The organism is Chryseobacterium soli (assembly GCF_000737705.1).
In the GTDB taxonomy this organism is placed as follows: domain Bacteria; phylum Bacteroidota; class Bacteroidia; order Flavobacteriales; family Weeksellaceae; genus Chryseobacterium; species Chryseobacterium soli.
Genome location: NZ_JPRH01000002.1, coordinates 230,686 through 346,028, shown reverse-complemented (window position 1 = coordinate 346,028; position 115,343 = coordinate 230,686). Strand labels below are relative to the sequence as shown.

Annotated in this window: 111 protein-coding genes, 1 pseudogene and 1 riboswitch (2 of these 113 only partly in view); of the genes and pseudogenes, 45 read left to right on the top strand and 67 right to left on the bottom strand. The window is 37.0% G+C overall.

Going from position 1 to position 115,343, the window contains the following annotated elements:
* Positions 1-489 carry the start of an exo-beta-N-acetylmuramidase NamZ family protein gene (locus tag IW15_RS06865; RefSeq protein WP_034710321.1) on the bottom strand. It extends 708 nt beyond the left edge of the window, so only the first 489 of its 1,197 coding nucleotides appear in the window; its start codon is at positions 487-489; the stop codon falls past the left edge of the window.
* A gap of 4 nt (positions 490-493) precedes the next feature.
* On the opposite strand from IW15_RS06865, the gene IW15_RS06860 reads away from it, so the two are divergent.
* Positions 494-1,723, top strand: coding sequence for an ABC transporter permease (locus IW15_RS06860; protein WP_034710177.1), 1,230 nt, complete (start codon positions 494-496; stop codon positions 1,721-1,723).
* Positions 1,724-1,856: 133 nt separating this feature from the next.
* On the top strand, positions 1,857-2,840 hold the full coding sequence (locus IW15_RS06855) for a PLP-dependent cysteine synthase family protein (protein WP_034710176.1): 984 nt from the start codon (positions 1,857-1,859) through the stop codon (positions 2,838-2,840).
* 71 nt (positions 2,841-2,911) lie between these two features.
* Here IW15_RS06855 and IW15_RS06850 read toward each other — a convergent pair whose 3' ends face one another.
* Genes IW15_RS06850 through IW15_RS06840 form a run of 3 tightly spaced genes read right to left on the bottom strand, consistent with a single transcriptional unit; the run spans position 2,912 to position 4,707 of the window.
* A complete protein-coding gene (locus IW15_RS06850) occupies positions 2,912-3,439 on the bottom strand; it encodes a hypothetical protein (protein WP_034710175.1) in 528 nt (175 codons plus the stop codon).
* Between the two features lie 47 nt (positions 3,440-3,486).
* On the bottom strand, positions 3,487-3,789 hold the full coding sequence (locus IW15_RS06845) for a chaperone modulator CbpM (RefSeq protein WP_034710174.1): 303 nt from the start codon (positions 3,787-3,789) through the stop codon (positions 3,487-3,489).
* Positions 3,790-3,792: 3 nt separating this feature from the next.
* Positions 3,793-4,707 carry a DnaJ C-terminal domain-containing protein gene (locus tag IW15_RS06840; RefSeq protein WP_034710173.1) on the bottom strand — a complete coding sequence of 305 codons (915 nt, stop codon included), beginning with the start codon at positions 4,705-4,707 and terminating at the stop codon, positions 3,793-3,795.
* Between the two features lie 93 nt (positions 4,708-4,800).
* Between IW15_RS06840 and IW15_RS06835 the strand changes: the two genes are divergently transcribed.
* Both IW15_RS06835 and IW15_RS06830 read left to right on the top strand, forming a co-directional pair.
* The gene (locus IW15_RS06835) at positions 4,801-6,000 is read left to right on the top strand and encodes a dicarboxylate/amino acid:cation symporter (protein ID WP_034710172.1); all 1,200 of its coding nucleotides are present in this window, start codon (positions 4,801-4,803) and stop codon (positions 5,998-6,000) included.
* A 22-nt stretch (positions 6,001-6,022) separates the two neighbouring features.
* Complete coding sequence (locus IW15_RS06830; protein WP_131368516.1) at positions 6,023-6,538, top strand: hypothetical protein; 516 nt, start codon at positions 6,023-6,025, stop codon at positions 6,536-6,538.
* A 16-nt stretch (positions 6,539-6,554) separates the two neighbouring features.
* Here IW15_RS06830 and IW15_RS06825 read toward each other — a convergent pair whose 3' ends face one another.
* The 3 genes from IW15_RS06825 to IW15_RS06815 form a co-directional block, all read right to left on the bottom strand.
* Entirely contained in the window at positions 6,555-6,938 is a 384-nt protein-coding gene (locus tag IW15_RS06825) for a DUF779 domain-containing protein (RefSeq protein WP_034710170.1), read from the bottom strand.
* A gap of 278 nt (positions 6,939-7,216) precedes the next feature.
* On the bottom strand, positions 7,217-8,251 hold the full coding sequence (gene adhP / locus IW15_RS06820) for an alcohol dehydrogenase AdhP (RefSeq protein ID WP_034710169.1): 1,035 nt from the start codon (positions 8,249-8,251) through the stop codon (positions 7,217-7,219).
* Positions 8,252-8,513: 262 nt separating this feature from the next.
* On the bottom strand, positions 8,514-10,043 hold the full coding sequence (locus IW15_RS06815) for an aldehyde dehydrogenase family protein (protein WP_034710319.1): 1,530 nt from the start codon (positions 10,041-10,043) through the stop codon (positions 8,514-8,516).
* 180 nt (positions 10,044-10,223) lie between these two features.
* Between IW15_RS06815 and IW15_RS06810 the strand changes: the two genes are divergently transcribed.
* On the top strand, positions 10,224-11,147 hold the full coding sequence (locus tag IW15_RS06810) for an AraC family transcriptional regulator (protein ID WP_034710168.1): 924 nt from the start codon (positions 10,224-10,226) through the stop codon (positions 11,145-11,147).
* Between the two features lie 46 nt (positions 11,148-11,193).
* Positions 11,194-12,129, top strand: coding sequence for an alpha/beta hydrolase (locus IW15_RS06805; RefSeq protein ID WP_084681377.1), 936 nt, complete (start codon positions 11,194-11,196; stop codon positions 12,127-12,129).
* Here the strand turns inward: IW15_RS06805 and IW15_RS06800 are convergent.
* The 16 genes and pseudogenes from IW15_RS06800 to IW15_RS06730 all read right to left on the bottom strand — a co-directional run bounded on the left by IW15_RS06800 (position 12,088) and on the right by IW15_RS06730 (position 31,006).
* Positions 12,088-12,372, bottom strand: coding sequence for a hypothetical protein (locus IW15_RS06800; protein ID WP_034710167.1), 285 nt, complete (start codon positions 12,370-12,372; stop codon positions 12,088-12,090). The genes IW15_RS06805 and IW15_RS06800 overlap by 42 nt on opposite strands.
* Positions 12,373-12,767: 395 nt before the next feature.
* On the bottom strand, positions 12,768-14,198 hold the full coding sequence (locus IW15_RS06795) for a RagB/SusD family nutrient uptake outer membrane protein (RefSeq protein ID WP_034710166.1): 1,431 nt from the start codon (positions 14,196-14,198) through the stop codon (positions 12,768-12,770).
* Between the two features lie 20 nt (positions 14,199-14,218).
* On the bottom strand, positions 14,219-17,095 hold the full coding sequence (locus tag IW15_RS06790) for a SusC/RagA family TonB-linked outer membrane protein (protein WP_034710165.1): 2,877 nt from the start codon (positions 17,093-17,095) through the stop codon (positions 14,219-14,221).
* A gap of 633 nt (positions 17,096-17,728) precedes the next feature.
* A complete protein-coding gene (locus IW15_RS06785; protein ID WP_034710164.1) occupies positions 17,729-20,239 on the bottom strand; it encodes a M1 family metallopeptidase in 2,511 nt (836 codons plus the stop codon).
* A 70-nt stretch (positions 20,240-20,309) separates the two neighbouring features.
* Positions 20,310-20,633, bottom strand: coding sequence for a hypothetical protein (locus IW15_RS06780; RefSeq protein WP_228384315.1), 324 nt, complete (start codon positions 20,631-20,633; stop codon positions 20,310-20,312).
* Between the two features lie 59 nt (positions 20,634-20,692).
* The gene (locus IW15_RS06775; RefSeq protein ID WP_034710163.1) at positions 20,693-22,132 is read right to left on the bottom strand and encodes a hypothetical protein; all 1,440 of its coding nucleotides are present in this window, start codon (positions 22,130-22,132) and stop codon (positions 20,693-20,695) included.
* A 101-nt stretch (positions 22,133-22,233) separates the two neighbouring features.
* Positions 22,234-22,344: pseudogene (locus tag IW15_RS22985) on the bottom strand (thymidylate synthase); the annotation flags it as partial.
* A 20-nt stretch (positions 22,345-22,364) separates the two neighbouring features.
* Positions 22,365-23,684, bottom strand: coding sequence for a serine hydrolase domain-containing protein (locus tag IW15_RS06770; protein WP_034710162.1), 1,320 nt, complete (start codon positions 23,682-23,684; stop codon positions 22,365-22,367).
* Positions 23,685-23,747: 63 nt separating this feature from the next.
* Positions 23,748-24,638, bottom strand: a complete 891-nt coding sequence (locus IW15_RS06765; RefSeq protein WP_131368515.1) for a hypothetical protein — start codon at positions 24,636-24,638, stop codon at positions 23,748-23,750.
* Positions 24,639-24,658: 20 nt separating this feature from the next.
* Complete coding sequence (locus tag IW15_RS06760; protein WP_034710160.1) at positions 24,659-25,453, bottom strand: thymidylate synthase; 795 nt, start codon at positions 25,451-25,453, stop codon at positions 24,659-24,661.
* A 109-nt stretch (positions 25,454-25,562) separates the two neighbouring features.
* Positions 25,563-26,312, bottom strand: a complete 750-nt coding sequence (locus tag IW15_RS06755; RefSeq protein WP_034710159.1) for an SDR family NAD(P)-dependent oxidoreductase — start codon at positions 26,310-26,312, stop codon at positions 25,563-25,565.
* 243 nt (positions 26,313-26,555) lie between these two features.
* Positions 26,556-26,996: a hypothetical protein gene (locus IW15_RS06750; protein WP_034710158.1), complete on the bottom strand. Its 441-nt coding sequence runs from the start codon at positions 26,994-26,996 to the stop codon at positions 26,556-26,558.
* A 92-nt stretch (positions 26,997-27,088) separates the two neighbouring features.
* Positions 27,089-28,435: an alpha-amylase family glycosyl hydrolase gene (locus IW15_RS06745; protein WP_034710157.1), complete on the bottom strand. Its 1,347-nt coding sequence runs from the start codon at positions 28,433-28,435 to the stop codon at positions 27,089-27,091.
* A gap of 90 nt (positions 28,436-28,525) precedes the next feature.
* Positions 28,526-29,113, bottom strand: a complete 588-nt coding sequence (locus tag IW15_RS06740) for an IS1096 element passenger TnpR family protein (RefSeq protein ID WP_034710156.1) — start codon at positions 29,111-29,113, stop codon at positions 28,526-28,528.
* Positions 29,114-29,246: 133 nt separating this feature from the next.
* The gene (locus tag IW15_RS06735) at positions 29,247-30,278 is read right to left on the bottom strand and encodes a sensor histidine kinase (RefSeq protein WP_034710155.1); all 1,032 of its coding nucleotides are present in this window, start codon (positions 30,276-30,278) and stop codon (positions 29,247-29,249) included.
* Between the two features lie 47 nt (positions 30,279-30,325).
* Positions 30,326-31,006, bottom strand: a complete 681-nt coding sequence (locus IW15_RS06730; protein WP_034710154.1) for a response regulator transcription factor — start codon at positions 31,004-31,006, stop codon at positions 30,326-30,328.
* 192 nt (positions 31,007-31,198) lie between these two features.
* Between IW15_RS06730 and IW15_RS06725 the strand changes: the two genes are divergently transcribed.
* Entirely contained in the window at positions 31,199-33,985 is a 2,787-nt protein-coding gene (locus IW15_RS06725; protein WP_034710153.1) for a TonB-dependent receptor, read from the top strand.
* Between the two features lie 38 nt (positions 33,986-34,023).
* Positions 34,024-35,445, top strand: coding sequence for a hypothetical protein (locus tag IW15_RS06720; RefSeq protein WP_034710152.1), 1,422 nt, complete (start codon positions 34,024-34,026; stop codon positions 35,443-35,445).
* 237 nt (positions 35,446-35,682) lie between these two features.
* On the opposite strand, the gene IW15_RS06715 is transcribed toward IW15_RS06720, so the two are convergent.
* The 7 genes from IW15_RS06715 to IW15_RS06685 all read right to left on the bottom strand — a co-directional run bounded on the left by IW15_RS06715 (position 35,683) and on the right by IW15_RS06685 (position 43,522).
* Positions 35,683-36,921 (bottom strand): amidohydrolase, encoded by a 1,239-nt coding sequence (locus IW15_RS06715; RefSeq protein ID WP_051881812.1) that lies wholly within the window; start codon positions 36,919-36,921, stop codon positions 35,683-35,685.
* A 78-nt stretch (positions 36,922-36,999) separates the two neighbouring features.
* Positions 37,000-37,845: an AraC family transcriptional regulator gene (locus tag IW15_RS06710; RefSeq protein WP_034710151.1), complete on the bottom strand. Its 846-nt coding sequence runs from the start codon at positions 37,843-37,845 to the stop codon at positions 37,000-37,002.
* Between the two features lie 46 nt (positions 37,846-37,891).
* Positions 37,892-39,223: an amidohydrolase gene (locus IW15_RS06705; protein WP_034710150.1), complete on the bottom strand. Its 1,332-nt coding sequence runs from the start codon at positions 39,221-39,223 to the stop codon at positions 37,892-37,894.
* A 319-nt stretch (positions 39,224-39,542) separates the two neighbouring features.
* Positions 39,543-40,826: a glutamate-1-semialdehyde 2,1-aminomutase gene (hemL, locus tag IW15_RS06700; RefSeq protein WP_034710149.1), complete on the bottom strand. Its 1,284-nt coding sequence runs from the start codon at positions 40,824-40,826 to the stop codon at positions 39,543-39,545.
* A gap of 71 nt (positions 40,827-40,897) precedes the next feature.
* The gene (locus IW15_RS06695) at positions 40,898-41,953 is read right to left on the bottom strand and encodes a glucosaminidase domain-containing protein (protein ID WP_034710148.1); all 1,056 of its coding nucleotides are present in this window, start codon (positions 41,951-41,953) and stop codon (positions 40,898-40,900) included.
* A gap of 15 nt (positions 41,954-41,968) precedes the next feature.
* The gene (locus tag IW15_RS06690) at positions 41,969-42,877 is read right to left on the bottom strand and encodes a 1-aminocyclopropane-1-carboxylate deaminase/D-cysteine desulfhydrase (RefSeq protein WP_034710147.1); all 909 of its coding nucleotides are present in this window, start codon (positions 42,875-42,877) and stop codon (positions 41,969-41,971) included.
* A gap of 318 nt (positions 42,878-43,195) precedes the next feature.
* Positions 43,196-43,522, bottom strand: coding sequence for a hypothetical protein (locus tag IW15_RS06685; RefSeq protein ID WP_034710314.1), 327 nt, complete (start codon positions 43,520-43,522; stop codon positions 43,196-43,198).
* Between the two features lie 39 nt (positions 43,523-43,561).
* On the opposite strand from IW15_RS06685, the gene IW15_RS22315 reads away from it, so the two are divergent.
* The 3 genes from IW15_RS22315 (at position 43,562) to IW15_RS06675 (ending at position 46,273) form a co-directional block, all read left to right on the top strand.
* The gene (locus IW15_RS22315; RefSeq protein ID WP_084681376.1) at positions 43,562-43,744 is read left to right on the top strand and encodes a DUF5522 domain-containing protein; all 183 of its coding nucleotides are present in this window, start codon (positions 43,562-43,564) and stop codon (positions 43,742-43,744) included.
* A 1-nt stretch (position 43,745) separates the two neighbouring features.
* Entirely contained in the window at positions 43,746-44,273 is a 528-nt protein-coding gene (locus IW15_RS06680) for a DUF4136 domain-containing protein (RefSeq protein ID WP_034710313.1), read from the top strand.
* 215 nt (positions 44,274-44,488) lie between these two features.
* Positions 44,489-46,273: an endonuclease gene (locus IW15_RS06675; protein ID WP_051881831.1), complete on the top strand. Its 1,785-nt coding sequence runs from the start codon at positions 44,489-44,491 to the stop codon at positions 46,271-46,273.
* Between the two features lie 100 nt (positions 46,274-46,373).
* Here IW15_RS06675 and IW15_RS06670 read toward each other — a convergent pair whose 3' ends face one another.
* The 14 genes from IW15_RS06670 to namA form a co-directional block, all read right to left on the bottom strand.
* On the bottom strand, positions 46,374-46,724 hold the full coding sequence (locus IW15_RS06670; RefSeq protein ID WP_131368514.1) for a hypothetical protein: 351 nt from the start codon (positions 46,722-46,724) through the stop codon (positions 46,374-46,376).
* Positions 46,725-46,784: 60 nt separating this feature from the next.
* Positions 46,785-47,561 (bottom strand): hypothetical protein, encoded by a 777-nt coding sequence (locus IW15_RS06665; protein ID WP_131368513.1) that lies wholly within the window; start codon positions 47,559-47,561, stop codon positions 46,785-46,787.
* Positions 47,562-47,564: 3 nt separating this feature from the next.
* On the bottom strand, positions 47,565-48,188 hold the full coding sequence (locus IW15_RS06660; protein ID WP_131368512.1) for a hypothetical protein: 624 nt from the start codon (positions 48,186-48,188) through the stop codon (positions 47,565-47,567).
* 83 nt (positions 48,189-48,271) lie between these two features.
* Positions 48,272-50,482 carry a hypothetical protein gene (locus tag IW15_RS06655; protein WP_034710143.1) on the bottom strand — a complete coding sequence of 737 codons (2,211 nt, stop codon included), beginning with the start codon at positions 50,480-50,482 and terminating at the stop codon, positions 48,272-48,274.
* Positions 50,483-50,491: 9 nt separating this feature from the next.
* The gene (locus tag IW15_RS06650) at positions 50,492-50,983 is read right to left on the bottom strand and encodes a DUF4280 domain-containing protein (RefSeq protein ID WP_034710142.1); all 492 of its coding nucleotides are present in this window, start codon (positions 50,981-50,983) and stop codon (positions 50,492-50,494) included.
* A 28-nt stretch (positions 50,984-51,011) separates the two neighbouring features.
* Positions 51,012-52,055 carry a hypothetical protein gene (locus tag IW15_RS06645; protein WP_034710141.1) on the bottom strand — a complete coding sequence of 348 codons (1,044 nt, stop codon included), beginning with the start codon at positions 52,053-52,055 and terminating at the stop codon, positions 51,012-51,014.
* Between the two features lie 43 nt (positions 52,056-52,098).
* Positions 52,099-52,401: a hypothetical protein gene (locus IW15_RS06640; protein WP_034710140.1), complete on the bottom strand. Its 303-nt coding sequence runs from the start codon at positions 52,399-52,401 to the stop codon at positions 52,099-52,101.
* A gap of 10 nt (positions 52,402-52,411) precedes the next feature.
* Positions 52,412-53,824 carry a T6SS phospholipase effector Tle1-like catalytic domain-containing protein gene (locus IW15_RS06635; RefSeq protein WP_034710139.1) on the bottom strand — a complete coding sequence of 471 codons (1,413 nt, stop codon included), beginning with the start codon at positions 53,822-53,824 and terminating at the stop codon, positions 52,412-52,414.
* Between the two features lie 34 nt (positions 53,825-53,858).
* The gene (locus tag IW15_RS06630; RefSeq protein WP_034710138.1) at positions 53,859-54,833 is read right to left on the bottom strand and encodes a DUF2931 family protein; all 975 of its coding nucleotides are present in this window, start codon (positions 54,831-54,833) and stop codon (positions 53,859-53,861) included.
* 64 nt (positions 54,834-54,897) lie between these two features.
* Complete coding sequence (locus IW15_RS22715; protein ID WP_165585163.1) at positions 54,898-55,068, bottom strand: hypothetical protein; 171 nt, start codon at positions 55,066-55,068, stop codon at positions 54,898-54,900.
* A gap of 1 nt (position 55,069) precedes the next feature.
* Complete coding sequence (locus tag IW15_RS06625; RefSeq protein ID WP_034710137.1) at positions 55,070-57,001, bottom strand: type VI secretion system Vgr family protein; 1,932 nt, start codon at positions 56,999-57,001, stop codon at positions 55,070-55,072.
* Between the two features lie 159 nt (positions 57,002-57,160).
* Positions 57,161-57,565: a type VI secretion system tube protein TssD gene (gene tssD, locus IW15_RS06620; protein ID WP_034710136.1), complete on the bottom strand. Its 405-nt coding sequence runs from the start codon at positions 57,563-57,565 to the stop codon at positions 57,161-57,163.
* Between the two features lie 340 nt (positions 57,566-57,905).
* Complete coding sequence (locus tag IW15_RS06615) at positions 57,906-58,199, bottom strand: DUF2752 domain-containing protein (RefSeq protein WP_034710135.1); 294 nt, start codon at positions 58,197-58,199, stop codon at positions 57,906-57,908.
* A 23-nt stretch (positions 58,200-58,222) separates the two neighbouring features.
* On the bottom strand, positions 58,223-59,275 hold the full coding sequence (gene namA, locus IW15_RS06610) for an NADPH dehydrogenase NamA (protein WP_034710134.1): 1,053 nt from the start codon (positions 59,273-59,275) through the stop codon (positions 58,223-58,225).
* 103 nt (positions 59,276-59,378) lie between these two features.
* On the opposite strand from namA, the gene cdd reads away from it, so the two are divergent.
* From cdd to IW15_RS06595, 3 genes are all read left to right on the top strand, one after another.
* Positions 59,379-59,861 (top strand): cytidine deaminase, encoded by a 483-nt coding sequence (gene cdd, locus IW15_RS06605; protein ID WP_034710133.1) that lies wholly within the window; start codon positions 59,379-59,381, stop codon positions 59,859-59,861.
* Positions 59,862-59,976: 115 nt separating this feature from the next.
* Positions 59,977-60,153, top strand: a riboswitch (cobalamin riboswitch).
* Positions 60,154-60,185: 32 nt separating this feature from the next.
* Positions 60,186-62,018: a TonB-dependent receptor plug domain-containing protein gene (locus IW15_RS06600; protein WP_117584548.1), complete on the top strand. Its 1,833-nt coding sequence runs from the start codon at positions 60,186-60,188 to the stop codon at positions 62,016-62,018.
* Positions 62,019-62,029: 11 nt separating this feature from the next.
* Positions 62,030-63,082 carry a hypothetical protein gene (locus tag IW15_RS06595; RefSeq protein WP_034710132.1) on the top strand — a complete coding sequence of 351 codons (1,053 nt, stop codon included), beginning with the start codon at positions 62,030-62,032 and terminating at the stop codon, positions 63,080-63,082.
* 162 nt (positions 63,083-63,244) lie between these two features.
* On the opposite strand, the gene IW15_RS06590 is transcribed toward IW15_RS06595, so the two are convergent.
* The 9 genes from IW15_RS06590 to gldB all read right to left on the bottom strand — a co-directional run bounded on the left by IW15_RS06590 (position 63,245) and on the right by gldB (position 70,219).
* Positions 63,245-64,663: a CCA tRNA nucleotidyltransferase gene (locus tag IW15_RS06590; RefSeq protein WP_034710131.1), complete on the bottom strand. Its 1,419-nt coding sequence runs from the start codon at positions 64,661-64,663 to the stop codon at positions 63,245-63,247.
* 169 nt (positions 64,664-64,832) lie between these two features.
* A complete protein-coding gene (locus IW15_RS06585; protein WP_034710130.1) occupies positions 64,833-65,381 on the bottom strand; it encodes an L-threonylcarbamoyladenylate synthase in 549 nt (182 codons plus the stop codon).
* A 161-nt stretch (positions 65,382-65,542) separates the two neighbouring features.
* Positions 65,543-66,115, bottom strand: coding sequence for a hypothetical protein (locus tag IW15_RS06580; protein WP_034710129.1), 573 nt, complete (start codon positions 66,113-66,115; stop codon positions 65,543-65,545).
* Between the two features lie 30 nt (positions 66,116-66,145).
* Positions 66,146-66,652, bottom strand: a complete 507-nt coding sequence (locus IW15_RS06575) for a DinB family protein (protein ID WP_034710128.1) — start codon at positions 66,650-66,652, stop codon at positions 66,146-66,148.
* Positions 66,653-66,685: 33 nt separating this feature from the next.
* Positions 66,686-67,138, bottom strand: a complete 453-nt coding sequence (locus IW15_RS06570; RefSeq protein WP_034710127.1) for a GNAT family N-acetyltransferase — start codon at positions 67,136-67,138, stop codon at positions 66,686-66,688.
* Positions 67,139-67,143: 5 nt separating this feature from the next.
* Positions 67,144-67,626 carry a nuclear transport factor 2 family protein gene (locus tag IW15_RS06565; protein WP_034710126.1) on the bottom strand — a complete coding sequence of 161 codons (483 nt, stop codon included), beginning with the start codon at positions 67,624-67,626 and terminating at the stop codon, positions 67,144-67,146.
* Positions 67,627-67,646: 20 nt separating this feature from the next.
* Positions 67,647-68,786 carry a cystathionine gamma-synthase gene (locus tag IW15_RS06560; RefSeq protein WP_034710125.1) on the bottom strand — a complete coding sequence of 380 codons (1,140 nt, stop codon included), beginning with the start codon at positions 68,784-68,786 and terminating at the stop codon, positions 67,647-67,649.
* 90 nt (positions 68,787-68,876) lie between these two features.
* The gene (gldC, locus tag IW15_RS06555; RefSeq protein ID WP_034710124.1) at positions 68,877-69,203 is read right to left on the bottom strand and encodes a gliding motility protein GldC; all 327 of its coding nucleotides are present in this window, start codon (positions 69,201-69,203) and stop codon (positions 68,877-68,879) included.
* Positions 69,204-69,232: 29 nt separating this feature from the next.
* Entirely contained in the window at positions 69,233-70,219 is a 987-nt protein-coding gene (gene gldB / locus IW15_RS06550; RefSeq protein WP_084681374.1) for a gliding motility lipoprotein GldB, read from the bottom strand.
* A 56-nt stretch (positions 70,220-70,275) separates the two neighbouring features.
* On the opposite strand from gldB, the gene IW15_RS06545 reads away from it, so the two are divergent.
* From IW15_RS06545 to IW15_RS21905, 8 genes are all read left to right on the top strand, one after another.
* Positions 70,276-70,908, top strand: coding sequence for a leucine-rich repeat domain-containing protein (locus IW15_RS06545; RefSeq protein WP_228384314.1), 633 nt, complete (start codon positions 70,276-70,278; stop codon positions 70,906-70,908).
* A gap of 212 nt (positions 70,909-71,120) precedes the next feature.
* Positions 71,121-71,915, top strand: a complete 795-nt coding sequence (gene nadE, locus IW15_RS06540) for an NAD(+) synthase (protein ID WP_034710122.1) — start codon at positions 71,121-71,123, stop codon at positions 71,913-71,915.
* Positions 71,916-72,246: 331 nt separating this feature from the next.
* On the top strand, positions 72,247-72,765 hold the full coding sequence (locus IW15_RS06535; RefSeq protein WP_034710121.1) for a ribonuclease domain-containing protein: 519 nt from the start codon (positions 72,247-72,249) through the stop codon (positions 72,763-72,765).
* 57 nt (positions 72,766-72,822) lie between these two features.
* A complete protein-coding gene (locus IW15_RS23150; RefSeq protein WP_316931873.1) occupies positions 72,823-72,978 on the top strand; it encodes a GIY-YIG nuclease family protein in 156 nt (51 codons plus the stop codon).
* A gap of 208 nt (positions 72,979-73,186) precedes the next feature.
* Positions 73,187-73,507 carry a barstar family protein gene (locus tag IW15_RS06530; RefSeq protein ID WP_034710120.1) on the top strand — a complete coding sequence of 107 codons (321 nt, stop codon included), beginning with the start codon at positions 73,187-73,189 and terminating at the stop codon, positions 73,505-73,507.
* A 118-nt stretch (positions 73,508-73,625) separates the two neighbouring features.
* Complete coding sequence (locus IW15_RS21915) at positions 73,626-74,873, top strand: hypothetical protein (protein ID WP_051881810.1); 1,248 nt, start codon at positions 73,626-73,628, stop codon at positions 74,871-74,873.
* Between the two features lie 72 nt (positions 74,874-74,945).
* The gene (locus IW15_RS21910; protein ID WP_131368511.1) at positions 74,946-76,193 is read left to right on the top strand and encodes a hypothetical protein; all 1,248 of its coding nucleotides are present in this window, start codon (positions 74,946-74,948) and stop codon (positions 76,191-76,193) included.
* A 57-nt stretch (positions 76,194-76,250) separates the two neighbouring features.
* A complete protein-coding gene (locus tag IW15_RS21905) occupies positions 76,251-77,498 on the top strand; it encodes a hypothetical protein (protein WP_051881805.1) in 1,248 nt (415 codons plus the stop codon).
* 82 nt (positions 77,499-77,580) lie between these two features.
* Here the strand turns inward: IW15_RS21905 and IW15_RS06510 are convergent, their stop codons facing one another.
* The gene (locus tag IW15_RS06510; protein WP_034710119.1) at positions 77,581-78,894 is read right to left on the bottom strand and encodes a T9SS type A sorting domain-containing protein; all 1,314 of its coding nucleotides are present in this window, start codon (positions 78,892-78,894) and stop codon (positions 77,581-77,583) included.
* A 149-nt stretch (positions 78,895-79,043) separates the two neighbouring features.
* Here IW15_RS06510 and IW15_RS06505 point away from each other — a divergent pair, with 149 nt between their 5' ends.
* Positions 79,044-80,699: a helix-turn-helix domain-containing protein gene (locus IW15_RS06505; protein ID WP_034710118.1), complete on the top strand. Its 1,656-nt coding sequence runs from the start codon at positions 79,044-79,046 to the stop codon at positions 80,697-80,699.
* Positions 80,696-81,826 carry a hypothetical protein gene (locus tag IW15_RS06500; RefSeq protein ID WP_034710117.1) on the top strand — a complete coding sequence of 377 codons (1,131 nt, stop codon included), beginning with the start codon at positions 80,696-80,698 and terminating at the stop codon, positions 81,824-81,826. The genes IW15_RS06505 and IW15_RS06500 overlap by 4 nt, the downstream gene beginning before the upstream one ends.
* 63 nt (positions 81,827-81,889) lie before the next feature.
* Here IW15_RS06500 and pafA read toward each other — a convergent pair whose 3' ends face one another.
* A complete protein-coding gene (pafA, locus tag IW15_RS06495; RefSeq protein ID WP_034710306.1) occupies positions 81,890-83,536 on the bottom strand; it encodes an alkaline phosphatase PafA in 1,647 nt (548 codons plus the stop codon).
* A 104-nt stretch (positions 83,537-83,640) separates the two neighbouring features.
* Between pafA and IW15_RS06490 the strand changes: the two genes are divergently transcribed.
* The 9 genes from IW15_RS06490 to IW15_RS22590 all read left to right on the top strand — a co-directional run bounded on the left by IW15_RS06490 (position 83,641) and on the right by IW15_RS22590 (position 90,604).
* The gene (locus tag IW15_RS06490; protein ID WP_131368510.1) at positions 83,641-84,423 is read left to right on the top strand and encodes a hypothetical protein; all 783 of its coding nucleotides are present in this window, start codon (positions 83,641-83,643) and stop codon (positions 84,421-84,423) included.
* A 109-nt stretch (positions 84,424-84,532) separates the two neighbouring features.
* Positions 84,533-85,117 (top strand): TetR/AcrR family transcriptional regulator, encoded by a 585-nt coding sequence (locus tag IW15_RS06485; RefSeq protein ID WP_034710115.1) that lies wholly within the window; start codon positions 84,533-84,535, stop codon positions 85,115-85,117.
* A 72-nt stretch (positions 85,118-85,189) separates the two neighbouring features.
* On the top strand, positions 85,190-85,927 hold the full coding sequence (locus IW15_RS06480; protein WP_034710113.1) for an SDR family oxidoreductase: 738 nt from the start codon (positions 85,190-85,192) through the stop codon (positions 85,925-85,927).
* A 302-nt stretch (positions 85,928-86,229) separates the two neighbouring features.
* Positions 86,230-86,481: a hypothetical protein gene (locus IW15_RS06475; protein ID WP_084681373.1), complete on the top strand. Its 252-nt coding sequence runs from the start codon at positions 86,230-86,232 to the stop codon at positions 86,479-86,481.
* A 121-nt stretch (positions 86,482-86,602) separates the two neighbouring features.
* Positions 86,603-87,502 (top strand): NmrA family NAD(P)-binding protein, encoded by a 900-nt coding sequence (locus IW15_RS06470; protein WP_034710305.1) that lies wholly within the window; start codon positions 86,603-86,605, stop codon positions 87,500-87,502.
* 16 nt (positions 87,503-87,518) lie between these two features.
* Positions 87,519-88,433: a helix-turn-helix domain-containing protein gene (locus tag IW15_RS06465; protein ID WP_228384313.1), complete on the top strand. Its 915-nt coding sequence runs from the start codon at positions 87,519-87,521 to the stop codon at positions 88,431-88,433.
* A gap of 171 nt (positions 88,434-88,604) precedes the next feature.
* A complete protein-coding gene (locus IW15_RS06460; protein WP_034710110.1) occupies positions 88,605-89,672 on the top strand; it encodes a tetratricopeptide repeat protein in 1,068 nt (355 codons plus the stop codon).
* An 85-nt stretch (positions 89,673-89,757) separates the two neighbouring features.
* Positions 89,758-90,354, top strand: coding sequence for a hypothetical protein (locus IW15_RS06455; protein WP_034710109.1), 597 nt, complete (start codon positions 89,758-89,760; stop codon positions 90,352-90,354).
* A 1-nt stretch (position 90,355) separates the two neighbouring features.
* Positions 90,356-90,604: a redox-active disulfide protein 2 gene (locus IW15_RS22590; protein WP_131368509.1), complete on the top strand. Its 249-nt coding sequence runs from the start codon at positions 90,356-90,358 to the stop codon at positions 90,602-90,604.
* A 200-nt stretch (positions 90,605-90,804) separates the two neighbouring features.
* On the opposite strand, the gene IW15_RS06445 is transcribed toward IW15_RS22590, so the two are convergent.
* From IW15_RS06445 to IW15_RS06435, 3 genes are all read right to left on the bottom strand, one after another.
* Entirely contained in the window at positions 90,805-91,731 is a 927-nt protein-coding gene (locus IW15_RS06445) for a malate dehydrogenase (RefSeq protein WP_034710107.1), read from the bottom strand.
* Positions 91,732-91,847: 116 nt separating this feature from the next.
* Positions 91,848-92,399, bottom strand: a complete 552-nt coding sequence (locus tag IW15_RS06440) for a biliverdin-producing heme oxygenase (RefSeq protein WP_034710106.1) — start codon at positions 92,397-92,399, stop codon at positions 91,848-91,850.
* Positions 92,400-92,426: 27 nt separating this feature from the next.
* Positions 92,427-94,616: an ATP-binding protein gene (locus tag IW15_RS06435; RefSeq protein ID WP_034710105.1), complete on the bottom strand. Its 2,190-nt coding sequence runs from the start codon at positions 94,614-94,616 to the stop codon at positions 92,427-92,429.
* A 379-nt stretch (positions 94,617-94,995) separates the two neighbouring features.
* On the opposite strand from IW15_RS06435, the gene IW15_RS06430 reads away from it, so the two are divergent.
* Genes IW15_RS06430 through IW15_RS06405 form a run of 6 tightly spaced genes read left to right on the top strand, consistent with a single transcriptional unit; the run spans position 94,996 to position 102,056 of the window.
* Complete coding sequence (locus IW15_RS06430) at positions 94,996-96,042, top strand: linear amide C-N hydrolase (protein ID WP_034710104.1); 1,047 nt, start codon at positions 94,996-94,998, stop codon at positions 96,040-96,042.
* 42 nt (positions 96,043-96,084) lie between these two features.
* Complete coding sequence (locus tag IW15_RS06425) at positions 96,085-97,242, top strand: porin (protein WP_034710103.1); 1,158 nt, start codon at positions 96,085-96,087, stop codon at positions 97,240-97,242.
* A 20-nt stretch (positions 97,243-97,262) separates the two neighbouring features.
* Entirely contained in the window at positions 97,263-98,693 is a 1,431-nt protein-coding gene (locus IW15_RS06420) for an anion permease (protein ID WP_034710102.1), read from the top strand.
* A gap of 16 nt (positions 98,694-98,709) precedes the next feature.
* Entirely contained in the window at positions 98,710-99,366 is a 657-nt protein-coding gene (locus IW15_RS06415; RefSeq protein ID WP_034710101.1) for a succinate dehydrogenase cytochrome b subunit, read from the top strand.
* An 11-nt stretch (positions 99,367-99,377) separates the two neighbouring features.
* Entirely contained in the window at positions 99,378-101,294 is a 1,917-nt protein-coding gene (locus tag IW15_RS06410) for a fumarate reductase/succinate dehydrogenase flavoprotein subunit (RefSeq protein WP_034710100.1), read from the top strand.
* A 12-nt stretch (positions 101,295-101,306) separates the two neighbouring features.
* A complete protein-coding gene (locus tag IW15_RS06405) occupies positions 101,307-102,056 on the top strand; it encodes a succinate dehydrogenase/fumarate reductase iron-sulfur subunit (protein ID WP_034710099.1) in 750 nt (249 codons plus the stop codon).
* A gap of 124 nt (positions 102,057-102,180) precedes the next feature.
* Here IW15_RS06405 and IW15_RS06400 read toward each other — a convergent pair whose 3' ends face one another.
* Positions 102,181-103,194 (bottom strand): nucleoid-associated protein, encoded by a 1,014-nt coding sequence (locus tag IW15_RS06400; protein WP_034710098.1) that lies wholly within the window; start codon positions 103,192-103,194, stop codon positions 102,181-102,183.
* A gap of 205 nt (positions 103,195-103,399) precedes the next feature.
* On the opposite strand from IW15_RS06400, the gene IW15_RS22710 reads away from it, so the two are divergent.
* The 4 genes from IW15_RS22710 (at position 103,400) to IW15_RS06390 (ending at position 104,634) form a co-directional block, all read left to right on the top strand.
* Positions 103,400-103,564, top strand: coding sequence for a hypothetical protein (locus tag IW15_RS22710; RefSeq protein ID WP_165585167.1), 165 nt, complete (start codon positions 103,400-103,402; stop codon positions 103,562-103,564).
* A gap of 1 nt (position 103,565) precedes the next feature.
* Positions 103,566-103,922, top strand: coding sequence for a DUF7674 family protein (locus IW15_RS06395; protein ID WP_034710097.1), 357 nt, complete (start codon positions 103,566-103,568; stop codon positions 103,920-103,922).
* A 132-nt stretch (positions 103,923-104,054) separates the two neighbouring features.
* Positions 104,055-104,186 carry a hypothetical protein gene (locus IW15_RS23085; protein ID WP_262483656.1) on the top strand — a complete coding sequence of 44 codons (132 nt, stop codon included), beginning with the start codon at positions 104,055-104,057 and terminating at the stop codon, positions 104,184-104,186.
* Positions 104,187-104,235: 49 nt separating this feature from the next.
* Positions 104,236-104,634 carry a DUF7674 family protein gene (locus IW15_RS06390; protein WP_034710096.1) on the top strand — a complete coding sequence of 133 codons (399 nt, stop codon included), beginning with the start codon at positions 104,236-104,238 and terminating at the stop codon, positions 104,632-104,634.
* Between the two features lie 254 nt (positions 104,635-104,888).
* Here IW15_RS06390 and IW15_RS06385 read toward each other — a convergent pair whose 3' ends face one another.
* The 8 genes from IW15_RS06385 to dnaK all read right to left on the bottom strand — a co-directional run bounded on the left by IW15_RS06385 (position 104,889) and on the right by dnaK (position 112,452).
* Positions 104,889-105,407, bottom strand: a complete 519-nt coding sequence (locus IW15_RS06385; RefSeq protein WP_034710095.1) for a thioredoxin family protein — start codon at positions 105,405-105,407, stop codon at positions 104,889-104,891.
* 100 nt (positions 105,408-105,507) lie between these two features.
* The gene (locus IW15_RS06380) at positions 105,508-105,894 is read right to left on the bottom strand and encodes a hypothetical protein (protein ID WP_034710094.1); all 387 of its coding nucleotides are present in this window, start codon (positions 105,892-105,894) and stop codon (positions 105,508-105,510) included.
* A 52-nt stretch (positions 105,895-105,946) separates the two neighbouring features.
* A complete protein-coding gene (locus tag IW15_RS21900; RefSeq protein WP_051881803.1) occupies positions 105,947-106,438 on the bottom strand; it encodes a hypothetical protein in 492 nt (163 codons plus the stop codon).
* A 265-nt stretch (positions 106,439-106,703) separates the two neighbouring features.
* Positions 106,704-107,759: a serine hydrolase domain-containing protein gene (locus IW15_RS06370; protein ID WP_034710092.1), complete on the bottom strand. Its 1,056-nt coding sequence runs from the start codon at positions 107,757-107,759 to the stop codon at positions 106,704-106,706.
* Positions 107,760-107,778: 19 nt separating this feature from the next.
* Entirely contained in the window at positions 107,779-108,135 is a 357-nt protein-coding gene (locus IW15_RS06365; protein WP_131368508.1) for a hypothetical protein, read from the bottom strand.
* A gap of 1,055 nt (positions 108,136-109,190) precedes the next feature.
* Positions 109,191-109,403: a DUF6678 family protein gene (locus IW15_RS21895; RefSeq protein WP_316931874.1), complete on the bottom strand. Its 213-nt coding sequence runs from the start codon at positions 109,401-109,403 to the stop codon at positions 109,191-109,193.
* A gap of 17 nt (positions 109,404-109,420) precedes the next feature.
* Positions 109,421-109,591: a DUF6678 family protein gene (locus tag IW15_RS22705; protein ID WP_165585166.1), complete on the bottom strand. Its 171-nt coding sequence runs from the start codon at positions 109,589-109,591 to the stop codon at positions 109,421-109,423.
* Positions 109,592-110,553: 962 nt separating this feature from the next.
* A complete protein-coding gene (gene dnaK, locus IW15_RS06350; RefSeq protein WP_034710089.1) occupies positions 110,554-112,452 on the bottom strand; it encodes a molecular chaperone DnaK in 1,899 nt (632 codons plus the stop codon).
* 241 nt (positions 112,453-112,693) lie between these two features.
* Here dnaK and ppk1 point away from each other — a divergent pair, with 241 nt between their 5' ends.
* Together ppk1 and IW15_RS06340 are read left to right on the top strand one after the other, a co-directional pair.
* Entirely contained in the window at positions 112,694-114,766 is a 2,073-nt protein-coding gene (gene ppk1, locus IW15_RS06345) for a polyphosphate kinase 1 (protein ID WP_034710088.1), read from the top strand.
* On the top strand, positions 114,763-115,343 hold the 5' portion of the coding sequence (locus IW15_RS06340; protein WP_034710087.1) for a Ppx/GppA phosphatase family protein. It continues 307 nt past the right edge of the window; the window shows 581 of its 888 coding nt (coding positions 1-581); the start codon lies at positions 114,763-114,765; the stop codon falls past the right edge of the window. The genes ppk1 and IW15_RS06340 overlap by 4 nt, the downstream gene beginning before the upstream one ends.

Sequence of the window (115,343 nt, the reverse complement as noted above, 5' to 3'; positions counted from 1 at the left end):
AACATTATTTTCAGCCCCGGCTTCCATCAGATAGGTTAAGGTAGAAATATAGGTATAGAATCTAACTCCCACATCCTGAATATCAAAAACTACGATATCAATTCCTTTTAACTGATCCGGTTTTGGTTTTTTATTATTTCCATATAACGAAACGATTGGAATACCCGTTTTGGTGTCTACTCCATTCTTTACTTTTTCGCCTGCATCTGCATCCCCTCTAAAACCATGCTCAGGTGCGAAGATTGCTTTGATTTTAATATTATTTTTAACTAAAAAATCAACAAGATGGGTTTTATCACTCATTAATCCTGTCTGATTGGTAACCACTCCTATGGTTTTACCTTTTAACAAAGGCAAATAGAGTTCAGGACGGTCTGCACCTGTTTTGAAAACCGGTTGATCTTGAGTCTGAGAATAATATTGGTTGAATACTCCTAAAAAAATTAGGCAAATAAGAAGTAAATTTTTAATTTTGAAATCTAAATTCATAAGCTTGAAATTTCCTTTATATTTCTCTAGAAAAATAGCATTTTCCAAAGATAACAAAAATAACCTTTCGAGGGTTATCATCTTCATAGGCCGACTTTCTGTTGCTTTAGGGATCATTGTTTCTCTCATTACGGTAGCTACAGGTTTCGGTTCCAAAAAAGCTATTAAAGAAAGACTGGCAGATTTCAGCGGGCATATTACCGTAAGATCTACGAGATCAAATTCTTCCTACAACACCTCTGTACTGGATAATCAGGGACTGAATATTCCCAAGATTAAAGAAATTCCAGATGTAGAAAGTGTACAGAAATATGCTACAGTAACCGGGATTATGCGTAATGAGCATAATTTCGCAGGGATTATATTTAAAGGAGTCGGAAAAGATTTTGACAGCCTGAGGTTTAAAAAATTCCTTATTGCCGGTACTACTCCGAAAGTAACTGAAATAGGATTTAACAATGGGGTTACCATTTCTCAAAAAATAGCCAATGATCTTCATTTGAAAGTAAAGGACAGTATTGTGACTGTTTTTTCAAAAGCTGATCAAAAACCATTATACAGAAAATTCGAGGTTGTTGGAATTTACAGAACCGATATTAAAATGATTGACGAGCAGTTCGTTATCGGAGGTATTAATCACGTAAGGAAAATTCAGGATATGAAACCCGATGAGATCGGCGGCATTGATATTTTTCTAAAGAATGTAAATGATGTTGACAAAGATTTTCCTGAAATTGAAAAACTGATCGGGTATAAAAACTATGCGGAAAAAGCCACTGAAAAGTTTCCGCAGATTACCGACTGGATAAGCATTTTTGATACTAATATCGCATTGATCATCATCATTATGCTTGTGGTTGTCGTAATTAATATTGTAATGCTTCTTCTGATCCTTATTATTGAAAGAACAAATTCTATTGGTCTTCTTAAAACATTAGGAGCAAGCAATGCGCAGATTCGTGCAACGTTTATTAATTATACACTGATAATCATGATTCCCGGACTTTTATATGGAAATGCTATCGGTATCGGATTATTGCTGCTTCAGAAATTTTTCGGAATCATTAAACTGAATCCTGAAAATTATTATGTGAGCACCGTTCCTGTAGATTTGAACCCAATTGCTATCATTTCAATTTCAGTAGGAATTTTGATTATTTCAGCACTGGCTTTGATTATTCCAAGTTACCTGATCAGTAAAATCTCACCGGTTAAGGCCATCAAATATAATTAAGATAAGATCAACGTTGGATCATGAACAGTGGATTATTAATTAGAAAAATTCACTGTCTGTTATGCAGATCATCATACATACACCATACGGCTAATTTTTAAAGCCTTATCTTTGCACCGCATATAAACCATTTATGAAATACGCAAAAAATATTCTTGAAACGATAGGAAACACTCCACTGGTAAAGCTTAATAAAGTTTTAGGTGAGGATTTTCCAGCATTAGTTTTAGCAAAAGTAGAAACTTTCAATCCTGGTAATTCTGTAAAAGACAGAATGGCTGTTAAAATGATTGAAGATGCCGAAAAAGACGGCAGATTAAAACCAGGCGGAACAATCATTGAAGGAACTTCCGGAAATACGGGTATGGGACTTGCCCTTGCCGCCATCATCAAAGGATACAAATGTATTTTTGTAACCAACTCTAAGCAGTCAAAAGAAAAATGCGACATCCTTCGTGCCGTAGGTGCAGAAGTGATTGTATGTCCTACGGATGTAAAGCCTACCGACCCGCGTTCTTATTATTCAGTGTCTAAAAGACTGGCTAAGGAAACAGAAAACGGATGGTATGTAAACCAATATGACAACTTATCCAACAGAGCGGCCCATTACGAATCTACTGCTCCGGAAATCTGGGAACAGACGGAAGGAAAACTGACGCATTTTGTAGCCGGTGCAGGAACAGGAGGTACCGTAACAGGTTGTGGAACATTCTTTAAAGAAAGAAATCCTGATATTAAAGTAATCGGTGTGGATACGTACGGGTCTATTTTAAAGGAATTCCATGAAACAGGAGAACTTCATTATGATCATGCTTACACCTATATTACGGAAGGAATCGGGGAAGATATCATTCCTGAAAACTACGATATGTCTGTGATTGATCATTTTGAAAAAGTAACGGATAAAGACGGAGCAATCTATGCAAGAAAATTGGCTAAAGAAGAAGGAATTTTCTGCGGATATTCTGCGGGAAGTGCTATTGCTTCTTTGATCCAGATGAAAGATCAGTTCACCAAAGATGACGTAATCGTTGTACTTCTTCATGACCACGGTTCAAGATACGTAGGGAAAATTTACAATGACGAGTGGATGAAAGAAATGGGCTGGCTGGAGTAAAAAGTGCTAAGGTGCTTTTCCTAAACCCTTTACTATAAAATAAAAAATCAGAGCAATTTGCTCTGATTTTTTTATGGTTTAATATTGTCTTTTATTGCTTTTTTGAGCAGATTATAATCCTTGTCATTCATTGATTTTTTAGGAAACATATAATTGAATTTTCCTTCCAGGGAAATAAACTGATCATTGATCTCAAAATTTGTAAAATCTTTCCAGAGGCTATATTCTTCCAGATGATTGATCGCAACGTTTAAAGATTCATTACTCAGTCTGATTTCGTATTTTTTAGAATCTTCAAGCGTTTTTAAATATCTGTACACCTGCTTTTTCCATCTTGAAACTTTATTGATACTCAGGGAAAGATACACCGCACACAGAAGAAAGATAAAACTTAAAAAATATAAGATTCCAACATTCTCCTTACTTAAATTATCTTTCAGCAAAAACACAATCAACAACGCGGTGATTACAATAATCGTTGTGATGGTTTTACTCTTTGTTGTCGGCGAAAAAAACAGACTTCCCTGATTACCGCTGAAATAGATTTCTTCGAAATATTTCCTGTTAGGGGTTAAGGTAATAACCTTTTCGTCACTCATTACTTAGAAAAATTTTGTTAGTTACTTTTAAAGTCTACAAAACTAAACTAAATATCTTCATACTGCGCACTGATCGCAGAAAGTTTATTCATCAGTTCGCGATTCTTCTGCTGCAAGTGTTCCATCTTTTGCAGCATATCATGAATGACTTCCAAACCGGGAATATTAATTTCCAGATCATAATACCAATTCGTAAATTTTTCCAGAGCAGGCAGATCTTCATACATCAGGTACCGGACATTATTTTCAGTTTCTACCCGGAGCAGGCCGTAATCTACCAGTTCATCAAAAAAAGTGATTTCTATATTATAAATTTTTACGAGATCTTCCCGTGATATTCTTTCACTCATCGCCTAGGAATTTTTAAGTTGTTCAAAAAGTTCTTTCTGCTTTTCAGTAAGATTTACCGGCATTTTCACTTCATAAGTGACAAAAAGATCACCGAAGTGGCCTTCTTTTTTGTACACAGGAAACCCTTTTCCTTTTAGCCTTACCGTCATTCCGTTCTGGGTTTCGGGTTTTACTTTAAGGTTTACACTTCCATTCAGAGTGTCTACTTTTACATCTCCACCTAATACTGCAGTATACAGATCAACGGCAACCTTCGTTTTAAGGTCGTCACCTACTCTTTCAAAATCCGGATCTGCCGGAATATTGAATGTAATATAAAGATCTCCATTAGGTCCGCCATTAAAGCCCGGGCTTCCATGTCCTTTTAATTTAATCTGCTGCCCGTCATACACGCCTGCGGGAATAGTAATTCTCACTTTCTTCCCATTAATATCAAAAGTCTGGGAATGGGTGGTAGCTGCATCCCGTAAATTGAGATTTAGCTCCGCATGAACATCCTGGCCTTTGAACTTTCCGGATGCACTTCCTTTTGAACTTCTGCCAAAGCCTCCCCCAGATCCGCCAAACATACTTTGGAAAAAATCTGAAAAATCTTCGCCTTCGCCAAAATTGGCACCGGAATATCCACCGCTATGGTTTTGCCCCTGATACTGTCTTTGCTGCTGCTGTTGGGCTTTTTCATACTCCTCACCATGCTTCCAGTTTTCACCGTATTTATCATATTTTGTACGATTTTCGGGATTGCTGAGCACTTCATTGGCTTCATTAAGCTCTTTGAATTTTTTTTCAGCTTCTTTATCGTCGGGATTAAGATCAGGATGAAGTTTTCTTGCCTGTTTCCGATAGGCTTTTTTGATATCGTCCTGAGTTGCGCTTTTATCTACGCCTAAAATTTTATAGTAATCTATATAAGCCATAGAAAGGTTGTTTACTCAAATTTATGAAATTTAAGCCTGATAATTCTATAACTAAATGTTAAAAATAAACCTATCTTTGATAAAAAGCACCGCATGAAAGAGGTATTACATAACTACGCCGGAATTATATTTTTATTATTGGGAATTACAGTTGGAAGTGTAATCGGTATTGTATCTCCCGGCATTGTAGAGTATATTAAACCTTTAGGAGATATCTTTCTTAATCTTCTTTTTGTAAGTGTGGTTCCATTAGTATTCTTTGCTGTCTCCAATTCTATTGCTTCTTTAGAACAGCAGTCAAAATTTGGGAAAATCATTTTAGTGATGTCTTTCACATTTCTGTTTTTCATCCTGACTGCAGCTATTTTTACGATTTGTGCTGTGTATCTTTTTCCTGTGTCTGGAGTTTCGGGAAGTTCGGGAGCTGTCGTGGAAGCAGCTAATGAAGAAGGCTGGGGAAACAGGATTGTAAGTTTTTTCACCGTAGGAGAATTTACCGCCCTTTTTTCCAGACAAAATATGCTGGCTCTTTTAATATTTGCTTTTATGACCGGTATTTCAGCAAGAAAAGCAGGTGAAAAGGGACAACCTTTCAGGGCTTTCATCGCATCAGGATATGAAGTGATGAAAGAATTACTGCTGTTGATCATGAAGCTCGCACCTATTGGTCTGGGGGCTTACTTTGCATTTCAGGTGGCTACACTGGGACCTCAACTTTTCGGATTTTATGCTAAACCTCTTGGATTATATTATGTTGCAGGAATTATTTACTTTTTTGTATTCTTCACCTTATATGCTTTCATGGCGGATGGACAGAATGGAATCAAAAGTTTTTGGAAAAACGCGGTCTATCCAACCCTTACAGCATTGAGTACCTGCAGCAGTTTTGCCACTATGCCCGCCAACCTTCAGGCCGCATCAAAGATTGGTATTCCGAATTCCATTGCTAACCTCGTGATTCCGATTGGTACCACGTTGCATAAAAACGGGTCGTCCATGTCTTCTATTATTAAAATATATGTTGCTTTTCTTATTATCGGCAGAGATTTTTTTGAGCCTACCAATTTATTGCTGGCATTGGGAATTACTGTTTTTGTAAGTATTGTAGCGGGCGGAATTCCCAACGGCGGATATATCGGTGAAATGCTGATGATTTCCGTGTATAAACTGCCACAGGAAGCTATTCCGGCAGTAATGATCATTGGAACCTTAGTAGATCCACTAGCCACTGTATTGAATGCTGTGGGAGATATTGTGGCGGCGATGTTTGTGAATCGGTTTGTGAAGGTCTGAAATTATTTTCTAAATGAAATTTATGAATCTATTTTTTAAAAGTATTGGTTTATATGACCGTTCAATTCTTAACATTGAAATAAATAAAAGTATACTCGCCGAAAAATTAAAGAAGATAACATACACAACAAACTTAAATTTTTCCTTGATATCAGATTCTGCAATTCCTACCAGGTTTGAGTACAGAGGACAGATTAGCAATACCCATTTTATGATCAGAAGAAGAAAACGCTTTTTCGATATAAATAATATTAATGCTATTATAAATGGTACTTTCTCAGAAGAAATTGGGAACACGTCTATCACACTAGAAATTACGCCTTCTCTCTATCATACTTTACCCTTTATTGTAACAATTATCTTTTGCCTTCTATTCGGTTTTACTTTTATTAATGAAAAAAATATTGAAATAATATGGCCATTAACTATCGCAGTAATTACAAATGTGGGTTATTATTTAGCTTTAAAAAATAATATTAAAAGAAATAAATATGATTTTGAAAGAGAGCTCAATTTTATTGTCCAGAAAGGTAATTAGTATAATATGACGCGAATTATTCACTGCGCTTCACAGGCTCCAGGTTTTCATATTCATCGGGGGTAAAAAGTCTGTATACTACTTTAAATGTCTTTCCCAATGGAGTTTCCAGAGAAAATCCACCCGGACCAAATCCGTCTACCACATCCAGCGTAAAGTGTGAATATTTCCAGTACTCAAACAAATCGCGGTCGATCCAGAATTCATGCTCATTAATGGTTCCTATCATGGCATCATTCATTCTAGGGAAAAATCCACCTTTTTCAAAACATTGTGGCTGGGTGCCTTCACAGCATCCTCCTGCCTGATAGAACATCAGGTCGCCATATTTTTTCTCCAGTTCCCAGATTACTTCAAGCGCTTTTTCTGTTGCGGAGAGTCTTGCTATTTTTGTTTCCATTTCTATTGGGTATTTGTTGGATAATCGCAAAGGCGCTATCTTTTTTATTTTGACACGTTTCTAATGCGAAGGGATTTTTATCTGCGATAAAAATTGAATTGAATAGCGTTATATATTACTTTTTCATTTCATTTTCAAGATGGCCTCAAGAGCTTATTGCTTATTGCTTATTGCTTATTCAAATATAGTACCTTAACTCAATTAGTTTTAGCATTATTAAAGTTAAAAAAAACCTGGCAACTTTATTTTGCCAGGCCTCTTACATTAACCTCAATATATTAATTAGAACCGGCAATATCTAAAACGATTCTGCCATCAATCTGTCCTTTTTTCATTTTATCGAAAACTTCATTGATATCTTCCAATTTGGCAGCGGTTACCGTCGCTTTTACCAATCCTTCATTGGCAAAATCCAATGCTTCCTGCATATCTTTTCTGGTTCCTACGATAGATCCTCTCACGGTAATTCTCTTTAACACCGTTTCAAAAATAGGCAGCTCAAATGAACCTGGAGGAAGCCCGTTCAGTGCGATGGTTCCTTTTCTTCTTAACACATCAATGCCCTGCTTGAAGGCTATTGGAGAGACTGCAGTGATTAATGCGCCATGCATCCCTCCTACTTCTTTATGCAGGTATTTTCCCGGATCTGTATCTTTTGCATTCACCACAAGATCTGCCCCCAGCTTTTTTGCCAGTTCCAGTTTATCATCGGAAACATCAATGGCAGCAACATGCATTCCCATTGCTTTTGCATATTGTACTGCAACGTGCCCCAATCCTCCAATTCCAGAGATGGCCACCCATTCTCCCGGTTTTGTTTCTGTTTCTTTTAAGCCTTTATAAACGGTTACTCCTGCACAAAGAATGGGTGCTATTTCCAGAAAATTGGCATTTGATTTTAAATGCCCCACATATCTTGAATCGGCAATTACATATTCTGCAAAACTCCCATCTACGCTATAGCCGCCATTTTTTTGAGCTTCACAAAGAGTTTCCCAGCCTGTGATACAGTAATCGCAGCATCCGCAAGCACTGTATAACCATGGGACTCCTACAGCATCACCTTCTTTTACGAAGGCTTCGGGGCCACATGCTACTACGATACCGACTCCTTCATGTCCGGGAATCAAAGGCATTTTCGGTTTTACCGGCCAGTCGCCATCTACCGCATGAAGATCGGTATGACAAACCCCACAGGCTATTACTTTTACCAAGACTTCATATCTTCCGGGTGCTCTTACGGGAACTTCTTCGATTTTTAGGGGCTGTCCGTAGCCTTGTACCACTGCAGCCTTCATTGTTTTTGGAATCATAGTTATTTTTTTGAGTTAGTTTTTAATTAAATTAAAAAAGCCTTGTCAAGATTTTGAACCTTGTTAATGCTAATGAAACTTCCTGCTCACCTAAAATAGTTCAGGCAAGGACAAATGGTTGTTCGCGTGAGGGATTGGAAGGGCGGCGAGGAACGAGCCGGTGCGCAATGAAATAGAGCACCGTAACGAAGTGAAGCCCTGGAAAGCCCGACCGTTTTGCCCTGCTATAGCAAGGCAAACGGGCACGCCCTACTATTTAAAATTAAAAGAAACCTAATTTGTTTTTGTTGTACGAAATCAACATATTTTTAGTCTGACGGTAGTGATCCAGCATCATTTTGTGGTTTTCTCTACCGATTCCGGATTGCTTGTACCCTCCGAAAGGTGCTCCTGCAGGGTAAGAGTGGTATTGGTTCACCCAAACTCTCCCCGCCTGAATCTGACGCGGAACATTGTAAAGCTGGTGGGCATCTCTGGTCCACACTCCTGCTCCAAGACCATAAATGGTATCATTCGCGATTTTTATTCCTTCTTCCTCATCTTTGAAGGTGGTGAAGGCAAGCACAGGTCCGAAAATTTCTTCCTGAAAGATTCTCATTCTATTATTTCCTTTGAAGATCGTCGGCTGGATGTAATATCCGTTTTCCAGTCCTTCTCCAACATGATTAACGTCTCCGCCGACAAGGACTTCCGCTCCTTCTTCTTTTCCTAATTTAATGTAGGAAAGAATTTTATCTTTTTGAATCTGAGAAGCCTGCGCTCCCATCATCACGGTTTTATCCAGTGGATTTCCAACCTTGATTGCTTTTACTCTTTCGATTACTTTTGCAATGAAGGCATCTGCAATATCTTCCTGAACCAGCAACCTTGAAGGGCATGTACAAATTTCACCTTGATTTAAGGCAAAAAGAACAGCTCCTTCAATAGCTTTATCTAAAAATGCATCATCTGCATCCATTACTGAGCTAAAGAACACATTGGGAGATTTTCCTCCTAATTCTAAGGTAACCGGTATAATATTTTCTGTCGCATACTGCATCACAAGACGTCCTGTAGCTGTAGAACCTGTAAATGCCGCTTTGGCCACTTTTGGATTGGTTACTAAGGCTCTACCCAATTCTGCTCCGAAACCGTTTACAATATTTATTACTCCCGGAGGCAGTAAGTCGCCAATGATTTCCATTAAAACCATAATAGAGATCGGAGTGCTTTCTGCAGGCTTCAATACAACACAGTTTCCTGCTGCCAATGCAGGAGCCAGCTTCCAGATAGCCATTAATAAAGGAAAATTCCATGGGATGATCTGTGCAATTACTCCCAGCGGTTCGTGAACGATCAGGGAAACGGTATCTTTATCTAATTCGTTGTGAGATCCCTCATCTGCACGGATTACGGAGGCAAAGTATCTGAAATGATCTACTGCTAAAGGTAAATCTGCGGCCAAGGTTTCTCTTACGGCTTTACCATTGTCAACGGTTTCTACAATCGCAAGATATTCCAGGTTCTGCTCGATTCTGTCGGCAATTTTATTAAGAATGATGCTCCTTTCTGTAGAGGATGTATTTTTCCAGGTTTGAAATGCTTTTTCTGCTGCATTTACGGCTAATTCCAAATCTTCTTTAGAGGAATGTGCTGCCTGGGTAAAGTTTTTACCGTCAACGGGTGAAACTACGTCAAAATACTGACCGTTAACCGGTGCTGTAAATTTACCTCCGATATAGTTATCATATTTGCTTTTAAATTCAGGGCGCTGTAAAACGCTGTCTGATTTCTGTTCTGTAATAGTGCTCATATTAGTATAATTTTGTTTTTTCTCTCCAACCAAATTACATTTAACTGAGACAACGGCATAGCAAAATCCTACAAAAAAACATCAAAATCGTACAGAGCTTCAATTTTATCATTTTATTAACAACTGTATCGTATTAAAATTTCTATATTTGAGTAAGAAGGCAACAAAAAATGTTTAGAAATGAATAATAATAAATTTTTATTAAATACTCCTGAAGTAAAAACAGAAAATCAGCTGTTGAGCCTTATTGAAAATCAGACTACCTTCAATCTAAACAACTGCGAATTCAGCATCTATGAAACCCATAAGGCTGCTTTTAATGTAAAACTGCATTTTGAGAATATTGCTTTTACGGCAATGCTCCGTGGTAAAAAACATATGAAACTGGAAAATAAAACGAATTATTTTGATTATTTCCCTGGAGAAAGTGTTTTAGTTTCCCCCGGAGAAACCATGGTCATTGATTTTCCTGAAGCGGATGAAACACCTACCCAATGCATTTCTTTAAGCCTTAATCCTGAATTTATTGAAAATTCTCTTAATTATTTAAATTACAGTTTACCGAAAGTGGATGAAACCTCAACATGGAATCTCCAACTGGATGAATATTTTCTATTCAACAATAAGTCCCTTGTTTCTGCGACCAACAATATCATGAGAATTGCTATGGATGACAATTCACAAAAAGATATCATGGCGGATTTTGCGTTGAAAGAATTGCTTATACGGCTTATGCAAACGCAGGCCAGAAGCATGGTAGAAAAGAATATTGCCAAAAATAAATCGAGGATAGGGTTTGCGGTAGATTATATCAAAAAAAACCTTCATCAGAAACTGTCGATTGAAAGCATTGCCCAACTGGCGTATGTAAGTAAATCTAATTTCTTTAAAATGTTTAAAGATGAACTGGGAACTTCCCCGAATGATTTTATTTTACAGGAAAGAATTAATAAAGCCAAGGAATTATTAGCGGGACAGAACAGCATTAAAGAAACGGCTTACCAGACAGGTTTTTCCGACACCAATTATTTTACCCGCGTATTTAAACAATTGGTGGGCGTTACCCCCAAGAGCTACCAGAATGCTACGATCTTTTTAGAATAAGTAAATATCAACAGCATCGATTTTAGATTATTACCCTCTCTAACTTATGAAATCTCTCATTTGTTTTATCGTATTGTTTGCTGCAGGAAACCAATATCAAGCACAATCCCCTGAAAAATACCAAATTTCACCTGATCTGGAGCAAATCCCTTTATGGGTAAACAATATGCCGGATACTGGCGGCTCAAGAGGAATGGAACTCATTAGTTCTAAAGGATCTGTTACTGCTATATCTAATCCAAGATTAATTGTTCACTCACCTAAAAAACCTAATGGCACTGCTATTTTAGTGATCAGTGGCGGTGGATATTCCCATATTGAACTGGGAAAAGAAAGTACTCCTGCTGCCAGTTGGCTTCAGTCTGAAGGCATTACTGCTTTTGAACTGATCTACAGACTTCCACAGGAAAACTGGAAATCCGTGAATGTTCCTTTTGAAGATGCTCAAAGAGCGATACGGATGATTCGAAATCTAGCTCCAAAATATGGAATTGATCCTAATAAAATAGGAATCTTAGGGTTCTCCGCAGGTGGACATTTAGCCGGAATGACAGCAACGCAACCTGATAAAAAGTTTTATCAACCTGTGGATACTATTGATTCTCTATCAGCAAAACCTAATTTTGCGGGACTCATTTATCCGGTTGTTTCGATGCTTCCTCCTAATAATCATACCCATTCTTTTAAAAGTATTCTCGGGAATACGGCTTCTACAACAGAAGAAACGGCTTACTCTGTAGAAAAACAAGTGAACAAAGCTACTCCGCCCATCTTTTTAGCGCACGCAGTTGATGATCCTATTTCTCCCGTAGATAATAGTGTCTTGCTCTTCCATGCATTACAGAAAGTGAATGTGGTGACTGAATTGCATTTATTTCCGACTGGCGGTCACGGCTGGGGATTGGGTAAAAAGGGCAGTCCTGTAGCTGCATGGCCGGATTTATTTAAAACCTGGGCACAAACTCATGGTTTTTGGAAGTAGAAATCCCCTTAACAACTCATCTATATCATTCTTAATTGGTGACTGAATATACATAACAACGATTTCCATTCTGAAAGTAAATTGTATTGGCAGCAGCTTTATTTCCTGTTTGTATATTCCGTTCCCCATATCCATCCCAAAAATAGAATGAAAAGCCTGTTCCCTATATAATACCCTCTTATTCTTTTTAGACAAAATACCGCTGAAAGCATTGAAATCCTTTTCCGCTTCAATTTTTTTCAACTTACCAGGATTAGCAAAAAAATAGAGCTTCCCATTATCGTTGATATATAAATACCTTCCAACAAGTAGGGAGTATTGAATTTGATTTCCGGAAAATCTTCTTTCTTAAAATTTTTCATTTTTTTCATAAATCTTTTATCAACTGATCCTCACTGCCCAAAATACAGAGGAATAAAAGTAAAAAGAAAATGTAAAATCTTATTCATCGTCTTAATTTTAGAACATGAAAATACTACCACTCTAATTATTATAAAAATACATATTTCATTTAATATCATTCATATTCCCTTACAGGAGTTCATGTTTAGCATACATTTGTTTATAATATTACAAGTTTATATAGTAAAAAGCCCTGCTTGAGCAGGGCTTCAAATTTTAATGATCAGGATAGTATATTAATATCCCGGAAATTGTGAAATCAATGTATTGGTGTTAAGTTCAGCCTGTGGAAGCGGGAAAGCTTTAAACTGAACTTTAGATGGAGTAAGTGCCACCTGTGTCTGAGGATTTACGAAAGAAATCCCGTTTCTTTTCAAATCACTGTATCTGAATCCTTCCAGAAACATTTCCAGGTTTTTCTGCATTAGAATTTCTTGCAACAGATTTGTGCCTGAGCCAGAGTAGCTGTATCCAGTATCTCTATATCCTTTCACCCATGCATTTAACTTCGTAAGAGCATCTGCAGGATTTGTATAATATAAAGCTTCCAACTGATTAAAAACAGCTTCTGTCTTTCTCATCACTACAACGTCTCTGTCTGTTACGGTGTATTTCATAACATCTATAGGTTTAGGATTATCATTCAGAGTCAGAACATATCCGGTATTTCTGTACCATGTTCCTCTTCTGACGTCATTAGTTCCTAATTTATTAAAGAATGTCTGGGTAGCAAAATTCTGCTTGTATCTGCCTACAGAAGACCATGTTGCTGTAATCCCATCGTTATCTCCCGGTAAGTCTAAAGCATTATAATCAATCTGGAAAATTGTTTCAGGATTTCCTTCACCGTCTACTCCAAAGAAATTAGCAACACCTGAGGAAGGTAATAAAGTATACGATGAGTTGTCAAGAACTTTTTGTGCATATGTATTAGCCTGGGCATAGTTTTTCACGGCCAGATAATATCTTGATAGTAAAAGATCAACAGCAACAGCATTAAACTTTTTATTACCATTGTCAGTCCCTATTAAAGAACCTGCTTTCGTTAAATCAGAAAGTATCTGGTCATATACCTGTTTTACACTCGCTCTGGGCAGATTTGTTCCCGGTTTAAAATCCAAAGGAAGTGGAACTCCGACATCCGGATTCGAACCATTAAAATTATCGCTAAACAATGATACCAAAGATGAATATGCCATTGCTCTTACCACGTATGCCTGACCAAATAAATTCTCAGGTGTTCCGGATGTATTTGGATCATCAGGAATTTTTCCTTCATAACTTATAACGAAATTAGCATTGGCTATAATCTTATACAAACTCAACCATAGTGTAGCAATATCAGCATTATTTTGTGTGTAAAAAGTAAGATTGGAATCTCTTGTAGTAGAAAATCTGTTTGAGTTTTTTATAGCAACAAAACCATTATCCGCAAGGAGTTCCTCTAAAGTAGGAATCATCGCTCCGTAAGAATTCAGCGCATCACCATTGGTTTGCGTCTGATAAAGTCCATACAAACCATTTACAGCTGTATTTAATATTTTTTCATTGCTGATGGCCTGATCCAGAGGAAGTGTTACACGCGGCAATTCTTCAGAAAATTCTTGTTTACAAGAACTTAATGTTGCCCCTACCAATACTATTAATAAAATTTTTATTTTTTTCATTTTTTTAAGATTTTAAATAATTAAAAATCAACCTGTACCCCAAAAACATACTGTCTCATATTGGGTTGTGTCATGTCATATGCTCCTAAATTAGATACCGTGTAACTGAAAGCATTGGAGTTGGCTTCAGGATCAAAACGGAGTTTTTTATCAAATGCATACGTATATAAATTCACTCCTCTTACATAGGCGTAAATCCCTCTAAGGCCTTTTACATTAAGTACTGACCCCTTAAATGTATATCCCAGTTCTACATTTCTTAACCTGATATTATCTCCCTTATATAAATATCTTGTAGAGTTGGCATTTGAAGATTTATTACCATTAAATACTTGTTTAGGCATTGAAGCATTTGGATTGCTAGGACTCCAGGAGTCATATAATGCTGCAGTAGATGTATTCACCGTTGAATATTGTCCATCAGATTCATACACAAACCCCCATCGATCCCATACTGAATAATCTCCCTGATAATTCAGCATGAATGATAACTTCAATCCTTTATAGGTAAACTCGTTGATCAAACTCGCAATATGAGTAGGCAGTGCTTTCTGACCTGTGAAGGACAATTTCGCTTTATTTACATCATTAGTGGTTGCCGTTCTTGTATCATCTGTATACCACAGCGGATCACCATTTGAAGGATCTACCCCTGCCCATAATCTTGTGTAATATTCGGTAGGATTATGTCCGGGAAAAAATGCTTTTAACCCAGGAATAGTCGTAGGAGTAGGATCTCCTTTGATGTAGGTTACTTTGGAATCGTTGTAAGAATAATTGGCTTTCACATCCCAGCTAAATGATTCATTGCTTGTTCTATACCCCAATGATACTTCAAAACCATTAGATTTTACCTCCGCCTGGTTTTTAATAATTGTGCTAAATCCTGTAGAAGGAGAAATCGGAACATCGTATACCTGATCAGGATTTATATTGGAATAAACATCAAAGCTTCCGTATAAATTTCCTTTACCCACGGAAAAATCTAATCCAATATTTCTTTTCTTGGATTTTTCCCAAACCAAACCATCAGGGGCTCCCGGAGTCAGAATATAACCGGCATTGGTCTGAAGATAATTTCCATTCAGCGTATACTGTGGATATTTCGCATAAGGGCTTGCAGCCTGATTACCATTTTCTCCATAGCTGGCTCTCAATTTCAGCATGTTTATATAAGAAGGCAGAAAATTCATTTTACCTAAATCAAGGCTAAGTCCGATACCGAAGAAATTCCCGGCTTGAGTGTACCCGGAATAGGTATCCCTTCTGGCAGAACCTGTAATGGTTACAAATTTATTATAGGTATAAGATGCTCTTGCAATATATCCTATAAGCGTCCATGCATCGGTATTTCCCGTTGCGTCGGTAACATTGGCTGCTGCATCCGCATACTGGATTCTGGTTCCCGAAGGAAACCCTCTTTTGGTATAGGTATTATATTCCAAAGTTCTTTTCGTGGATTCCATACCGATAGAGGCAGAAACATCATGTACTCCGTTAAATGTTTTGTTAAAGTTTAGGAAGTTATACCAGTTCCAGGTAAAGAAATTCCTCATCGATTTGAAATAAATCCCGTTGCCATTGGAATTAGACGGATCATATCCATCTCCAAAATCGGGATTCCAATACGTGAACTCATTTGCTGAAGTATTATCAATTCCAAAATTGGAATTAAACGTTAGATAAGGTAAAATTTTATAATCAACATTTATTGAAGTTAATACCTTATCAAAGGTTCCTTTTGTAAGGTTTGCCTGCGTAAGGGCTAAAGGGTTAAACTGAGGATTTAAGTATACCAGGTCAAGGTTATAGGAACCATCAGCCAGGTAAGGGTTTTGCGTAGGGGAAAGCAATGTTCCAGAGAAAATAGGATTCGAGTAGGACGATGCATCTGTTGGTCCAGACTGAACCGTTCTTGATAAATTGGTTGCAAAAGTAATATTTAATTTATCGCTTGCTTTCCAGTTAGCTTTTATCGTTCCTGTATATCGGTCAAAAGCGGCATCATATGACAATCCTTCCTGTTTCAGATAGGCTAACGATGCATATAGCGTAAAATCTTTAAACCCACCTGAATAACTCAGGTTATACCTGTTGGTGATAGGAGAATTTCTTCTGGTTAATTTTCTCCAGTTGGTATCCGTAGTACCATCCCAGTTCAATATATCCGTTTTTGCATAATCCGTTGCCTCCTGCAGGCTTGAAAAACCATTAACCGGATCGGTTGACGGATATTTATTATATAATGCCTGTCCTAAATAGTTCACATGTTCCTGGGCATTAAGCATCTTCAATTTATCAAATGCCACATTTGAAGCTCCTATCTCACTTATAAACTGAAAATTAGATTTCCCTTTTTTTCCGGTTTTTGTGGTAATAACAATCACTCCGTTAGCCCCTCTTGAACCATAAATTGCAGTGGCAACCCCATCTTTTAAAACCTGTACATCTTCAATATCAGCAGGATTTATCAGGGACAGCGCATTTTGTGATGATAAAGCTCCTGAAATATCTCCTGACTGTACAGGAACTCCATCAATAATATACAACGGATCATTACCTGATGTCAAAGAAGAAATCCCTCGAATCAATGTAATGGTAGAAGCACCCGGCTGCCCTGAGCTTGCTGTAGTCATTAATCCCGGAACAGTACCCTGTAAAACGTTATCAATAGATATTGCAGATGGTTTGTCAAGTACATTCCCGGAAACCTTAGATGATGAACCGGTAGATTGTTCAGGTGTAATTTTCATCCCGTAGGAGCCTGTAAGAATAACCTCATCAATTTTAGTTTCTTTTGACTTAGAGATCGTATCGGCCTTAGTTTTTTGTGCCCAGGCAGTCTGTCCGATAAAAAACAAAACTCCCGCACTTAATACACGTAATTTTACATTCATATTAACAAAATTTAATATATTCAGGAGACAAATATGTTAATAAACATTAACACTGTCAATATTTAAATTATTGATATACAACAAATTAAAGAGTATTAAATTCGTGGAAATTACTAGTAAAATAGAATATTGAATGTTATTACAATCAAAAAGAAAAAAAGATTCTCATAAAAAGATTCTTATTAGGATTTTATGAACTTTTAAAAAATATAGAAGGGTTCTGCATATCTGCTTAAGTGATAAATAAAATTCAGAAAAAAAACATTATTAGAAAAAAAATTAAACAAGCTCTCCCTCAAATTTTGCCCAAAATCCAGAAAATTAATAGTTAATTTTTCAAAAAATGGTAGTAAAACATCAAAAACGAAAAACACCCCGGTGAAAGAATGCTTTTTTAACGTGAATTTGGGTTAAGAGTAAGGGAATTGAAGAGCGCCCGAAGCTGGAAGAGAGGCTGGAAACAGCTGTTGGCAGTTGTATTTAAAAGAAATTAATAACTTCCTATTCCGGGCTTCCTGCCATTAAACAAAAATGTTTTATCAATTTTAGTTTTTTATTATGCAGTACTAGAAGCTTCATAAAAACAAAACACACCGTATGAACAGTGTGTTTTGAAATAAACTTTGAGGTATTTTATTTAAAATCTTCCATCGTTTTATGGATGGCATCGATTTGTTTATTGATACTTGATGCATTCTGAGGATTCTGTTTCAGAAGATCCATTTTCTTATTAAGCCCGTCTTTCAGCATTTGAGAAATCATCATCTTCACCTGTGGATTATCACCCATTTGTCCTTTTGCACGGCTCAGGAGTTTCGTAATACTTTCTGTAGCCTTTAAATTATCGGAAGTCATGATCCAGTTGAATCCCTCTTCTGCAGATTTCCCCAGTTCCGGATTCTGGAATTTAATAAATGGATAAAATGCTGCTATAGGCGCAATATTAGCGATTTGGGAGGTTACTTTATTTTTAACGACAACAGGGAGAAGCAATGCAAGCATATCATCAGAAGCGCCTTCGAGATCCAGTTTGTCCGCCAGCGCATTTGCTCTGGACGGGTCGATGGTAATAACGGCTCCTAAAGAATTTCCTTTTACCGCATTGGAAACTGCATTAATACCTTTTTCAAAGATGGGAAGGTATCTTTTATCTTTTGTTTTTGCCAAAGCTGCTATTGCCGAAGCCTGAACCAGAGTTTTAGGATCGTTGGAAGCCAGTTTTTCGACTTCTGAGCCTAATGCCTTCATCTGTTCAGGATTGGTAAGATCCATTAATTCCAGAGCTTTCATGCGTACTCTAAAGTAAGGATCTTTCAATGCTGCCGCCAATAGTTTTGTTGCTGCAGGATTTTTTCCTACCTGATCTTTAATAGCAGTTAACGCTGTATATCTGCTTTTGAATTCCTTAGAATTGGTAAACTGCAATAAATTCTGCTCTGGAGTTTTGGAATCTGTAATATCTGCCAGTAAAACACCGTCTGCATTGATATTAACTAAATCCGGACTTTTGGAAACATCAAAATTAAACGTATTTTTAGCTTCAGCAGTTACCCAGACATTGTATCGCTTCGGTTTTCCGTTATCATACACATCAATAGCCAAAGGAAATTCAAACATTTGGCCCTGAGTCTGGTTAATGGTTACTGCCACCTGTTTTTTAACCGGCTCAAAAGTAGATAAATAATTAATTTTTGGATTTCCGCTTCCGAAATACCATTGGTTAAAGAACCAGTTCAGATCTTTTCCTGAAACTTTTTCAAAAGATAATCTTAATTGATGAGCTTCGGCATTCTGATATTCATTGGATTTCAGATAATCATTCATTCCGGCAAAGAATGCGTCATCTCCCAAGTAATTTCTCAACATATGAAGAATTCCGCCTCCTTTCTGATACGTCACCAAATCGAACACATCTTCACGGGAATCATAATTGAATCTTACTAAGTTTTTCTCAAAGTTCCCAGGTGTCGTAAGATACATATTAACATCCTTCATTTGATGATAGTCTGCCTGGTCTTTTCCATACTTATATTCATTCCAAAGATATTCTGAGTAGTTGGCAAAAGATTCGTTAACCGTAAGATTGCTCCAGCTTTCCGCTGTTACCAGATCTCCAAACCATTGGTGAAATAATTCGTGAGCGATAGTGTCTTCCCAAGTATTTTCATCGATTAATTGTCCAGGTTTTTGTAAAATATCGCTTCCGTGAAGTGTTGCTGTCGTATTTTCCATGGCACCACTCACGTAATCTCTTCCTGAGATCTGTGCATATTTAGCCCAGGGATAATCGTAACCCAGTTTTTTTGAGAAGAACTCAATCATTTCCGGAGTATTTCCATAGATCTGCTTTGCGTAAGGCTCATATTCTTTTTCGATATAATAATCAACAGGAATATTTCTCCATTTGTCTTTTACAATCGCATACTCGCCCACTCCCATGAAGAAAAGATACGTTGAGTGTCTTTTATCCATGACCCAATGGTCGGTTCTCATGTTATTAGCTTCTTTCTGAGAATCTTTTAAAAGTCCGTTGGAAAGCGTCACATATTTATCAGGAACCGTCATATAGATTTCCTGAGTTGTTTTTTGATTGGATTTATCAATAGTCGGAAACCATGCAGAAGAAGATTCCGTTTCTCCCTGTGTCCAAATCTGGGTAGGTTTATCCGGGTCTTTTCCCTGAGCATTAATGAAATACAACCCTTTTGCATCATTAATTGCCGCACTTCCCTGTTGTTTCACTTCGTTCGGACGAGATGTATATTTGATATATACTGTATAATCCTGATTTTTCTGATAGGTTTTATCCAGAATAATTTTCAGCACATCATCTTTATAGTCGTATTTTAAAGATGATTTTTTACCATTAATATCCAAGGCTACTTCATGAATCAACATTCCCTTTGCATCAAGCGTCAATTCGTTGGTAGGATAGAAAAAAGGAGCGGCAGTCAACCATTCTTCCCCGTTCATTTGTTCCTTTTGATAATCGAAATTTACTTTCAGTTTGGTATGTTTTAGTTCCGTTACTTTGGTATGGGTGGCTCTGTAAACTTTTTCCCTCCCTGAAGTTTCGGTTTGTGCTGATACATTGGCGGAAAAGAATATTCCCAGTATAGCAATTGATAAAACAGCCTTTTTCATTTATTTATTATGAATTATATGTTATACAAGAAAACTGCACCAGAATATTCTTTTCTGGTACCTGTTTTTATTATTTCTTAGAATTATTTTTTGTGATGATTTCAAAAATATCATTAACTAATGTTTCATAGTCTCCTTTTTTCAACTGTTCTTTTGTTTTTGCAAAAGCTTTTTTCAGTTCGCTTTCAGGATTTTCTTCGTCAATGATTTCTACAGAATCCACTCCTTTCATTTGGAGGATGGCGTTTTTTAATGCCTCCAGATCGGTTGCGCCGGCAGTATTTATTTTTAAATATTTCATGTATTCTTTCGTGAACGTATTTTTCGTTCCGCCCTGTGAAATTACAAATTCTTTTTTTGCCGGGGTTACAATCTGCTCTAATTCATGGCACATCAGTGTAAAATTTGTTTAAGAAACTGCTTTTAAAAGAATTGACTTCCTTGAATGATCTACTATTTTGTACGGGTCATTTTTCCGTTTTTATATTGGAATATTACTGTACAGCCTTCTTTTGTTTCCACATTATGAACATGGATTTTCAGAGGATCAATACCGTTTATTTTACAAAGCATAGGGCTTTCCCAGTCTTTATAAAAAAGAGGTTCCCTGAAGGTAAGATTCGGATTGTTCTTAATTTCATTAAATACATCATAATCCACACAGATCTCTCCGGTTTCTATATGATGTTCTTTGAGTGCTGTATTCAGCTTGCCAAATAATTCATTGTTAAACTTACTTGCATACATCCAGGAGTTTTTCACACTTATATTGGTAATGATAAAAAAGAAAGCGATCCCTGCCAGAAGAGCACTGATCATTCTGCTGTGTAATTTCAGCTTAACGGAAAGATATATCACTCCGGAAATGATAAATAATGTATAGAAAAGTCTTATGGCACCCAGATTTCGGTTCTCGAATCCAAAAAGGGTGGGAATATAGGAGGAAAAAAGATAAATGCTCAGTCCTGCCAATATGGAAATAAAGGAAATAATAGCCAGCTTTTTATAGTCCTTCATTTTGCTTGTAAAGTCATAATTGCAAAATATCTTATACACTGCTGAGGTTATTAGTAATGACAGTATGATTTCAAATACATTCATTTTTCTGAGATTCAGAAATGCCTTATAAATTCCTTCAAAAAAATCTCTGAAGAATAATTTTGCAGTACACATGGCCACAAACACCATTCTTTTCAATTCAAATACCTTCCCGATTTCATCTCTCTGGTAGGAATTGGCAAATACATTTGGCTGAATAACTTTTCTGAAAATCACGATGATTCCTACTGTAAGAACTACAAATACAATTCTTTTTTTATTTTCTTTAATAAGAAACAGGTTAAGGAGTATTAATGGAAGAAAAATTTCATAGCTGAATACGGAAGCGATAAAAAACAATGAGCTTATGAACGTATTTTTCCGGACATATGCATAATAGATACTCAATGCAAAAAAGATCGTTGCCAGATTTGAATTGAGCATAATCGTAGAAAACTGAATACTTGTTCCTATCGAAGAACATAAATACAATAAAGTAAAAAGGCCGGCCAATTCTTTTGACACCATCTTCTTAGCCACCCAATATAACACCATCAATGAAAGCGGGAAAAAGAGCAGCCCCATAAAGTAAACAGATTCATTATTCTTCGAAAGAAAAGCTAATGTCCCGGTCACCACTCCTGATACAGGTCTGGCTGCCATTATTTGGGAATCAAGAAAAGAATATATAAAGCTGAAATAGGATCCGGAAACGGATGGCAACACATAGAATCCAGCCAAATCATCTGTAAGTACGGCTTTCTCTTTGAAAACAGATAAACAGATATAAAGACTGTAGACAATAATTAAGATATTCAAAAATACCACATAATTATTGTTTATTATTTTTTTCATACTATTTTTTCAAAATTTGTGTAGAAGCTCAGCTTCTGATGGGGTCAAAAATAATAGAAATTCTGTAATAAAAAAAGATTTCAGCAATATATAATCTAAAGCTAAATTGCTACCGGAGCCTTAATTCCGGGATATGAATCGTAATTTTCTACCGTAAAGTCTTCAATCCTGAAGCAAAAAATATCTTTCACTTCAGGATTAAGCTTGATAATTGCAGTGGCCAATATGGTTATTATTCTTTTGTAAACGTATTTTTCGTACCGCCCTGTGAAATCACAAATTCTTTTTTAGCCGGATTAAAATCTATTGTAATTCCTGCTGCATCAAATGTAAAACTTGTTTTAGAAACAGCATCTAAAGGAAATGCACTCTGGCCTGATGCCTGCGCCATTAATTTTTTGTCTTTAATAAAAATATTAATTTTCAATGGAACTGTGGGACTGGAGTAGTTCCCTGTCAATGGTTCAAGATCAACATCTGAAACTTCGACTACCTTAAAGTCTGGTATCTGGAAATCCCTACCATAAGCCGCCTGTAATGCTACAATAGCCATTTGATTATTATCAAAATCAGACTGATTGGTGATCATTGCAATTGTTTTTTCACCGTCTGGAAAATAGTAAAGTACGGAACGAAATTCATCAATTCCTCCGGTATGTCCAAACCCTTTTTTCTCTCCGAAAGGGACTTCTACCAGTGCAAAACCATAATGATCTTTGAATTGCTTCATCGCATCAAAACTTTCTTTGGAAACCAGCTTACCTGAAGTTAACCCATTCATAAAAGTAATCAGTTCTGTAGGGGTAGAAATAATACATCCCGCACCACTGGGAACTGACATATCGGTCTCAGGACTTTTTACAAATTTTCCGTTTTCGTATTCATATGAATAGGCATTGTTTTTCGAAACATTAATTTTACCGCCTACCTGAGTATATTGTAACTGTAGAGGTTTTGCAATATATTTTTGAATTAGCTCCGAATATTTTTTACCATATACTTTTTCCAAAATATAAGTAAGAATGGTATAGTTTGAATTGCTATACTGAAACTGAGTATCCGGTTCAAAGTCTGAACCACCCTTCTCTATGATTTCAATTAATTTTTCTTTGGCAATGGGCTGTGTGTAGTAGCTCATATATTCCTTATCATCAGTATAGCTGTGAATTCCGCTTCTATGGTTCAGCAGGTATTCTATTTTTATTTTATCTGCATTCTTTATGGTAGGAAAAAACTTGCTTAATTGAGTATCTAAGGTCAATTTCTTTTCTTCCACAGCTTTCATGATCAAAACAGCGGTAAAAGTTTTTGTGATAGATCCGATTCTATAAATGGTATTGATATCTGCCTTTTTTTGGCTTTCTGCATCAGAAAATCCAATAGCATGAGTATAGACTACTTTTCCCTTATCAGCGATCGCAAAACTGCCCATTACTTTATGATTCTCATCCAAAGCATTGAAGTAATGATCTAGTTTTTGTTTGTCAACATTCTGAGCAAATCCCAGACTAAAAGCAGCAATGGAAATACTGATTCCTATTTTTCTGAACATGGTAATAATTTTCAAAATAAGTCCTAAAAATAGGGATTTTGTTACATGAACCAATAAAAATCACTAATAATCCTGACCTGGAAAAATTCCATTATTCTCCAGTTCAATTAAAATTTCATGTTCTTTTACGGAAAGACTATCTTTTTTAATATAATCAAGAATGACTTTTTTATTAGCAGGATTTCTAAAAGATAATAAATCAGCTAAAGCCTTTTGCTTATTAACGTCCATCAGAGTATCATTGGTAATGATTGAGCTGAATTCTTTCTGAAGAAGATTCGTGTAATCACCTTTATACCAACGGTTGAGATAATTGATTGCCGGAATCTTGTGAGTGGTAAAAGCTAACTTCTCAATCTGTTTGTTGTACTGTTTCGGATATAGTTTATATCTGAAAACTTCCGTTAAAAGGCTCTCCGAAGGATTTGGACTGAAAATGATCAGACTGTCAAGCTTTTTCAGCCTGGCATCATGTATGACGTCCTTATCATCTAGAGCATTAATATATTGAATGTATAGAGGTTCAGCAGGATTTTGATCATCCACAATACAACCATTCCGGGTATGAATCTGAGTTTTTAGCTGTAAAAATTGCTGAAATATCTGATCGGTAAGTTCGGGCTTTTTTTTCCAAAGTGCGATCGTTGCATATACAGCAACTACTTTATTTTTATTGTTTAAAAGGGATACAAGTTCATCATCTGAAGCAATCTCTTTTAATTTTTTGAAATTTTCAAAATTTTCGGAAACGATAGTGCCTTTCGCTAAAGCTGAGGTTTCATAGACATTAATACCGGAAATATCTTTTACGATTTTTCTAATATGCTGAGGAACTGCAATTGTATCAAAAACAGCATCCTTTGTTACATCGAAATCTTCTACAAGATTAATGGATTCGGCTTTACTGTTGTCTTTTTTACATCCGTACATAAAAATAGCAGCAACCGCTATCATGATGACTTTTATACGGTTCATCAGATGGCCACAGGAGCTTTAATTCCAGGATGCGGATCGTAATTTTCTAAGGTAAAATCTTCAAAACTGAAGCCAAATATATCTTTTACTTCAGGATTCAGCTTCATGGTTGGAAGTGGCCTAGGATCTCTTGCCAGCTGTCTGTTGACCTGTTCAAAATGGTTATTGTAGATGTGAACATCCCCAAAACTGTGTACGTAATCTCCTACTTCAAGATCACAAACCTGTGCCACCATCATTAAAAGCAGGGCATAGCTTGCAATATTAAACGGAACGCCCAGGAAAACATCAGCACTTCTCTGGTACAATTGAAGCGACAGTTTCCCGTCTGCTACATAAAACTGAAATAAAGCATGGCAAGGCGCCAATGCCATATTGGGAATCTCCGCTACATTCCATGCAGAAACGATCAATCGTCTGGAATCAGGGTTTTTCTTAATCTGGTCGATTACTTCTGAGATCTGATCTACCACTTTCCCGTCTGCACCATTCCAGCTTCTCCACTGGGCACCGTAAACCGGACCTAAATCTCCGTTTTCGTCTGCCCATTCATTCCAGATGCTTACGCTGTTGTCGGTTAAGTACTTAATATTTGTATCTCCTTTCAAAAACCAAAGCAGTTCGTAAATAATAGATTTCAGGTGTACTTTTTTAGTCGTTACCATAGGAAATCCTTTTGACAGGTCATATCTGAGCTGGTATCCGAAAACACTTCTGGTTCCGGTACCGGTTCTGTCGGTTTTATCTGTTCCGTTATCAATGATATGTTGTAAAAGGTCTAGGTAATTCTGCATTTTGAAGGCAATTTTGAGAGCTCAAATTTAGAAAAAACTAACCTAAAAAACTATTAAAAAAGCATCCATTTTCATGAATGCTTTGTATAGTAACTACATAAATTTTCTATTAAACGGCAGTATACCCTCCATCAACAAGGTAATACCCTCCTGTCATGAATGAAGATTTTTCCGAGCTTAGGAACAATACCAGTTCTGCCACTTCCTGGGCAGTTCCCAAACGTCCGATCGGATGTTTTGCAATTAAAGATTCCTTTTGGTCGCCACTCATATTTTCTAAAAGCGGTGTTTCGATATATCCCGGACCTACAGCATTACAACGAATGTTTTTCTGGCCGTATTCAGCGCCAATATTTTTGGTTAATCCTACAACGGCATGCTTTGCAGTGGTATATGCTGAAGACATGGGAGCGGCCACTGTTCCGTGAATGGATGCTATATTAACGATAACTCCGCCTCCATTTTTTTCCATCTGCTGCAGTTCATACTTACAGCCGTAAAATACACCGTCCAGGTTTACACTTAAGACTTTTTTCCAGCTATCCAGACTGTAATCCCCGGTCAAGGCAGATTCGCCACCGATTCCTGCGTTGTTACAGGCAATATCCAGCCTTCCGTATATTTCAACTGTTGAATTCACTAAGGCTTCTACTTGTGCCGGATCTGAGGTATCTGCCTTCACAAAAGAAGCTTCTCCACCTGATGATTTGATCTGTTCCACAGCCTGTGCACCATGCTCTTCATTAATATCTGATACAATCACTTTTGCCCCTTCTTTTGCATAGGTAAGTGCAATGGCCAGCCCGATTCCGGAACCAGCGCCTGTCACTACTGCGACTTTGTTTTCTAAAATTCCCATATTGATAAAATTTTATATGATTTTCTTTAAAATAACTAAGTTCAATTTACGACAAAATCAAGGGTCATTGTAAACTTTAACAATAAAGTTTTCTTAATTTTCGACGATTAATACTAAATTATTTAAAAATATCATCACAAAAACAAAATATATTAATTTTGCCTACATAACAATTATTATATTCTATTAAATTTTACCAACTGTTTAATTATAATACAGCAATAAAACACTTAAAATTATCTGCTACCAAATGTTTTCAATAGTTTGAGTGATTGTGTTGATCGTAAATACATCGCCTTTTTTCTTACCAGACATCGCCTTTATCAATGGGGATTCTGCAGAGACTGTCATTATTTTTTGCTGATCAATACTGATTTCCCCTACGGAAGCGGCCACATAAAATAATCCCCGATCGGTTTTCACCAATGCTCCATTCTGGACTTTAGGAGAAGGTTCTGAAGTTATTTTCTGAATTAAAGCCTGCTGGTTTACGGTTTCATTGAGCTGTCTCTGAAGGTTATTGATTTCCTGCTGAACCATTTCACGACTGGTTTCGTATTTATCACCCATCGAACTTTTTGTTTCGTTGTTGGAAGCCCGGGTTTCACCAATCAGCTTTTCAAAGGTTTGAATTTTGTCAGCGATTTTAGTTCTTATGGTATCGATTATTTTGTCCTTATTCATTTTATTTGGTTACTGTTTTTTTGATATGAAATATGAAAAACGGGCTAAAGCCCGTTTTATAATATTATGATCTTTTGTTAAAATCTTATGGCTTATTTTTCAAATACAGCATAGTCTGAAACTTTGAAGTTAAAGTTTTTTCCACTGTCGAAATTTCTTTTTGTAGCATCAAATATATTCCTGAAACTTCCGGACAAATTGTTGTCTTCAATACTGAAATCCACCGGTTCTTTTGACATATTTAAAACAACCAGAACTTCATTTTTACCATTTTTTCTAACGTAGGCTAAAATTTTGTCATTTGCCGTCGTATTCAAAAGATAAGTTGATACATTGGGATCTCCGCCACGCAATGCAGGGTTGGACGCTTTGATATTTAATAAGGTCTTATAGAAATCCGCATTCTGGTAAGTATTCGTCCATTTGATTACATCTTTTTCAAAAAACTCTAATCTTTTCATGTTTGGAAGTTCCTGCCCTGAATAGAGCAATGGAATTCCATTCCATGTCGCAGAAAATACGGCCATTGGCTTTGTAATCACTCCATATTTTTCATACTCGGTACCGTTCCATGAATTTTCATCGTGATTGCTGGTAAACCAGGCTCTCATTGAAGCGTCTCCAATATTGGAATATTTTATTAAAAGATCTTTCAGGTCCTGTAAAGGAAGATTTTTATTGTAATAATCATTGGACTTATGCATCCAGGTCCAGGAGTAGCTTGCATCAAAAACTTTTCCGTATTCCGGGCTTTCCAGTTCGTCAAATTCTCCTAACCAGAACAAAGGTTTCAGGGTTTCTACTTCCGGACGGGCCTGTTGCCAAAAATCAACTTCAACCCAAGAAGCAAGATCACATCTGAATCCATCGATATCGGTTTCTTTTACCCAGAATTTCATGGCTTCGATCATTGCCTTACGCATGTCCTGGTTTTTATAATCCAGTTCGATAATATCATCCATTCCGGAAGCAATATGAAATTTGCCGTCGGGATCTTTCAGATAAAATTCGGGATGTGTTTTTGTCCATATATGATCCCAGCCTGTGTGGTTGGCGACCCAGTCGATAATCACTTTAAAACCTAATCTATGGGCTTCATTCACCATGTGTTTGAAGTCGTTTAACGTTCCGAATTCAGGATTGATGGAAGTGTAATCTGCAGCGGCATACTGGCTTCCGAGACTCCCTTTTTTATTTTGCTGGGCAATGGGTGTGATCGGCATAAACCAAAGGGTCCGTACGCCCATTGTTTTCAGGCGGGGCATTTCTTTTTCAAATGCTTTAAAGGTTCCCTCTTTTGTATATTGTCTTATATTGACTTCATAGATATTTGTTGTATGCTTCCATTCTTTCGGCAAATCCATAGTATTTTTTAAATTTTGAGTGGTACAAGAAACAATTCCCAGACCAATTACGGCTAATAAAATTAATTTTCTCATTCGTTTATTTTGAACAAAAATAGGAATTGTTTTTCTAGTGAAAGAATAAAAAAGCCCCGAATAAATATCCGGGGCTGTATGTATTGTGTATTATCTTTCGTCGTTATCGTCTTCTTCATCGTCGAAAACATCATCATTGTAATCATCTTCGTCTTCATCATCGAAGCTGTCATCCTCATCTTCAAAACTGCTTGCGCTGCTGAAGTCATCTTCAAAGCCGAAATCATCATCCATCAAAGGCATAGCTGATTTCTTTTTTGATCCTCCGCTTTTGCTTGGTGCTTTTAAAGGAACATTTCCGAATCTGTATACGGTAATCGGGTAGTTCACCCCTTTTGTTTCTTCAATTACTTCCACAAGTTCGCAGAAGAATTCCCAAAGGTCAAGAAAGCCATATTGGAACTGAGCTTTGTCACCTGCTTTTGCAAAGGCTTCATCTATATAAACATCCGACATAATTTCTCCATCACCATCATCACTCATATCCTCTAACGGAACACTTTTTACGATTGTTCCATCTTCTTCCAGTAAATTAAAAGTCGAAAGCTCATCTCCCTGCAAGCTGAATGCACTTTTAATTCCTAAATGTAAGTTCCATAGCGTCTGTTTCCCTTTAACTTCGATATCACGGAAAATATCTTCTTTCGCATCTAATATTACGCGGATTTTGTAAACCATATCAGTCTTTAAATTACTTTTTTGCCTTGATTATTATGATAAATTTCTCCTGCAAATATATAATAAATGACATGTGACAAAAAAATATTTCAGGATTTTTTAAAATATTTTTTTTTCTTACATTTTGCCGGAATTATTTACTTTTCTCCAACATAAAACTGAACTTCGTACCCTCAAGGTATACACTTTCTACTGTAATGTTTTCGTTATGAGCCTCCAGGATGTGCTTTACAATAGCCAGCCCCAGCCCTGAACCTCCTTCCCTTCTGCTTCTGCTGGTCTCTACCCGGTAGAATCTTTCAAAAATTCTCGGCAGAAGTTCTTTTTTTATTCCCATTCCGTTGTCGATCACTTCAATCAGGACCTTATTTTTAAGGACGCTGGTTTTTACGACCACTTTGGCTTCCTGCCTGTTGGCATAATGGATCGCATTGGAAACGAGATTGATGAAAACCTGGGATACTTTCTGCTTATCTGCATCTACAAAAATCTGAGGATGCAGCGTCTGGATCTGCAAAGTAGTGTTATGCTTTTCCGCTTCAAGGTCCAGCAGGTCAAAAATTTCTTTGATGAGAAGGTTGACGTCAAATCTTGAAACCGTAAGGTTAATTTCTCCTGCTTCAAGCCTGTTGATCATATCCAGATCGGTAACAATGGCAATTAATCTTTCTACAGAGATGTCTATTCTTTCCAAATATTTATCCCGGATGGTAAGATTATCTACCCCGCCATCCCTTAAAGTCTCTACATATCCCTGGATGGAAAAAAGAGGAGTCTTCAGTTCATGGGAAACATTGCCGATATATTCTTTACGGTAACTTTCCATTTCCTTCAAAATATCAATCTCCGTAACCTGCTGCTGATTGAGATCGGAAAATCTTTCTCCCAATTCTTTAATGGTAATATTCTCATCCTGATTCTGCACGATCTCCTGTGGCAGCATTTGTGAAAGCCCGCGGACCTGCTTTTTCCCATAATAATTGAAAAGCAGCTCCAGCACGACATAATTGATTACGAAAATAACGATAAGACAGATGATAAGTCCTATTTTAAAGAAAGGGGTCCGGTCATAGATATCCTTTAGTGAATCAAATATAAGCACTAGCAGAAACATGACCAATGTCAGAAGACATGAGGCTATAAGGGTAAGTCTGTAAAATTTCAATTTTACAACGTTTTTATGGGTTGATAGGTAAAGTTAGTTTTTTTTAACTATAAAACTATGAGTTTATAGCCTATTCCTTTTAAGGTCTGAATGGTGTTGATTCCCAATTTTTCTCTTAATCTCCTGATGTGTACATCAATGGTTCTTTCTCCCACAATCACATCATTCCCCCAAACTTTTTCTAAAATCTCTTCTCTTTTGAACACTTTTTCGGTGTTGGAAGCTAAAAGATAAAGCAAGTCAAATTCTTTTTTAGGAAGCAAAAACTGCTGTCCGCTTTTAGAAACTCTAAAATTGTCTTTATCGATGACAAGATCTCCGATTTCAATAAGCTTGGCATTATCGGAAACCTGAGAGGTCAGCTGCAATAAAGCGTTTACTTTAGAAATAAGAATTTTCGGTTTAATCAGTTTAACGATATAATCGTTGGCTCCGGCCTGAAAACCCGCTAACTGAGAAAATTCTTCACTTCTTGCTGACAGAAAAACGATCAGTGTTTTTTGAAGTTCTTTTACTTTACGAAGTTCCTGACAAGTTTCTATACCATCCTTTTCAGGCATCATCACGTCCAGTAAGATAAGATCGGGGATAATTTCCTTGGCTTTATCGATACCTTCGTTACCGTTTGTGGCTGTATAGATGTCGTAGCCTTCCTTTTCCAAGTTGTAAGACAGAATCTCTAAAATATCCAGTTCATCGTCTATTAAGAGGATTTTCTTTTGGTTCATTTTCAATTTTTACTGAGTCAAAGTTAATAATTTTTAAATCACAGATTAATAAATCTGTTATCGTTCACATAAAGTTAACAATAATATCGTTTTGTTAATGTTTAGTTAAGGAAAAATTAAATTTAACTAAACCATTTACCCCACTAAACTTGTCTTTCTTTGCGTCGAAAGAATATAGTAAGATAAAGTAAAATGAAAAAACAACTCCACAAGAGCATTATGCTACTTGCCTTATTTTCTGCTGGCTATGCTTTTGCACAAAGTCAGGTTTTGGAAGGTAGGGTACTGGATGAGAAAGACAATAATCCTATAGAAGGTGTAAAAGTAAAAGTGAATGATCAGGAAGTAACAACTGACATTTCCGGATACTACTCTATTAATCTGTCACCTGGAACCAACTATGTTATTACCGTAACGTCCAACGGATACAACAGGAAAGAGATCAGTGAAGTTACGGTAAAAAGCGACAACACGACTCATCTTGATATTGTTTTGGGTAAACCATCCACTAAAGAAATTGAGGGTGTTGTTATAAAATCCAATGCCAGAAAAGAAACGATAGCTTCTACTATAGGTTTGCAAAAAAATTCTGGGGTCGTATCTCAGGTGATTGGGGTGGAAGCGATTAAGAGAAGTCCGGACAGAAACACAGGAGAAGTACTGAAAAGAGTTTCCGGGGTGAGTTTGTTTGATGGAAAGTATATCGTTGTAAGAGGATTATCTGACCGTTATAACCAGGCGATGCTGAACGGTATTCAGCTTTCAAGTACTGAACCGGACCGAAAGACTTTTTCTTTTGACCTTTTCCCGGCAAACGTTATTGAAACTTTGGTGATCAATAAAACGTTTATCCCTGAATACAGCGGTGAGTGGGCTGGAGGACTTATCCAGGTAAATACCAAAGATATTCCCAACAAAAATTTCTTCAATGTTCAGGTAGGTGTAGGCGGAAACTCCATCACCATGAATCACGAATTTCACATGCAGCAGGGCGGAAAATGGGATTTTCTTGGAATCGATGACGGATACAGAAAGCTTCCGAGCAATATGCCTGCAAAAAACAGTTTCAGTATTTTAAATGAGAATGATAAAACCAATATCGGTAAGGAGTATGTAAAAGGATTAGGATATAACAGTATTGGATATCCTGAAAATGTAAGCTTACAGGTAGACGGAGGTTTCAACACGAAGGTTTTCGGAAAAGATTTAGGTGTTATCGCCGTTCTTAACTACAGCAACACTAAAAAAAGAACTGAATCTAAAAACCGTTTCTTTACCATCAATGACCAGCTTGCTGACACGAATTTTGACTATTTCACTGAAAAATACAGCAACGACGTCATTTTGGGAGGTTTGCTGAATCTTACTTTAAAGCTTAACAGCGACAATAAAATATCCCTGAAAAACATCATCACCAATAACACGGTGAACCATATGTCTTTCAGAACAGGAAAAGATTTTGAATTTGATCCGATCAACGGAACGAATATCATGGCGCGAGAAATCGGATTTAAAGAAACTACATTCTACAATTCAACGCTTAACGGAACGCATAAACTTAATGTTTTAGGGGGTGTTACTTTGAACTGGTACGGAAGTTTTGGTATCCTGGATCAATATATTCCATTATTACAGCGTCTTCAGTATAATCAATATCCTGATATCACAGGAAGCCCTTATCTTGCTTTGATCTCTAACGGATTATCGCAAAAATCAGGAAGTGTTTTCTATTCTACCCTGAGTGATTATTTATATAATGCAGGTGGGGATCTATCGAAGACTTTCACCATGTTTGGACAGAAGCAAACGGTAAAAGGAGGATATTTATTTCAGGTAAAAGACAGAATTTACAATTCAAGACCTTTCTCTGTAAGACTTGCAGGATACAACCAGGGATTACTTTCCCAGCCATTTGAAACGATTTTCAATCCAGAAAATTTTGGAACGGAAGGCGGTAAATTTACTTTCGACGAAATTGCAGGAAACCAGTACAGATATATTGCCAATACTATTCTTAACGCAGGTTATTTACAATTGGACAACAATTTTACACCATGGTTCAGAGCGGTATGGGGGTTAAGAGTAGAAAACTTTGACCAATTGGTGGGAAGTACGAAAAGAAGTGACGATCGTTTTGTTAACACGCGTGTTACAGACTTTTTACCTGCGCTTAATTTAACTTTTAAGGTAAACAACAGCATGAACATCCGTGTTGCCGGTTCACAAACGGTGGTAAGACCTGAATTCAGAGAAGTTTCTCCGCTTGCATACTATGACTTTGATTTAGGAGCTACAGTAATCGGTAATAAATTTATTCAGAGAACGAAAATTACGAATGCGGATCTTCGTTGGGAATGGTACCCAAGAAACGGAGAAATCCTTTCTGTGGCGGGTTTCTATAAGAATTTTAAAAATCCTATTGAATTATATTTTAACCAATCCGGGGTAGGAACAAGTAATACGTTTAACTACATGAACGTAGATAAAGCGGATGCTTACGGTGCTGAGCTTGAATTCAGAAAAAAACTTGATTTTGTGAGCGTACTTAAAAACTTCACTTTCGGTGGAAATTTCGCCCTGATCAAAAACAAAGTAACGGATGAAGCTACAAAAACTGACCGACCAATGCAGGGACAGTCTCCTTATACGATCAACTTAAGCATGCAGTATGATGCTGAAAAAACAGGCTGGACTTCAACTGTACTTTTCAACATGATTGGAAGAAGAATTCTGTATGTAGGAAACGATCAGGTTCCACCAATTTGGGAAGCACCAAGACCTTTGCTTGATTTCCAGGTTGCTAAAAAGATCTGGCAGAACAAAGGAGAAATCAAACTTAATGTTTCAGACATTCTAAACCGCCGTGCAAAGTTCTATCATGATCTGAACGGTAATAAAAAATACGATGGTGCCGATGCACTTGCTATAGAAAGATTAACGGGTACTAACATCAGTTTAACGTTGGGCTATAGCTTTTAATACAATTAATATTTATAAATAATTTAACTCTTTACAATATGAAAAAATTCGTCTTATATTCTTTTATGCTAGGTACTTTAGTAACTACTACTGCATGTAGAAATATAGAAGAAGATGGTGAGACCATCGTTCAAAATGGTGGCTCAGGAAACGGTGAAACTGAAAACCTTATTCTTTCAGGAAAGATCACATCCAATCTTACCCTTAAAGCTAATAAAACTTATAAGTTAAGAGGATTGGTTTACGTATCTAACGGAGCTACGTTAACCATTGAACCGGGAACTAAAATTGTAGGTGAAGCCGACAAAAACGGTTCATTAATTATTACCAGAGGAAGTAAAATCATGGCAGAAGGTACTGCCAGCAACCCGATTATCTTCACATCAGAGAAACCAAGTCCTAAAAGAGGTGACTGGGCAGGTCTTGTGATATTGGGAGCTGCGCCTACCAATGCTTCTTTCAATGGGCAAGCGGGAGTTGGAGAAATCGAAGGTGGTATCAACAATACGGAAGGCCTTGGTCTTTATGGCGGAACCAATGCTGCTGACAATAGTGGTATATTAAAATATGTAAGAGTGGAATATGCAGGATATGCTTTTCTACCGGACAAAGAAATCAATGGAATTACATTCGGAGGTGTAGGTAACGGAACGACTGTAGATTATGTGGAAGTAGCATACGCTAATGACGATAGTTTTGAGTGGTTTGGAGGAACGGTAAATTGTTCTCACCTTATTTCTTACAAAGGTCTTGATGATGATTTTGATACAGACAATGGATTCTCAGGAAAAATACAATTCGGAATTGCGGTGAGAGACCCTCAGGTTGCAGACGTTTCAGGTTCTAATGCATTTGAGTCTGATAATGATGCTAACGGTTCTACGTTAACTCCTAAAACATCAGCTACGTTCTCGAACATGACGATCATTGGCCCAATCAACTCTTCAAGCACGGGTACCAATGCAGGATCAATCAACTCTCTGTTCCAGCACGCTTTACAGGTGAGAAGAAATTCATCAATTTCTGTATTCAACTCTGTATTCACAGGATTCCCAATCGGTTTATTCATTGATGCAACGAAGGGATCACCAACTGATGCGAACATTGTTAATTCAAGTATGGCTTTTCAGAATAATATTTTAGCAGGAAACACGACTCCTTTAAAATTCGGACCTTCTACATCATCTCCAACCAGCTATACGTTGGCAGATCTTACAACATGGTTCAACACTGGAGCAAACACTACTTTAACGTATGCTGCTGATGTAAAATTAACAAATGCATGGGCTCCGGCAGGAACTACTCCTAACTTCTCCCCTGCAGCAGGATCTCCTTTATTAACAGGTGGTTTGTTTACACACACTAAATTAACAAGCTGGTTTACTCCGGTAACGTTCAGAGGAGCGGTAAAAGATGCTAATGATACCTGGTATGCAGGTTGGACTAACTTCAATTTATAAGCTTATCACAAGAAGCAACTAATTTTATTCATAACAATCAAGAAACGGCCCGGAAAATTTTCCGGGCCGTTTCCGTTCAAAAAACAAGGGATTAAAAAATATAAGTTACGTGAGTTTTTACTATGAGGTGAGCCAGAAGCTGGAAGAAGGAGGTTGGAAGCTGAAATTGAACCGTTAATACTCCCCTCTCTTCCAGCTTCACACTTCCTGACATTATTCTGGTTAAGGATTCAAATTTCAGTCTTTCCAAAAGAGATTTCCATGATGCATCAAAGCTTTCACTTCAGACATTCTGGATACGGCTTCCGCAGAACAGCCGGCATCCACTAAAACAATCGCTGCATCATCGCCTGCCTTGGGCCACTGCTGATTTCCCTGATCATCTAATGGAAGAATATCCTGCGTGGCAAATTCCAGGGTTCTTGAAAGCTCAAATTCCGTTTCATATCCGTATAATTCTGCAATTAAATGTGCCTTCTGAAGCATATTTCCAGATCCGAACGTGCTCCAGTAGTCCTGCACATTGTCATTTCCTATGATCACTTCTACCCCATATTTTTTCAATACAGGAATCGGCATGATCGTTCCTCTGAACGGCACCGAAGATGCGATTCCCACTTTTCCGGCAGCTAATCTTTCGGCAATATGTTCCGTTTCTTTTGGAGAGAGATGTCCCAATGCAAAAGCATGGCTTATAAATATTTTTCCTTGAAGCCTGGGATTTTCAATGGCTTTATCAATGAGATAATGAATGGTTTTCATCCCCGATTCTCCAGATTCATGGAGATGAATATCAATTCCTTTTCCGTGGTCCAAAGCGAGTTGTACGGTAAAGTCCATTACCTTTTCTATATTTCCGTCAATACTGTAAGGGTCCAGGCCACCGATAAAACCGACACTTTCAAATGCCGCTACTTCTTTCATCAAAGGAACTGAATCAGTATAATACAGTCCATGCTGTGGAAAAGCAACAAGTTCAGCGGTAAAAGAATCTTTCTTATTCTCCAGCGCCCTTTCTAAATTTTCGAGTGATTTCAGACCTGAAGTGGGATCAATATTAAAATGCGTTCTTGCAAAGTGGGTTCCGTAATGCTGCAGCAGACTGATCAGCTGTTCTGCACGTTCCACTGACGTTTTTAAAAGTTCGGGAATAATTTCCTGCTCGTAGGTAATCATATCCTTTACCGTTTTTCTTTTCGGGGAAAGAGCCTGCCACGGAAGTCCATACAACGTTTTATCCAAATGGACATGCATATCTTTGAATGCAGGAAGCATCAAAAAACCTTTCCCATCCACCGCATCTGCAGCCGTATCATTGGGATGTACTGCTTTGATTTTTCCATCTTCAATATCAATACAGAATACATCGGTTTTAGTTCTTATGACCTCTCGATCATCATATTCAAAACCCGTTTCAAGACGGACATTTTTCAGTGAATATTTTCCTTTGACGGGTGCTTGATAGGGAAACTGCATAGTCTAAGTTTTAACCCTACAAAATTACACTCCCTGTTTCGGAAGAAGAGGTATCAATTATGTCTTGTTTTGTATAGATTATTCTTTGAACTGTGATGGTGTCATTCCGGTCTGCATTTTAAAAAACTTTGAAAAGCTGGCGTGATCGTAAAAACCGAGGTCATACACAATATCTTTTACCGACATTTCAGAAACCTTCAACAGTCGTTTCGCTTCCAGGAGAATCCGATCCTGAATGAGTGATGAAGCCGAAGTATTTAAATTTTTCCGGCAGACAATATTCAGATAATTGGCAGAAATGTTCAGTTTTTCTGCATAGAAAGAAACCGAACGTTCTGTTTTAAAATGAATGGAAATTAAGTTTAAAAATTTAGTAATAATAGGATTTGAAGTATAATTTTCAAAATCTTTGAAAGTACCTTCCACGGATTTACTCACCAGTAAACCGATCAGTTCGCTTCGTTTACGGATCAATTCCCAAAAAGGATTTTCTGCAGCAAGCTCTTTCTGAATCGTTTGAAATTCATACAAAAGAGATTGAAACACTACTTCTGAAACACCAATAACTGGATGGTTCTGATAATACGAAGCAGAAAACCGTAAGGCCGGAAGAAAGCTCTCAAACCATCCCCGGCTGATCATCAGCTGATAGCCTATTGTCTCTTTTTCAATGATCCATTGATGCACCTGATCAGGGAAAACAAGATGGATCTGATGATCCTCCACTTTATGTTCTATAAAGTCAATTGTGTGTATTCCTCTGCCCTTTTCGAAAAGATTAATGATGAAAAAATCGTGCTTGTGAGGTTCATCAATAGAACGTTCTCCATGCAGTTCATTAAACACCAGATGAGATCCCAGCGAATGATTTTCACTGAATTCATGAATTCCTAACACGGGAAAATAATCTGGCTGGTGGCTCACTCTGTTAATTTACTCTCTAAAATAAGTAAATTTCCCGAGGTTGTATTTAAAAAACTATATTTCCCTGATGAACTAACGATTCAACGTTCGAAATTCTGGAAACTGCCTCCGCAGAACAGCTTGCTTTCAAGAAGACAAAATCAGCCTGATCTCCTGTTTTCGGCCACTGCTGAATTCCTTTATCATCCAGCGGCAGTATATTGGCTGTAGCCAGTTTTAAACTTCTTGACAATAAAAATTCAGTGGAATAGCCATACAGCTGAGCCATCAGATTGGCTTTCTGCAGTACACTTCCGCTTCCGAACGTATTCCAATGGTCTACAATACTGTCGTTTCCTGTGAGAACGGTCACCCCATGTTTATATAAAGTCGGAATCGGCATAATCAGACTTCCAAACGGGATTGTTGATACAATTCCGATCTGTGCATTTCCTAATTTTTCGGCCATCTCTTCCTGTTTTGCCTTGTCTAATTTACCCAATACAAAACAATGGCTCAAATATGTTTTTCCTTTTAAAGCAGGATTTTCATTGACTTTATCAATTAAATATTCTACGGTTTTCAGGCCTGATTCTCCACTTTCATGCAGGTGAATATCAATACCTTTATGATGATCCAATGCTAACTGAACGGTAAAATCGATTGTTTTTTCGATAGCACCGTCGATGGTATAAGGATCTACCCCACCAATGAAATCAATATCCATTTTCGCCGCCTCTTTCAGGTACGGAACCGAATCTGTATAGAACACTCCATGCTGCGGAAAAGCAACCAGTTCTGCTTCAAAAGTTTTCTTTTTATGATCTAAAGCTTTCTGTAGATTTTTTAAGGATTCTAATTTTGAAGTCGGTTCAATATTCACATGGCTTCTTGCAAAAGAGGTTCCCTTTGACTGAAGCAGTTCAATCATTTTCTCCGCCTTCAACGTTGAGTTTCTCAGCATTTCAGGAAGGATTTTCTGTTCGAGGGCAATCATTCCTTTTACTCCGCCTGTTCTTTTTCTTACGGCCTGCCAATGGTCTCCATAGAATGTTTTGTCTAAATGAATATGCATATCCTTAAAGGCAGGAAGCATCAGCATTCCTTTGGCATCCACTGCTTTTGCATTAGGAAGATTTGCAGAAACTTTCGTGATTTTTCCATTTTCGGTTTCAAGATAAAACAAATCGGTTTGGGTTGAAACGACTTCACCTTCTTCATAGATAAACCCGGTCTCCAAACGGACATTTTTAAAACTCATTTTCCCGTCTGCTGATTGGTTTGGGTCATCAAAAAATGGTGTCGCACTGATGATATCAGGAACTAAAGTAAGTCCTGCCATGGCCCAAGCTGAATTTTTAATAAAAGTTTTACGGGATATACTGTCTGAAGGGTTCATTTACAATCTGTTTGTTACAAAATTAAAGAGAATAGAAATGAATAGCGTGTATGGTTTATCACAAGATTTGTATGATTTATTGGGGTAAGTAGTGATCTGTATTTTTATAAGATGGCTTCATCGCTTTTACCTCTATTGTCATTCCGAGGAAGGAGAAATCCCGTTTATCAATTAGATTCTTCATTTCACTTCGCTACATTCAGAATGACAGCAGCATAAGTAAGCAATAAAGGCTATGATCAATTGCATATACTTACCTAAAATAAAAAGGGATGAAGTTGTAAAACCTCATCCCTTTTTTATCTGTAATGATTGACTGTTAAGAAAAATCAAATTTTCTAACCGCTTCTAATGTCATATCAATCTCTTTATCTTTGATGGCATCACTGATGAAATACGTTTCATAACCACTTGGCGGAAGGTAAATTCCATTGGTAAGCATCTGATGGAAGAAGTTGTTGAACAGGGCATGATTGGCTTCCTGAGCTTCGTCAAAATTTGAAACACTTTTAATATTGAAGAACACCGACATCATCGATCCTTTTCTGTTAATTCTGTGGGAAATTCCTTTTTCATTTAAAATTTTTCCGATTTCAAAGTCTAAGGTTTCTGCTGTTTTATTAATTCTGTTATAGAAGTTTTCGTCATTTTTAATGATCTGTAAAGTCTTCAACCCTGCTCTCATGGCCAGCGGATTCCCACTTAATGTTCCTGCCTGGTACACTCTTCCTTTTGGTGCCAGTTGATCCATAATTTCATTTCTCCCTGCAAAAGCACCTACCGGAAGTCCACCTCCGATTACTTTTCCATAAGTCACCAAATCAGCCTTTACATTGAAAAGTTCCTGAGCTCCTCCGAAAGCCAGTCTGAAACCGGTCATTACCTCATCAAAAATAAGTAAAGCTCCGTTTTCGTCACAGATCCTTCTTAAATTCTGTAAGAAATTATTTTCAGGCAGCACGCAGCCCATGTTTCCGGCAACAGGCTCAACGATAATTGCCGCAATCTGTCCCTGATTATGACGGAAAAGGTCTTCCACCTGCTCAACATCATTGTAACGGGCTAACAGGGTATCTTTTGCTGTTCCTTCCGTTACTCCCGGAGAATTGGGATTTCCGAAAGTGGCAGCACCACTTCCTGCTTTAATCAAGAATGAATCTGAATGGCCATGATAGCACCCTTCAAATTTAATGATCTTATCTCTTCCCGTAAATCCTCTTGCCAATCGTACCGCACTCATACAAGCTTCCGTTCCTGAAGAAACCATTCTTATCTGGTCGATATTAGGAACATTTTCTACGATGAATTTTGCAATCTGCGTCTCCAGTTCTGTAGGGGCACCGAAAGAGAATCCTTTTTCTGCCTGCAGCTGTAAAGCTTCTAAAACTTCAGGGTGTGTATGTCCTAAAATTGCCGGACCCCATGAATTGATATAGTCGATATAGGTATTGTCATCTTCATCTGTAAGGTAAGCTCCTTTCGCAGATTTCATAAAAACAGGAACTCCTCCTACTGATTTGAATGCCCGAACCGGTGAGTTTACTCCTCCGGGAATGTATTGGTAAGCTTCATCGAATAAAGCCGAACTTCTTTGATACTTCATATGTTGATTGATGGTTGATCCTGGCTGTTAATGGTTACCTTACCATTGTAACAGATGACGATCAATAAAAATTAATTTCTAGGTTTTTTGTCTATTAAATAAATCAGCTGCCCTGCAGATGGTTGTTGTCCTTCATCCATTCTGTTTTTAGCATATAATTTGTTTAATTTAACTCCAAATTTTTGAGCGATAGCATGCATATCTTCTCCTGATGCCACTTTATATGTAGCTGTATTTCCTGTAGAATTTTTTGATTCCAGGAAGACGATTTCGTTTTTCTTTAAAACATCACTGTCCAGCTCGTTCCACTTCATCAGTCTGCTTTCGCTAACTTTAAATTTATTGGCAATGAACTTCACGGTGGTATCTTCAGGAATCACAATATATTTCAGGCCTTCATTAGGATGGCTTAAAATTAAAATAGAATTCAGGATTTCTGCTTTTGATTTGATTCTTTCGACTCTTTTCTGTTGCTGGGCAAAAGTGGTCTGCTTGTAAGGTACCGTTACGGTAACCGGTTCTCTTTTAGGTGTTGCTTTTGATGGCTCCAATTTTGCCATAAAGCTTCTGTCATCCTTTAAATCAGGATACATTCTAAGAACGGCATACAGAACTTCTGAAGAGTTGGTATTATCGTATTCGTAGAGTTTGTACCGTTCAATTTTACCAATAAGAATAGAAGCATAACGGGGGTTTGTAGCATATCCCGCTTTTTTAAGGCCGTATGCCCATGCTCTGTAATCTTTCATGTCCAGATTGAAAAGATTCGTGTAATATTTTCTTGTTGATAAAAATATTGAATGATCTTCATACGACTGTCTTGGATCATCATACACCCGGAAACACTCATTGGGAGCATCATCCGTATGTTTCATGGTTTTTCCTGTCCAGTCTTCTTTACATTTTATTCCGAAGTGATTTTTACCTTCCTGAGCCAATCTGCTTTGTCCGCCGCCCGTTTCCAGAAGTCCCTGGGCAAGCGTGATGGAAGCAGGAATTTTATACTTTTCCATTTCTTCTACCGCATATTGGGCAAATCTCTGGATGTATTGGTCTTCAGTAGCCCAAGTCTGGGCCGAGAATTTTGATAAAACTAAAAGGCTTACGAGTAAGAAAAGTCTTTTCATGTTTTTCAATTTTACTTATATAATTAAATTTCTATTTTGTCTCTTTAAAAGCAAATTTGCTCCTTCAATTCCCTGTAATCCTCCGGTATGAAAGCACAGAATTTTACTGTTCTCAGGAAAGTATCCTTCATCGATGAGTTCAAACACCCGCTGCATCATTTTTCCTGTATAGATCGGTTCTAACGGAATTCCAAATTTCTCTTTAAAATCATTAATAAAACGGATGTTTTCATCTTTTATTTTACCATAACCGCCCCAACATGAATCTATTAGATTGAAATTTCTCTTTAAAGTTAGTTCAAAAATTTTATTTTCCAAAGAGGAGTCGTCTACGACCTTAAATCCTATAACTTTCTGATTTTCTTCACAAAATTTGGATATCCCGGCAACGGTACCTCCGGTTCCGACTGCGGTGCAAAGATAATCAAAATCTTTTGTTTCGTTATTGAGCATCATTTTCACACCTTCTATAGCCTCTTCATTGGTTCCTCCTTCAGGAACAATCAGTGCATCCGGGAATTCCTGCTGTAAAAATTCGGATAATTTTTCTTTGTTCCGATATTCTTCCCGGGTTACAAATTTCAGATTCATTCCTTTTTTAAAGGCGAAATATAAAGTGGGATTATCTCTCCATTTGTCATGGAGTTCCTCCCCCCGTATGATTCCCAATGTGGGAATTCCTGACATTTCTCCAACGGCAGCCACAGCAGCAATATGATTGGAAAAAGCACCGCCAAAAGTAATGATATAAGGTTTTTCAGAATTCTTATTTACATAGGTATTCACATTATAAAACAGCTTCCAATATTTATTCCCTGAAATTTCAGAATGAACAAGGTCTTCTCTTTTCATGAAAAGGCGTACATTTTTATTGACGGGAATCTCCTGAATGGATACAGGTTCGGATGGAATTGGTAATAACATTTTTGGATTAATGATAAAATTAATTAATGTAAAAATTTAGGATAACAAAATTAGTGTTTTTTAAAGTTGATGGTTTGTTTGGAGATAAAAGTCATGGAAAGTCTTTTCTATTACCACAGATTACACGGATTTTCACAGATGTTGGGGGTATATTTTGTGGGATTAAAATGTGTATTTTGGCTAAAGCCAGAGGAATTTTGTTTTTTTTATTTTATTTTTAAACGGGTTAAAACCCGCTTCTATTGATGTTTATTTCAAAAAATCTTTAATCTTTAATCTTTAATCTTTAATCTTTAATCTTTAATCTTTAATCTTTAATCAAAAATATTTCCGAAAACTCCAGAATTTTCTTTTGTTCAGATAATGTAAATCATTTTCATGGGCATAGGCTTCTCTTTCAAATGAGATTCTTTTATAGGCGAGATAGCTGTCTTTTAGGGTAAAAAACCAGTAATAATATTCAATCACGTAAAAAATATAAAAGAAAATGATCAGCATTTCCAGCTGTTGTCTCAAATGGATTTTTTCGTGATTGATAAGTTCTTTATTTTCCTTATCTTCGGGTTTCCTTACGAAGATAAAGGGAAAAAGAGCAATGCCGTTAATTTTAAGTTTTTTTAATGGCTTTTGGCATACAATTATCATATAACAAATATAAAAGTTTTTTGACTTAAGATTTAACTTATGGCCCATTTTGACATCAAAGAACACGAAGACTTTTACTATAACGAACAGGGGTACAAGGTTTTCACGGAAAAATTCCATTTAAAAAGGGGACATTGCTGTAAGAGCGGCTGCAGGCACTGCCCTTATGGATACGATAAAAAGACTGATACATTCATTAAAAACGATAAAAAAAATAAATAAAATGAAAAAATATATTTTTATTTTGTTAGCCTCGGCTACTTTGGGCCTCACGTCGTGCAGTCCTTTCCAGGTACGTTCTGATTATGCCGACACTGCGAATTTCAATTCTTATAAGACGTATAAAATAAGAATCGATGATTTGAAACTGAATGATATTGATAAGGACAGGGTGTTAAACGAACTGTCGAAACAACTACAAAGTAAAGGTCTTCAGTCGGGTGAAAATCCTGATCTGATCGTGAATGTAAAAGCAAACCACAAAAAAGTAACCGATATCAACAGCAGCGCTCCTTATGGAATGTGGGGTTGGGGCGGCCCTTTCGGATGGGGTGTTGGAATGAACAGAACCTGGACCAGCAATTATAATGAAGGAGCCATTATCGTTGATCTTGTAGATGCAAGAAGTCAAAAATTGGTTTGGCAGGGTATCGGAAGCGGAATTTCTGTAGATTCTCCGAAAGCAAAACAGAGACAGATTCCGGAAATCATGATGGAAATTATGAAAAATTATCCTCCTCAAAGAAAATAACAGGATTTAAATCAATCATTATATTAAAGCCAGCGCAATTTTTTGTGCTGGCTTTTATTTTGCTTAGCAATCATTTCCCTATTCATTATAGTGATATTCTTAGACGCTAGGCGATCTTTTAGTTGAATTTAAATGCAATGCCTATTAAATTTAACAATAATGTAATTTTTCATTCAAAAAAATATAGTATTCTTACGGTACATTATAATATTACTATGAAAAAAATCATCTTATTTCTTGTATGGGCCGGAGCTGCCAATGCTCAGGCTCCCACAGGGTATTACACCTCTGCAAACGGATTATCGGGAGCAGCTTTAAAAACGGCATTGAGCTCGATCATTACCAATGGACACCAGGATAAAGGATATAACGGACTCTGGACCGCCTATAAAACCACCGATATCGATAAAACTTATGAAAATGACGGTTCTATTATGGATATTTATTCTGAAAAACCAACCGCAGCAGATCCTTATAAGTTTACGCCGGGTACCAGCCAGTGCGGTACTTATTCTGTAGAGGGAAACTGCTACAACAGGGAACATATTGTTCCTCAAAGTCTTTTTAATCAGGCTTCGCCAATGGTTTCTGATATTAACTTCATCAGGGCTACGGATGGAAAAGTGAATGGAATGAGGTCTAATTATCCTTTCGGAAAAGTAGGGACCGCTAGTTTTACTTCTAAAAATGGTTCAAAGCTTGGAAATTCTATTTCGTCAGGATATTCCGGGGTTGTTTTTGAGCCTATTGATGAGTTTAAAGGGGATGTAGCGCGAATGATCTTTTATTTTGTAACCCGTTATCAAAGTAAGCTGTCTACTTTTTCTTCAGGTGATATGCTGGGAAGCAGTGCTTTTCCCGGACTTCAGACCTGGGAGCTGAATGTTTTACTGGCCTGGAACAATCAGGATCCGGTTTCCCAGGCTGAAATTGTAAGAAATAATGCTTCTTATGCGTATCAGGGAAACAGAAACCCATTCATTGATAATTCTAGCTATGCGAATCAAATCTGGGGTTCTCAGCAACCTGCATCAGACACTCAGGCTCCTACTACCGTTGCTAATCTTAGTATTTCAGCAAAAACCTCCAACAGTATTTCTCTTGTGTGGAATGCCGCTACGGATAATGTAGGTGTTTCTTCTTATGCTGTTTATATGAACGGAAGTTTACAAACTACAGTGAGCTCTACTTCAGCAACGATCTCGGGACTCACTCCTTCAACGGGTTATAATTTCTATGTTGTGGCAAAAGATGCTGCCGGAAATTCTTCATCCAACAGCTCAACAATCTCCGGAACGACCAATGCAAGAACTGTTTCATCTACCAACTGTGTGAATGAAACGTTTGAAACAATCCCTGCAAGCAGCGCTTCTTATGCTACAAGAACATGGACCAACAGTGGTATCACATGGACTGCAACGGATGCAAGAACAGATCAGACGATTTCCAATAAAGCCATTACGGTAAGAGACGGTTCATTAACTTCGAGCAGCTCAAGCAATGGTATTGGTTCTTTGACGGTAACTACGCAGCTTAAGTTTTCCGGAAGCAACAGTTCTCTTACGGTTAAAGTAAATGGTACGACCGTAGGAACGATTCCTTACAGTACTACGGCAACCACTACCACTATCAACAATATTAATATTTCAGGAAATGTGGTTGTAACGCTGGAAAATCCTTCATCTTCCAACCGTATTGCTATTGATGATCTAAGCTGGACATGTTATTCAGGTACCGCTAAACAAAGTATTTCTGCTGCGCTGACTGATTCCAAAAGTCTTCAAATCTCCCCTAACCCGATCTCACATCAGGAAATTTTTGTGAAAGGGAATACGGAAGGTATCAAAAAAGCGGTGATCTATAATCTCCAGGGTAAAGTAATGGAAAGTATTGACCAACCTTTTACAGGAAATAGAAATTCCATTAGAATTAAAAATCTTGAACAGGGAGTTTATATTTTAATGCTTGATACGACTTCTTTAAAGTTTATTGTGAAGTAAAAACATAGGGTAATAAAAAAATCCTTCTCTTGATTCAGGAGAAGGATTTTTTATTGATAACCAATATTTGTTTTGTCAGTTTTGAGACTTTTTTGTTCTGTTATTTACGTTTTACATATTTATTTTCAAAGCCTTGGTACGTAATGATCAGAGTATCATTTTTGATGGTATAGTGACTTTCATCTTTTTCATTGGCTTTATCTGTAGAAATGATTGTATTGTTCTGAGCAGTATAGGTAGATGGGATGATGTTTTGCGAATTTCCCTGTCCTACATACTGGACGAATTTTCCGTCTTTGGTAAATTCCAGCACAATTTTCCCGATGGGATTTTCTGTCTGTGCATCTTTAAGGGTTCCCTCCCACTGGCCCAAAAGTCTGGGATCTTCATCTTTTTGCGAATTGCACTGCAACACGGCTAAACAACTTAAAAAAATTAAGAGGTATTTCATTGTATTTATTTTAAGAGTCTGCACTCAGTGAATCTTCGCAGATTTATTTTCTGATGATTTTTATCGTATGATTTCTAAAGGCTCGCCTTGTTTTTTCCTGTGGAAAAACAAAATCAAACTGATTCCTAATCCATTTTCATCTTTAATTTTCGGATCGTAGGTAAATCCTGGTAATTCATCAGGCAATTTAACACTTGCCAGCTTTCCACCTGCATAAAAAACCAATTGATATAAATCATTGGGCAAAGCTGTTAAGTGTTTAAATTTTGAATGAAAAACATCTGAAGTATTTTTTTCATATTCAATATAATATGCAGCGGCAAATTCTTTATCCCGGTCAGTATATATTTTATTGTATTCTTCAATATTTGAAGAGGTGTAAATATTCAAAAGTTTGGAGTTCCATTGCAATATTTCCGACAAAAGCTTTTTTCCGTCTTCTTTTTCTATGTTCATTGAATTTTTCCAACCTGTATTTTTATAAGGAATCTTTGCGTTGAAAGTACCTTTATGGATGAAGGCTGGTAGTTGCTGTTTATCTGAAATGGAAACTTCTTTTCTTTCCAGGATTTCTATCCTGCTATCATCATCTGCATCTACGGAATGTATACCGACTTCCAATTGTGCTTTTTCAGACAGTGTTTCATGATTTTTGTAAGGCAGTATTTTCACTTCAAAAGATTGAATTCCAGCTTCCAACATATATTGATTTATTGGCCAGTCCACCCATATACTCCCATTTTCTTCATAATGACAAAAGACTAGAATATCATTAATTTTCAATTCTATCAAACAATAAAATGCTTTTATCTCAAAGTTATATATAGGTTTGTTCATTGTTTATATTTTTGTGGCATTGTTTCTATACTCTTTCAATTCTCCTTCACTATGGCTTCCTTTATCAAATATTTTATAAAGGCCCGTTGTTATCAACAATTTATCATAAGGAATTCCTATGATTGTATTTTCTTTTTTACTGTATTCTACCTGATTTCCAAATTTGCCATTTAAGAGGGTCGATGGCATTTTTTCGTTTGTTAAAAACTTCTCTATTGACGGATACAATGTATTAAAATCGATATTATAATAATCATCAATCTTAATCATTGGGTATTCCTGTTTTTTAGGAGCGGGCAAGATTTTATCATACCATTTTAGTGGTTTTTTGTTTATAATTACAGGTTCTTTATTTAGAAAAATTCTGTATTCTTTATTATGATACTCCCCATCAAGAGGTGGTGTGTTTATAAAAAAAACAGCTTCTATGGTATTCCAGTTGACAACAAAATCCTTGGAATAGGTAACAATCGTAAAGGATTCATTATTATAAAGTATTTTTCCTTTATATTTATTAGCTTCTTCTTCTGTCTGAAATTTTCCTGTACTCATAAAAGATGAGATAAATACAAAAATAAAAACTGCCATGGTAAGTAAAACCACTCCCCATATGAGAACTCCTTTCACTTTATTTACGTACAATAAATACAGTAATACACCACAGATTAATATAGGAATGAGTGAGAAAACAGCACGCATGTAGTTTATTTTCATATGGTATATTCTTTTTCCGATTTTGCAATTGGTTCATCGGGCTTTTCTATAATAGTAAAATCTTTCCGGTAGCTTTCATTATATTTCATTCCCTGTTTTATAGAATATACAACAATTGTAGCTTTAATACCAGTAAATTCTAATTTATGCTGGCTGTATTGTCCTTTTTTATCTGAACTGATTTCATAAGTATACACAAAAGAGGTTGTCCCTGAAGCCTCGCCTTTCCATTTTTCAACTTTTACTGTTTGTGGTTTTCCATCTGGTTCAGGGACTATTACCGTCACAAACTCTGTACTTTTAGCGCCTCCTTTAATGGCAACTCCGGCTTCAATCTGAAGTTTTCTTGGTCCAGGTCCAAACCCTTCTATTTTATTATAGGCCATAGTGAGCTCTCCTTTTGCTTCCAAAAAAGCTTCAAATATTACATAGATTGTAAATTTATATTTGGCTTCCAAAACATTTTTTATCCAGTCTGCGATCTTCCCTCCCAGTCCCATAAACTGAAGTAATGACATCAGATCTACTCCAATCTTGAATTTAACGATGGGCTTTAATGCTACTCCACCCGTTATTTGTGTTACAACTTGCTGGGTATTTCCTACTTTCCTATTTGTAAATCTAAGGGCTAAGGCTATATTGGGAGGTTCTACATCAAAAGTCCATTTAATGCCTGGTCTGACTTTATATTCTAAATCCTGGCTCTCCTTGTTACCAGCATCAAACATCGAAAGATATTCATTGAGTTTATAATAAAAATCAATAAGTCTTTTAATTTGAGATTTTGTCCTTCCTAATTCAATTGATGATTCAATATTATCAACTTTTACTTTAGCCTGAAGTCCAAACCCGAATCCCCCTTTTGTGTGTATCAATGTTTCTACCTCATCCCTAATTAGCTTTAAACTTTTTTCTTTATTATAGCTCGTTAAAGATTCTTGCTTGGTAAATTTCAGGTTTCGTTCCCTATTATAAGTGGGAAGCATTGTTAAGACAAATGCAACTTCTCTTTCCACATTGGGATATACCACTATCTCAATAGGATTACCAGGTTGTGCACAGGTTCTGCTCACCACTCTATAGGTAGTTGGAGAATCCGGGGTAATAAAAAAGACTTCCGGACTTGTCCTCAATAAGACCGTATTGGCACTTGCCTGAATCGGTAGTGCATAGTTATCCCCTTTCAGAATTTCTGTTCTCTGCTTTTTCCCGTTGATATAGATTTCAACTTCTTTTTTATGGGAAGGTTTTGTAAAGCATCCCTTATTGGTTGTTTTTTCAAATGTTAAATCAATTGTTTTTCCTTCTTCATTGCTTTTTGCCAGTGTTTCGTATCGTGTAATATTTTTCTTCTGTAAAGGATCATATAATGTAAAGTCAAAGGCATCTTTATTACTATCCTTATCATGAACAATGATTTTATCATATCTGCACGGCTCGTATCTTTTAAAATTTATATCAGGTTTATCAACTTTGGTCGGGGTATGGTTGGTGGGCGTTTCTACATTTTTACTGACCACCTGATTTTTTATTCTAAGAAACCGGGCATGAATTTTATCCTTTCCGTCAGTGACATACTGCCCGGAAGCATCTTTTACTTTTACATAAAATTCTTCAGTCGCATTGGGTCTTTTTATTTTCCCAAACCATTTATAGGTATTCCCCATTTTCAGGTTGACCTCCCCATCTATTACCTGAACATTGGTGTAGGTATCCATATGCTGATCATCATCTGCCCCGCCGCCGCCAGGTACGCGTCTGTAAACGTCTACAATCACTTTATCGCCATTGAGCCCTTCTGTTTCGAGTCCTAAATACACCAGATGGCCATAGGAGAAAACATAGGTTTTTCTGACGTCTTCTGCATCGGGTTTTGTGCACCATTTGCTGGTGACTATTTTTTTCGTTGCGGTTCCGAAGACATCAAGACCTGTATTGGCTTTAGGATCTTTTTTACCGGATAGGCTTGCTTCTACATAATACCGGTAAGAACCTGCCAGTTTTGAAGGTATTTTAATGATGTAGCTGTCTTTTGAATCCAATACTCTTGTATCCAATGGGGTTTTCCTGTCCTGTGCAAAACACAGCCAAGTTACTTTTTTATTTTTGTCAGCTTCTGTGGTTCCATCATGCCATTGATCTACGACCAGATATACACTGGTACCGACTACCTGCTGCTGCTTTATACTTTTTATCCCTTTTGCCATGGCTTACCGTTATTGTTTCCCAAATTCTATACCTTCATTCTTAGGCTGTTTGCTGTACATTGATTCAGCATCCACCAAAGGATTAATCTGCTGCTGTACATCCTGATCAGCATTTTTAAAATTTTGCTGGCCCGCTTCGGCTCTTTGTCCGTGGTCGATTATTTCAATGCATGGAGTACCTGCAATGGCACACACGGCCTTGCTGTCTTCCAGAATGATGTATCCGCCGTTACTGAGCTGTACTTTTTCATAAAACTTCTGCCATTCGGTGACCATAATTTTACATGGCGGTGGCGGCACTCCCATTTTCATACAGTTTCCGAAGGTATTTTTCTCAAATGTTGCAGCTCCAATTTCTTTCGTGGTAACGATCAGTTTTTTGGCTGCGCTTTTATCATTGGCATATTCTTTCTGATGGGTAAGTACTTTAAGCTTATCCGGAAGCTGTCCGAACTGGCATTTGCACATAGCGCCTTGTACTACAATATGTTTTTCTGCCATATTAATTTATCTTTAGTGAAATGGTCATTTAATTTTCATCTATCTCTGAAACGGATGCAGAGATTTTCTTTTCTTCCTCCAACATAATACTGCATTCTACGTAGAGTGATTTCGGCAGCGTATGTTCTTCATTCAGATAACACATTAATCTGAAAGTTCCCTGATGATTGATTGTTGGATGATCATCAATAATCAGTGAGAAAGGCGACCGATTTATAAAATCATAAACGGTTCTTTCATCATTCAATCTTCCTTGTCCTTCTATATTAATAAGACCGTATTCATCTTTCAGAGGGTCTATTTCCAGCTGTATTCCATACTTGGGCTCTACCGGATTATTAACAACCGGAAAGGTTTCTATGAGCTCTGTTTGATAGTCCTTTCCAAAACTTTGATAGATTCCGAAAAATAAAGCTCGGAGGAAATAATCATTTTTCAGATAAAGGCTTATCCCGTCCGGCTGCAGTATTATTTTTTCGATTTTTTCACAGTACTGATCTACGGTTTCTCCATCAAATTCCTTGTACACTTCTTCTTTAACACCTGCCCATCTTTCTTTAAAGACCGAAAGGTTTTCAATATCATTGAATTTTCCGGTCTCATCCACACTTATCTGAAGTGGATATAAGACTTTGGATGTTTTGTATGCCAGAAGATCTGCTATTTCATTCACTTCTTCTTCGTTCAGATACAAATTTGATGTTCTGTCGATTTCAAAAAAATGCAGCTTATTTTCTGTATTAAGCCATCGCACAGAAGTTTCATATTTTAATTCATTTTTACGGTCTCCATTTTCAATAGTAATGGTCACCCCGTATCTTGAAAATGTTTTTTGAGGCTGGAACATCAGGCTGTTTCCCCGTCCAAATTCCACCAACCTGTTTTTATCTGTAACGGCTGTTCTCGGGACAAAAATTTCTTTCTGACCGGTGAGATCAATCAGGATCATATCTTTAACATCGCAGGAGTTGTTATGAAAGCCTTTTACCACATCGGTGGACAGATTGTATAGAGAAGCTATACTTTTTAAGGTTTCATTTTTCTGAACGATATGTTTGTTAAATTTCTCCATACTAATGATCCCGCATCAGAAATATCCTTTCTGCAGGTAGATTTTATTTAATAGTGGCGATGTATATACCCAGAAAAATAATTCCTGCTATGAGTAATACGACATTTATACTTCTGTTTTCTTTATTTCTTCCTGTGAAAAAACTTACAATCATTTCTATCAAAATGAACAGACACCAAAGGGCTCCCCAGCTGATATTCAAAACAAGATCCATAGGAATTGACATTCCATCGTTTCCTCCTATCGACTGATGGGTATGAAACCAGGAATCCCAGTGAGCATAGCAGTAGATCAGCACAAAACCGATCAATGCAATTCCTATTCTTACTGCGAGATATTTCTTCATACCGTAAAGATTAATGCAATACTCTTACTCTGTCGGATGTAGGATCCATTCCGATGCCTTCTCTCCTTGCCGACCAGTGAAGATACTTGTTTCGGAGAATTCTGAGATCATCCTGTTCTTTCATCTCCTTCTGGTAATCCGCGTATTTTTCTTCCGGTATGGAGGCACCTCCATAAGCTGTTTCAATATCTTTATATCTTTTAAAGGTGTACTGTTTTCCGTTTTCCATTGCATAAGGTCTCAGACGGTCTTTTACCCTTACGAGTAAAGGATCTTCTGAAATAGAATAGGTTTCCGCCGTCAGCTTTTTTACGGTCAGCGGAACTGTTTTCTGGACTCCATGCTCAGCCATAAAATGCAGCGGGATGTAGCTGTATGTTTTTACTAAATCACGAGTTCCTTTTAATGCCAGATAAAACCCGGGAGTGATGGTAAGCTGATCTTCTTTATACCATGCGTCTGCTATAAGCTGGCTTCTCAGAGCCTTTAATTTCGTACTGGTTGTCCATGAGGTTTCAATCTCTTCCCAGCTCTCCTCACCATTCTCATAGGCGCCTCCGACATCGCAGTGTACCCCTGGAAATATTTTTTCTATGCCAACATGCACATTGGTAAGGTCAAAGTTTTCTCTATGCTCATTTTCTGCTACAAAATGAATAACTGTCTGTGCTCTTCCGATATCATTCAAGCCCAGTTCTTCCACATCATTGCTGAAATTGGGCACCGGAGTCAGATATTTTGAATAGGAAGATACTGTATCATAAATACCCAGAAATCTTATTCTCAATACATCCACAGTAATTCCAGCTTCCTGTAACTTAAGTCCCAGATGTCCCCATTTCGGAAGTTCTTCATCAGTCACACTGTTACCGTCGCTATCATAGCGTGAAGTAACCGTCATTCCTTCATGGGAAACCGTTGTGGAGCTTGCTTTATATTTTGCTTTTCCTATTTCATGGACGAAATTACGGGCGGCTGCCGCACCACGGCTGAACCCGAAAACATCAAAAGTAAGGACTGCAATTTTATCTGCTTTTTTTGAGCTTTTGATATTTTTTACTTTTTTCACAATCTCTTCACAGCCTTTTCTCACCTTTCCACGGATTCCGGTATCTCCTGATCCGAAGGCGTACCCCATCATGGAATCTTTTTGTTTATCTTCGGTACCAATTCCTTCGATATAAATGCCGGAATTCTTATCGTAATTATCCCACAAACGCGCTACATTACTCCAATCGTTGTTGTAGCTGTTATTATCCGTTGGATTGCCTCCATTTTTCTTGTATTCAGGAGTTTTCTCCCTTCTTTCGATGGTATTGGTTTTATTATTCAAAGTCCCGTCAAAAAACATCCCGAGGGTAATGTCTATCACTTCCTCTTTGGTTATTTCCGGGGTATATTCTCCAAATTTATTATTGTGCATCGTTTTTATTTTACAATTGATAATGAAAAATACGCTATTCTATTTTCCGGGATAATCTGATCTTTGCCTTGGTAATAGGAAGTTCCTGTTTTTCGCTTTTTAAAGACAGCGTTGCTTTGGTATTATCTTCATTGATTTTGATGACAAAATCAATGTTCTCTTCTTTCCCGAACTTTTTAAAAAGTTCAAAAATTTCTTTCTCATCGAAAGCATCCACCCACATCGCATATCTGTTTTTGGTTTTATCTTTCCAATAAAAACCGCAGAATTTAGGAACGGCTCTTTTTGTATAGGTATCGGCTTTTAAGCTTTCTCCGAAAAGATTTTCCTGCTCACCGTTATAAGCTGTGAATCCGAAATCTATCCATTCTCCGCCTTCCTGAAGTATAACCGAAGGTTTCCAGCTGTATCTTTCTCTGTATAGATCATAAATTTCTGCTGCAGGATACCCCTGTGCTTCTATTTTCTGCCTCACTTCCTGTTTAAATGTTTCATATGATGGATCATTCAGCATCCGGTCTGCAAAGCCTTCTTTCAACATATATTTTGCATTTTCGTAGGCTTTTTCTTTAGTAATAATGGTATCATGCGCCTGAAAAACACCTACTTCTTTCTGGTTTCCCGGGCCGTTTATCCATAATACAACTCTTCCTTTTGGAGCTAATCCTACTATAAAATTAGTGTAGGTGGCTTTTTTATGGGTATCCTCATCTATAAAACCGTTATCAAACAGTTCTTTTATTTTTTTCTGATCCAAATCCCATTTCCCGGTGTAAAATTTTCTTTCTACCAAAGAGTACCAGGTAAATTTCAACTGATGCGGGATTCCCATTTTGCTGGTTTCCACGCTCATCGTTCCGCCTTCATTTCCCCAGCCTGTATTCTGCGTTCCCCAGATGGCATCAAAACCATACGTAAAATCGTCAGCAATAATAGCTCCGCCGTAGATTTCCATTGGATATTCCTGAGGGGCAGAAATAGTTCCTAACCAACTGTATTTTTCTTCCATTTTTTTATTTTGACAACTTATTAACGAGAAACTGCAGAGCACAAAAAGAAGGAGAACTTTTAATTTATTTGTTTCCATGGGACGTTATCTTTTTGTTGCTTGCCAGAACGAGGTTTTGTTTTTGTGCTTCTACATTAATTTTCTTCGCGATTTTTTCAACCTTTTTTCCCACATTCAAATGATAAGAGTCTGTGACTTTTATGTGTATATTTTTTGCAGTCTTTATGATAGCCATATCAGAAAAGTTTTGATTTTTCAGCACTGTTGAATTCCACAATCTTTCCACTCTGCATCGTCATATTTTCCATCTCGCTGAACATTGATATTTCTCCGGCTATTTCATTAGACGTTTCCGACTGTCTTTTGAATTCTTTATCTACCATTTCTGTTCTGGTGTCCGAAGATTCCCGAATGTCACCCGTCGCAGTCTGTACAATATCTTTTCCTGCTGTGGAAATAATATTTTCATTGGCAGAACTCGTGATGCTTTCTCCCGCACTTACTGAAATTTCTTTTCCAGCCGTGATATTGATATTTTCTCCGGCATTCAACGTAAAGTTTTTAGGAGCGTTCATGCTGATATTTCCTTTACCGTCCATGAAGTAGATATTTCCGCTTGGATCCACAATCTTCACACTTCCTTCTTCATCATTCATCAGAATTCTGATTCCGCTTCTGGTCTGGATGGATTTCAGATGATTGTTGATTCCACCGCCAAGGCCAGCCTCACCGTGGAACATTCCACCCATTACAAAAGGTCTGTCGGGATGATTATGTACAAAATTAACCATCACCTGATCTCCTACTTCAGGAATGGCAACATATCCTCTGTTTTGGGTAATTTGGTCTGTACCTCCCGCGTCCGGACTCATCATGCGTATAAAATGAGTCGTATCATTCGTCTGCCAGTCAAATCTCACCTGTACTCTTCCCTGGTTTTCAGGATCGGTATTTGAAATGACGGTAGCCAGTTGTGGTTCTGCTATAGGCGTTTTATAATCCGGCTTGGGAAGGAAGCCTGTATCGGCTGCTATTCCTGCAAAACTTCCATGGTAATGGCCTATCGTATCTATTTCGTGAACCGTTTCCGTGATCATGATTCTGGTAAAATAGGATGTTTCATTCGTATCGGTTTTACGCATCTGAACATCCACAGCACAGCCGGGATGTAAAAAAGGAACAGTGGTATTTCCTGATAAAGAAAAAACATTTACGGCTTCACTACCTGAAGCACTTTTTTGTGAATATTCTACATCAAGATGAGTCGATGCTTTGATCGGAGCCATCTGAAGAGCGGGTGTTTTATAAATGCTCTCATTATGATTATAAGCCGTCTTTGCGAGATCGCTTACATGCTGAATAGGAGTTGCGCCTGATGTCAGTTTTTCGTTCTTACTGCTATTATATCCATAAAACTGCGGTTTCGTATGCACGGCTTTCAGTTCTACTCTAATATCATTGGCGCTGCTTCCATACGTTAGCGTGATCGCTTTATTCTGAGGAGGAAGTTTCCCGAAATGCAGGACTTCTCCGTCATAATAAAACTGCTCGCCGTACGCTTCAGCCATTCTTGCCAGGTAATTATAATGGGTCTCGTTATATTGGCTGCTGTAGATGATCTGGGAAAAATTATTTGCATCGACCCTTATGTCAAAACGGCTTTTATCGATGCCCTGTTTAATCACTTCTTCGGCAATAATTCCGACATTCACAGGCTGTACTCCGCCAAAACTTTGGATATGAGGCGCTCCATCCAACAGGATCGTTGGACTGTATCCGGAAAGTATGATATTCCCCAGGCTCATTTTCTCCTGGCTGAATCCTACTCCGGTGATCACTCCCACAAAAGTTCTTTCCGGGCTGTTATCGATATCCTTATATGAAATCACCGCTGTCAGACGTTTTCCAAGGAATTTATTGGCTTCTTCCAGTGCGTGGGTCTGTCGGTCTCCAAGAGTATCGTGTGCCAGGGTAAGAACAAACTCATGATGGCGCTGTGCGCTTTGTGTGAGTTTAAAATGCTTATAGTATTTGATCATTTTTCCTTCTATAACGAGAGAAAGCTTGACCAAACGGTTGATCCCTATATGATGATTCTCGGATACTCCGTCTGCATTTTGTGCGGGACGGAATGACGCACCCCTTGAGTTTTCAGGTGTGGTAGACATAATTTGTAAGTGATTTTATTAAAATTATAAAAATTATTCAATCATATGGGAATTTATGGATATGAAACAAAATTCCCCTCCAGAAAGTGCACTTTCATAACAGGTAAAAAAAGACCGTCTTAAAGGACAGTCTTTTTTGATATTGCTACTCCTGTGAACTTAGCTGGATGGCCAAAGTCCTTTGTAAGCAGAGTTTCCGTAGTTGATTTCTTCGGCACTGATCACAAAACTGATCAGCATGCTGTTGCTGTCTACTGCGTCAAAGTCTACTTCATGCTGAATAACGTATCCGTTTTCCCAGTTTAAAGTAATCAATGTTCCTTCTTCATGAGATTTATTGAAAGTGACTTCTCCGCTTGTCGGTTTGTATTTTCCGTTCAGTAAACTTTCCAGAATATCCGATTTTTCCGTTGCCTCGACTGTTAATTTTATAATCGCGTTAGATGGGTCTGATGCTACACGTCCTGATACGTCTGTAGATCTTGATACGCTGTAGTTAAGCTTTAATAGCTTTTGACCCTCGCCTCCATTGAATTTTAAGATTCCTCTTGAGTTTGCTGCCATATTGGTAAATTTTAATCATTAAAGATTATAGTATTCATAAGATTGGTATAGCAAAGATAGCTTTCAGGGTGTATTATAAAAATTTTTTATCGATTATTTTATATTTTGTAGTAATTCTACGACTTTCTTCATCAATACTTGATATAATGTTAAAAAATATAAACCTTATTTAAGACTTGAAAGTTATTTTTTAACATTAAATTAGTATATCAAAAAAATTTACGCCATTTTTTCAGTTATGTTTCCAATACAAAATTGATGACCTTTATAATCAACAAGATTTTAATTTTCTAAGCTAAAAAAACCGCCAGAAGCGGTTTTTAGTATTTGTAATATCATTTTAATAGCTTCCCAGATGGAAATATTTGTAATAATAGGATATAATCATAATGATGACATTGATGACAGCAGCCAGCAGTAACGTATTTCCGTACTTTCTTTTTTTGTCAATGAAGCTTACTCCAACCATTCCCCAAAAAATCAACAGGGTATAAACTGCAGGGAACAAATGAAACGCTTCAGAAAACCGCCCTTCAAATACCATGACTATAGCTCTCTGAGCGCCACATCCAAAGCATTCTATTCCCAGGAATTTTTTGCTGGGACAGGTCAGCATGAAGTCTTCAATTTTCATTTTTCTGTTCGTTCAATGTGAATTTATGAAGAAATTTTCGCTCTTAAATATTGGTATGGAAAAAAGCATTCTGCTTTCATTTCAAAAGAGCCCTGTACCGCAATATAAGGATTTCTCAAGATTTCTCTTGCTACAAATATAAGGTCCGCCTCTCCTTTTTGAAGGATCTCTTCTGCCTGCTCAGCATTTGTAATTAATCCTACCGCTCCGGTTTTTACCCCGCCATTATTTTTTACCTGAGATGAAAAAGGAACCTGGTAGCCTTCAAAAACAGGAATTTTAGCACCATGAATATTTCCGCCACTTGAAACGTCTACTAAATCCACAGCGTGATTTTTCAGTATTTCAGCTAATTTGACACTATCCTGAACATCCCAGCCATTTTCAGCATACTCCGTTCCGGAAATCCTTACAAATAATGCAGTGTTTTCACTAAGCTCTTCATTCACTGTATCCACGATTTCAAGTAAAAACCGAATCCTGTTTTCAAAACTTCCGCCATACTCGTCCGTTCTTACATTGGAAAGAGGTGATAAAAACTGATGAACCAAATAGCCATGAGCTCCATGAATTTCAATGACATCAAAACCAGCTTGTACAGCTCTTTTTGCGGCATCTTTAAAATTCTGAACTAATTCTTTGATTTCTTCAACGCTCAACACGTGCGGAATTCTTTCTGTAGGATGGTAAGGAATCGGGCTTGGCGCAATAGTTTCCCAACCTTCTTCAATAGGGATCTGAAGATTATTCCACGTTGATCCTTTTCTGCCCGCGTGAGCAATCTGAATTCCAATTTTGCTTTCTGATCTGTTATGGACAAATTCTACAATTCTCTGCAGTTTTTCTGCCTGCTTATCATTCCAGATTCCCATGCAATGGTTGGTAATTCTTCCGCGTGGTTCTACGCCAGTAGCTTCCACCATAATTAAACCTGTACCGCCCTGCGACCGGCTTCCGTAGTGTACAAAATGAAAATCATTGGCTATACCATTTTCGCAGGAATACATACACATGGGAGACATTACCCATCTGTTTTTAAGCTCTACATTTCTGAATTTTATTGGCGTATATAACATATTATTATTTTGAAATTTAATGGAGATACCGGAAGAATAAAATAATATTGCCCACCTGAGTAAAAAGAGCTAATTTTATCCCCCTTTTTTAGGCCTACAATATATGAAAAAAGACATACAGATCGGTTACGAATATTTTAAAAATAGCAGTGAACTGAATGATATCGAGAAAAAATTATTCGAAACAGCAAAACAGGCCCGTGAAAACGCTTATGCACCTTATTCTCAGTTTTTTGTAGGATGTGCTGTCCTGCTGGAAAACGGAGAAATATTTTCCGGAAACAATCAGGAGAATGCCGCTTTTCCATCCGGGCTTTGTGCTGAAAGAACAGCGCTCTTTTGGATAGGAGCCAATTTTCCTACGGTGAAGATCAAAAAGATTTTCGTTGTGGGCGGTCCTAAGGAGTTTCATGAGAAAAATCCTCCCATCCCGCCATGTGGTGCATGCCGCCAGAGTTTAATGGAATATGAAACGAAGCAGAACGAAAATATTGACCTCTATTTTTCAAGCATGAATGAGGAGGTGGTAAAAGTACATTCTATTAAGGATCTTTTGCCATTCTATTTTGATGCAACGTTTCTGTAAGGCAAAACAGCCATTGTTTTGCCTCTACTATCTTTTTAAATGGAGGTAAAACATAGCTGCAGCACTGAAAATTTACGGTTCAGCATTGCCTTTTTGTTTAATACGTTTAAAAACTTATCTTTACAAAAATTTTGGTTTCCAGCATATTTGGAATTAATAGGGAATTGGGTGTAAGCCCCAAACTGTCCCCGCAACTGTAAATCGCAATAAGAAATTCTACGAAGAACCACTGTACATACGGGAAGGTGTAGAAAGCGAAAGTCAGGAGACCTGCCAGAATTATAATCAAAAAATATATTGCTTTCGGAGGAAAAGTAAAATAGTATGGATATAAAAAGATCTTTAGTACTGCTTTTGTCGTCTTATGGTTGCTTTCTTTCTGGGCAGGAGAAAGGCATAGATACTATTTATGTTTTTGACAGCCAAATGAATAAAGTGAAGCTTTTTCATAAGGTGAACACCCTTACCCTTGAAGACGCAGAGAAAAATTCCACTAATCTTTCTGAACTTTTACGTTTTCAGTCTCCGGTATATATTAAGGAAAACGGCCGTGGTGCTGTTTCTTCGCCTTCTTTTAGGGGAACTACTGCCCAACAAACGGCTTTTGTCTGGAACGGAATCAGTATTAATTCTAATTTTCTGGGTCAGGGAGACGTCAACAATATTCCTTTGTTTGGATACGACCAACTTGACATAAAAGCAGGTGGCGGAAGTGTCATTTATGGCAGCGGTGCTATTGGGGGAAGCATCCATCTTAACAATAATCTGGATTTTAATAAAGGTTTTCATGCTTCTTTATTTTCTGAAGCGGCTTCATTCGGTACTTTTAATAATTTTATAAAAGGTTCTTACAGCAATGATAAATTAAGTATCAAAGCTTCCGGAAATTATTCTATCAGTGAGAATGATTATGAGGTGAAAGAGGCGCGAAATTATATCAATCAGAACGGAAAATATTTTAATACAACTTTTAATATTGCCGGTGCTTATAAAATAGCTCCTCACCATCAGATTTCATGGATTTCTGAATTTTTTAACGGAAATCAGAATTATCCGGTACTGTTTGAAAGTGAAACCAAAACAAAATACGAAACCCAAAATATCAGAAGTCTTCTTTCGTGGGACTGGAATCAGTCGAAGTTCAGCAATTCATTTAAGGCTGCTTATACAGAAGAGAATTTTCAATATTTTGCCAATATCAATGGACCCGGCACAAGTGGCGGGATAGGAAAAAATTATATTGTAAAAAATGATTTTAATTATTTCCTGAGTCCGAAATGGAATGTGAATGTCATCGGTGAATTCCAGGTGAATAAAGCTGAAGGTAAGGGAACTTCCCAAATTTCTAAAGTGAGCAGAAATGTAGGTTCCGTAGCGGGATTGCTTCGCTATTTTGTTGCATCAGATCTGCGTTTTGAAGCGGGTTTAAAAAAGGATTTTGTAGAGGGAATCAGTTCTCCGGTTCTGTTTTCTTTTTCAGGAAAATGGAATGCTGCAACATGGTACAGCACGGAGCTTAATATTTCAAGGAATTTCAGATTTCCTTCTTTCAATGATCTGTACTGGCAGCCGGGAGGAAATAAAGATTTGAAACCCGAAACTTCCTATCAGGCTGATCTGAGCAATCATTTTATGGTGTCCGATTTTAAAATTACCGTAACGCCTTATTATATGAACATTCGTGATCTGATTAGCTGGCAGCAGACCCAATTTGGGTATTATGCTCCTTCTAATACTCATAAGGTAGAGTCTTACGGGCTGGAATCGCAGGTAGAATATGCTCGAAAATTCGGGAAACAAAGCCTGAAATCAAGTATAGGATATACGTATTCAAAATCGATCAATCTTGAAAATAAAAAGCAACTGATGTATGTTCCTCTTCATAAGATTTTTGGAAATGTAGATTATCAGTATGACTTTATGAGGATCTATGTACAGGGAATGTTCAACGGACTTACATATACTGATACGGAAGAAAAAAGAAGTGATGCACTGGATCCGTATTTTGTAATGAATGCAGGGGTTTCAGGAACATTTCTTAAAAAATATACGGTGGGATTCAAGGTGAATAATATTTTTAATGAAATCTATTACACCATGGCTTCTTATCCGCTGCCAAAGAGGAATTACAGTGTGAATTTAAATATCAACTTTTAAAATAAATTATAATGAATATCAGAAAAATTTTACCTTTTGTATTTGCTTCGGCGCTTTTTTTCAATGTTGCCTGTAGCAATGATGATGAAACTGCAGCCACCGCTATAACGTATGAAAACGGAATTCTTATCTCTAATGAAGGGGGATTCACAAGCCCGACTTCTGAGGTTTCTTTCCTTAGCAATAACTGGGGAAATGTATATAACGGAATCTATGCATCCAACAACAATAATGAAGTGCTAGGTAAGGTTTTTCAAACGATAGGATTCAGTGGAAATTATGCTTACCTTGTTTGCAATATTCCCAATAAAATTGAAATCGTAAACCGATACAGCTTTAAAAAGGTTTCTACAGTAACGAGTAATCTTGATAACCCAAGATATATTGCATTTTCCGGAGCTCAATATTATGTAACCAACAACGATTATGCGAGTGTACATAAACTGAATGTTTACAACAGCGACAATTCTTTTGTAAAGAGCATCAGTTTTGACAGAGCAGCTGAAAAAGTGGTAGAGGCCAGCGGAAGTATCGTAGTGCAGACTGACGGTGTCACCTATGCTCCAGGCGAAGTTGCAACAGGATATACCATCACTATTGTAAAGCCATCCACCAATGTAGTTGACAAAACTGTAACTCTTCCAAGTAACGGAATTATCAGAGATTTGGTTTCTTATAATGGTAATGCATATGCATTGGCTTCTGACAATACCAATTCTTATATTTATAAGATCAATACTGCAGACGGAACTGCTACAACAACAACTCTTACTGCTATTCCACAGGCTCAGAAATTAAGAATAAGCAATAACACTCTATATTTTTCAACTGGCGACAACAAAGTTTACAGGATGGCTTTAGGATCTACAACTATTCCTACTACTCCTCTGTTCACTGCACCAACAGGAACTTTATATGGGATTGACGTCATCGATAGTAACATTTACGTTTCTACCACTAATTTCACTTCTGACAGTAAGATCAATATTTATAATGCCAATACAGGTGCATTGTTAAAAACATTCACTGCAGGAATTTCAACAAACGGTTTTTATAAAAACTAAATCTACGCTTCGGCGTTTATATAATTTTTTATTTTTTTTCATCATTTGTGTTTTTGTCCGGGTGGCTTCTTCGAAGCCGCCCGGATTTCTTTTATAAAATGATATAAAAGAAAACGGCCGGATCAATGATCCGGCCGTTTTTATGTTGTATTATGAATTTATTTATACCTGTAATCCCAGTTTTTCAGCTTCTGCAATCACAAATTTTGTGGCTGCTTCTTTCTCGTTCGGGATTTCACCTTCCAAAATGGCTTCTTTTACTTTTTCTTTTAAAATTCCAATTTCGCGACCAGGTTTAAGAGCAAACATTTCCATGATCTCTTCTCCTGAAATAGGTGGCTGAAAGTTTCTTACCTGATCTTTTTCTTCTACTTCCTTGATCTTAACCGCAACATATTCAAAATTTTTCTTGAATCTCTCCTGCTTTCTTGAATTTTTGGTGGTAATATCGGCTTTACAGAGTGTGAAAAGATCTTCCAGATCTTCACCGGCATCAAACAACAGCCTTCTTAATGCCGAATCTGAGGCATCATCTGTGATTAAAGCAATAGGACGGGAGGAAAGTTTCACCATTTTCTGGACATACTTCATATCGGGTCCTAATGGCAGTTTTAATCGCTGGAAGAGGGTTTTTGTCATCTTGGAACCTAGAAACTCATGGCCGTGGAATGTCCAGCCTGTTCCTTCAACAAATTTCTTCGTAGGCGCTTTCCCGATATCGTGAAGCAATGCCGACCAGCGAAGCCAAAGGTTCTCTGTATTTTTTGAAATATTGTCGAGCACCTCCAGGGTGTGGTAGAAATTGTCTTTATGGGTTTGTCCTTCTACTTCTTCAATTCCTTTTAATTCTATTAATTCAGGGATGATCAGTTGTAAAAGTCCGGTCTCTTCCATAAGTCCTAGACCGATAGAAGGCTTTTCAGAAAGCATAATTTTATTAAATTCAACCATTACACGTTCCATGGAAACGATCTTGATTCTTTCTGCTTCCTGCTGTATGGCCAATAATGATTTTTCTTCAATGGTAAACTGCAAGGTAGAAGCAAAACGGATGGCCCGCATCATTCTCAACGGATCATCAGAATAGGTTTGAGCAGGTTCCAGAGGCGTTCTTAAAATGCCTTTTTGAAGATCTTCTACTCCGTTAAAAGGATCGATAAGTTCTCCAAAATTGTCTTTGTTTAAAGAGATGGCCATGGCATTGATCGTGAAATCTCTTCGTTTCTGATCATCTTCCAGCGTTCCCCCTTCTACTTCTGGCTTGCGGCTGTTTTCTGTATAGCTTTCTTTTCTTGCTCCTACAAATTCAAGTTCCAGATCTTTGTATTTGATCATTGCCGTTCCGTAGGTTTTAAAAACAGATACTTTCAGCTTCGGGTCAATTTCGCTGGCAACACTTTGAGCCAGTTCAATACCGCTCTGTTCAGTAACAAAATCAATATCAGTAGAGGCTTTTCTTTTCATCAGTAAGTCACGAACATATCCACCTACAATGTATGCAGACTGGTTATTTTTCGAGGCTACCTCAGAAATGATTTTGAAAAGTTTTAAATTTCTATTTTGATTAAGATTAATGAACATGTTTATTATGTAGAGGTTAGAATTTAAGTTTCAGATCCATACCAGAGTTGTATATTCTTTATTGATCTGACGCATAACCGTTAAAGAATTAAGAAATCAAGCGTTGCTTACTATTCCTACATGCCTTAGCAGTTGAATGATCCTGCAAAGATAATTAAAATCTTTTCTTTTACTCGCGGAGAATCTTTATTCTGTTGTCACTCCATATTTTAATGACTGAAGAGCCAGAATATTTTGAAACTTTTTCTCTATCCTCTTCCACCGCATAATCTACCACATCTATAATTTCTTTAGAAATATCAGAAAATTTCAACGGGCTTTTATCTCCGCTAAAATTGGCGGAAGTAGAAACCAAAGGTCTGTTTAATTTGGTGATCAGTTTTTTACAAAAGTCGGTTTTTACCAGACGAATTCCTATGCTTCCGTCTTCTGCCAACAGTTCTTTAGGTAAACCTTTTGGATTTTCATACACAATTGTTACGGGTTTTTCACTTACATCAATAATCTGCCACGCCATTTCGGGAACGTCCACCAGATCCTGCAGTCTTTTTTCGGTTTCCACCAAAATAATCATGGATTTGTTTTTCTCCCTTTTTTTGATGTCATAAATTTTATTGATGGCTTCAACGTTGGTCGCATCACACCCGATTCCCCAGATGGTGTCTGTAGGATAAAGGATTGTTCCGCCGGATTTTAATATTTCGATAATGTTTTCCATAATATAATGAGTCTTACCCCCATCTGCAAAAATAAAAAAATGAATTTTAAAAATGGATTAAAAGCCGTTTATATTGAATATTATATTTTGAAATATCCCTACTTATTTTCAATTATTTGGTAATATTATATAGGATAGAATTTAAGCAAAGATTAATTGAATTAACCATGAAACAATGAACTAAAATAGCCTGTATTGGTATTTTTCGTCTTATTTAATGTTTTTTTAAAATCCAGTCTGGTAAGATGTTGAGAAAGTAATACAGGTGCATTTATTTTTGCCCCCTCTTTTATTAAAGTATAGAGAATTGCGTCACCTTTAAAAAAAATAATGGTAGTCATTTCATGATGTCCTGAATTATATACATCTGTAGGCTCGTTAAAAAATATTAAGTTATTTGAAATTTTAGAAATCCTATAATTATATTTTTTACCATACTCTAGAATTCTCTGCTTTGCGTCTTCTTTGTGTATACTGAATTTTATTTTCTTTAATCTTTTTTCTGTTGCTTTGCAATAAAGGCCGTACAGACTAAAGCTTATGACGGAAATCAAGATAATATATTCTAAACTATTATTCTTAGATGGCGTTATTTCCCCAAATAAAATTACTGAGATTACAATAAGTGATATGAAAGCCAAATAAATGGTAAATGTATCTAATTTGTCCAGATAGTTTTCATCAAAAACCAGTTTTCTGTATTTGATACTTTCGGTAATTTCTAAATTTTTCAATCTACGCATGACATTCGTAAATTATTTATCTCATTCCAATCCCGGAAGATATCTTTCTTCTATAATATGTAAGTGATGGAAATTATGTCCCACAATCAGTTTTCCGACTGTTTCTACTGCGATTTCATTTCCGTTGGCAATTCCTGTGTTGTGTAATGCTTTTGGATGCAACGTTTCCAGTAATATTTGGGATGATCTTCTTACTGTTTTATATTCTTCCAGTAAAGATTCCAGGGTTCTTTCGTTGGCAAAAGAATTGTCTGCGTACTCATTTTCGTCGAAGCCGGGTAATGCGGACTGATCTCCTCTCGCAAAGGATAGAGCCCGAAATTGAAACACTCTTTCAGTATCTGATAAATGCAGCAATAATTCTTTCAGAGTCCATTTTCCTTCACCGTATGCAAAATGAGACTGCTCTTCGGTAAGCTTAGTATAAATATCTACGGTTTTTTCTCCTGATTTTTTCAATTCGTCTAACCAGTTTTCGGAAGGAATCTCATCAAGATATCTTTGAATATATTTTTGAAAATCTGACATGTTTGTAATAGGTTATAAATGATTAGTAATTAATTAATTTTCCGGATTGGTCCATTCATAAAAGTTGACGGAATCATACAATTCAAAACCACATGCCGGATACAGCTGATTGCCAATATCATTATTTTTTCCTGTTTCCAGTAAAATACCTGCAGCTTTCGAAAATCTGCATAAAGTTTTGGCTTCCTCAATCAAAGCTTTAGAATATCCTTTTCCTCTATAATTTTCATTCACATAGAGATCATTCAGCAGCCAGTAACGGCACATTCTTGTTGAAGAAAATAAGGGATATAACTGCACAAAGCCGACCAAATTTCCGTTATTTTCTGCTACAAAAATTTCCGAATCTTTGCTTTCAATTCTTTCTTCTAAGAAGGATTCGGCACCTGAAACATCTGATTCTTTATGATAGAAAACCCTGTATTGATCAAATAATTCTGCTAATTGAGATACATCCTGAATAGTCGCTTTTCTGGTATTACTCATAATGATTATAAATGATGGTCATAGCTTAGTACTCTTTTCATTTTCCAGTCTTTGCCATCCAAAATCCATAAGATGGTAAATTTCGCACGACTGCCTTTATTCCATTTTCCTTTATCAAGTTCAGCAAAATCATGTTCTCCTTCCTGAATGAAAGCATACAACACTTTGTTGTTGTACAACGGATACACTTTCATGCTGTTGGGCACCAGTTCTCGTCTCACTTTATTAGGATTACCGCAAATATTATTTTTGATGGAAGCTGTAAAAGCCTCTTTTCCCGAAGTAATTCCTCCTTTGTCATGATAAAATTCCAGATCATCACTGACAATGGAATCATAATGAGAAAGATCACACTTATTAAAACCGATATCGAATATCAGACTGTCGAGCTTTTTTGCTGTTTTATACAGCTCGTCAGTTGGTTTAACCTGAGCATATACCATCTGACTGAAGAAACCCAGAAGAATTAAAAGTTGAATCTTTCTCATTATAATATGTTTAGAAATGGTTAAGAAAAAGCTTTTTCCAGATCTGCAATCAGATCTTCTGCATCTTCGATTCCAACGCTTAGACGAACTAAATCATCTGTAATGCCTAATTCTGCACGTTTTTCAGCAGGAATTGAAGCATGCGTCATCAAAGCAGGATGATTGGCCAAAGATTCTACTCCGCCTAATGATTCAGCCAGGGTGAAAACTCTTACTTTTTCTAAAAACTTCACAGCATCTTCTTTTTTCCCGGATTTGAAGGTAAATGAAACCATTCCTCCAAATTCTTTCATTTGAGATTTCGCAAGCTCATACTGAGGATGAGATTCTAATCCCGGATAAATTACTTTGTCTACTAAAGGATGAGTTTCCAGGTATTTTGCCACCTTCAATCCGTTATCAGAATGTCTCTGCATTCTTAAGGCTAAGGTTTTAATTCCTCTCAATACCAAATAAGAATCGTGTGGACCTAAAATCCCACCGCTTGCAAATTGAATAAAGTGAAGCTGCTCTCCCAGTTCTGCGTCTTTAGCAATAAGGGCACCTGCAATTACATCAGAGTGTCCGCCTAAATATTTTGTAGCAGAATGCATCACGATATCTGCCCCTAAATCAATTGGTCTTTGGATATAAGGAGTTGCAAAGGTATTGTCTACCGCTACCAGTATATTTTTCCCTTTTGCTATTTCTACCACAGCTTTGATGTCTACAAGTTTCATCAATGGATTGGTTGGAGTTTCTATCCAGATTAATTTTGTTTTATCTGTAAGAACTTCAGCAATTTTAGAAACATCATCAAAATTCACGAACGTAAATTTCAATTGATATTTTTCAAAAAGTCTGGTGAACATTCTGTACGTTCCGCCATATAGATCATCTACCGCAACAACTTCATCTCCCGGATTTAATAATTTCAGCACACAGTCGATGGCTGCAAGCCCTGAACCGAACGCCAATCCTCTGGCACCGTTTTCAATACTTGCCAGAGAATCTTCCAATGCCTGTCTGGTAGGGTTGGCTGCTCTTGAATATTCATAACCGGAATGTACTCCCGGACTTTTTTGTGCAAATGTAGAGGTTAAAAATACAGGAACATTTACCGATCCTGTAGCAGATTCATGATGCTGCCCTCCGTGAATAACTTTTGTATTAAAATTCATGATTTAAAATTTAACAATTTAATAGTGTAACAACTTAACAATAATAATGCCTTTCATCGGTCACTATTAAATTGCTGTAGTGTTATATTTTTACATTTTAATCGCAGACTTGATGGCAAATTCTTCAGCAATTTCTTCCAACCACTGTGCTACATCTTCCTCACCTGTTGCTCTCTGATAGGTACTTCCTAAAGATACCATAATCTGGTGGATAAACATCTTCATTTGATCTACAGGCATTTCTTTAGTCCATAAATCGATTCTTAATGCTTCCATAGCTTTATCATCCCAAACGGAAATCATCGTAGCTTTGGTTTCTTCTTTTTCAACCCCCCCATCCTGTGCGTTCCAGGTAATGCTTTCCGGGATGTGATTTTCATCCAATTCTACGTCTATCGTTATTTGAGTCTTTCTCATTTTTTCTATTTTTCTAAATTGTATACTATCTATTCTTTTAACTTCGGTTTATATCCTGACTGATTAAAAATTACGGTAGCATCCATTTTCAGGAAGTCTGTAAGTTTTGTTTCAGGTTTTTCTGCCAGGTATTTTTTACAGATCTGCCATCCGGTAAAAATTCCAATCTGTGGAGAAGATTCGTTGTCGATCTCCGTATAAAACTTTGAAAATGGTCCCGGCGTGATGAAACGTTCTTCCAGCCTGTGGTCATCTCCAAAAATCAAATTACTTTCCACAAAATAATTCCAGATATTCGCTTCATTTGCTTTCGCCCATTCATATTGTTTCTGGGTATAGTTTATTTTAAGATAATCAGGAACATCCGGTAAAAAGGCATCCTGAAGGATCATGATTTTTCCGTTAAGGACCATCTGATCTATAAATTTCTGGTGGTCAGGAGATGCGGTCACAATATTTTCAGCAAAAAGGCGCGAAACTTTAGGAACAATATTCTGCGGATTCATCGATTTCTGAAAGTACATTTCCAGGCCTTTATAATTGGCATTTCCATCACCCATAAAACCGGTAATATCAATGAATAAAAGATTCCCCTTGTCATCATAAAAAATAGGATCCTGAATCATCTGCAGCGCTGATGAAAACAGATAGACCTTAGGACTCTTAAATTTCGGAAAATAATATTTGATATGGGAAAACAAATCCTGTAACTCCTTTTGAAGTTTATTCTGGTCTATTTTGGCAGCAGCTTCTTTGTAGATTTTAATCTCAGACTCATCTCCTCTTCTTTTTTCAAAATCCGCATCGCTCACAGTGCCCTGAAACCAGGGAAATTTGGCTTTAAACTGATCCAACGGCATTTGCTGGTTGTAAAATTCTTTTGAAATATCGGTAAGTTCAACTTTTTCAGCTGTATTTTTCACTTCTACTTTCCATTGGTTTTCAGGTTCTTTTTTGCAAGAATTTAATCCTAAAACTAAAAGAGAAGAAAGCGTAATAATTCTAAAAATCTTCATTATTTTTACATGAAATTTATGTTTTACAAAAATAAGGATTAAAAACACAATTAATAATGAAAAATAAAATATTTGCAATCCTCTGCCTTATTTCTGGTCTTTCACTTTTCTCCGGACAAAAACTCGACTTTAAAGATAAAAATCTTGAAAAGGCAGTTGTGGAAAATTTTGACGTGAATAAAAGTGGCTCTATCGAGCAGTTGGAAGCAGATCGGGTAACCAATTTATTTTTGGTGCAAAAAGGGATTACCTCAACGGATGATCTCCGATTTTTCAAAAATGTGAAAATGATCATGCTGGATGACAACAACATTTCCAATGTAATGATCAGAAATATGGATCATCTGGAGCTGTTTTCATGTACCGGCTGTAATATTTCAACATTTGAAGCAGAAAACCTTAAAAGCCTGGCATCTCTCTATCTCGACAACAATTCGCTTCAACACATTTCATTAAAAGCAACTCCCAGAATTGACCAGCTAACGGTATCTTTAAATAAATTAAAAACAATTGATCTGACAATGCTTAAAAATTTAAGGAAACTGAATATTGAGCATAATCAAATCCAAAAACTCGATGTATCCGGAAATCCAGGCCTTCAGACTTTAAATGTAGGGGGAAACAAGATGAAGGAATCTGATATTAAAAAGGGAATGAAAACTGACTTTACGATTTTTGGGGCTGAATAATAATTAGATACAAGACATTCGATATCAAACATCAGACTTTTTATCGAATGTTACAAATTAAAAATAATTTACCTCAATCTGGTTAGGAAAAAACCAGTAATTTTGACATCAATTTTTTTGAGATTCCAAAAGAAAACAATCTGATAAAGACATTAAAAATATAAAAGGGAAAAATACCCCTAAAGAATTTGAATAGACTAAAAAAATAAACAATGCAGACACAAAAAGTAATCGATCATATTGTAAGCTGGCTAAAAGATTATGCTAAAAAAGCAAATGTAAACGGATATGTATTAGGCGTTTCCGGAGGAGTGGACTCAGGAGTTGTTTCTACCCTGTCCGCCATGACGGGCTTAAAAACATTATTAATAGAAATGCCGATCCGCCAGAAAGAAGATCAGGTAAACCGTGCCTGGGAACATATGAATGATTTGAAATCCAGATTCCCGAATGTAGAAACCATGTCTGTTAATCTAACGCCTGCCTTCGAAGAGCTATATAAAACCTTTGACGTACAGGAAGAAATTTACCCTAATGAAAAGTTAGCTTTCGCGAATACAAGAGCTCGTCTGAGAATGCTTACTTTATACTACTACGGGCAGCTTAACGGGCTTTTGGTATGTGGAACAGGAAATAAAGTGGAAGATTTCGGAATTGGATTTTACACCAAATATGGAGACGGAGGTGTAGATGTCTCTCCTATTGCTGATCTGTACAAAACCGAAGTATATAAGCTTGCAAAGGCATTAAATTTGGTAAAAAATATTCAGGAAGCGATTCCTACAGATGGACTTTGGGATGTCGACAGAACCGATGAACAACAGATTGGCGCCACTTATCCTGAGCTGGAAAAAATTCAGAAAGAATATGGAACGAAGACCGCTGACGATTATGAAGGCCGTGATAAAGAGGTATTCTTGATTTTCGACAGAATGCACAAAGCCGCAAGACATAAAATCGATCCGATCCCGGTATGTGATATTCCTGAAGAATGGAGAAACGATTAAGATGGGAAAAGTGAATGGCGAATGGTCATTTTTTAACTTATAGACTGACGTTTGCAATTTACCGCTGACAATTAATAATCTGAAAAGTAAAAGTGAATAGTGAATGGTCAATTTTTTAGTTCACAATTAACATCTTACTGTAGACGATTGATAATATCGTAATAAAAGTGAATGGTCAAAAGTCAATTTTTTAATTCACAATTCACAATTCACCATTGACTATTGATGATATGGAAAATAAAATTGAATAGTGACGTTCAATTCACAATTGACAATTCACAATTCACCATTGACCACTGACTTTTAACCTTTCAACCTTGATAATAATGATATGAATAGTAAAATAAGATCTCTGTTTTTCATCTGTTTAGGACTTCTTTTTGGGATGTCTGTAATGTACGTTTATAATAATTTTATAGCGGAGAAAAAGAATAATCACAACCCTGTAACAACAGAAACCGCCAGTTTGGGAAGCAGTTCTGCACCATCTCAAAATACCGGAGGTTATTCGGCAGATCAGCAGTCAATTGAAAAATTAACGGAAGAGAAAACCGTCATCAGTTATGTAAAACAGCAGCACCGGCTGCCCGACTATTATATCACAAAAAATGAAGCAAGAAAGGAAGGCTGGAATCCATCAAAAGGGAATCTTTGTGAAGCCCTTCCGGGAAAAGCAATTGGTGGTGACAAATTCAGCAACAGAGAAAAAAGACTTCCGGATGGTGAAAAATACTTTGAGGCAGATGTGAATTATCAATGTGGCGGAAGAAATGCAGACCGGATTATCTTTACAAAAGAAGGGGATGTATACCTGACCAAAAACCATTATAAGAGTTTTGAAAAACAGTAATTAATAAGTCATTGCGAGGAGCGAAGCGACGAAGCAATCTTTAAAACTTACAGGTCCATGAAACCAGGCTTTGTTTACATTATGACCAACAAGAATCATACAACTCTTTATACAGGAGTTACTTCAGACCTACCCAAACGAATTCAGGAGCATAAAGAAATGTATTATGAGCAGAGCTTTACATCAAGATACAAATTATATCTATTGGTTTAGTGGGAATCTTTTCAAGAAATAGGAGATGCTATTTTTCGGGAAAAGCAGATCAAAGCAGGCTCAAGACAGAAAAAATTGGATCTCATCAACGCTATGAATCCCGAATAGAAAGATTTGGCTGACAATATTGAAAATATCATGGATATTTTTTGAGATTGCTTCGTCACTTCGCTCCTCGCAATGACAAAAAATGATTAAATAATAGAATATGAAAACAATATATATCGATTTTACAGACATAGGTGACTATGAAGATTTTTATGCGCAATTAAAAGAAAAGATAGCGCTTCCGGAATATTTCGGTGATAATCTTGATGCGCTGTCTGACATCATTACCGGCGGAATGGAAATGCCCCTTCACCTTGAATTCGTCAACATGACGGTAGACCAATTGGAGATGTTTGAAGATCTGCTCGCTACCCTTGAAGATGCAGAAGATGAAATGGAAGACTTTAGTTTCACCTATTATCTGGAGCAATATGATGATGGAGACGAAGATGAAAGTGAGGACACAGATGAGGCTGAATAATTAAAAACATCAATATCAATAGTTTAATAGAATATTATTCTCTTTTTAGCTTGTTTTTAGAAATAAAAGATCAATATTTGCAGCCTAGCAATTATCAATCTACATGTTAAACTAAACCATGAAAAGAGTACAATTTTCTCTTCTATTCTTATTTACGAATTTCACGCTCATCATTGCACAAGTTGGTATTAATAATCCATCACCAGTTTCCACCCTGGATATTACTGCCAGGAATGCTACAGGAACTTCCACCAATACAGATGGATTGTTAGTTCCCAGAATAGACCGGCAGAGAGCACAAAATATGACTGGAGTTCCCGTATCCACGCTGATTTATATTAACAGTGTCGCTACGGGAACATTAGCCGGCACCGCAGCCCTCATCGATTCAGTGGGCTATTATTATTTTAATGGAGCGGTATGGACAAAACTTATTACTTCACAGAACATTTATAATGTTGACGGAACTTTATCCGGTACACGAACGGTAACGACCAACGGAAATTCCGTAACCTTCAGCAATGGGGCAAACATCATAAAAATAATCACTTCTGCAACGGATGGAGCCTGGTCTGCCAACAGCTCATCAAGAGGATGGTTAAATCTGGTCGGAGGCTCAGCCAATCTTGATTATTTTGTGAACGCTACCGGCGCACAGCTCGTTTCTTACGGAAATTCCACCCAATTAAGTATCGGTTCTACCAATGCCAGCCCGCTTGTGTTAAAAACAAACGGAATCGAAAGACTTACCATTTTAAATAATGGAAATATAGGTGTAGGAACGTCAGCACCCAATGCAAAACTGGAAATTTCTTCCGGTACAGCCAATACTTCCGGCACAAGATTTACAAACCTTAACTCTGCTTCGCCAATCAGCACCGGACAGACTTTGGGAGTGGATGCTGCAGGAAATGTAATTACACTCGTCAACCCATCACCTGCCAGCGTGACTACCGCTTCTGTAAACAGTACGACAGGAGCGAGTTTTAATGTCAATGACGCTACTGCGGTCATGGTACCGGGAACTTCACAGTCTGTGAATATTCCTACGGGTGGGAAAGCTTTATTTATCAATTTTATGTTGGGGATAGACTATGGCAGCAATCCTACTGGAAGCGGTTCTTCCTATTATGAAGCCAGACTGTATATAGATGGCGCTGCTACGGATTGCTATATGCGTACCCAGGAATACGGTCCCGGTGGATACAGCGCACAATTCAGCTTTAATACGGTGAAATTTCTTACAGCCGGAAATCATACGATCGATGTAAGGATGACAAGAACTTTTAATAATGGGATCGCTTCGGGGGTCAATATGCTTTGTATTCCGATTTCTATGTCATTTAACGCAACCTATTTAAATTAATTTAAATAAAAATCATTTTAAGAATTATAATTTTTCATCGTAAAAATGAATATTCTCCTTAAACTATTTCCTATGAAAAGTATACAACTTTCTATTATACTATCACTTACCACTTGTTCATTAGCCTTCGCACAAATCGGAATCAATACCAGCACTCCATTGTCCACCTTAGATATTAATGCTAAAAATCCCACAGGAACCGCCTCTGAAGTAGATGGAATCCTGGTGCCGAGAATAGACAGACAAAGAGCACAAAGCATGACCGGCATTCCAATCTCTACCCTGATCTACGTTACTACCATTGCTACGGGAACACAAACCGGAACGGCTGTCAATATAGATGCCCCCGGCTATTACTACTATACCGGGACTTCCTGGATAAAATTAAATCCTTCTGTTAATATGTATACTTCAAATGGTACTCTAAGCAGCTTTAGATCGGTAACAACCAATGGGAATCCTATTAATTTTGTGAATGGAACCACTACAGCCGGCATTATCAGCACTGAAACTGAAGGTGGATTTTCTGCAAACGGATCTGTAAGAGGTACCGTAAGCTTATCTTCAGAAACAAATACAGTAAACACATATGCAGAACATGGCAACGCAACGCAACTCAATGTTGCAGGAACGACTCCAAAATTCAGTATGGGAACTACTAATTCCACTCCTCTTGTCCTTAAAACCAACAATTCGGAACAACTGACTCTGCTGAGTAACGGAAATGTAGGTATGGGTACGAATGTTCCTAATACAGCTTTAGAATTAACCTCAGGAACAGCCAATACATCCGGTTTAAGGTTTACCAACCTTACTTCTGCTACGCCCATAGCTGCCGGCCAGGCATTGGGAGTAGATGCAGCTGGAAATGTAGTAACCGTTGCCAATCCCAGTCCGACAAACGTAAGCACTTTTTCGGTGAACAGTATCACTGAGGCCAACTTTAATGTGAATGACCTTACAGCAACGGTTGTATCAGGAACATCACAATCTATTACGATTCCCACTAGCGGTAAAGCCTTATTTATCAATTGCATGCTTGGGATAGATTACATCAGTACTCCTGTAGGAAGCGGGACCGCTTATTATGAAGCAAGGTTATACATAGACGGTGTAGCAACAGACTGTTATATGCGCGCTCAGGAAGTAGGAATCAGTACGAATGTATTTTTCAGCATCAGTACTATTAAATTTCTGGCCGCAGGAAATCATACGATTGATGTAAGAATGCAGAGAACATTCAATAATGGAACAAATTCTGGTGCCAATATGCTTTGTACACCAATTTCAATGTCGTTCAATGCTTCTTATTTAAACTAAGTTTTACCCAATAGGATAAAGCAGTATTGCAATCCTTCATTATCTTAAACATCCTCCATGAAAAGATTTCAACTTTCAGCCTTATTTTTGTTTACGGGAATTGTATTTGTTATAGCCCAAACGGGAATTAATACCAGTCTACCCTCTTCAACCCTAGATATTACTGCAAAAAATGCCACCGGACCCGGTACTGCCGTTGATGGATTGCTCATCCCAAGAGTAGACCGTCAAAGAGCACAAAGCATGACTGGCATTCCCAATTCAACATTGATTTATGTAAACAGTATTGCGACGGGAACATTAACAGGAACTGCCTCCAATATAGATGCTGTGGGATATTATTATTTTAACGGAACAGCCTGGGCAAAATTAGGGCTATCCTCCAATATCTATAATTCGAATGGTGTACTGACGAGTGCAAGAACGATTACCACCAATGGAAACCCCTTACTTTTCACCAATGAAAATACCAATGTCGCCATTGTGACAAGCTCGGGCTTGGGAACACTTGCTGCAAGCGGATCTACCAAAGGATCTATGACCTTAACCGGAGGATCTTCCAATCTCGATATGTATGTAGATGATGCCGGCCAGGCACAGGTAAATTCTTACGGAAACTCAACCAAACTGAGCCTGGGGACTATGAATGCCGCTCCACTTACTTTAAAAACCAATGACATAGAAAAAGTAACTTTATTAAGCAATGGAAATATCGGTATAGGCACAGCAACTCCCAATACAAGATTCGAAATAGCTTCAGGAATAGCCAATGTTTCCGGATTAAGACTGACGAATCTTACCTCAGCAGCACCAATAGGTACAGGGCAGTCTATAGGTGTTGATGCCGCAGGAAATATAATCACTGTGGCGAATCCTACACCGGCCAGTATCAATACGGCTGCCGTGAACAGTACGACCGGAGCCGATTTTAATGTTAATAATCTTACGGCTACAATCGTCACAGGCACCTCACAATCTGTTACCGTTCCTGCGGGTGGTAAAACATTATTCATTAATTTTATGCTTGGAGTAGATTATGTTGGAATTCCTGCCGGAGGCGGACAGGCTACCTATGAGGCAAGATTATATATTGACGGCATTGCTACAGACTGCTATCTCCGAACTCAGGAAACAACAGCAGGAACGAGTACGCAATTTACCATCAACACCGTAAAATCCCTTACTGAAGGAAGCCATACTCTGGATGTAAGAATGATAAGAGCGGTAAATAACGGAACGACATCCGGCATCAATATGCCATGCAGGCCTATTTCCATGTCTTTTAATGCTTCTTATATCAATTAAAGCTAAATCTAAAATACAAAACTCGCAGAAAAAATCTGCGAGTTTATGGTCTAAGTCTTTTTAAGTGCGTCTAATTTAATTTTTACTGTTTGATGAATTTATGATTGTGTGAAACTTCCCCTTTCACGAATATCTGCAGTATATAATTCCCTTTTGACAGGGAGGATACATCAATTCTGTCTTCCCCAGAACTGAATGTTTTTACTTTTTGACCGACCATATTGTATATTTCAGATTTCTCAATGCCTTTAATTCCTTTAATGTAAATAATGTCTGTCGCAGGATTAGGATAAATGGATACATTATTATCCTGTTTTTCATTTTCCCTGGTAGAAAGAAATTCTGACAGATCAAGATAAAATGCAACGATCTGTCCGGATGCATTAGTCCCTACTCCCGCAATTTTTTTCCCGTCTCCGGATATTGCCAGCGGCAGTGACATCGTAACCCCTTGCGTATTGATCCCCAAGCCAGCTGCATAATCATTCAGATTAATACGCCCTGCTGCTGAGGTCCATATAAAGCCCTCTCCAGACATCGGAGGTGCCGAGAATGGCCTGAAAAAGCCAATTACTCTTCTGCCGTCAGCAGAAATTCCCGTTGCCCCGCCTCTGAAGAAGGCAGAGGAATTTGGATGTGTTATATAAACAAGGCCTGCTGTAGCATTCCAAACATAAGGATTGGGCATTGCAGCGCCTATAATTGTATTTCCGTCAGCAGAAACGCCTCCCGCTTCTCCTACATTATCGCCATTGCTATCTGTGATAAAGCTTTCTACTCCGTTTACCCATTTTGCCCCGCTTCTGGTTCCGTCATCTTCATCTTGCCATCCTACAATCACGGTACCGTCGTTATTTACAGCATTGGCTCTCGAACTTCTTCCGGCAATGATGCTTCCCAGATCCGTTACCCCATTTACGGCATCCCATTTTATGGCATGAGCACTTGCTGCTGTAAGCCAGCCCAGCCCTACAATGGTATTTCCATCAGCTGTCATTCCCCAGGTGGAACTTACACTTCCATCCCATCCCGTAGGAACAAGGCCTCCATGATTCGTCCAAGCTGCAGTTCCGGTATCATACGTCGCTATCTCATTAAAATTCGTGTTGGTATTTGTCACCGAAGATGCTATTTTCGTTCCATCACCAGAAACAAGAGTCCTGCCTGCTGCAGGATATCCGTTCGTAAGGTTTCCGATCTGAACCAGACCGTTTGCAGCATCCCATTTAAAGATCCCGCCTCCACTCGTATGCATACTTACCACTCCATTATCAGAAATACTTCCTACAGTATAATTTCCCACGCCCATCACGGTAAGCTGCGCACCCATGTCTGAAAAACCAAACAGCACACAAGCATATAAAGTTTTCAATGAAAGGTTGTAAATTTTTTTCATGTTTCTTTGGGGTTATTATTTTGAATTGGTGGAAACAATATTAATATTATATTTGAATTTTAAAAAGAATTAGGCTTACATAATTCGTGAAATTCAAAAGAACAAATAATATAAATCATTAAAAAACAAACCTATACAAAAACTCTACTTTGAAGACAAATCATAAGGATACAAAAGGAAAAATCAATAAAAATATTTTTTTTCATAAGTGGAGATTGAAAAAAATCATCCAGTTACTGATTATACTGCTCTGCTCAGTTTTTATAAATGGCCAATCCGGTCCTGATTTTAGCATTTTATCAGACAAAGCTTTTCAGAAACTATATCAGAATCCCGATGACTGCATCAGCTATTCCCAGAGCTTACTGATCAGCGATCAGAATATCGAACATCGAATTGTTTTGCAAAATATCATCTCGCAGGCCTATGCCATGAAAGGAGATTATGTACAGTCCGTGAATACATACAGCCAGAAGGAGGATTCAGGAGAAAGAGAAAATCTTTCGTATTTTTTACAGGTATTCGGAGACTATAATCTTGCAGATCAATATCAGAATTTAGATTTATACAACCAGTCAACCAGAATAATTTCTCATTTGCTGGCTGATTCCAGGTTATTGAAAAGTGATGATGCAAAATTAAAAATAACCACCGCCAAACTTTATCAGCTTCAGGCTCTCAATTTTGGACTGAACAGAAATTATCCGGCAGCTTTAGAAAACCTGGGAAAAAGTGATCAATATCTTGGTTCCGGCAATCAGGAAAATCTGATTCTCGGCATTGAAAATAAGATTTTTAAAGCTTTATATCTGATGAGGTCAAATCATTTAGAAGAAGCCCGATCACTTTTAGAATCAGCTTTACTTTTTACAGAAAGCAAAACGGATTACGCCTACCTTCAGGCGATGGTTCATGAAAGCCTTTCCCGCTATTATTTTTTTAAGCAAGAATACACAACTGCTGTAACCCATTTGGAAAAAGCATTAACGAAGGTTCAGAATCTTCCTTACAGTGATTTGAAATCAAAAATTTACGAATCATTATCCAAGAATTATTTTGCGTTGCATAATGATAAAAAATACCATGAATACAACAAGTATTACACAGAAATACAGGCAATACTGGACTCCAATACGAGAGAAGGTATTCGTTATATTATAAAGCTGGTAGAAGCTAATCAAACCAAAAACCTGGAATTTCAGGAGCAGAATGAATCAAAAAAAATAAAGGTATTAGCTTCCATTTTTTCTCTTCTCATCATTATTTTAATCGTTTATTTTTTATTCTTAACTAATAAAAATAAAGAGGTAAAGAAACAGTCTGAATTCTTTGAGAAACAAAAAAAATGGGAAGAAGGCATTCAGATTCAGCCAGCAAATCCAGCCGAAGAAACTGTATTTTCAGCAGAAAAAAGTCCGGAAAAAGATGCAAACAAAATTTCTAAGGAAAAAGAAGATGAAATCCTCCTAAAGCTAGCCGAATGGGAAAAATCTGACCGCTACCTCAACAAAAGTATGTCGATATCGATGCTTTCTGCGCAAATGGGCATTAATACCAAATATCTTTCTGAAGTCATCAACAACAGCAAAGGCAAAAATTTCAACGGCTACATCAATGAATTAAGAATCAATCACATAGCTCATTTATTAAAAACAGATCCTGTATATCTTAATTATAAGGTTAGTTATCTGGCAGAATATGGCGGATTTTCCTCACACAGTGCATTTACCACAGTTTTCAAATCGGTAACCGGCATGTCTCCCAATACCTATATCCAGGAAATAAGTAAAAGCAATACTTTATGAAATTAGCTTTAAAAATAGCTACCGTCTTATTTTTGATGGTCTTATCACCTCTTTCCGGACAGAAGATATCGGATGATTCTCTGATGCAAAAAGCACGAATAGAGATTTATGATAATCCCGACAATGCGATCAACATCTGTAAAACCCTGTTCAAAAAAGAAAAAAACATCAATAACCAGATCAGTATCCTTCTTCTTATTTCTACTGCCAATATTGCCAAAAGAGATTTCGACCAATCTCTGCAATATATTGTAAAAGCTAAAGAATTGGCATTACAGACCAATGATCTCAAAACCCAGATTAAAGTTCTGATTTCAGCCGCCGTCCAATACCAGCAAATGGAACTTTACAGTAAAAGCCTTGAAACCCTTAATGAGGTTGAAACCTATATCGCAAAACTTCCGGACGAAGCCCCTGAAAAGCATACTGAAAGCGGAAGAAGTTATGCCATTCGGGGAATGATCTATAAAAGCCAGTCGAATCCTGAAATTGCCTTAGAAAAACTGCTTATTTCTATCCGGCATTTTGAAAAAGTAACAGCCAGGGAAGGGACCTATGCCAATATCAGTGTTGTTTTTTATAATATTGGCTACTGCTATCTTAAACTCAATCAACTGGAAAAAGCCCACCAGGCATTCCTACAGTCGATGGACTTTGCAAAAAAGAATAAGGCGAAAAGCTTGGAAGCATTTGCATTAAAAGGTCTGGCTGAAGTTTATAAACAAAAAAGAGAAAACGAAACGGCTTTGAAACTGCTTGTTCAGGCAGAAGAACTTTGCAAAAACACGGGTGATTTAACTCTTAATGAAGGTATTTATAAGGAAATGGCTGAAAATTATTTGGCACTGGGACAACCGGCTTTTTATCAAAAATACAATAAGAAATATTTTGAAATGCGCTTTCAGAGGGCACAGAATGAATTGAAATCCATCAATCACGCGATCAACAACCACAACAGAGAAACTCTGATGAAAAGCAGGGAACTGACTTCACATTACCGGTTTCTTACAGCAATCATTGTGGGGCTAAGCCTATTGATCATTGGAGTATTATTATTCTTCATTGTTAAGGTGAGGAAAAAGAATATAAAGTTCCAGAAACACATCCAGCAGATCATCCGGTCGTAGCATTTATTTAATCAAAAAAACACCCCTGAAAAGGAGTGTTTTTTTCTGATATTTTGTTTGATATTATCTGCCGATCACTTCAGTAATTGGATTTCCGATATTTCCGCTTGGAAACTGGATTTTCAATAAAGAAGAAACCGTTGGTGCAATATCAGTCATATTATATGCTTTGTTGCTTTCTCCATGCTGTATTCCCCAACCCATAAAGATTAACGGAATGTGGGAATCATAAGAATTCCATACACTGTGGGTCGTTCCTTTTTTAGCATAAGAAGGAAGCATAGAATCATGGGAGATCAGCTGGATATCACCACTTCGCTGTCTGTTGATACCATTGATGATTCTCTGTTTTATAGGTTCCGGAATAGTAGATTCCTGAACTTTGGTAACGGAAACTGCATATAAAACCGTAGGATCTTTTTCAAGCTCTTTGATCGTAAAATCTCTTACATCATCCAATTCAAGCTTGTTGTCTGCCAACAGTTTTCTGTCAAAATACACTTGATAGTTATCCACTGCATTGATCAGTTTATCCACCCCGAATTTATCTTTTAATTTTTGGTTGATATCCTTTTCCATTCCTTCACCGAAGAAACCCGTTGCTATTTTATGCTCTTGTAAGAATCCTACAGAATGTGCACCTCCATGGTCTGCAGAAAGGAAAATTGTATACTCCCCTTTTCCTACTTTTGAATCCAGATAGCTGAAGAATTGAGCCAGATCCTGATCCAGTCTTATATAAACATCCTCCACTTCAATAGAATTAGGACCATATTTGTGGCCTGCATAATCGGTAGATGCCAGGTTGATCGCTAAAAAGTCTGTGACAGCATCGGCCCCTAATTTTTCGCCTTCCACAGAAGCTTCGGCTAATTTCAGGGTTAATGTATTTCCGAAAGGAGTATAGCGGATGTTATCCTTTTTATCCTGATAATCTTTTGCTAAATTGCTGTAAGGGAAAGTCGGCGTTTTTGCGCTTCCCAAAAGCCCTTCCCATGAAGAGTTATCGGGTGAACTTTCTGTATATTGATTAATAGGAAGTAAGGTATTCCACCCGTTTGCCACTAATTTCTCCGGCTGTTTCTGTGCATTGAAGGATTTCACCCACTGTGGTAATTCATTCATGTACCAGGTACTCGTAATAAAGTCTCCTGTAGAATCATCAAACCAAAATGCTCCGTTTGGAGTATGACCTGCTGGAAGAATAGAAGCACGGTCTTTCAAAGAAACACCAATCACTTTCCCTTGAAAATTAGTAGCCAGCCTCAATTCGTCAGTTACCGTAGTAGACCAAAGATTCTTTGGAGAGTGACTTCCTGCTTTGGCATTCGTCGTTCCTACCGGCTGTACGCTCTCGTCTGCTGTACAATACACATTTTTACCGGTTTCTTTATCCGTCCAGTCGTTTCCGGCAATCCCATGAATGGCAGGAACTGAACCTGTATAAATACAAGTATGTCCCAAAGCCGTAATGGTAGGCACATAGTTGATATGTACATTATTCAGAGAGTATCCCGTATTCAGTAATCTTTTGAAACCATCGTTTCCAAATTTATTATAAAAACGGTATAGATAATCCCAACGCATCTGGTCTACCACCAGACCTACGACTAATTTGGGCCTTTCTACCTGAGAATTTTTGGTCTTCTGAGCATTAATTGTAATTACGGACAAAGCGGTAGCGGCCGCAATTGAAATTTTCCTAAGCATCTGGTACATTTTTATTGACCACAAATTTAAGGGTTTTCAAAGTTTTGGAATGTGAAATTTTATTTAAATTTGAGAATCATACATTTTCATCAATTACTGCATCCATGATTTTAGGAGTATACTGGTATTATCAATTTCCGGAAAATTTATACCACTTCAATTTTTTTCATTTTTTCAAAGGGATTGGAGGGCATGCCAACAACCCCGCAGAACTGGAAGCAAAAGTTTCAGTAGATGATGTCGACCGTTTCCTTGAAAAATTAGAACACCTGAAATCTGAGTTTAATAATACCTATCTGTCATGCAAGATCAATGGAAATCAGCTTATGATGACTATCGGTGATTATAGTCTTTTCGATTATCATTTTGAGTTGGTCCTTGAAATAGAAAAATTACTGATCTTAGAAAATGCAGTTTCACTGGGGCCACGATTTCCATTCGAAATAAAATCAACTAAAAACTTCAATCCTGAAGCAGAAAAATTTCAGACAATAGAACACCGTTTTATTCAGCTTACCGGATCCGATTTCAAAAAAGATAATGCTGAAAATTTTTCCATGAGAATCGACTGCAATCTGCCTTTGGAAGATAAAATAAGTTTTATTCATGATCTTGTACAAATTTGCCATGAAGAACATTTGTCTGTATTCTATTACAACGATTTTGATTTTAAAAACCATTGTAACCTGATGCTCATTTTCAGCAATGGAAGACAGAAAAAAGATCATATACAATCTATTGACATCAATTCTTTTGGAAGTAAAGTCAGGCATCTTACTCAGAAATATCCGCTTCACTTTGGCCACTTTGAAAGTCCGAAATATTATCCTTTACAGGGTCCACATATCGAATTGATGGTGGATGAGGAGTATATTATTAAACGGTAAATTTTTAATACCAGCAACATCTTATCGACAGAAGCTATAAAAGATATTGATATTTTTATTTTGTACCGAATGGTACAATTATTTACCTTTGCTTCAGAAAATAATCCCAATGGCAGGAAGACCCAAAATATTTAACGAGCATGAAGCGGTAGAAAAAGCAACTGAAGTTTTCAGGAGCAAGGGCTATGATACTGCTTCCGCAGACGAATTGCTTGGAGCTATGGGAATCGGAAAAGGAAGTTTTTATCTGGCATTTAAAGGGGGAAAACAGGAACTCTATGTAAGATCTCTCCAGCAGTTTTCAGAACAATTTTATCAGAAATTTTTGGAAAGTGTGGGAAATGCTGAAAATAAAATAGAATTTATTAAACAGTATTTTTTAAGCCTTGCTGATGCTCCCGACTGCGATAAAGAGCGCGGATGCTATTTGGGAAATGCGTTGGTTCAGCTTTCAGAAAAAGACCAGGAAATAAAAAAGACCACTGCTTCCCTGTTGAAAAATTTACAGCAGCTTTTTACAGATATCATCAGAAAAGCACAAAAAAACGGTCAGATTAAAAGTACCGAAGATCCGGAAATTTTGGGATGGCATTTAAGCAATTTATGGAACGGAATTCATGTGACCAGAAGGATGGAGAATTCTCCTGAAACTCTTCGTCCACTCATTACACTTAATCTCAAACTCATCGAGTAAAATTTTTTATCCAATTTTGTACCAAATAGTACATAATCAAAAATACGTTATAATTAATCAACAACAAACATTATGAACATTACCAACAACACCATTCTGATTACCGGAGGAGGATCAGGAATCGGATTAGAAATCGCAAAAGCATTAAGTCCTGACAACACCGTTATTATCACAGGAAGAAATAAGGAAAAGCTGGATACTGCGGCAAAAAATTTAGACAATGTGGTTACCATTCAGGCCGATATTACGAACGAAAGTGATGTTGACAGATTGGTCGAAGAGATTAAATATACATTCGGATCTCTGCATATCCTTATTAACAATGCCGGACACGCTTATGCTTATACACTTTCAGAAAATTCAGACAGCTACAACAAAGCCGTAGCTGAATTTGCAACCAATTATTTCGCTCCGGTAAGACTTATCGAAAAATTTCTTCCCTTGTTGAAACAGCAAACTGAAGCAGCCATCGTCAACGTTTCATCAATTGTTGCTTTTGTTCCCGCATCAAATATTCCTACTTATTCTGATTCTAAAGCAGCTCTGCATTCTTATACTCAATTACTGAGATATGAACTGGCAAAAAATACTGATGTTAAAGTATTTGAATTAATGCCACCATTGGTCAATACAGACCTTTCCGAAGAAATCGGTGGTAAAGAAAATGGAATTCCGGCTTCCGATGTCGCGAATGATTTGGTAAAAGGCCTTCAGGAAGATATTTATGAGATCCGTGTGGGAAATACAGAAGTGATATACAGCAATTTCTTTGCTAATTCTGAAGCTTCTTTTAGTGTATTAAACCCGTAATAAAACTTGCCTTCTATCATTTTTTAATATAAAGATGAATTAAAATGTAGAGCTGAATTTTTCTTACATAGCTTTACTATAACTTCCCGCAGATTGAGCTGATAATGCAGATTCTTTTATGATGAGCTGTTGAATGAGCTAAGTCTGTGGGAGATTTTTTTTAAGATTAAATCGAACATATCTTATCACTTAAGTAAAAAATAAGCTTATACTTTAAGGTTTTAAACAAACACTTAAATCACCTTAATGTGTATTAAATAATTTCATATCTTAGTAATACCAAATTAAAAATAGTAACTACTATGAAAAATTCAAAGAAATTAACACGAAAAGAGTTGGTATTCATTAGTGGCGGAGATACTCCGTTTGCTATTTGTGACGCTGATGGCAACTGCCCGCCTGGATTTCCAAGTGGAGGTGGAAACAGCTACTGCAGCGGCGGGATATGTTATAGAACCAGCCCTGGAGGCGGCGGTCCCGGTGGCGGTGGATGTATTGAGCCTCAGCATCTTTGCCAATCATGGGAAACAGGATGTGGATGTGTTTATTTGTAAATATTGTTAGATAAATGAGAGGGCGGTTTTTACCGCTCTTTTTTTGGCTACAGAAAAAGCAGATCCGGCTACATCTGATGTTCGGGTATTCCTGAACTTTGTCCATATAAAAATAGTTAAAATGAAAATTATTGTAACAGGCTCGTTAGGAAATATCAGCGAACCGCTAACTAAAGAATTAATACGTAAAGGACATGCTGTTACGGTTATAAGCAGCAGTTTTGAAAGAAAAACAGCCATTGAAGCATTAGGTGCCAAAGCCGCCATAGGCACAATGGAAGATATTGATTTTCTAGCGGAAACATTTCGGGGAGCTGATGTAGTGTATGCCATGGAGGCATTGAATGCCGGCAGCTTTTTTAACCACGATCTGGATTTTATTGAAGCCAATACTAAAATCGGAAGCAATTATAAATCTGCTATCGAAAAATCAGGAGTTAAAAACATCATCCACCTCAGCAGTATCGGGGCTCATATGAAAGAGGGAAACGGTATTCTTACCTTTCATTATAATGTAGAGCAGCTATTGAATGAACTTCCTGAGGATGTATCTATTAAATTTATGCGTCCTGTAGGATTTTACTACAATATGTTTGCTTTTATTCCTACTATAAAATCTCAAAATGCCATCTTCCAAAACTATGGAGGCAATAACAAGGAGCCATGGGTTTCACCATTGGATATTGCCGCTGTTATTGCTGAAGAAATTGAAAAGCCTTTTAACGGAAGAGAGGTCCGCTATATTGCCAGCGAAGAAATTTCACCAGATGACATCGCAGCAACATTAGGGAAAGCCATTGGAAAACCAGATTTGAAATGGATTGCCGTTACCGATGAAGAAATGCTTAACGGAATGATCGGTGCAGGAATGAATCCTAAAACGGCAAAAGGTTTTGTAGAGATGAATGCAGCAAGGGGAAACGGTCTTTTATATGAAGATTACAGACAACATAAGCCTGTACTTGGAAATGTGAAACTGAAAGATTTTGCTGAACAATTTGCGGCAGCGTATCATCAATAATATGTAATTTAGTATCGTGAAACAGCCCGTAAGAATAAAAACTATCACTGAGTTCCATCAGTTCAGAGCGCTGCCTAAGCCGGAACATCCACTGATCAGCATTATCGATTACAGCACCATCAGGCACTATTCGGAAAGTACTGAATTGAGCTGGATTCAGGATTTTTATTCTATTTCCATTAAACGTACCTCTAATGCACGGATACAATATGGCCAGCAGGAATATGATTTTGATGAAGGGGTTATGTTTTTTATGGCTCCGGGGCAGGTTTTCAGTATTACGATAAATCCAAATTCAAACAAAGAACATACGGGATGGATTCTGCTCATCCATCCCGATTTTCTATGGGGAACTTCTTTGGCGAAGACCATAAAACAGTATGAATATTTTGATTATTCAGTGAATGAAGCATTATTTCTTTCTGAAAAGGAAGAAAATACCCTGCAACAGATTATACTAAATATCCAGCAGGAATACCATTCCAATATTGACCCATTCAGTCAGAATATCATCATTTCCCAGATTGAAACCCTGCTGCATTATGCTGAACGCTATTACCAAAGGCAATTTATTACCCGGAAAATTTCCAATCATAAAATTCTGGATACGTTAGAAGATCTGTTGGAAGATTATTTCAGCAATGAAGGCCTTCTGACCAAAGGTCTGCCATCTGTGCAATACGTTGCAGCACGCCTTAATCTTTCACCCAGCTATCTTACAGGTTTATTAAAAGTACTCACCGGACAGAGTACGCAGCAACACATTCATGAAAAACTGATTGAAAAAGCAAAGGAAAAACTGTCAACCACCCCATTGTCTGTGAGTGAGATTGCATACGAACTGGGATTTGAGCATCCTCAGTCTTTCAGTAAATTATTTAAAAATAAAACCAACCTTTCTCCTTTGGAATTCAGGCAGTCGTTTAGTTAAAATAAAGAAACAATGATTTACAAAATTTGTTGTAGATATGAGAACTCCCGGAAGCTTAAAACATATGATCTGATATATCTACTACTCTATCAAAAATTGGTGTAGCAAATAATCGACAACTTATGTTATAAATTTATGTAGTTTTGCCGATTGAAAAAAGGTAATTCCACTATGCTTAAATATTTTATTGTCCTACTTACATTTATTTCTATCCCATTAAGTTCTCAGATCAATACTTCTCTCCTTTCCAACAGCTGGACCCGAGTGAAGGTAAAAACTGAAGATGGCAGCAGGGCTCTCAATGATAATTCATCTACATTTATTCAATGGAAACTGGTTAATAACAGATTGTGTAAAAATTACAATCCAAACATTTCTTTTGACAGTGGGCATTGTACTGATTATAAAGTAGAAAAAAATTTCATTAGATTCTCACCTACAATTGCCTATGAAATAGAGAAGCTTGATAATGATTCATTAATTGTGATAGAAAGATTTGAAGCAAAGAAAGATCCTGACAAAGCTTTAAAATTTTGGTTTGTAAAAACATCAAATATTGAAAAAAAAGACGTTGAAAAAAATCAAAATGATTCTGTTCTCATCGCCGACACACATTTTGCTCCTAAATTAAGGGGTGAATTCTTATCAGATAAACTTACCGAATATGCATTAAAAGGAGATTTCAAATTAATTGGAAACATACTAATATATCCAAAAAAACAAAAAGTAATTTTTGAAATAGACAATTCTGCAGATATTAAAGGAAGTGCCAAGGTGATAAAAAATATACAGCAGGTAATTGAAAATAGTTATTATGAATGGAATTTAGTTGGTTTTAAAAATTTTGAAAAAATATACGTTCCTTTTACTGTTGAAAGTTTTCATAAAAATTCGCAAGAATATAGTATTAAAATAAACTTTCCAAAAAAACAATCAGTAAACACAGTTACTATACCCAAAGAAACAGTATCTATTAAAAGTGAAAACCCCTCACTCTCTAAAGAAAATTTCACTAAAGGTATGGAAGCTCTCAAATTAAAAAAATATGACGCAGCCATAGGATTATTTGAAAAAGCTTATGGAATGGATAATACCAATACTGATGCTTTATACAATATTGCAGCGGCAGCCAGTATAAAAAATGATATTGTAACCGTATGCGATGCATTAAAAAGATTAAAAGATCTTGAACAAACTGAAGGTACAAGATTATACCACCAAACCTGTCAGAAACCATAACAGAAACGCTCTCTACAGAGCGTTTTTTCTTTTATTTAATCTAAATAGACCTTACGTATTAGGATAAAAATAATATATTAGTGGCATGAAATATTTTGAAAAAATTCAAGGACTTCTTCCGTTGGGGTATTTATACCTCATCATTCTTGGACTTTTAAAGGAAAGTATTTTTTTTTATCCGCTGGGAATACATATTTTAAAATTTTCGTCCATTACCGATATTCTGATCAGTCCTATTTCTGATATTACCTCCAACCCTATTCTCATTATTCTGATCACTTTTATATTCCTTGCCTTTTTTATATATCAGGCAGTCCTTATTAGAAACAGTCATAAAGAATGGGGTAAAAAAATACTCAAGTCTTACCGGCTCAATGCAGATGTAGAAAAAAAAGAACTCCAAAAGGCTATGATCCCTGTTTTCGGGGTGGTTGTGGCATTCGCACTTCTTTCTCTTTTTGTTGGTCTTGGAATAGGACAAGGTAAAATGGTGAAAAATAAACTTGAGAAACAAAGTTTTAGGAATAATTATATAGTGACTTTCAGTTCAGGAAAAACAGCAGAAGTTTATATCATAGACAACAACAGTTCCTACTATTTCTATGCAGAAAAAGGCAGTAAAACTGTGAAAATAGTCCCCACCGGAAATATCAGTTCCCTGGAAGTAATTAATCCCAAATAATATGAAAAACAAACTAATAACCGACTACACCGATGAAGAGCTCATAAAAAATGAGAAAACATTAAAAGTAATGACCATAATGCTGATGTGCACACTTGTCCTTCTCTTTTGTGCACTTCTCTTCCTTACCATTGAGAAAGGATTCAGCCCATTGCTTATCGTTCCGGTTTGCCTATTCCCTTTATTACTCATTAATTTCATCAACTGGAATAATCTTAAAAAAGAAAAAGCCAGAAGAAATCTGAAATAAAAATTCATATTTCCTTTTTAGCAACAAGCTGTTGAAAATTGATGAAATACATTATCCTATATTAAATTTCACAACAAAACATACAAATTAATATTTAAGATCAGGCATTATCAATAAAAAAATCACTATTAAGCGATCTTATAAATTAAAAAAAACCCCCGCGCCTTCGGCGCGGGGGTTCATATATAAAGTTTAAAATATTAAAACTTCAAATCACCATTCACTTCTCTCACAGCATTAGCTGCTTCAGCGAATTTTAACTGCTCATCAGCAGTCAGTGTAATGTTTACGATGCTTTCCACACCGTTAGCTCCGATGATCGCAGGTACCCCTAAACAGATGTCATTCTGACCATATTCACCCTCAAGCATTAGAGAACAAGGGATCATTTTCTTCTGGTCGCATGCAATTGCCTGAACCATTACAGAAACAGCAGCACCTGGTGCATACCATGCAGAAGTACCTAACAGTTTAGTTAAGGTAGCTCCACCTACTTTAGTTTCTTCGATAACGTATTTTTGTTTCTCTTCGTCTAGGAATTCAGTTACAGGAACTCCGTTTCTTGTAGCTTTGCTCAATAATGGAAGCATTCCTGTATCACTGTGTGCAGCGATTACCATTCCGTCAACGTCAGAAATCGGGCTTTCCAATGCTTCAGCCAATCTGTATTTGAATCTTGCAGAATCCAGTGCACCACCCATACCGATGATCTTGTGCTTAGGAAGACCAGATGTTTTGTGTACCAGATAAGCCATCGTATCCATTGGGTTAGAAACCACAATGATGATTACTTCAGGAGAATGTTTTACTAAGTTAGCAGTAACATCTTTTACGATTCCGGCATTGATACCGATCAGCTCTTCTCTCGTCATTCCAGGTTTTCTTGGAATCCCTGAAGTGATTACTGCTACATGAGAACCTGCAGTCTTGCTGTAATCTCCTGTTGTTCCGGTAATTTTTGTATCGAATCCGTTAAGCGATGCGGTTTGCATCAAATCCATTGCCTTACCTTCAGCAAAACCTTCTTTAATGTCTACTAAAACGACTTCCGAACAGAAGTTTTTCATAGCGATGTATTCCGCACAGCTTGCTCCTACAGCGCCTGCACCTACTACAGTTACTTTCATATTGTATACTTTTAAAAATTTATTTTTTAGTTAAGTCTAAAATTATAACGCCCAAATTTAACAATTCCTGAAAAATTGGGCAATCTTTCAGGAATTTTATTAAGGTTTAAAAGAAATTAATTGACGTTTAACAGAAACGTATATAATTTTTTAGCTCCGGATAACACTTCGTTGTAATTTTCTTCACTCACTTCGGTATCCAGAACCTCTTTGAAATTTTTCCACATCGGTCCTGTATTTTCCTGATAGCATCCAAAGAAATTAAAGCTTACCTGATCAAATCCTTCCGTTTTAGAGAGTTGTTTTGCGATAACGTTTCCACCTAAGGTAGATCCTTCAATCACATACATGGCTCCCAGTGCTTCATGCTCATTGCTGAACTCAAGATCATGGGAAACTGTTTGATTTTCCAGAGAAAGACTTTCAAGATCTTTCTCAATTAAAGGAAGTTTTTTTCTATTGTTCAACTGAAGCTTTTCAGCATATTTACCAGAAAGGTTGTTGAATATTTTATCTTCAGAATGCAGAAGCATCAGATAATTGGTGTTGATAATCTTTTTGTAGTCTTCTAAAGTGAAAGTTCGGTTAAAGATTTTTTCAGAATTAAAAAGTTTTTCAGCAGCATCGTGATATTCTGCTGTATTTTTTTTAAGATATTCAGATACCATAGTAAGTATTTAAAAGTTTCCTCAAATTTAAGGCTTTTTAAACGTTAAAATGAAAGAAGTACCATCTTTATTGCTTTCGTAGGCCACATTTCCGCCGATTCTTTTCATAATACGGTGAACAATAGACAGCCCTATTCCGTTTCCTTTAAATTTCTTCGCATTATCCATTCTGTTGAAGATTTTAAACATTTTGTGTTTTTCCTCTTCCGGAATTCCAATTCCGTTATCTGAAATCCTGTAAATAATGGTTTCGCCATCCTCACTCCCTTCGATCTCAATCTTCGGCTGATCCCTGTGGGAAGAATATTTCACGGCATTGTTGATTATATTTAAAAATACCTGATGAAGCATGGTTTTATCCGCTAATACATCCGGACATTCTTTAATAATGATTTCACTTCCCGGGCTTTCGAAAGTGATCTTAGCATTTTCCGAAATCTTTTTAATGGTATTTACGGTCTGTAAGCTTTGAAGATCTATTTCGCTATGCTTCGCACGGCTGAGCTGTAATACATCATGCATCATCTCTGCCATATTGTCGATCTCCTCGATAATCGAGTTTAATTTATTTTTATTCTTATCTGTCTTTTCAAAATTAGAAAGAAGCATTTGGGCATTCAGTTTCATCACAGTGAGTGGTGTTCCCAAATCATGCGAGATCGTGTACGAAAAACTGTCGAGTTCCTCATTTACTTTTCTCAACTGATTATTCAGTTCTTTGATGGCAGTATACTGCTTATGTGAAGTTTCCAAAATCACATCTCGTATAGCCTGTACTGCACTGATATTTCTGGAATTCCATCTTCTTGAATTCCCTTTAATATTTTCTGTAAATACCTGAAAAGATGTTCTGGGAGAAATAATCTGCTTCTCCTCTCCGTTCTGCGAAAAAACACCTATTTTTTTCTCTGGGTTTCCTGCCCAGTTTATATGTTCATCAAATTCTTTACGGAACCAGATCAGCATTTCGTTTTTGCTTCTTTCCACAAAATAGATCGCAATTCCTGCTGCTCTTTCATCCAATCCTAATACATCACCGAAATCTTTAAGAAAACTTCTGCTGATATAGATATTATCTTGTGTATTTTCATGAGCCCAGTCGATAATCTTTTCAATAACAGCCCGTTCGGGAACATTACCTTCTGTCACGATATTATCCTCTGCGATAATAGCCAGGCCATCAGCTTCCGGCAGTCCTTTGATTTCAGATTTATTCCCAATAAGAGAATCGAATAAAGTTCCATGTTTTAAAAAGTCTGATTTCAGAGCTGCCGCTTTTTCATTCAGCGCTATACGATAATTCAGTTCTTTTTTAGACTTAAAGGAAGAATAGGCATTGGCGGCCAGCGCTGTAAAAATCCCTGCCTGCACACGGTCTTCAAGATCGATATGTTTAGGTTCAGAACTCTGGCAGGTAACGAGCCCCCAAAGATAATCATCAATAATAATAGAAACACTGAAACTGGAAGAAGCCCCCGAGTTTTTTACATATTGCCCATGGATGGGAGACATTCCTCTCGAAGCAGTAAGGCTGAGATCAACAGTCCCAATTTTTTTACTGATGAGAGGGACATTTTCAGCATATACATTACTGAAAATTCTTTTTCTCTTTTTTAAATAAAGTTCCCGTGCCTGTCTTGGAATATCAGATTCCGGGTAGTGAAGTCCCAGACAGCTTTCCATCCTATTATTACTTTTTTCAGCAATTACTTTTCCGGAACCGTCTATCATAAATTTATAGACCATCATCCGGTCGTAATTCACAATTTTCGAAAGAGTGCTCAGGAGCTGTTCCCAGATTTCCTGTGCATCATCGATGATATAGAAATTATCATATTTATTGGAAATACGCTTATTGGGATTTTCCAATACGGCTTCAAACTCTAAAAAAATATGGTTATTACTTCTGAAAACAGAAAAATGGTATTCTTTTTCGCCAATGAATATTTTATCAAAATGAGTTTCGTTTTCTCTTTTTGTAAACTGATCTAAGGATGCAAAAATATCGGCTTCTATAATACTGGAAAAAATTTCTGGAAAGTCAGTAACTTTCTTATCGAAAAGCTGTGTGGTGTTCTCGACAGAAAATATATCCTTGATATTTTCACTAAAAAAGGTAATGGAGTGAGAGACTGCGTCAATGCCAATCAGATATCCAAAACTTTGTATATATCCTGGGATATGTATTGGCTCCTCATGGCACTCTACAAAATTCATATATTTCTTTAATCTATCAAATATAACGATTTTTTTAAAGATATAGTACTTTGTGGTACCGAAGATTCAAGGCCATATAATACTATATGCCTTGCATTGCTTATAGATAACTATTCAAATATCAAGCCAAAACGTAATTAATTCTTCGATAATAACAGGATATTTTATTTTAAATATAATGAAATTTTTTCAATCCTTCAAGAAGAATTCCGCAAACTGATACTTAACATAAATTTCATATTAAATCTTAAAATAATTATGTTAATTAAACAAAATTTATTAAATTTATATCACCAAATAATGAATTCAATTCGTAATCGTTGAATTTCTTACAGAAATTTCAATATAAGTTCTACATCAGTTCAAAAAATATAATACTATGAAAAAGTTCCCTTTACTATTACTATCATTTGTCCTTTCCATAGGAATCTGGAGCGAGTATGAAGCCTGCACGAGGCTCGTTTATAAAGGTCCGGACAAAACCGTGCTCACAGCCCGATCAATGGATTGGAAAGATGAAATTCCAGCTAATCTCTGGGTACTCCCGAGAGGCATCCAACGTACCGGAGAAGTGGGACCACTTTCATTACAATGGACCTCGAAATATGGCAGTATCATCAGTACTTCATGGGATATTGCTACAGCCGACGGAATGAATGAAAACGGCCTTGTAGCCAATCTTTTATGGCTGGGTGAATCCCAATATCCTGCATTCAATCCTAAAGGAAACAAAAAGGGACTTGCCATTTCCTTATGGGCACAATATTTCCTTGATAATTTCGGAACGGTAAAAGAAGCCGTTGATTATTTGAAAAACGATCCATTCGTTATTGTCAGTGATTATATTCCGGGAACTGAAAAATTTGCTACCGTACATCTTTCACTTTCCGACGCCACAGGCGATAATGCTGTTTTTGAATACATAGACGGAAAGCTGGTGATTCACCACGATCCTTCTTATACCGTAATGACGAATTCTCCTGTTTTCGACCAACAGCTTGCTTTAAATGCCTACTGGCAAGGAATTCCGGGAACTATGATGCTTCCAGGAACCAATCGTGCAGCAGACCGTTTTGTGAGAGCTTCCTATTACATAAATGCCATTCCACAGACCAGTGATACGCGTACAGCTGTTGCCAGCGTATTCAGCGTGATCAGAAACTGTTCCGTTCCTTATGGTATTTCTTCAGAGACAGAGCCTAATATTTCCTCTACGAGATGGCGTTCTGTTTCAGATCAGAAAAATCTGGTCTATTACTTCGAAACTGTATTTACTCCTAACACATTTTGGGTAAACCTTAAAGATTTTGATTTAAGCCCGAAAGCAAAAGTAATGAAACTGGACCTCAGTAATTACCAGACCTACAGCGGGAAGGCCAATACCAGTTTTAAAGAATCCAAACCTTTCAAATTCTTAGGAATATAATTAGGGTTAGCGTTTATCGATATATTATTAAATACCAATTTTATGACCTTTTTTTCAACAAAAAAGAGTGGTCTGTTCTTTTGCCTTATGCTCTTTTGCGCATCAGCAACCGCACAGATTCCAGACTCTGCTCAAACCAAACAGGAGGAAGATAATGTGAAATATCCTCAGCTCCAGATCAAAGGTCTTTTTCAGGCCCGGTATCTGGTAGGCATCTCTAAGGATGTGGATGTTAACGGGCTTCATCATTCTGACGGATCAGGCACAAGCAATAATTTCATGCTCAAGTACATGCGGGTGCAGGTTCGTGCTCAGATCAGCAAACGTACGGAAGTGGTAGCATTGGCTAATTTTGCTGATTTTAAAAATGATCCTAAAAGCAGAGTCCTTGAAAATGCTTACCTGAAATATACTTTTAATCCAAAACTAGCTTTTACCGTAGGACAATTCAGACCCTGGTTTGGTATTGAGGAAACCTACCCTATCGACATTATCAAGTCACTGGATTGGTCCAACCAATATACTGAATTCGGAAAACTGGGCTGGACAAGTTTCCAGATCGGTCTTTCTGCTACAGGGCAACTCCAGTTAGGCCAGATTCCTTTTCAATATGCCCTATCTGTCGTTAATGGAAATGGAAAAAACCAGGTAAATGATAATGATAACGGAAAGCAGTATTCCACCCGGATGGTTTTTGGACTGAATAAAAAATATGCATTGAATTTAGGCCTTAATGGAGGTATTGGTGAAGTTTTCAGTAAAAAAATATACGCTGTAGGTGTTGACCTCAGTTCATTAGTCAATTTTGACCCTAAGTGGAGCCTCGATATGCAGCTGGAAGCCAAGCAGGCAACCAATCATCCACTTTATTTTGCAGTAACCCCGGAATTAAGGCCTCAAAATCCGGACGAATATCTGATCAGAGGAGTTTATTTTCTTCCGAATCTGAGGTATGAAGTGAATCATAAAAACCTCAGTGCTTTTGAATTGTCATGCCGTTACGAATACATTGATACTAATTTTAGAATCAATTCAAACCCAAGGCAAACCGTTACACCGATGGTAGGATTAGAGTTTCTGAAAAATTACGGTGCAAGAATACAGCTCGGAATGCAGTTCGACCGTTACAAATACCAGATTGACAATACCTCACAATACAACAACAATCTATTTATCGTTCAGGTACAGAGTAGATTTTAACCGCTAATACATTGATTATCATGAAAGAAATTAATCTTAAAAATATAGCGATAACGTTTGCCGTTGCGCTTATTATATGGTTTATCCCTGTACCCAAAGGGGTTTCCCCGGATGCATGGCATCTGTTTGCTATTTTCGCCGCTACTATTTTAGGAATTATCCTTAAAGCAGCTCCCATGGGAACGATGTGTATGATGGCCATTGGGTTTACAGCCCTTACCCAGGTTGCAGCTCCCGGTGATGCGGGAAAATCAATTACAAAAGCTCTTTCAGGCTTTGGGGATAAAGTGATCTGGCTGATAGGAATTTCCTTCTTCATTGCCAGAGGCTTCATTAAAACAGGACTGGGAAACCGGATTGCCTTTTTATTCATCAGAATTTTTGGTAAAAGTTCTCTTGGATTAGCCTATGGATTGGGGCTTGCCGACGTTTGTCTGGCTCCAGCTATTCCAAGTAATACGGCAAGAGGCGGAGGAATCATCTATCCAATCATGAAATCCATGGCAATCAGCTTCGATTCTGTTCCGGAGAAACCTGAAACCCACAGAAAACTAGGTTCATTTTTAACACTGAACAGTTATTATATGAATCTGATCTCGTCTTCCATGTTTTTAACAGGTACGGCCAGTAACCCGATGTGCCAGAAATTTGCAGCTAATTTAGGAATCAATATTACCTGGATGTCCTGGGCTGCTGCCGGTTTTGTTCCAGGTCTGGTGGCTTTCTTTATCGTTCCGTTAGTATTATACAAACTTTATCCGCCTGAATTGAAAAAAACAGGTGATGCACCGAGAATGGCCGCCGAAAAACTAAAAGAAATGGGGCCTATCTCTAAAAACGAATGGCTGATGTTACTCGCCTTCTTTATTTTACTGGGACTCTGGATCTTTGGCGGAGCTCTTTCTATTGATGCTACCACTACGGCTTTTATAGGCTTAACTTTATTATTACTTACTTCAGTACTGACCTGGGAAGATGTAAAAGCCGAAAAGGGAGCCTGGGATACCATTGTATGGTTCGCCGTACTGGTTATGATGGCAAGTACTCTTAACGAACTTGGATTTATTGGCTGGTTCAGTGATTTAATTAAAGCAAAAATCGGAGGATTAAGCTGGCAGGTTGCCTTTCCGGTTATTGTTCTGGTGTATTTCTTCAGTCATTATATTTTTGCCAGTGCCACAGCCCACGTGGCAGCAATGTATGCCGCGTTGTTAGGAGTAGGCGTTTCTTTAGGAATTCCGCCCATGTTGTTAGCAATGATGCTGGGTTTCTTAGGATCAATCTACGGAGTACTCACCCATTACGGCCATGGTCCGGCACCGGTCTTCTACGGAAGCGGATATGTTGAACTGAAAGCATGGTGGCTTCGTGGCCTGGAAATAGGAATTGTCCTTCTGATTATCTACATGGGTGTCGGTGGACTTTGGATGAAAATTTTAGGATATTATTAATTTATATATAAAAAATATGCTGTCTACCTTATCAAGAAAAATGCTGATGTGCCTTACAGGACTTTTCCTGAGCTTCTTCCTGTTGATTCATTTCTTGGGAAACCTTCAGCTTTTTTTACCTCAAGAGCAGGCTCACCTGCAGTTTAATACCTATTCGCATTTTTTATCCGGAAATATTGTGATCAAAATAGTTTCATACGTTCTGTATGCAAGCATTCTTATTCATGCACTGGATGGATTGGTAATTACTTTACACAATAAAAAAACGGGCGGAAGCTACCGCAAAGACCAGCGGGGAAGAGCCAGTAAATGGGCTTCCAGGAATATGGGAATTTTAGGAACCTTGATTTTGATCTTTTTAGTGATTCATTTTCAGAATTTCTGGTATATCTATAAGTTCGGAAACCCGCCACTGGATGATAATGGAAATAAAGATCTTTATATTCTGGTAGTCACTGTTTTCAAAGAATGGTGGTATGTCATTATTTATGTACTGTCTATGGTCGCCCTGTGTTATCATCTTATCCATGGGATACACAGCGCTGTCAGAACGCTGGGACTTTATCATCCGAAGTTTGTACGATGGTTTAAAACGATTGGAATTGCCTACTCAGTGATCATCAGTATCGGTTTTGCACTGATGCCTATTTATGTATACTTCACTGCTCATTAAACAGAAAAGTCATGATTTTAGATTCAAAAATACCACAAGGTCCGTTGGAACAGAAATGGGACAACTATAAAAAGAAAGCAAAACTCGTTAATCCTGCCAACCGCAAAAAATTAGATGTCATTGTGGTGGGAACAGGTTTGGCAGGAAGTTCAATTGCCGCCTCTTTAGGAGAAATGGGATATAATGTTAAATCGTTTTGTTTCCAGGACAGTCCGAGAAGAGCACATTCCGTAGCGGCACAAGGAGGCGTAAACGCAGCCAAAAATTATAAAAATGACGGTGACAGCGTCTACCGAATGTTTGTAGATACTTTAAAAGGGGGTGATTTCAGAGCAAGAGAAGCCAATGTTTACCGGATGGCAGAATGTTCTTTAAACCTCATCGATCAGGCCGTAGCGCAAGGTGTTCCGTTTGGAAGAGAATATGGGGGCTACCTGAACAACCGCTCTTTTGGGGGGGTACAGGTTAGCAGAACCTTTTATGCCAGAGGACAAACCGGCCAACAGCTGCTGTTGGGAGCCTATCAGGCTTTGATGCGGCAAGTTGGGAAAGGCAGTGTACAGCTGTATTCAAGACATGAAATGCTGGATCTCGTTGTTATTGACGGAAAGGCCAGAGGAATTATTGTAAGAAATCTGGATACCGGCGAAATCGAAAGACATGCTGCCCATGCCGTAGTGCTTGCGACTGGAGGATATGGTAAAATTTATTATTTATCAACCCTGGCGATGGGCTGTAATGGTTCTGCGATCTGGAGAGCTCATAAAAAAGGAGCATTAATGGCTTCACCAAGCTGGATTCAGGTGCACCCTACTTCACTGCCTCAGTCCGGGGATTACCAGTCGAAGCTCACCTTAATGTCAGAATCACTGCGTAACGACGGAAGAATCTGGGTTCCTTTACAAAAAGAGGAAACCAGACTTCCCAATGATATTCCTGAAAGCGAAAGAGATTATTATCTGGAACGGAAATACCCGGCTTTCGGAAATCTGGCACCAAGAGATATTTCTTCCCGGGCTGCTAAAGAACGGATCGATGCAGGATTTGGAATCGGACCCTTGAAAAATGCTGTTTATCTTGATTTTTCGAAAGCAATACTGGAACAGGGAAAGGACAAAATTCAGGAGAAATATGGAAACCTGTTTGATATGTATCGCAAAATTACAGGCTACAACGCTTATGAGGAGCCTATGATGATTTCCCCTTCTGCTCACTTTTCTATGGGCGGCCTGTGGGTAGATTATGAACTGATGACCACTATACCAGGATTATTTGCACTGGGAGAAGCGAATTTTGCAGATCACGGAGCCAATAGATTAGGGGCCAATTCTCTATTACAGGCTTCTGTGGACGGTTATTTTATCGCACCTTATACGATTGCCAATTATCTTTCCAATGAAATCCATACCGGGAAAATTTCAATTGACGATCCTGCATTTGAACAGGCAGAAAATAAGGTAAAAAAACAGATAGAACAGTTTATCGGAATCAATGGAACCAAAACCGTAGATTATTATCACAAAACCTTAGGAAAACTCTTATACGATTATTGCGGATTGGCAAGAAATGAAGAAGGCCTGAAATATGCCATTGATGAAATTAGAAAGCTAAAGCAGGAGTTTTATCAAAATGTAAAAGTTTCCGGAAAAGGAGACTCTATGAACTCCGAACTTGAAAAAGCAGGCCGTGTGGCAGATTATTTTGAAATTGGTGAGCTGATGTGCTACGACGCCCTTACCCGAAACGAATCCTGTGGTGCCCATTTTCGTGAAGAATATCAGACACCGGATGGAGAGGCATTAAGAAATGATGCTGAATTTCAGTTCATCTCCGCCTGGGCATGGAATGGTGAAAACAAAGAACCCGAATTGATTAAAGAACCTCTGGTATTCGAAGAAATACAACCTACGGTAAGAAGCTACAAATAAAAAACAGAAATTATGGATTTACATCTTAAAATATGGAGACAGAAAGACAACCAGTCTGAAGGAAAACTGGTAGATTATGAATTGAAAGAACTGAATTCCCATATGTCTTTTCTGGAAATGCTGGATACCCTGAATGAAAAGCTCATTACGGAAGGAGATGAACCTGTAGAATTCGACCACGACTGCCGGGAAGGCATCTGCGGACAATGCGGCATGATGATCAACGGATTAGCTCATGGTCCGTTAAAAAATACAACGACCTGCCAACTTCACCTGCGGTCATTTAAAAACGGAGAAACCATTGTCATAGAACCTTTCCGGGCACAAGCATTTCCGGTAAAAAGAGACCTGAAAGTCGACCGTTCATCTTTTGACAGAATTATTTCTTCAGGTGGTTTTGTATCAGTGAATACAGGCCAGGCACCTGATGCCACCGCTATTGCAGTTACTCATCAGCTGGCTGAAGAAGCCTTTGACGCAGCTGCCTGTATCGGTTGTGGCGCCTGTGTAGCAACCTGCAAAAATGGAAGTGCTGCTCTTTTCACTTCAGCCAAAATTTCTCATATGGCTTTACTTCCCCAAGGAAAAGAAGAAAGAAGTACGAGAGTTCTCAGTATGGTAAAACAGATGGATACTGAATTATTCGGGCACTGTTCCAATACGGAAGCCTGCGAGGTGGAATGCCCACAGGGAATCTCTGTACTGAATATCGCCAGAATGAATTACGAGTACAGCAGAGCGTTGTTCTTTTGGAAAAAATAAAGAAAAGGGCGAAAAGAAACGTATCTTTTCGCCCTTATTTCTAAGTCACTATGGTGATGCTTCTGCGGACACTTTTGGAATAGTAATTTCACTGTATTATTTCCGGCAGTGATGCCTCCTCCGTTTAAACTTCTTTATCGAAATACAGCATATAGTATTTCCCTTTTTCATCTTCTCCCGTAGCCAGTTTCTGACGATCACCGTGGATGTAGATGTGGAAGTTCTTATCTAATTTAATGATACTTTTGAAATGACGCTGGGTCTTTTTCACAGCAGCTTCACTTATCGGAAATTCTTCCGCGATATTGATCTGCATATCCTGTTCGTAGTCTGTTTTAAAATTATTAAAACTCTCAATTACATGCTCATCTCCCAAGACTTCACTTGCAAATTCATCCAGTTTAAATTCTTCTTTTTCTTTGAAGAAATTAATTGATTTATTTAAGAAATCTGCCTGATCTGCTTTTGATACTTCAAATTCCTGAGGCAGCTGCTTAGTGATATAATCTTTGTACACCATCAGGGCTTCCTGTGTGTGGAAATATTCGTCGTCACGTTGTTTTACCTTTAAGAAATCCTCGAACCAGTAGTACATATCTCCATTTTTGTTGTTATCAACTACAGAAAGTACATATCCGGTTTCTTTGTGGTTATTGTAGATCAAAGCGGCTTTATCAATTTTTGACAGACCAATTCCGAGGTCTTTTTCAATGTCAAAACTTTCGCCCTGAGGAGCTATTTTTAAGAATGGTTCTCTTTTTTCAGTTTTAAAAATCCCGATTTTATCTACTTTTTCATCACCTTCTCTATCGTCTTCAAAATAAACGATAAATAATTCTCCGCCCATAACTCTTGGATTTTCAGCAGCTTCGAAAAGGTGTTTGGCAATATTTTCAGCTTCCCAAAGAAATTTGGCTTTATCATCAAAAATTTCAGATACAGAACTGAAAACAGGATTATTCACCAAATAAGTATCACTGTAAAAATTGAACGTTTCCTCAGATTTGAAAGAACCTAAAAAGTAATCTTCAAGCGATTCTGCCACTCCTTCTTCCAACTGCAATTCTTCCTGAGAAAGTATTAAAGACTCTCCGTTGATTTTATTTCCTACTCTGTGTACTACTATTTTTGAAAACATTTTTGATTTTTATAGACTGCAAAGATATTAATTATCTTAGAGAATGAACAGCTTTCGTTTTGATAAAAATGTTCTCATTTTGATAGGTTTTTCTGCTGTTTCCAATTAGCACGAAATACAATAAACAACTAATTTACAACGACTTAAATGAAAATATTATTCAAAGGAACACAATTGGTACCTCTCTATTCAAAACAGAGAAAAAATGGACTTAAAAACTTTAAACAGAATCGACACCTTAAGGAGATTAAAAAGCAAAGGACCTGAAAAACCTAAGTGGCTAAAACCTTATCACTTGCTGTTCATCGCATTTTTGGTCATCTTTATTTTCGGTGGATGCATAAAACTTTTAGAACAAAACCCTACTTAATATGAACTATTTACAAGCCGTTCAGGAAATTACAGAAGTAATTCCCGACATACAGAATGAATTAAACAAGAATACGGTACAAAATTCTTACAGCACCATCAGAATTTTTACCGATCAGATCAAAAAAATGATCCGGGAAAACAACAGGAACCTGTTATTTAAAAGTTTACAAAAGATGGATATAATTTATAAAAATGGTGATCTGATGCTGAGGAATGCTGTGGAAAGTACATTCATCTATTCACTGGATAGCTGTACCGCTTTCTGCAATGAAGAATACCGAAAAACAATATTCAGTCATATTTCTCAGGATCTTCAGAAAATTTATTCAAAACAAATTTATAATCATGGGATATAATGTCCACTATTTTAGAGACAGCTTATAAATTGTCATACAAGGATGACTTTTTAGAGAAATTCATTCCTATTTACTGACACCCTATTTTTTTATTACATATTTCAATGATTTCATTACAAAATTAACCACATTATGAAAACAAAAATCAGAAAAGAATTCGATTGGAAAAGCTGGAAAACATCGAATTCCAGACACAATACAGAGATATTGGCAACTCACATTGCCGTGATTATCGGGGTATTTATTTTTGCAGCCTGTTTATAAGTTTGGTACAGTTTTCGTGGCTATAACAACTGTCTGAAAAATATTAATTATGACGAACGTACCAATGCAAACTATTAATCAAAAAATAGCAGTAGAGTATTTAAAATTTTTCTATCCGCCGATCCGAAAGGAGATCTCCCAATTATCTGTGCAAAATAACTTTGCAGGGATCATGCAGGCAACGATCAACTATTTGAAAAATCTGTTGTCAGAATCTAAGATCAACATTATCGGCCACCACATCAAACTGATGGAAGGAATTTACAGCAATGCAGATTCTTATGTAAAGGATATGATCGAGAACCTTTTTATACGGTCTTTTGGAAGCTTTAAAAAGCACACCAAGATCCAGCACTGGAATCTTATTTTCCAGTATATGCCCGCACAGTTTCAGGAAATATATCTGAATCAGGAAAAGCAGGATCAACTGTTCTTTGGTAAAAAATAACTTTTAAAAATAAAACTCCCCGAAACTAAAAATTTCGGGGAGTTTTTTCATCTCTATTTGATGTATTGAACAACTATATTAATTCCATAAAATTCTTGCGATAATAATACACAATCCTATACACCTAGAATTTTTCACGAAAATATAAAAAACTCCCAAACATAAGTCTGAGAGTTTATTATCTTATTTTTATATTCCTGATAAGAAGTCTGTAAACGTACAAATTCTTTAGGTACTTCTTTTGCCGTGTTATCTTACTGAGCTTTTTTCACAAATACTTTCTGGATGGTCTGAAGCTCTTCTTTATTAAGTTTGGAAGATTTTTCCAGTTTGGCTAAAAAAGAATCAACTTCTTCCGGTGTTGCCGGTGATCCAAGATTGTCGCCTTTGGCATCAAATGAATCTACCAATACCTCTCCTTTAGGATTGAGTACCAGCCAAAAAGGAAGTCCTGCATTCTGGCCTTTATATTTGTTCATCATTTCCTGTCCGCCTGGATTTTCAAGACTTTTCTTCTCTCCTCTTTCCTGAACATCAAGATAAGTGGTGACAAAACTTTTCTCAAATAAAGGTTTTGTTTCCGGAAGATTCATATTCTTTTCCATCATTTTACACCATCCGCACCAGGAAGCATGGAATATTAAAAGTACATTTTTCTTTTTCGCTTTAGCTTCTGTAAGCGCTTTATTAAGGGCTACATCGGCTTTTTCCTGGGCAAAATTTAACTGGAATAACAATAGACCAATAATTAAAATTATTTTATTACACTTCATCTGAACTTTATTTTTTGTGATTAAACTATACGAATTTAACTCTTTTTCCTTTAATTCCGAATACAAAAAATCCCCAAGCTTTCACTTGGGGATTTTATATTTAATCATTCTGTGACTGCTTATTTTTTCCGTTGCAGCCGTAAACCAAAACTACAATGATAAAGTTTAAGAATAATAAAGGCGTAAAATATTTAGTTGCAACCAGAAAGTCATTATAAGAGTGTATAATAAATCCAGCCAACCAAACCATCAATGATATAGCGCTCGTTACTTTTGCTATTTTGAACTTAGATTTAGAATTAATTGTGGTTATTGATAATAGATTTAAAACACCACAAATCGTTAAAAAAAATCTTATGAACATTGCGGTAATTCCCTGGTAACATGATCCACCTTCAATTTCAAATTTGTCTGGAATACAAAAATAAGAATAAGCCAGGACCATAATTAACGTTATTGAAAGGAAAAATACAATTCTTTTACTCATATTAATTATTAATACTTCATGAGGTTATTTTGCAAACTCACGCTTGCCATATTTATTCTATTCGTTGTAATAATCTGTAATAAATTACATTTCCGTTTCCATCATCCAATGTCATTATTAAATTTCCTTTTTTAAAAAAATCATCGATGTCAACCGCAAATAGATTTACTCCCCAAAGTTCTTGGTAGTCCTTAATATCTTTATTATCAATAGTCAAAAATTGTCCATCTAATTTATAATTTGGCGTTTTGCCGGCTGGCAAAGTGGCAAATATTTCCTTCAAGTCTTTTGCCGAGTAGTCAGAATCTTGATCAGACATCATTGAATACACTTTGCCATTTTCGTAGAATGCAAACCATTGAAATTTTTGAGGCCAAGGGTTGGATTTATTCAGTTTATCTTCATTCGGAAGCTCAACCTTTTTCCAAAAACCTAACAATTCAGAAAGTTTTGGTGGTCCGCCTGCCTCTGATCCTTTTTCTTGTCCAAAAACAGAAAAGGAAAGGAATGACAATAGAATTATGATTGTGTTCTTTGCTATCATATTTGAAAATTTGTTTTTTTGTCTTTTATAATTTTGCTGAATATAACAATTCCATCCTTTTTGAAAAAGCTTAATATGCCTTTTTAATATACCTTGATATTAAATTTATCCGAAAATGTTCCATCAGGGTTTTCTTCTAAAAATTTATTATGAATGAAGAAAATATATTTTTGCAATATCGGATTTTTGCAATTTCACACTTGATTGGCATCCTGCAAAACTAAAAGCAACACAATTGAAATGATGTGAAATCGATATTTTGTTTTTATTTCAAAAGTTTACTTTCCTTAATTATTTTTCTGATTTCCTGCTCAAAATAGTAAGCAATATCAAAATTTTCATTGCCTACATTTTCCATTATAACTACACTGGTTTTGGTTTTGGGGTAGTATAAATTAACAGCGGTGAAACCTTCTCCCGGATGAAAACCTGTATGCCCAATCTCATTGATGCTGTCTTTATCATTTATTCGCAAACCATAACCGTAGCCAATAGGAGTTTTGCTGAAAACCTGATGGGTGTCGGTTATGACATAACTGGTCATCATTTTATATGTTGAAGGTTTTAGAACTTTTCCATTATGTAAACATTCGTTCCATTTTGCCAGATCGGGGACAGTAACAATTAAGTGACTTCCAAAATAATTGTCAGCATCAAAACTTAATTGTTCATTAAGCTTAAAAGTTCCGTCTTTTTTTATGGTATGTCCTTTCGTCAACAATTTACTAGTGGTTTTGTTCGGATAATAGCTATTGTTCATTTTACATTTTTTGAATAATGCTGTTACTAACGTTTCAAAATTTTGACCACTTTGCTTTTCAAGAACAAGCCCAGCAACATAATAACCAACATTGGAATAACTAAAAGCAGAACCTGGTTTAAATTTCAAAGGCTTGTCCATATTTTCGCTGTACAATCCCGAAGTGTTATTAAGTAATTGATGAACGGTAACAGTATCTGCCCAGGAATATTTAAAATCAGGTAAATATTTGCGAATAGGTGTTTGCAGATCAATTGTTCCTTTTTCTACCTGCTGTAAAATAAGTGCAGCCGTAAATTGTTTGGCTATCGACATTGTAGAGAATTTATCATCAATTCTCAGCGGTGTTTTTTTATTGAAATCAGCAAATCCATACGCTTTTGCATATTTCATTTTCCCATTTTGCTGAATGTACACTACTCCGTTAAAATCTCTTGGACTTTTAGTTTTTAGTAAACTATCAATTTTATTTGAATAGTTATCTTTTTGTTGTGCTGATGAATTGCAACTTGTCAATAGAATGGTTATTGCAAGAAATGTCAGTTTGAAAATTTGTCTCATTTATGTTTTTTGAAAATTATTATTTTTTGTTCTGCTTGTTATAGAATAGCCCACCCAAAATTGAGACGGGAGCAAATATGAAAATTGCCAGCAATTGTGTCCAATGATTACCTTCGGATTTGAAGAATGAGAATGTTGCAAATCCTGCAATAATAAAAGCAAGGATATAATTTACATTTAAATTTGATGTCTTAGCAATAAGTTTTGTGAAAAGTCCTGCAGCAAATGAGGAAATAACTCCAAAAATTGTTGTCGAAATTATAAAAGAGATTACTGGATCAGAATGAGGGTTTTGTCCCATAATTCTAAAAAACGCAAGAGAAGTCGCTACAAAAATTGCGTAACCAACTATGATGCTTACCATTTTTCTTATCATATTGTGTTCTGTCTGTTGATTCTGATTTGTATATAAAATGCTGGCTAACTCTCAAATGTACACTAAGCGTATTTCATATATTTTAACAATATTAAGAAATTTCCAAGGATGAAAATCTTTTGCGCGGGTAATTTCAATAAATTCTTCCAGCAATCTTCAGGGTTTTCTATTATACTTTCTATAAATTTTCCCTGATTTTGTTCTGTAATGATTCTAAATTCGTTACAAATAATAAGAGTGTAAAAAAATGTAATAATGTTTTCACTATTTTATCTATTAATTCAACTCAATCTTCACTGCTTTTATAGTTGTTTAGTTTATAATTTCAGGAAAAGAATCTTTCAGATTTTGTACAATTTTATCTTTAAATTTCCGAAGCTCCTGAAACAATTCAATGATTCTAAATTGCAGGATACTCCGTTTGGATCAGGTTCAGGCCACAAAACACCCATACAAATTTTTAATTCCATACGATTATGAACTTTTTTTATCCAAAATTTTCCATAGCACAACTCTATTTTTATCTAAAATTTTTGCGTCACTATTTTCACCACACCAATATTCACGGGCAATATTGATAGCAGAAATCCCATTCTATAAGTTCAATTTTTTATTTTTTTCAGGATTAACACGCTGTCCTTTTCTTAAAATTCCAATTACGGATATTAAGATAAATATAATATATAATGGAAAGCTTAACAAACCAATATATATTGCGAGTGACGGAATGAAACTACTCGTTGTAATATCGGAAAAATCTGCATAAAATAATAGTACAGAGATTATAAGCAGTACAAAAATAAACAAGCTGCCCCTTTTGAAGAATCTGGGAATTATTTTGCCTGTTATCTTACTAAGAATAAATATTCCTAAAAATGTAACCATAAAAAGAATACCGCTTGCTATTGTACAAAATAGCACAATTATCAAGGCTTGTCCAGCCCACTCACTTATATTCCACATATTTTGTTTTAATTTTTATCTCTTAACATTTTGTTTTATTAGTTGTTTCTGATAGTACAGAACTCATTTTGAAAGCTTTTTGCCAGTGGATCTTATCGATATCCATATATTGTAAAAGTTCCGTCTTCTTCTTCATAAGGGATATGAAGTTCTTTTAAAAGATGCTCAAATTCTTTCGTCTCGTCAAATATTTTTGGAGCTAATAAATGTCCGGTGTATTCAGCATAACGGGGCCTTACTTTTATAAACTCAATAGTGAAAAATAAAGACATACCTTCTTTGTAAAACGGTTTCCAATCACCCAGCCATTGTGGAGCATCACTTATTGTACTTCTTCAAAAGTTTTATCTTCAAATACAAGCTTATCAATATAAGGAGGCGGAAATGATAATTTCCCTACTGAACTTTGAAGTTCCAGCCATTTCGTGTCGTTCATCACAGAATTCAAACCTTTTTCTGAAACAATTTTTCTTATTTTTTCTTTTGTTTCCAATGTATAAGTATCATTTTGTGTATGATATTTATACTTTTTTCTTTCAGAAATATTGGGCTTCCATAGAAATCATTATATCGTTTTTGTTTTTCTATATGATCCATATTTCTATTTATTTGTGTTATCATTTATTTGATGAAAATATTACTAATAAATATAAAATATTGTGAAAGAAATGAAAGTGGCAAACAATCTACACTTGAAAAAAAACATATACAAACCATCTATATTTATTTATAAATCACTAAATATAAGCATTTTACACATTTTTCGTATTTGTTATTTTATTATGTTAACAAATTTTGAAATTATATCATTTAAATTATTTTGAAATTTTCTGTTATTCATCTGGAGGCAATCACTTTAAAGTTTGAACTTACAGCTTTACTCCTTTGGTAAGGATGCCGAAGTATAGAATATGATTACTGAGTAGAACTATCATAACAAAAAGAACAACTTCAATAATTGAAGTTGTTCTTTGAAATTTTTCTAAAAATTATTTTTTTAGATCTGCTTTTACATCTTTATACCCATCTGAAACGGCATCTTCGCCTTTCACAGCGGTCTTTTTAACACTTTTCACACCTTCTGTTGCTATCTTTCCAACCCATTCTGCACCAATTTCAACTCCTTTTCCTGTAGCTTTTGCCCCTTTTTAAATGGCAATACCTACATTTTTCACTTCTTTTCTTACTGTTTCCTGAGCATTAACAGCTGTTGCAAATAGACCGACCGCTAATAAGGCCAATACATTCTTTTCCATATTTTTGTTTTTAAATTAACTTTAATACATATAACAAGCCAAATCTGTATCATAAAAAATGTAATAAAAACAAAAAAACATTCCAAAGGAAATTCTTTAAAATATCATTTTTAGGAAAATACTTAAAAAAACAAAAACCACCATAAATATATAATTTACAGCGGTTTACTATGTATTTTTAATTGATATTAATCAATAATTATTTCACTTCTTCGAAGTCTGCATCCTGTACATCTTCTGCACCTCCTGCATTTCCTCCAGGATTCTGAGCTCCTGCGTCTGCACCCTGAGCTTGTTGCCCTGCTGCATACATTTCTTCTGAAGCGGCCATCCAAGCTGCATCTAAAGCTTCTGTTTTAGCTTTGATATCATCCGGGTTTTTAGCTTCGAAAGCTGTTTTCAATTCTGCTGCTGCTGCTTCTACTGCAGCTCTCTTGTCAGCAGATAATTTATCTCCAAACTCTTTCAATTGCTTTTCTGTTTGGAAAATCAATCCGTCAGCTTTGTTGAAAATTTCAACTTCTTCTTTTTTCTTAGCATCCGCTGCAGAGTTTTCCTGAGCTTCTTTTTTCATTCTTTCGATTTCTTCGTCAGAAAGACCTGAAGAAGCCTGAATTTTAATAGACTGCTCTTTACCTGTTCCTTTATCTTTAGCAGAAACACTAAGGATACCATTTGCATCAATATCAAAAGTTACTTCAATCTGAGGAACTCCCCTTGGTGCTGGTGGGATATCGGCAAGATCAAATCTACCAATCTCTTTATTGTCGTTGAACATTGGTCTTTCACCCTGTCCTACTCTGATGCTTACTGCCGGTTGATTATCAGAAGCTGTAGAGAATGTTTCAGATTTTTTAGTTGGGATCGTTGTATTCGCTTCAATTAATTTAGTGAATACAGAACCCATTGTTTCAATACCTAAAGAAAGCGGGGTAACGTCAAGAAGCAATACATCTTTTACGTCTCCTGTTAAAACACCTCCCTGAATGGCAGCACCAATTGCTACTACTTCATCCGGGTTTACTCCTTTAGATGGTTTTTTACCGAAGAATTTTTCTACTTCTTCCTGGATAATAGGGATTCTTGTAGAACCACCTACCAAGATTACCTCATCGATATCAGAGATAGAAAGTCCTGCATCAGAAAGAGCTTTTTTGCAAGGCTCCATTGATCTTCTTACTAAGTCTGCAGCTAACTGCTCGAATTTAGCTTTTGTCAATGTTTTCACTAAGTGCTTAGGCCCTGTAGCTGTAGCAGTGATATAAGGTAAGTTGATTTCTGTCTGAGCAGAAGATGATAATTCAATTTTAGCTTTTTCAGCAGCTTCTTTTAATCTCTGTAATGCAATAGCATCAGATTTTAATTCTACTCCTTCTTCAGCCTTGAACTCATCAGCCATCCAGTTGATAATTACATCATCAAAGTCATCACCTCCAAGGTGAGTATCACCGTTTGTAGACAATACTTCGAATACTCCATCTCCTAAATCAAGGATAGAAACGTCGAAAGTACCTCCTCCAAGGTCATACACTGCAATCTTCTGATCTTTATGGCTTTTATCCATACCATATGCCAATGCTGCTGCAGTAGGCTCGTTGATGATCCTTTCTACTGTAAGACCAGCGATTTCTCCTGCTTCTTTAGTAGCTTGTCTTTGTGCATCGTTGAAGTAAGCCGGAACCGTAATTACCGCTTTTGTTACTTCTTGTCCAAGATAATCTTCAGCAGTTTTCTTCATTTTCTGAAGCGTCATTGCAGAAATTTCCTGTGGTGTATATTCTCTGTCGTCGATTTTAACTTTTACAGTGTCATTCGGTCCTTTTACTACTTCGTAAGGAACTCTTGAAATTTCACTTGCATCATCTTTAAAATGAGTTCCAATAAATCTTTTGATAGAATATACTGTCTTTTTTGGATTCGTTACAGCCTGTCTTTTTGCAGGATCTCCTACTTTTCTTTCACCATCTTCTGTAAACGCTACGATAGAAGGAGTTGTTCTTTTACCTTCTGCATTAGGAATAACAACAGCATCTTTACCTTCCATTACTGCAACGCAAGAGTTAGTTGTTCCTAAGTCAATTCCAATTATTTTACTCATAATATTTATATTTTTTCTAATTTTTAATTATTAATTACATTCTCTATTTCTCAATATCTGTACCAGATGAAAATTTATGACAAAATGACACAAAACTCTTTTTTAGGCCTGAAAAATTATCCTTCAACAAGTCCATTAGGCAGCATTGACATTGACAAAATTTAAAAATTAATCAAAGTTTAACCTTGCCTATGATGTAAAAAGCCTGTGAATTATTATTTTTGATAAATTTTACACAAATATGTCATTACATTTTAATCCGAGAGACATTACATGGCTGGCCTTTAATGAAAGAGTGCTGCAGGAAGCCATGGACGAAAAAGTTCCTCTCCACCTCAGAATCCGTTTTCTTGGAATCTTTTCCAATAATCTTGATGAATTTTTCAGGGTGCGGGTTGCCGGATTAAAACGTGCCATGGATTTTAAAGAGAAAGTAATTGCTGAATCTTTTTATCAGCCTCCTTCCAAAATCCTGCAAAGAATCAATGAAATTGTAATCAGACACCAGCATAATTTTGACAAAACCTGGAAGAAGATTCTGTCTGAAATGGCTGACCATAAGGTTTTTATTAAAAATGCAAAAAATCTAACCGCACAGCAAAAGGACTTTGTAAGAGATTATTTTGATGAAGTCGTTGAATCCAACGTTATTCCGATCCTGCTTCATGAAAATACTCCGATGCCTTATGTAAGAGATAAAAGTCTTTATCTGGGAGTGGCCATGCGAAAGAAAGACTGGCAGTATCAGAGCAATTATGCCATTATTGAAATTCCGTCCCGCTTTGTGGGTAGATTTGTCCTTCTTCCGACAGAGGATCCGGAAGAAAAAAATGTGATGCTTCTGGAAGATGTTATTACCTTCAACCTTCCGCATATTTTCTCGTATTTCGGGTATGACGAATTTGCGGCGAATGCTTTCAAAGTAACAAAAGATGCCGAACTGGACCTGGATAATGACATCAAAACCAATTTTGCAGAAAAAATAGAGAAAGGTCTTAAGAACAGAAGAAAAGGAAAACCTACCCGGTTTGTCTTCGATAAAGATATGGATAAAGCACTGCTGGAACTTCTGATCCGCAAGCTTAATTTAACTAAGAAAGACAGTATTATTCCAGGGGGAAAAATTCATAATTTTAAACATTTCATGGATTTCCCTGATGTTTTTGAAAAGTATGAAAAGCCTGTTGAAAGAACGTCATTTACCCATCCTGCATTTGAGTACGGGGAAAGAGTAACGGATGTTATTTTAAAGAATGATGTTTTGCTAAGTTTCCCTTACCATAAATATAACCCGGTCATTGATCTCCTAAGAGAAGCCGCTATGGATCCTGATGTGAAATCTATTCAGATCACGGCATATCGTCTGGCCAGCAGTTCAAAAATCAGCAATGCACTGATCTATGCGGCAAGAAACGGTAAAGAGGTAACGGTAATGCTGGAGCTCCAAGCGAGATTTGATGAGGAATCCAACCTTAAATGGAAGGAAATGCTGGAGCCGGAAGGAATTACGGTACTGGTAGGAATTCCCAATAAAAAAGTCCACGCCAAACTATGCGTCATCAAAAAAAGAGCGCACAACAAGACCCTTCAATATGGTTTTGTAAGCACCGGAAACTTTAATGAAAAGACGGCAAGAATTTATGGTGATCATTTACTGATGACTTCCGACCGTAATATTATGGCGGATATCAATAAGGTCTTCAATGTTTTGAAAAAACCCAAAGAAGATTATCTGTCTGTGTTGAGAACCTGTAAGAACCTCATGGTCTGTCCGCAGTTTATGCGCGAAAAAATTGTGCATCACATCGACCGGGAAATTGAAGAAGCTAAAGCCGGCAGAAAAGCAGAAATGATCATTAAGGCCAATTCTTTCAGTGACCGTGCCTTAATCATCAAATTATATGACGCTGCAAAAGCCGGTGTGGTGGTGAAAATGATTGTAAGAGGAATTTACTGCGCGGTTAATCAGAAAGATTTTAAGGAAAAAATAAAAGCCATCAGTATTGTAGATGAATATCTTGAACACGCAAGGGTGATGTACTTTTATAATAAAGGTGCCGAAGATCTGTATATTTCTTCTGCGGACTGGATGACCCGAAACCTGGATTACAGAATTGAGGCGGCTGCAAAGATTACGGATAAAGATCTTAAGAAAGAATTAAAAGATATTATCGACATCCAGTTGAGAGATAACGTAAAAGCTCGTATTTTAGACAAAAATTTGAGCAACGAATACATCAGCAACACTAAGGAAGAGTGCCGTTCTCAAATCGAGACGTATAAATATTTAAAAGCTAAAACAAGCGTAAAATGAAGATCGCAGCGATAGACATAGGAAGTAATGCAGCCCGACTGTTAATCAATGAAGTAAAAATCAATAATAGGAAACCTGAATTCATCAAGTTAAACCTCTTACGGATTCCTTTAAGACTGGGAATGGATGTATTCACTCTTGGGAAAATCGGGGAAGAAAGGGAAAAAATGGTCGTAGACTCTATGAAAATTTTCAGTGATCTGATGAAGATCTATAAGGTAGACCATTACCGAGCCTGTGCTACAAGTGCTATGCGTGATGCTGCTAACGGAAAGGAAATTATAGAGCGGGTAAAAGATGCCTCAGGAATCGATATAGAAATCATTACCGGGGATGAGGAAGCTACCCTGATCTATGAAAACCATGTAGCAGAAGGCTTAGACAAAGAATTCGCTTATCTTTATATTGATGTTGGCGGAGGTTCTACCGAGCTTACATTCTATGAAAACGGGAAAATGATCTATGAAAAATCTTTCAATATAGGAACCATCCGTTTATTGAACAACCTCGTGACCGTAGATAACTGGCACGAAATGAAAGAGGAAATCAAGGAAAACATCACCAGCAAAAAACCGAT

Excerpts from the sequence above, each read along its gene's own strand:
- IW15_RS06855 (WP_034710176.1), top strand. The coding sequence starts at position 1,857 with ATGAAATACGCAAAAAATATTCTTGAAACGATAGGAAACACTCCACTG.
- IW15_RS06850 (WP_034710175.1), bottom strand. The coding sequence starts at position 3,439 with ATGAGTGACGAAAAGGTTATTACCTTAACCCCTAACAGGAAATATTTC.
- IW15_RS06845 (WP_034710174.1), bottom strand. The coding sequence starts at position 3,789 with ATGAGTGAAAGAATATCACGGGAAGATCTCGTAAAAATTTATAATATA.
- IW15_RS06840 (WP_034710173.1), bottom strand. The coding sequence starts at position 4,707 with ATGGCTTATATAGATTACTATAAAATTTTAGGCGTAGATAAAAGCGCA.
- IW15_RS06835 (WP_034710172.1), top strand. The coding sequence starts at position 4,801 with ATGAAAGAGGTATTACATAACTACGCCGGAATTATATTTTTATTATTG.
- IW15_RS06830 (WP_131368516.1), top strand. The coding sequence starts at position 6,023 with ATGAATCTATTTTTTAAAAGTATTGGTTTATATGACCGTTCAATTCTT.
- IW15_RS06825 (WP_034710170.1), bottom strand. The coding sequence starts at position 6,938 with ATGGAAACAAAAATAGCAAGACTCTCCGCAACAGAAAAAGCGCTTGAA.
- adhP (WP_034710169.1), bottom strand. The coding sequence starts at position 8,251 with ATGATTCCAAAAACAATGAAGGCTGCAGTGGTACAAGGCTACGGACAG.
- IW15_RS06815 (WP_034710319.1), bottom strand. The coding sequence starts at position 10,043 with ATGAGCACTATTACAGAACAGAAATCAGACAGCGTTTTACAGCGCCCT.
- IW15_RS06810 (WP_034710168.1), top strand. The coding sequence starts at position 10,224 with ATGAATAATAATAAATTTTTATTAAATACTCCTGAAGTAAAAACAGAA.
- IW15_RS06805 (WP_084681377.1), top strand. The coding sequence starts at position 11,194 with ATGAAATCTCTCATTTGTTTTATCGTATTGTTTGCTGCAGGAAACCAA.
- IW15_RS06795 (WP_034710166.1), bottom strand. The coding sequence starts at position 14,198 with ATGAAAAAAATAAAAATTTTATTAATAGTATTGGTAGGGGCAACATTA.
- IW15_RS06790 (WP_034710165.1), bottom strand. The coding sequence starts at position 17,095 with ATGAATGTAAAATTACGTGTATTAAGTGCGGGAGTTTTGTTTTTTATC.
- IW15_RS06785 (WP_034710164.1), bottom strand. The coding sequence starts at position 20,239 with ATGAAAAAGGCTGTTTTATCAATTGCTATACTGGGAATATTCTTTTCC.
- IW15_RS06780 (WP_228384315.1), bottom strand. The coding sequence starts at position 20,633 with ATGTGCCATGAATTAGAGCAGATTGTAACCCCGGCAAAAAAAGAATTT.
- IW15_RS06775 (WP_034710163.1), bottom strand. The coding sequence starts at position 22,132 with ATGAAAAAAATAATAAACAATAATTATGTGGTATTTTTGAATATCTTA.
- IW15_RS06770 (WP_034710162.1), bottom strand. The coding sequence starts at position 23,684 with ATGTTCAGAAAAATAGGAATCAGTATTTCCATTGCTGCTTTTAGTCTG.
- IW15_RS06765 (WP_131368515.1), bottom strand. The coding sequence starts at position 24,638 with ATGATAGCGGTTGCTGCTATTTTTATGTACGGATGTAAAAAAGACAAC.
- IW15_RS06760 (WP_034710160.1), bottom strand. The coding sequence starts at position 25,453 with ATGCAGAATTACCTAGACCTTTTACAACATATCATTGATAACGGAACA.
- IW15_RS06755 (WP_034710159.1), bottom strand. The coding sequence starts at position 26,312 with ATGGGAATTTTAGAAAACAAAGTCGCAGTAGTGACAGGCGCTGGTTCC.
- IW15_RS06750 (WP_034710158.1), bottom strand. The coding sequence starts at position 26,996 with ATGAATAAGGACAAAATAATCGATACCATAAGAACTAAAATCGCTGAC.
- IW15_RS06745 (WP_034710157.1), bottom strand. The coding sequence starts at position 28,435 with ATGAGAAAATTAATTTTATTAGCCGTAATTGGTCTGGGAATTGTTTCT.
- IW15_RS06740 (WP_034710156.1), bottom strand. The coding sequence starts at position 29,113 with ATGGTTTACAAAATCCGCGTAATATTAGATGCGAAAGAAGATATTTTC.
- IW15_RS06730 (WP_034710154.1), bottom strand. The coding sequence starts at position 31,006 with ATGAACCAAAAGAAAATCCTCTTAATAGACGATGAACTGGATATTTTA.
- IW15_RS06725 (WP_034710153.1), top strand. The coding sequence starts at position 31,199 with ATGAAAAAACAACTCCACAAGAGCATTATGCTACTTGCCTTATTTTCT.
- IW15_RS06720 (WP_034710152.1), top strand. The coding sequence starts at position 34,024 with ATGAAAAAATTCGTCTTATATTCTTTTATGCTAGGTACTTTAGTAACT.
- IW15_RS06715 (WP_051881812.1), bottom strand. The coding sequence starts at position 36,921 with ATGCAGTTTCCCTATCAAGCACCCGTCAAAGGAAAATATTCACTGAAA.
- IW15_RS06705 (WP_034710150.1), bottom strand. The coding sequence starts at position 39,223 with ATGAACCCTTCAGACAGTATATCCCGTAAAACTTTTATTAAAAATTCA.
- hemL (WP_034710149.1), bottom strand. The coding sequence starts at position 40,826 with ATGAAGTATCAAAGAAGTTCGGCTTTATTCGATGAAGCTTACCAATAC.
- IW15_RS06695 (WP_034710148.1), bottom strand. The coding sequence starts at position 41,953 with ATGAAAAGACTTTTCTTACTCGTAAGCCTTTTAGTTTTATCAAAATTC.
- IW15_RS06690 (WP_034710147.1), bottom strand. The coding sequence starts at position 42,877 with ATGTTATTACCAATTCCATCCGAACCTGTATCCATTCAGGAGATTCCC.
- IW15_RS06685 (WP_034710314.1), bottom strand. The coding sequence starts at position 43,522 with ATGATAATTGTATGCCAAAAGCCATTAAAAAAACTTAAAATTAACGGC.
- IW15_RS22315 (WP_084681376.1), top strand. The coding sequence starts at position 43,562 with ATGGCCCATTTTGACATCAAAGAACACGAAGACTTTTACTATAACGAA.
- IW15_RS06680 (WP_034710313.1), top strand. The coding sequence starts at position 43,746 with ATGAAAAAATATATTTTTATTTTGTTAGCCTCGGCTACTTTGGGCCTC.
- IW15_RS06675 (WP_051881831.1), top strand. The coding sequence starts at position 44,489 with ATGAAAAAAATCATCTTATTTCTTGTATGGGCCGGAGCTGCCAATGCT.
- IW15_RS06670 (WP_131368514.1), bottom strand. The coding sequence starts at position 46,724 with ATGAAATACCTCTTAATTTTTTTAAGTTGTTTAGCCGTGTTGCAGTGC.
- IW15_RS06665 (WP_131368513.1), bottom strand. The coding sequence starts at position 47,561 with ATGAACAAACCTATATATAACTTTGAGATAAAAGCATTTTATTGTTTG.
- IW15_RS06655 (WP_034710143.1), bottom strand. The coding sequence starts at position 50,482 with ATGGCAAAAGGGATAAAAAGTATAAAGCAGCAGCAGGTAGTCGGTACC.
- IW15_RS06650 (WP_034710142.1), bottom strand. The coding sequence starts at position 50,983 with ATGGCAGAAAAACATATTGTAGTACAAGGCGCTATGTGCAAATGCCAG.
- IW15_RS06645 (WP_034710141.1), bottom strand. The coding sequence starts at position 52,055 with ATGGAGAAATTTAACAAACATATCGTTCAGAAAAATGAAACCTTAAAA.
- IW15_RS06640 (WP_034710140.1), bottom strand. The coding sequence starts at position 52,401 with ATGAAGAAATATCTCGCAGTAAGAATAGGAATTGCATTGATCGGTTTT.
- IW15_RS06635 (WP_034710139.1), bottom strand. The coding sequence starts at position 53,824 with ATGCACAATAATAAATTTGGAGAATATACCCCGGAAATAACCAAAGAG.
- IW15_RS06630 (WP_034710138.1), bottom strand. The coding sequence starts at position 54,833 with ATGGAAGAAAAATACAGTTGGTTAGGAACTATTTCTGCCCCTCAGGAA.
- IW15_RS22715 (WP_165585163.1), bottom strand. The coding sequence starts at position 55,068 with ATGGCTATCATAAAGACTGCAAAAAATATACACATAAAAGTCACAGAC.
- IW15_RS06625 (WP_034710137.1), bottom strand. The coding sequence starts at position 57,001 with ATGTCTACCACACCTGAAAACTCAAGGGGTGCGTCATTCCGTCCCGCA.
- tssD (WP_034710136.1), bottom strand. The coding sequence starts at position 57,565 with ATGGCAGCAAACTCAAGAGGAATCTTAAAATTCAATGGAGGCGAGGGT.
- IW15_RS06615 (WP_034710135.1), bottom strand. The coding sequence starts at position 58,199 with ATGAAAATTGAAGACTTCATGCTGACCTGTCCCAGCAAAAAATTCCTG.
- namA (WP_034710134.1), bottom strand. The coding sequence starts at position 59,275 with ATGTTATATACGCCAATAAAATTCAGAAATGTAGAGCTTAAAAACAGA.
- cdd (WP_034710133.1), top strand. The coding sequence starts at position 59,379 with ATGAAAAAAGACATACAGATCGGTTACGAATATTTTAAAAATAGCAGT.
- IW15_RS06600 (WP_117584548.1), top strand. The coding sequence starts at position 60,186 with ATGGATATAAAAAGATCTTTAGTACTGCTTTTGTCGTCTTATGGTTGC.
- IW15_RS06595 (WP_034710132.1), top strand. The coding sequence starts at position 62,030 with ATGAATATCAGAAAAATTTTACCTTTTGTATTTGCTTCGGCGCTTTTT.
- IW15_RS06590 (WP_034710131.1), bottom strand. The coding sequence starts at position 64,663 with ATGTTCATTAATCTTAATCAAAATAGAAATTTAAAACTTTTCAAAATC.
- IW15_RS06585 (WP_034710130.1), bottom strand. The coding sequence starts at position 65,381 with ATGGAAAACATTATCGAAATATTAAAATCCGGCGGAACAATCCTTTAT.
- IW15_RS06575 (WP_034710128.1), bottom strand. The coding sequence starts at position 66,652 with ATGTCAGATTTTCAAAAATATATTCAAAGATATCTTGATGAGATTCCT.
- IW15_RS06570 (WP_034710127.1), bottom strand. The coding sequence starts at position 67,138 with ATGAGTAATACCAGAAAAGCGACTATTCAGGATGTATCTCAATTAGCA.
- IW15_RS06565 (WP_034710126.1), bottom strand. The coding sequence starts at position 67,626 with ATGAGAAAGATTCAACTTTTAATTCTTCTGGGTTTCTTCAGTCAGATG.
- IW15_RS06560 (WP_034710125.1), bottom strand. The coding sequence starts at position 68,786 with ATGAATTTTAATACAAAAGTTATTCACGGAGGGCAGCATCATGAATCT.
- gldC (WP_034710124.1), bottom strand. The coding sequence starts at position 69,203 with ATGAGAAAGACTCAAATAACGATAGACGTAGAATTGGATGAAAATCAC.
- gldB (WP_084681374.1), bottom strand. The coding sequence starts at position 70,219 with ATGAAGATTTTTAGAATTATTACGCTTTCTTCTCTTTTAGTTTTAGGA.
- IW15_RS06545 (WP_228384314.1), top strand. The coding sequence starts at position 70,276 with ATGAAAAATAAAATATTTGCAATCCTCTGCCTTATTTCTGGTCTTTCA.
- nadE (WP_034710122.1), top strand. The coding sequence starts at position 71,121 with ATGCAGACACAAAAAGTAATCGATCATATTGTAAGCTGGCTAAAAGAT.
- IW15_RS06535 (WP_034710121.1), top strand. The coding sequence starts at position 72,247 with ATGAATAGTAAAATAAGATCTCTGTTTTTCATCTGTTTAGGACTTCTT.
- IW15_RS23150 (WP_316931873.1), top strand. The coding sequence starts at position 72,823 with ATGAAACCAGGCTTTGTTTACATTATGACCAACAAGAATCATACAACT.
- IW15_RS06530 (WP_034710120.1), top strand. The coding sequence starts at position 73,187 with ATGAAAACAATATATATCGATTTTACAGACATAGGTGACTATGAAGAT.
- IW15_RS21915 (WP_051881810.1), top strand. The coding sequence starts at position 73,626 with ATGAAAAGAGTACAATTTTCTCTTCTATTCTTATTTACGAATTTCACG.
- IW15_RS21910 (WP_131368511.1), top strand. The coding sequence starts at position 74,946 with ATGAAAAGTATACAACTTTCTATTATACTATCACTTACCACTTGTTCA.
- IW15_RS21905 (WP_051881805.1), top strand. The coding sequence starts at position 76,251 with ATGAAAAGATTTCAACTTTCAGCCTTATTTTTGTTTACGGGAATTGTA.
- IW15_RS06510 (WP_034710119.1), bottom strand. The coding sequence starts at position 78,894 with ATGAAAAAAATTTACAACCTTTCATTGAAAACTTTATATGCTTGTGTG.
- IW15_RS06500 (WP_034710117.1), top strand. The coding sequence starts at position 80,696 with ATGAAATTAGCTTTAAAAATAGCTACCGTCTTATTTTTGATGGTCTTA.
- pafA (WP_034710306.1), bottom strand. The coding sequence starts at position 83,536 with ATGCTTAGGAAAATTTCAATTGCGGCCGCTACCGCTTTGTCCGTAATT.
- IW15_RS06490 (WP_131368510.1), top strand. The coding sequence starts at position 83,641 with ATGATTTTAGGAGTATACTGGTATTATCAATTTCCGGAAAATTTATAC.
- IW15_RS06485 (WP_034710115.1), top strand. The coding sequence starts at position 84,533 with ATGGCAGGAAGACCCAAAATATTTAACGAGCATGAAGCGGTAGAAAAA.
- IW15_RS06480 (WP_034710113.1), top strand. The coding sequence starts at position 85,190 with ATGAACATTACCAACAACACCATTCTGATTACCGGAGGAGGATCAGGA.
- IW15_RS06475 (WP_084681373.1), top strand. The coding sequence starts at position 86,230 with ATGAAAAATTCAAAGAAATTAACACGAAAAGAGTTGGTATTCATTAGT.
- IW15_RS06470 (WP_034710305.1), top strand. The coding sequence starts at position 86,603 with ATGAAAATTATTGTAACAGGCTCGTTAGGAAATATCAGCGAACCGCTA.
- IW15_RS06460 (WP_034710110.1), top strand. The coding sequence starts at position 88,605 with ATGCTTAAATATTTTATTGTCCTACTTACATTTATTTCTATCCCATTA.
- IW15_RS06455 (WP_034710109.1), top strand. The coding sequence starts at position 89,758 with ATGAAATATTTTGAAAAAATTCAAGGACTTCTTCCGTTGGGGTATTTA.
- IW15_RS22590 (WP_131368509.1), top strand. The coding sequence starts at position 90,356 with ATGAAAAACAAACTAATAACCGACTACACCGATGAAGAGCTCATAAAA.
- IW15_RS06445 (WP_034710107.1), bottom strand. The coding sequence starts at position 91,731 with ATGAAAGTAACTGTAGTAGGTGCAGGCGCTGTAGGAGCAAGCTGTGCG.
- IW15_RS06440 (WP_034710106.1), bottom strand. The coding sequence starts at position 92,399 with ATGGTATCTGAATATCTTAAAAAAAATACAGCAGAATATCACGATGCT.
- IW15_RS06435 (WP_034710105.1), bottom strand. The coding sequence starts at position 94,616 with ATGAATTTTGTAGAGTGCCATGAGGAGCCAATACATATCCCAGGATAT.
- IW15_RS06430 (WP_034710104.1), top strand. The coding sequence starts at position 94,996 with ATGAAAAAGTTCCCTTTACTATTACTATCATTTGTCCTTTCCATAGGA.
- IW15_RS06425 (WP_034710103.1), top strand. The coding sequence starts at position 96,085 with ATGACCTTTTTTTCAACAAAAAAGAGTGGTCTGTTCTTTTGCCTTATG.
- IW15_RS06420 (WP_034710102.1), top strand. The coding sequence starts at position 97,263 with ATGAAAGAAATTAATCTTAAAAATATAGCGATAACGTTTGCCGTTGCG.
- IW15_RS06415 (WP_034710101.1), top strand. The coding sequence starts at position 98,710 with ATGCTGTCTACCTTATCAAGAAAAATGCTGATGTGCCTTACAGGACTT.
- IW15_RS06410 (WP_034710100.1), top strand. The coding sequence starts at position 99,378 with ATGATTTTAGATTCAAAAATACCACAAGGTCCGTTGGAACAGAAATGG.
- IW15_RS06405 (WP_034710099.1), top strand. The coding sequence starts at position 101,307 with ATGGATTTACATCTTAAAATATGGAGACAGAAAGACAACCAGTCTGAA.
- IW15_RS06400 (WP_034710098.1), bottom strand. The coding sequence starts at position 103,194 with ATGTTTTCAAAAATAGTAGTACACAGAGTAGGAAATAAAATCAACGGA.
- IW15_RS22710 (WP_165585167.1), top strand. The coding sequence starts at position 103,400 with ATGGACTTAAAAACTTTAAACAGAATCGACACCTTAAGGAGATTAAAA.
- IW15_RS06395 (WP_034710097.1), top strand. The coding sequence starts at position 103,566 with ATGAACTATTTACAAGCCGTTCAGGAAATTACAGAAGTAATTCCCGAC.
- IW15_RS23085 (WP_262483656.1), top strand. The coding sequence starts at position 104,055 with ATGAAAACAAAAATCAGAAAAGAATTCGATTGGAAAAGCTGGAAAACA.
- IW15_RS06390 (WP_034710096.1), top strand. The coding sequence starts at position 104,236 with ATGACGAACGTACCAATGCAAACTATTAATCAAAAAATAGCAGTAGAG.
- IW15_RS06385 (WP_034710095.1), bottom strand. The coding sequence starts at position 105,407 with ATGAAGTGTAATAAAATAATTTTAATTATTGGTCTATTGTTATTCCAG.
- IW15_RS06380 (WP_034710094.1), bottom strand. The coding sequence starts at position 105,894 with ATGAGTAAAAGAATTGTATTTTTCCTTTCAATAACGTTAATTATGGTC.
- IW15_RS21900 (WP_051881803.1), bottom strand. The coding sequence starts at position 106,438 with ATGATAGCAAAGAACACAATCATAATTCTATTGTCATTCCTTTCCTTT.
- IW15_RS06370 (WP_034710092.1), bottom strand. The coding sequence starts at position 107,759 with ATGAGACAAATTTTCAAACTGACATTTCTTGCAATAACCATTCTATTG.
- IW15_RS06365 (WP_131368508.1), bottom strand. The coding sequence starts at position 108,135 with ATGATAAGAAAAATGGTAAGCATCATAGTTGGTTACGCAATTTTTGTA.
- dnaK (WP_034710089.1), bottom strand. The coding sequence starts at position 112,452 with ATGAGTAAAATAATTGGAATTGACTTAGGAACAACTAACTCTTGCGTT.
- ppk1 (WP_034710088.1), top strand. The coding sequence starts at position 112,694 with ATGTCATTACATTTTAATCCGAGAGACATTACATGGCTGGCCTTTAAT.